Below are 115,343 nucleotides of genomic sequence, written 5' to 3'. Positions count from 1 at the left end.
GAGGTGGCTGCGGTGATCGCCGAAGAAGCATTCTTTGAATTGGATGCGCCGATTAAGCGCCTCTGCGGTCCCGATGTTCCCGCAATGCCCTACAGCCCGCCGTTGGAAAAAGAGTTTATGCTGAATCCTGAAAAAATCGCCAAAGCGATTCGTGAATTAGCAGAGTTCTAAGTATTGAAGGAGGATATCCATGGCAACCGACATTAAAATGCCGCAGTTGGGGGAGAGCGTCACGGAAGGCACCATTGCCAAATGGTTGAAAAAGCCGGGTGACCCCGTTGCCAAATACGAACCCATCTGCGAAGTGGCGACAGATAAGGTAAACGCGGAAGTCCCTTCCACCATTGAAGGAACCATGGTGGAAATCATCGCTGAAGAAGGATCCACGGTAGAAGTAGGCCAGCTCATCTGCCGGATTGAAGAAGCGGGAGCGGCTCCGGAGAAGGCAGCAGATCAGCCGGAGGCAAAAACGGAAGAAGCGGAAACCCCGCCGGCCGCCGCTGAAGAAGCGGGGGAAACCTCGATGAAAGCCCGCTATTCACCCGCCGTGTTGCGCCTGGCCCAGGAAAACAACATCGATCTCAGCAAAGTTCAAGGGACAGGAAAAGGTGGGCGCATCACCCGCAAAGATGTGTTGAAGGCCATTGAAACGGGCGCAGCGACCGCAGCAGCACCGACACCTGAGAGAGCGGAAAGGAAAGCGGAAGCTGCTCCGGAACCCGTTTCTCCGGTAGCGAAACCGACCATCGCCCCGGTGAAACCGGCACCGGCTGCAGCCGGTATCACGCTGGAAAACGGTGATACGGAAGTTCCTGTTTCCAGTGTCCGCCGCACGATTGCCCAGCGGATGGTGATGAGCAAACACGAAGCCCCGCATGCATGGACGATGATGGAAGCGGATGTGACCGGTCTGGTGGCTCTCCGCAACCGGCTCAAAGATGAGTTTAAGAAGCGCGAAGGAGTCAGCTTAACCTTCATGCCGTTCTTTATCAAGGCTGTAGTCGACTCTTTGAAAGAATTCCCGTACTTGAATTCAGTCTGGGCAGAGGACAAAATCATTCTCAAAAAGCGGATCAATATCTCCATCGCGGTTGCGACGGATGAGGCCCTTTATGTGCCCGTCATTCATGATGCGGATGAGAAAAGCATCCTGGGGCTGGCGAAAGCGGTTCATCAGTTGGCCGAAAAAACCCGTGCCGGAAAACTGGAGCTCAAGGACATGCAAGGCGGCACCTTTACCGTCAACAACACCGGCTCGTTCGGTTCCATCGCTTCCACCCCCATTATCAACCATCCGCAGGCAGCGATTCTCTCTTTTGAAGCGATTGTGAAACGGCCGGTAGTCAAGGACAATATGATCGCGGTCCGTGATATGATGAATCTCTGTCTCTCTTTGGATCACCGGATTCTCGACGGCCTCATGGCAGGGCGTTTCCTGAAACGGGTGAAGGAACGCCTGGAGGCCTATGGACCGGACACGCAAATTTAATTCCGTATAGATTGAGGCATCCTTTTGGGGTGCCTTTCGTCATCAGGGGGGAAGAAATATGTTTGCAGTGGAGCGCCTGGGAAAAGTTCCTTATATGGAAACCTGGGATAAACAAAAAGAGCTGGTGAAACAGATTGACCAGGGCCTCATCCCCAATCAATTATTGCTTCTCGAACATCCTCACACCATTACGATGGGGCGGGGGAGCCATGTGGAAAATCTGCTGTTTTCCAAGGAGCAGTACGAACAACAGGGAATCCGGGTCGTGGAGATTGACCGGGGAGGGGATGTCACCTACCACGGACCCGGTCAGCTGGTCGGTTACCCCATTTTCTTTCTGGGAGAGGGAAACTACGACGCCCACTCTTATTTGCGAAGTTTGGAGGAAGTGCTCATCCGGACTTTAAAGCACTGGGGAATTGAAGCGGGCCGAAAAGAACCTTATACCGGTGCCTGGGTAGGGGATGTGAAAATCGCCGCCATCGGAGTGAAGTTTAACCGTGGGCGCACGCGCCGGGGGTATATCACCAGCCATGGATTTGCTTTAAACGTAAATACGGATCTTCGTTATTTCAACATGATTATTCCCTGCGGCATACAGGAGTATGGAGTCACCTCCATGGAAAAGCTGTTGGGACAAAAAGTGGATCTGAATGAAGTGATGGATCAGGTGGTCAAATCCTTTCAAGATGTGTTCGGATGGGATTTGGTAAAAAATTAAACAATCAAGAATTAAAAAGCGGTATCGGGACAAAGCTCCGATACCGTTTTCTTGCTTCGCTTTCCAACGGGTAAGGGACCAAATCCCGCAACGATCCGGGTCCCGGAGATGCCCGAAAAAGTGACAACCTTCTAACGAACGTGTGAAGAGAATGGGCGCTTTTCCTGTAATACTGGCAAAATAATCCGGAAGAGCCATAGCCGTTGGGAAAGTTATGAGATAAAATACCGATAAATTCTGACAGTCGTTACAGCGGTTGAATCATGGATGGTCTCTTTCGGAAATTTGGTTAACATTCTGGATTTCCTGGCTTTTTGTTCACAAGGGAGGAAATCGGATGACAAATGCTCTGGGCTGGACTTTGTTGGCAGCTCTTGGTTATGTGGTCGGAGGGTGTGTGGTCTGGTTCAAAAAGGACTGGTCCGCGCGCAGTTTATCCTTGCTGGTGTCTGTCAGTACAGGACTGTTATTGTCCGTGGCGGTCGGAGGGATGATTCCCCACGCTTTATCTGAGAATCCCGCCCAGGCTCCTTGGATTCTGGTCGGGATGTTAACCGCTTTCGGCTTTCAACGCTGGCATACGCACCGGAAAAAAACAGATGAAAAGAAAGTGGTCATCTGGAGTGCATGTTCCGGGATGGGAATCCATTCTTTTTTTGAGGGCATGGCGATGGGCGCAGGTTTTCACGCCGGTCCCCAATTCGGTTTTTCCGTTTTGTTGGCGATCTTGTTGCACAAAATACCAGAAGGATTGGCCATCTCTACCCTGGCCATGTCGGGATTTCAAGAGCGCAAAAAAGCAACTGCGTCTGTTTTGATCCTGGCGCTCGCCACGATTCTGGGAACGGGAACAGCCGTATGGATCGCCAAACTTTCGTGGATGCATGCGGAATGGTCAGCGATAGCTCTTTTGTTTTCCGCAGGGGTACTTCTCTATATAGCCGGGACGGAACTTTGGCCGGTTGTGAACCGGGCGAAATACCCGGGAAGTGCCTTCTGCTTGTTGTTGACCGTTTTCTTTTATTATCTGCTGGGGTGGACGGGATCGCTGCTCTCCCCTGGCGACCATCACTCCGGTCAAACTGCTCAGAACCACTCATCTCATACAGACGGCCATCATCATGCGTCAGTCCCTGTGGAAATTCCCGAAGGAACCCCGGTTCCGGCGGTACGCCTCCATGTCAGCAAGGATTCGGAATCAGGCTGGAATCTTCATGTTCAAACCGAACATTTCCGGTTCGCTCCTGAAGCGGTCAATCAACCCGGCCGGATGGGCGATGGGCATGCTCACCTGTTTGTAGACGGGAAAAAATGGGCCCGTCTGTATGGGCCATGGTATCATTTGGGAAAGTTGCCGCCCGGAACCCATCAGATCCGCGTCCAGCTGAACTCCAATCAACATGCTCCTTTGGTTTACAAGGGCAAAACGATTGAAGATTCGGTGATGATCGAAGAGGAGAAATGAAATCGCTTAAAAAAAGAGAAAGGCTTCCATTTCACCGGAGTGATGGTGATGGAAGCCTTTTTTTTACTGGATCCCCACAAACATATCGTACAGTGCGAGCAATGTGACTCCGACAACGCCCAGGGTAAAAACCCCTCCGATGATAAAACCGGGTTTGTTTCCGGTCTTTTTGTTGTAAATCGTACCCCAGACCGAAAAAATGCTGATAAGTACTAGAAGTGGTACCATAAAGTATTCCATAGATTCTTACACCTGCTTTCCAAGTTCGTCCCGCGCATCCAGCGCTTCCATTTAATAAGTATAATCAATTCACGGAACAAAAAACAAACTCATTCATGAAGATTATAGGAAGAAAGATGCTCCAGAGGCGATGGTGGTGACGACCAAAGCAAAAAGAATCACATAAATGACGACTTTTATCCAGGCCCGTTTCAAAGGGATCTCACCTCAACACCCTATTTTACAGGACATAGCTTGAACTGTCCACAAATGTTGGATTTCGAAAAAACAGTCCAAACAAGTGTAATATTTGTTATATTAAAAAGTGAAAGCGTTTTATTTATGTCAGTTGAGGATATGGATCGATCCACTTGAATGGGGTTTTTGATCCCTAAAAGCCAGGAAATGTGAATAGATATGGTTAGGCACAAAACCTGTACGAGAGGAGACCATAGCAATGATGAATGAATCTCAGGATGCACGGTATCAAAAGTGGGAAGAGAAAACCCGCAGATTGCTGGAAAAGTCTCCGGAACGAAAAGAACGGTTTGAAACCCTGTCCGGAATTGAAGTGAAACGCTTATACAACAGGGGAAAAAGCGTGGAAGAGATGGACGAACAGGTGGGGTTGCCAGGCGAGTATCCTTATACCCGGGGAATCCATCCGACCATGTATCGAAGCCGGTATTGGACCATGAGGCAATATGCCGGTTTTGGCTCTGCCGCTGAGACGAATAAACGGTTTCGCTATTTGCTGGAGCAGGGGCAAACGGGCCTGAGTGTCGCCTTTGATTTGCCTACGCAGATCGGTTATGACTCCGATGACCCGATGGCTTTGGGAGAAGTCGGCAAAGTGGGCGTAGCGATCGATTCGCTCAAAGATATGGAAAAGCTGTTTGAAGACATTCCCCTGGATCAGGTGAGCACTTCCATGACCATTAACGCACCTGCTGCCGTTTTGCTGGCCATGTATATCGCCGTGGCAGAAAAACAGGGAGTTCAACCGCACCAAATCAGGGGAACGATTCAAAATGATATTTTAAAAGAATATATTGCCAGAGGAACTTATATTTTTCCTCCCCAGCCTTCGATGCGGCTGATTACCGATATCTTCGCCTACTGTGCAGAACATGTGCCCAAATGGAATACGATCAGCATCAGCGGTTACCACATTCGTGAAGCCGGTTCGACTGCCGTTCAGGAAGTGGCATTTACGCTGGCCAATGGGATTGCCTACGTTGAAGCGGCCATTGCCGCAGGGCTCCATGTGGATCAATTTGCTCCGCGCCTTTCGTTTTTCTTTAACGCCCATAACCACTTTTTTGAGGAAATTGCCAAGTTTCGAGCCGCCCGCCGCCTGTGGGCCAAAATCATGAAAGAGCGTTTCCGTGCATCGAACGAGCGCTCGTTACAGCTGCGCTTCCATACCCAGACCGGCGGCTCCACATTGACGGCGCAACAGCCGGACAACAACATTGTGCGGGTGACGCTGCAAGCGCTTGCAGCAGTGCTGGGAGGAACCCAGAGTTTGCACACCAACGCCAGGGATGAAGCTTTGGCCCTGCCGACAGAGGAGTCCGCACGCATTGCCCTCCGCACGCAACAGATTATTGCTTATGAAAGCGGTGTGGCCGATACGGTGGACCCGCTCGGGGGTTCGTACTATATCGAAGAGTTGACGGATGCCATTGAGAGAGAGGCTCTTCGCTATATTGAAAAAATAGACGAGATGGGAGGCGCGGTACAGGCTGTCGAACAAGGGTTTATGCAGCGGGAAATCCATCGGGTGGCCCTGGAGACACAGCGAAAAATCGAAGCGGGAACCGAAATCGTGGTGGGCGTCAACCGGTTCTGCATTGAAAACGAAGTTCAACCGCAAATCATGCGGATGGATCCTGAACTGGCCAAGAGACAGATGGAAGAACTGAGACAGGTTCGGGCCAACCGTGACCAGGAAGAAGTGAAGAGCAAACTGGCCCGGTTAAAACGTGCGGCGGAAGGGACAGATAACCTGATGCCCCATATTCTTGAAGCGGTGAAATCGTATGCCACTGTCGGCGAGATTTGCAATGCCTTAAGAGAAGTTTTTGGAGAGTATCAACCGGTATAGGGGTGGATGTTGATGAATCGACCGATTCGCGTATTGATTGCCAAACCCGGCCTCGACGGGCATGATCGGGGAGCGCTCATTATCGCCCAGGCACTCAGGGATGAGGGGATGGAAGTGATCTACACCGGCCTCCGTCAATCCCCGGCCCAGATTGTGGCCACAGCCATCCAGGAAGATGTCGATGTGATCGGGTTGTCCTGTTTATCGGGCGCTCATAATGAATTGTTCCCGGAAGTGGTCCGCTTGTTGAAAGAGAACCGGGCGGATGACATTATCGTCATCGGCGGCGGCGTCATTCCGCAAGAAGATATCGTCTATTTAAAAGAACAAGGGATTGCCGAGATATTTACGTCCGGCACCACGACCAAAGAGACCGCCGATTATATCCGTCAAGCGGTTGGGGCAAGGGAGGCAAAAGCATGACCCGGGGAAACGCACCCAGGAAAATCAGTCATATCGGCATCGCGGTCCAAAACCTGGAAGCCTCGATCAAATGGTACCAGGATGTGCTGGGGCTCCCTTTTGAAGGGATCGAGACCGTGGAAAGCGAGCATGTGCGGGTTGCCTTTTTCACCATCGGAGAAAGCAGGATTGAACTCCTCGAACCCACTTCAGAAGAGAGTGCGATTGCCAAATTTTTAGCCAGACACGGCGAGGGAATCCATCATATTGCGTTTGAAGTGAATGGCCTGACAGAGCGTCTCCAACAGCTTTCTGAAAAGGGGGTACGCCTGATCCATGACAAACCCAAACGCGGGGCTCACCAGATGAACATTGCTTTTTTGCATCCGAAGTCGACCGGCGGGGTGCTGATGGAGCTGTGTGAACCGGTCAAATCAGAAGAAAAGGAGTAGGAGATTCAAATGGACATGTACCAAAAGATCGAACAATTATCCGAACGTCGGCGCAAAGTGGAACAAGGCGGGGGAGAAATGCGCATTCGCGCGCAACACAAACGCGGAAAATTGACAGCCAGGGAACGGATCGATTTGCTCCTGGATGAAGATACCTTTGTGGAATTAAATCCGTTTGTCGAGCACCGGGCCACCCATTTTGGAATGGATCGAATGGACGCCCCGGGGGAAGGTGTGGTGACGGGTTACGGAAAAATCCACGGCCGGCTGGTATATGTTTTTGCCCAGGATTTTACCGTGTTCGGGGGCGCGCTGGGAGAAATGCACGCCCTGAAAATCGCCCGGGTCATGGATCTGGCAGCCAAAAACGGCGCCCCGATTATCGGGCTGAATGATTCCGGCGGCGCGAGGATTCAGGAGGGTGTTGTGTCGCTGGACGGGTATGGTCACATCTTTTACCGCAACTCCATCTATTCCGGAGTGATCCCGCAGATTTCCGTCATTATGGGGCCCTGTGCGGGGGGAGCCGTCTACTCGCCCGCCATCACCGATTTTGTGTTCATGGTCGAGAACACCAGCCAGATGTTCATCACCGGTCCCAAAGTGATTGAAGCGGTGACGAAAGAAGTGATCTCCACGGAAGAGCTGGGTGGGGCCCGTCTCCATTCCAGTGTGAGCGGAAATGCCCATTTCACGGCTCCGAGCGAACCCGAAGTTCTGGAGCAGGTGCGGCGTCTGTTAGCCTTTTTGCCGCAAAACAATGTGGAAGATCCGCCCCGTGTGTTTGTGAAAGAAGATGACGGATGGATCGACGAGCTGGCGGAAGTGGTGCCGGTGGAAGGAACCAAGGTTTACGATGTGCGGAAAGTAATCCATCTGATTTTGGATAACGGTGATTTCATGGAAGTGCATGAACAGTTTGCACGTAATATCGTGGTCGGCTTTGGCCGCATCGGGGGACAAACGGTGGGGATTGCCGCCAATCAGCCGAAAGTGATGGCCGGATGTCTGGATATCGACTCATCGGATAAACTGAGCCGCTTTATCCGTTTCTGCGATTGTTTTAACATCCCGATCATCACCTTTGTCGATGTGACCGGTTTCCTTCCCGGTGTGAACCAGGAACATCGCGGGATCATCCGCCACGGGGCCAAGATTTTGTACGCTTATTCGGAAGCGACGGTGCCCAAGATCACAGTGATTCTCCGCAAAGCTTTTGGCGGGGCGTATGTGGCTTTAAACAGTAAAGCGATCGGAGCCGACTTGGTTTATGCATGGCCCAGCGCCGAAGTGGCAGTGATGGGAGCGGAAGGGGCTGCCAACATCATTTTCAGCCGCGAGATTGAAGAAAGTGAAGATCCGGAAGCCACCCGGCAGGCAAAAATCCAAGAGTACAGAGAAAAGTTTTCCAACCCTTATGTGGCTGCCGCTCACGGCATGGTGGATGATGTGATCGACCCCAGGGAAACGAGAGCCAAATTGAAGAGTGCCCTGGAAATGCTCCGCAATAAACGCGAAAGCCGTCCGGCGAAAAAGCACGGGAACATACCGCTGTAAGGAAAGAGGTGTGCGGGATGGCTTTGATGGTTGGATGCGACTTGCGCAGTTCATCACAAGAATGCGGGTTCTCTTCACGGCACGTCACTTTTATCCGGGGTCCGAGGGATCTTTCCCCCTGGCGCGAAGCGGGTCGACGTGAACTGTTGACCCGGAAGGAACGCATTGAAAAACGGAATTGGAAGAGAAGTGATCCGGCGACACCGCAAAAAGAATGGAGCAAAAAATAACCCCGATCCTACAAAAATGCTTCAGAATATAAAGGTTTCCTGATCACTTCCTCTTGAAGGAAAAACAGCCGTTTCTGAACGAAGCAGAAACGGCTGTTTTGATGGGTGAATGAAGTAGTAGATTTATGGCGGATGAGCATACTATAGTAAATAATGACAGTTTAACCAGTGTTTTTATTGAATAAAGATCGGGTTGCAGGACGTTTGGAGATTTTTGTTGTAAAATAAATAGGTGTATTTTGAAAGCTGAATGGAGGATCTCAATTGATTAACGAACAACGCCTCATAGACGAATTTATAGAACTAGTAAAAACAGACAGCGAAACCGGCGATGAGAGAGAGATCTGCGATCTTCTGAAGGAAAAACTGGCGGCGCTCGGACTCCAAGTGGTCGAAGACGATTCCGCAGAGAAGACGGGCCATGGCGCCGGAAACCTCGTCGCCACCTTGCAAGGCACGATTGATGATGCCCCGACGGTTTACTTTACCTGCCATATGGATACTGTGGCTCCCGGTAAGGGAGTTAAACCATCGATTCAGGATGGATATATCGTTTCGGACGGAACCACGATTCTGGGCAGTGACGACAAAGCCGGACTGGCCGCTCTGCTGGAAGGCATTCGCATCCTTCAGGAGCAAAAGATTCCTCACGGCACCATCCAGCTGATCATTACCGCTGGTGAAGAGTCCGGTCTGCTGGGTGCCCGTCACTTGGACCGGAGCCTGATCCATGCCGACTTCGGCTTTGCTCTCGATTCCAACGGACCGGTCGGAGAGATCATCACTTCAGCTCCGTCTCAGGTGAAAATTTTGGCTACCATTTACGGCAAAGCAGCCCATGCCGGCGTGAATCCTGAAGATGGGATCAGCGCCATCCAAGTGGCCAGCCGGGCCATTTCCAAAATGCCCCTGGGACGCATCGATGAAGAAACAACGGCCAATATCGGCAGATTCCAGGGAGGCACGGCCAGCAATGTCGTTCCTGAACGGGTGGAAATTCTCGCTGAAGCGCGCAGCCGCGATGAACAAAAGCTGAAGGCCCAGGTGGAGAAAATGGTGCGCGCATTTCATGAAGCGGCCGAAGAGTTTCACGCAAGAGCGGAAGTGGAAACCGTCACCCTTTATCCGGCTTTTAAATTCGATGAATCCGATTTGGTTGTGCAAAAAGCGATTGCCGCAGTGAAGCAAGTAGGGCGGGAACCCAAGATCGGGGCGAGCGGCGGGGGCAGTGACGCCAACGTGATCGCTGGTTACGGCATTCCGACGGTCAACCTGGGGATCGGCTATGAAAACATTCATACGACCAGTGAACGCATGCCGGTTGCCGAACTCATCAAAACGGCGGAATTGGTGTTGGCATTGGTAAAAGAATGCGCCAAAGTGGAAGCGGTTGTTTAGGCGTGAAGGAAAACATAGAATCAAGCCGGTCTCCAATGAGAACCGGCTTGATTTTTACCCGTTTTGGGTATTTTTCTCCATTTCTTCCAGTTTATCCAATATTCTGCGTTTGCGATAAAGCATCATGCCCGCTTCCGCTACTTCTTCGATGGTGGATCGGTTGATCCAGGCACCAAAAAGAATTCCGATCACCGGGACGAGTTGAAAAAGTTTTTTCCATCCGTAATTATCCCGGTAGGTGGCGATCACTTCGCGCCAGCCTTGCAACCGGGAGATGGATTCCCGCTCCCCGTTTTTCGTGTGGAATTGGGATAAATCTTTTAAGATGGCCTGTTTGCCGACGAAATCGGAAGAAGCAAATTGCAGGCATTTCACCACAAAGATGCGTTCATTCTTTTCTTTTGGATCATAACCGTAGGTCAGTGCCATTTCCTGTAAAACTTTTAAAGACAGGCCGAGCAGTGCCGGGATGTCGATCGCCAGGGTGAATATCCCTCCAAACCCTGTTGTGGCCCCTTGCATGGTGGCAAATTGGGTACGCGAGTCTTTCAGTTTGGCCGCCACTCGATCCATGGTTTGAAGAGGAAGAGAAGCCACATCCTCCAGACTGAGTGGATCGGAAGACGCGTTGGCCACCGAGAGTTGCGTTAAAATATTTTCTTCACTTATCAAATATTGCCCCCCTGTTTGTATGTAACCTCCAATTTCATCCAGGATCTTCCCGAGAACCTCATGCACAATATTCGGAGTGATCTTATCCAAAACGGCGAATGGAATTCGGCCGATTTTCTCCCAGAACCAGAGGTCTTTTTGTTCTTCTTCCCACTGGTGAATCTTTTCCAGTTCAGACAGGAGGAACTCTTTGTTCTCAATTTGGAAAGCTGCGTTCAAAGCATGTTCACCTCCAAAAATAAATTTCTATGGTGAGATGCAAAAACCTGCTCATCTTTTTAAATGCGCTGTGAATTCATGATTCCTGTATTGTCCCGATTATTTCCCTTTGTTGAAAACCGTCTGTCCATCTGTTTTCATCCGCGTCCGATTTTGCAGACGAAACCGCGCTTTCCTGAGATGTGAGCATCTGTTTGGCCGTTTGGTACGATTGGATGATCAAATCCAGCTTCCGTCCATCATCAGGTGAAAGCTGTCCTTTCATTTGATATCTGAGTGACTCCAATTCCGCCAAGCGGAAGGCGAGATGGTTAACTTCCATTCGTCGGATCATCTCGATTGGTGTCGGCGCTATATGTATTTCTCTTTTGATTTCATGGAAGTTCATTTTTTGTTCCTGATAATGCTTGATCTTACACAGCGTGCGGAATTGAACCCCGTCTGACCCTTTGTGTGGCCCGATATTGGTCAGCTCGATCAAATCTTTTTCCACCAGGCGCATCAACGCTCTTCGAATGGTAGATCTGGTGATATCCAGCAATCTCTCTAACTGGCGGTAGGAAATAATCCAGCTCCCTTTTGGAATCGGCACTTGGAATTCTTCATGAAGGGTGTCTTCCGAAGCAGCCAGCCGCACCAACTCAAAATATGTATGACGTTCGCGCGGGGTCAGGCTGTCCAGCACCTCCTGATGAAGCATGTATTCGCGTGGTTGCATCGAAGGACTCCTTTCCTCTAACGATGGAATATGATCTTGATAAATAATTTCCTACTCTCAATATATAAAAAAATCCCCGATCGTGTGGAGATGGGCAAAGTAAAGAGCATGTGGTTGAACGGGTTACTCAAGAAGGTCCACAGATGGGGATTGAGCTTCTAAAGAATCAGGAGAGCCCGGGTTCGGCGGAACTGAAAGGAGCGGATCCGTACCGACATGGGCTGCACAATCGATCGAACCATATCCAACGCTATGAATCGTTATTACAGCAAAATCCCCGGGAACAAGTTGGGATCCTTTAATTTTTGCGCTGCCGCTTCCATTTTTGCAGGTATATAAATTGTTGCAGGGTGATCGGCCGCTTGGACCAGGCTTTGAGGAATGCGCGGATCTGCCAAACTTTTCCCGACATGCGCAAACTCGTGTCGCTGATCTCTACATTCATAGAAACGCCCTCTCCTCTCAGGCTCATTTTGGTATCAGTGTTTCCAGCTCCTCTCTTTTGGAATACGCATCGTTTGAATAAAATATGCGAGCATTTGTTTTAGAAAAAACGTACGGAGTCAGGTATAATGAGAAAATGACAGCCGCCGACGAGGAGTGACGCACGTGATCCGCTTAGAAGAGAAAACTATAAAAAGTGAAACGATCTTTGAGGGCAGAGTGGTCCGCTTGCAGATTGACCAGGTGGAGTTGCCGAACGGGGAAACATCCACCCGGGAGATCGTGAAACATCCGGGTGCCGTCAGTGTGATGGCGGTAACAAATGAGAATAAACTGGTCTTGGTTCGTCAGTTTCGCAAACCGCTGGAAAAAACCATTTTGGAGATTCCGGCGGGAAAATTGGAGTCGGGCGAAGATCCCATCGATTGCGCTTTCCGTGAACTGGAAGAGGAGACCGGTTACCGGGCCGCCGAGATGCAGCATGTATATTCCTTTTACACATCCCCCGGTTTTGCCGATGAGTACTTACACCTGTATCTGGCCAAAGGGTTAACCAAAGGGAAGAATCAACCGGATCAGGACGAATTTGTGGAGTTGGTTGAGCTCACTCTGGAAGAGTGCCTGGACAAGATCGCTGAAGGGGATATCTGTGACGCCAAAACGGTGGCCGCTGTCCTGTTGTGGCAGAACCGGACACTGAGAGGACGATCCGGTTGAATTCTGTATTTGCCGACCTGCATATTCACATCGGAAGAACGGAAAGCCATTTGCCCGTTAAAATCACCGCTGCCCGCAATATGACCTTTGAACAGATCGTGCGGGAATCGTATCACCGCAAAGGAATCCAGATGATCGGAATTATCGATGCCCAGTCCCCTCCGGTGCAGGAGGAGATCCGGCGGGGGCTCCGGTCGGGGTTGTACAAAGAGCATCCTGACGGGGGCATCGTTTACAGGGAAACCACCTGCATTTTGGGGGCGGAGATTGAGATTAAGGAGCCGGGTATGGGAGCGGCCCATGTTCTCTGTTATTTCCCCACCCTGGAAAGGATCAGCCGTTTTACGGAGTGGTTGGGCCAACATATGAAAAATGTGCAACTCAGCACCCAGCGTTTGTACCGCCCCGCGTCATCTTTGCAGGAAAAAGTGGCCGAGCTGGACGGAATACTCATTCCCGCCCATGTCTTTACTCCTTTTAAAAGCGTCTACGGCAGCGCGACTGACCGGATGGGGAAACTGCTTGACCTAGACGGAGTAGCCGGGGTAGAACTGGGCCTCAGTTCTGACAGCACGCTTGCCGACCATTTGTCCGAATTGGAGCGTTTTACCTTTGTCACCAACTCCGATGCTCACTCGCTCGCCAAAATCGGGCGGGAGTATAATGAACTCATGGTCAAAGAAGCGAGTTTTACAGAATTAAAATTCGCTTTGTACCGGCAGGAAGGAAGAAAGGTGGCGGCCAATTACGGATTGGACCCGAGGCTGGGCAAATATTATCGCACCCGTTGCCTCCAGTGCCAACAGTTATGGCCGGCCGATCCGGAAATACGGTGTTGTCCGAATTGCGGAAGTGAGAAAAAGGTAAAAGGAGTGCGCGACCGCATCATGGACATCGCTGACCGCGAGCTGTGCCATCCCGCTCACCGCCCGCCGTATATTTACCAGGTGCCCCTGGAATTTATCCCCAAACTGGGCAAGAAGACGCTGGATCATTTACTAGCTGCCTTTGGCACCGAAATGAATGTGTTGCACCATGTCCCGCTGGACGATATTGCCAGAACAGCGAACCGTGAAATCGCCAGGCAGATCGGATTGGCCAGAGAACAACGCCTTGAATTGGAAGAAGGCGGCGGGGGTGTGTACGGGAAGGTAAAATCATCAAAGCCGAACGAAGGCTGAACGGAAACAAACGAAGGAGCAACTGCCGACACTCTCTCCGTCGGGTTGCTCCCTTTATTACAACTTGGCACCTGCTTTTTCCAGCAAAGCATAAGCTTCATCATAACGCTTGGGATCGGTAAAAACGGTGAGACAAACATCCTCGGGAGTGTTAAAGCCACTTCCCCCTGCCATCGCGCTGGCGTCCGGATGGGCGGCGGCCAAAATATTATAGTCGTTGTTACGGTTGGGACTGCCGAGGGTGCTGGTGGTCAGGGAAATGGCTTGGTTGGTAAACGGGTTTTCAAAATCATCATCAAAGTCATGGTGATTTCCGCCTGACATGGGGGAAAACCGGTCGATTTGAAGATCGTTAAATCCGTGGTTTTTCAGCTCTTCCGCCGCTTTTTGCGCTGCTTCGATCGTACGGAAATAGCCGAAGATGTATTTTTCCGCCATCTCAATCATCAGCTCCTTTGTCTTTTTTAATTTGAATCCGAAGCGCAAATTTATTCTTCCGGTTTGCAAAACACTCCTCAATGAAAGAAAAAACCTGGCATTTTCACCCAAATGCCAGGTTTTTCAATCGATATCGACCCAACGTTCTTATCTAGTCCTTCTGTACTTTCGACGCGCTCCATAACAAGAGTGAAATCAGGATAAATGCCGTAAGAGCGAGCACCGGGATGGTGATGAAACCAAACCAGTGAATATAATCCAGATGACAGGGAACGCCAACCGTGCAGGGGGAAATGTTGGCGAGCCCCGGTATGTTTTGCAACAAGACATGATAAAGCGAAATCAAGCCTCCCACAATGGTTAGCGGGTAGATATAGGGGATGATGGAACGGTCATCCCGGTAGCTGGCGATTCCCAGCAGGAACACGAGCGGGTACATGAAAATTCGCTGAAACCAGCAGAGCGTACAGGGAATATACCCGGCGATCTCGCTGAAATACAGGCTTCCCCCCGTAGCGACAAGCGAAACGATCCAGGCAAAATAGAGCGAATAGGCTTGAAAAGCTCGGATAAAAGATGAATTTTTGTTCATGCCAGTCATGACTCCAACCATTTCCATGTGATTTTTTTATTACCAGACTCCAAACCTTGCTTTACCAGTTTACCATGACCCGGGCCGTCGTTACAGATGGAATGTCAGATCTTTTCATTCAACCTTCCGATTCATGACCCCATAATCCACATCTCCCGGATCCATTGAAGAACAAGAGCGGGTTCACCATTTTTGAACCGTGATCATTTCTTGAGGGAAAGGAAATTCGTGAGGATCACAGGACCATTTTGTAATCTGATTTTGCAGATGACAAAAAAGGCACTTGTCCAAGTAATGAGGATGCCAGCCTGACTTTCGGTCACTTTCAAACCAGCCTCAGCACCTGAACAGTGCCTCTTTTTTATGCTCGAATCTTCGTTTTTGAGATGGGACTAGGGATTCGTTTCCTTCACATCGGTATCACGTTGCAGGTATCGATGGAAAAACCATTCGGCCACACTGATGGCGATCGCCCCGATCGTGGATGCTTCAAAGAGGGGCATTGCATCCCGCTTATAATAATAGGTACCGATATCCGTATCAAAAAAATATGTACCGATCAACCAGATGACGGTGAAGCTTAGCAGCAAATCGGTCAGAGTGGAAAATACATTACCGATGCGCGGCAGTAAATATACATCAGCCAGATAGCCCGCGATCGTCAGGACAACCGTTGTCAATAAAACATCTGTATACGATACCCGGTAAAACAACCCCAATATTAAATAAAGAGTAATGCCAGTAAGCAAAAATTTGATCAATAAAGCAGAGGTGTGTCTCATTCATCTTTACTCCTTGCTTATTTGATATTCAGACTTATTCTTGCACTGAATAGGATCAGGTATACATAAACGGAAATAAGCATGGAGTTTCATTTGTTTGGTTGCATCTTAGGTTAATTTTTTCAGGTACAGAGTGATATGGAAGATACCCTTCAGAGAGTCCCAAAAAGTTGGATTCTCTTTCTCCTTTTTCGGTTGGTTGGCAGCCGGTCGCCGATTTTCCGGCTTCGGGTCGTTCGTTTTTGGATCTGTCGGCTGTAAAGCTTCAGGTTGTGTATCTGGCTTGCGTTCCGTCGCCGTCCCAGGCGGTTTGTCCGTGTTTGCAGAAGGAAGATTGGTTCTTTGCGGTTCCAAAGTAGATGCTTCGCTTTGTTTTTGATTTGGCTCTTCCGCTGGAACTGATCGATTTGATTCATTTGCGCGGTCCGGAGATTCAGGTTGTCGCTTGTGATCAGGAGCATCCGGCATGCCAGTCTGGTCAGGATTTACGATTTCTGAAACAGGATATACCTTGTTTTTTGAGTCTTCATCGGTTTCAACCGGGTAGTAGGCATAGATGATCGAGAAGATGGCAACCAGTGCAACAAAGATTCCCGTCACATACCAGAGTATGTATGAGTTCAGCTTTTTTTTGACTTTTCGTTTCGGGAACGAATGATCGAAGGGAGTATGATCAGGATTTCTCATAATCTGACCAAACCTCCTGAAATGTTTGAATGAAAGATCATGTAACATACATGATTGTCATTTCCAATCGTTCATGTCTGAATATTTTTTGGTTTCCTCTTTTTCTCAAACATTGTTTAAAAGAGTATATGTTTACAGTACATTTCTTTTATTAAGTTTTGTTTTCCGGTTTGTTAAGAATATTTAATACAAACAAGCCTTTCCTCGAATCCGGGAAAGGCTTAGGGTGAATGGATGCTTCTAATTTTTATAAATCGTGAAGGTGAGATCTTTTGTATTCTTGGCAATCGCTCCGGCATCGTTTCTGAAGATGGCCGTTTTGTTTTCTTCAGAAGGTTCGATGTGGATATTGAAGGTGTTTGGTCCTGATTTTAAAGGAACGGTGTGGGAGAAGCTCATATCTTCCCGGATGGGAACGGATTCGCCATTGATGGTGAGCACCCCTTCTTTGATCGCAGTTCCTTTGAGGGTGAGGGTGTCTGACGTGACGGTTTGTCCGTCGGTATGAGAAGTGATGACGACGGGTTGATCGATCCAGCGCAAGATATTATCCTGAACAATCATCCGGTTGTCTCCCTGATTGTTGACGACGATCTGCAGGTCGGTTCCCGGTGCTCCGTATCCGTAATAACTGACATCATCATCACTGGGATTGTTTGGCGTATGGTCAGCCAGCCCTTCCTGATCCCAGGAGGCGTTTTTGACGTATTTATACGTTATCACTTCCCCTTCGAGCGCTTCGATGGTGTATTCATAGTCATTCGTTACCGCTCCGGCTCTCGTCATTTCCCATGCCCCGGTGTTCCATCCGTTTTTACTGGACGGAATGGTAATGTTCACATCCTGTGGGGTGTAGTCGGGGACATGTACCTTGAAGGTCACTTTGACTGTTACAAGATCAGGCGTGACACTGACCGTATTGGAAGTGACCGCATTGCCATACTGATCGAAGATCTTCACTTGGTAGCGGTAAAGAGTGCCATTGGTTACATCGGTATCTTTGTAAGTGGTTTGGTTTGTGTCAAAAAGCTGAGCGATCGTTTTTCCATTCCGGATCACGGCGATCATATAGGGATCTTTGCTGTTTTGTACCGTCCAGGTGAGGTTGACTTGTCCGGATTCCCGGGTGGGCTGCTTTAATGTGACGCCGTCTGCGGGCGGTGATGTATCCTCTGCTTTGCCGATTGTGACCGATTTGCTTTCACTTCTCAGCCATGTGCGTCCCAGATCGGCAGAGAAAGCATACCGGTACTCATAAGTTCCGGGTGTAACCGGTAAAAACTGCGCGGAAAAGCGGTTAAATTCATTGTTTTGCCCCGTATACACGGCGGGGTGGGAAATCCATTCCTCCGTCTCAGGTTCTTTGACTTCCAGTTTGGCGATCAAACCCTCAGCCTGGCTTTTTTCCGTGGCTCCGGCGATGAAGATCTCCCCGGAAACCACTTGTTGTTTCGATAAATCCAGTGTGGCCTCCTCCAGCTGGGTGATATTTTGAATGTTAGTATTCTCCGGAGACAGCTTGACATGGGGGATTACCGCCTCCCTGGTTGCGGTTTTGAGCGATTCATTTTGCTCCTTGTCGACAGCGGTGACGGCGAAATAGTATTTGCGCCCGTTATTCAACCCATGGATGGTGATGTTTGTTTGGTTGGTCACGGCTACTTTGCGGTAGAGAGCGCCGCTGACCGTCGTCTGGTAAATATGATAGGATTTGGCGTTGCCGTTCCACTTTAACGTGACGGAATGGTCACCTTCGAAAGCCGTTAAGTTGGATACAGCCTTGGGCAGCCGGATATTTTGCCCTTTGCCGGAGACCATCATGCGCCCGCTCATCGGCAGAAGGGTGAGAGAGAGCTTTCCGTCCGCCGTTGTCGCTTTGTAGCTTTTGTCCAATTGGTCTGTAAGCAGAACGTGGTTTCTCACCAGCTCTTTAACGTCGAGTTGAACCGTTTTTGTCCGGTTGCCGCGGTTGACGGCGACGATGGCAATCTGTTTGCCGTTGTGGCGCGCGTACACCAGTACATCCTCTTTGGCATAGAGGGGGATGAGTTTTCCGTAAGCAAAAAGCTGCTTATATTCGTTTCTAATGTTGCCGATTTTTTGGTAGTGCCTGATGAGATCCCGGTTCTCTTTGCCCCACGGATAGGTTCTCCGGTTATCAGGGTCCTTTGAGCCGGTCAGGCCCGCTTCATCTCCATAATAAATGGTAGGAGCACCCGGATAGCCCATTTGAATGATCGAAGCCAGTTTCAGGCGTTGCAGGCCCAGTTGGTGATTGTATTTTTGATCGTGTTCGGCGCGTTCATAAGAGTCAGTGCCGTTGCCCAGGATAAAAGCAGCCCGGGGGGTATCATGCGAACCGAGCAGGTTCATCAAGGCGTAAAAGGCTTCGGGTGGGTAATCTTCCTGCACCGCGCGAAGTTCTTCAGCCGCGCGCTCGGCATTTCCATTCTTTAAGTAATCGAGAATCGCATTTCTGAACCGGTAGTTCATCACGGAATCAAACAGATCGCCCAGGAAATATTGGGAAGCGTCATCCCAGATTTCCCCGAGAATCAGCGGTTCTTTTTTCGGGTCTTTTTTCAGCTCTTTGCGGAATTCACGCCAAAAATCCGGGTCCACTTCGTTGGCGACATCGAGGCGCCATCCGGAAGCACCCCGGTCCAGCCAGGTTTTGGCCACAGAATCGTCGTCATAGAAGATGTAATTGGCAAACTTCCGGTTATTGAGTTCCGAATCGCGGCCGGTCGATGAACCGGGAACGGACTTGATTTCCGGAAGTGAATCAAATCCCCACCAGGCCTGGTATTTGTATACGCCATTTTCCTTTTTGTTTTCGATGTTGAACCAGTTGTGGAAGCCATAGGGACTGAACTCTTGACCTTCAGCAATGAGCTGCTTTTCGACCTGTTTTTTCGCTTCTGCTTCGTTGATCCCCCTGTTCACCAGGTCATATATCCGCGACCAGTATTCGTAGGCTCCGACCGTTTTGTATTTGCCGTAACGGTCGAAATACACGGAGTCGTCACCCGTGTGGTTAAAGACGCCGTCCAGGATCAGGCGCATGTTTCGTTTCTTCAATTCGCGGACAAATGCCTGAAATTCCTCAGGTGAACCAAACATGGGATCTAAGGTCTTATAGTCGGTCGCATCATATTTATGGTTGGAAGCCGCTGAGGCAATGGGATTCAGGTAGAGGGTATTCACACCCAGAGATTGCAGATAATCCAGTTTTTGCTGAATTCCTGTGATGTCGCCCCCAAAAAAGTCATTGCTCCAAATCCCGTCCCCGTCATATCCCTCGCTTTCTTTTAAACGGGGATTGTCGGGCAGCTGATCCCATTTACGATGTTCAACGGGTTCACTCCCGCGGGCAAATTTTTTGGCTGTATCATTTTGTTTGTTTCCATTGGAAAAACGATCCGGAAAAATTTGATAGACGACTGCTTCTTTCATCCAGTCCGGCGTCTGGTATCCGGGATCATAAACCGTTAATTGGAACAGCGCCGCCTGGTTGTCGACTGCGCTCCCGGTATGGCCCTGTTTGGCGTCTTCCCCGTATTCTTTAACTGCGTTCCCGTCCCTGACGATAAATTTATATCCATACACGCCTTTTTCCGCAGGCTGAACCGTTGCTTCCCAAAATTCGGCCTGTTTGCCGTTCAGTTCGGTCCAGCCTGTATTTTCCATCTCAACGTTCATGCTTTTACCGGTGTTCAGGTTGCGGAGCATCACCTGGGCCCGGGATAGATCCCCTTTTTTACTTTGCAGGCGAAGCTTCACTTTTTGTCCGGCTTTGACGGCGCCAAACGGGGAGCGGTAAAGCTCGTCCCACGTGTCATGATAAAGTTCATTGATTTGAATCTGGCCGTCCGGCACGCCGGGATCGTAATCGGTGTAAACAGCTTTGCTCTCATGGTTATAGAAAAAAGTGATTTCCGTCTCCTTCCAAACGTTCAGCACGAAGTTTTCGGAAGGGTAAGCAGGCGCTTCCCAACTGTTTCCGAGCACGATTTTAAATTCATGTTTCCCTTTGGGAACGGTGGCGGTGTAAGTGTAAATATTGTCGTGGTCGTTGTCTTCCAGGAACGCGGTCGACTCGGCGGGGGACCACTCGCTGCCTGCTCCGATGTCCGGTTGAATGTCACCCACGATCCGGGGCTGCTGCTCTTTGGAGAGAGGAATCGGGACAGTCACGAGATGAGTGGTGTCGTTATAAATGAAGGTAACAGTCATTTCACGCTCCAGCGTCAGCTGGTAGTTAGGTCCGTTTGGTTCGCCCCCGGCTCCGTAGTTTTCGTCCCAGGAGCCATTGATGGCAATTTTGTACTCATAGGTTCCGGCAGGAAGAGCGCCTGTGAGCCGGTAGGTTCCGTCTTCGTGCCTGGTCATCACTGTTTTGGGGTCAGCCGGATTCCATTCTTCAGAGCCGCCCAGCTCATCCTGCAAGTTTCCGACCAGGGTGACGGTTCGTTCCTCTGCATGAACGGGAACCCTGATTAATGCAACCGTTTGCACCAAAAGCAAAAAAATAATGCTTAAGACAACAATCTTTTTTCCTCTCAAATGTTCTACCCCCTTCAAAAAATCCTCGGAATGGTGAAAGCGTTTGCGCAGATTCATATTTATTTATATCATACTCGCTCCCTATTATCAAAATATTTTATCCAGACAGAAAATAGTCGTTTCTAAAAGGAAGGAGAGTTCATTACAATGGAAATAGAGAGAAATAAAAATTTGACTCTCAGCATCTTTTTTCATCTTTTTTTGCAAATCTCAGTATTTTCAATCCGGAAACTTCCGAACGGGAAATTTTACACCCGTGAGGAAAACGTTGACAGGGAGGTACATGTGGATGTTTAGCAAGACGGATGTGATTGAGAAAGACCGGAAATATCTGTGGCATCAAATGTCTTCTTACAATGAAAAAAATCCTCCCATGGTGATCACGGAGGCAAAAGGGTCGTGGATCACCGATCTTGACGGCAACCGCTATCTCGACGCGATGTCCGGCCTATGGTGTGTCAATGTCGGCTATGGCAGAACGGAATTGGCGGAAGCCGCCTACCAACAATTGAAAACGATGCCGTATTATCCGTTGACGCAGAGTCACCTTCCCGCTATTCAATTGGCTGAAAAATTAAATCAATGGCTGGAAGGAGAGTATGCCATTTTCTTCTCCAACAGCGGATCGGAAGCCAATGAAACGGCGTTTAAAATCGCCAGACAATACCACCAGCAAAACGGAGAGCCCACCCGTTTTAAATTTATCTCGCGATATCGCGCTTATCATGGGAATTCGATGGGGGCATTGGCCGCAACCGGGCAGGCGCAAAGAAAGTATAAGTACGAACCCCTGGGAGCGGGCTTCATTCATGTCCGCCCTCCCGACAGTTATCGCCGCCCGGCGGGTCAAACGGTGGAAGAGTTCAATCTTGAGTGCGCGCAAGCGATTGAAGATACGATCATCTGGGAAGGCCGGGAAACGATCGCCGGGGTGATTATGGAGCCCGCCATCACCGGCGGTGGCGTCATCGTGCCGCATCCCGTCTACATGCAAAAAGTGCAGGAAATCTGTAACAAGCACGGAGTTTTACTCATTATGGATGAAGTGATCTGCGGGTTCGGGAGGACGGGAGCGAAATTCGGACATATGAAGTTTCAGGTCAAGCCCGATATTGTGACGATGGCAAAGGGGCTCACCAGCGGCTATCTCCCGCTCTCGGCCACCGCCGTTCGCAAAGAGATTTATGAAAAGTTCAAAGAGACCGGCGAGTATGCCTATTTGCGCCATGTCAATACCTTCGGCGGCAATCCGGCAGCCTGTGCCGTCGCGCTGAAAAATTTGGAAATCATGGAGAGGGAAAACCTGATCGAGCGCGCCCGCGTTCTGGGAGACCGGCTCTCGGCCGGCATGATGGAAATCAAGGATCATCCCCATGTGGGTGACATTCGCAGTCTGGGTTTTCTCATGGGGATTGAGCTGGTTGAAGACAAGGAGTCCAAAAAGCCGTTAGCGCTTGAAAAAGTGTCCGGGGTGATTGCCGAATGTAAGCAAAATGGCTTGATCATCGGCAAAAACGGGGATACCGTCGCCGGGTTCAATAATGTTCTCACCCTGTGCCCTCCGCTTTCATCGACTGATGAAGAGGTGGAATTTATCATCAGAACTTTGAAAAATGCCATTCGAAACCGATTCTGACCCTGACATGGTTAATCTGTATCTGGATGGATCTGGAATAGGAGGGGCGGATGGGTGGAGACAGCCATTTGAGAAAAGACTTGCAGGCGGGTCATGTCCCGATGTTTTCGATTGGCGGCGTCATCGGCCCCGGATTGTTTATGGGAAGCGGAGCGGTGATTCATGCTGCGCAAGAAAAGCAACTAGATTCAAAGTTTGTGAAAAAGAGATAGGGTAGAAAGTGGACGGGCCCACTCCATTAAAGCCGCAGAACATCATAAAGTGTGGGGAAAAGAGCCGGTAACCTTCCAAACAACGATTTACAAACGGAGATGGAAAGGTTGCCGGCTCGATCCCTCTACAGCCGGGGAATGCAGTCTTCTTTGACACCGAATCTATAATTTCTAGCAGGGGAACTCGTATATTCTCCCTCTTCCTGTCATAGAGTTAGAGTGACAGGACAAGGAGGGACCGGATATGAACAAGAAAAGGAAAAGCCAGTGGAGCCAGACACTTCAGGTGCATGTACAAAATCAGAAATCTCTCTACATATTTGTTACCGTGTTGTTCATGATGGGGGTCATCTTCGGAGCCGTGATTGTGAATACGCTCGACCCCGAGCAAAAAGAAGGGCTCATTAACTATTTGAGTTACTTTTTCCGCGGTCTCGAACAAAATTCGATTGCAGAGCCGGAGATGGCTTTTCAACATGCTCTGGGTGATCATTTGAAAACAGTGGGTTTGATGTGGATCTTGGGTCTTTCGGTGATTGGGATTCCGGTGCTCTTGGTATTTATTTTTCTTAAAGGTCTGGTGATCGGATTTACGGTGGGATTTTTAGTCAGCCAGTTATCCTGGAAAGGGTTATGGTTTGCCTTTGTTTCGGTGGTGCCGCAAAACTTGTTGGTGATTCCTGCGATCATCATTGTATCGGTAGCCGGAATTCATTTCTCCATGTTATTGGTGCGTAACCGGTTGATTCACCATCGCGGCACGATTTACCCCCAGTTTGTTTCATTTTCGATCCTGGTGACGGGAATGGCCGCGATCCTGCTGCTTTCGGCCATTTTTGTGGCGTATGTATCCCCTCACTTGATGAGGCATGCCATTCCTACGGTCGGTTTCTTGACTCTGCATGCGGCCTATAATTAAAATAATTATTATATGATAGTATATTTTATTTGGTTTGACTTCCTTGGGTTTCCTCCAATATAATGGTGTCAGGAACGCAGGGGGGGTGTGTATGTGGAAGAACGGGTGAACCAAATTAAACAACAGTTGTCCGCCCATAACTACAAATTGACCCCCCAACGGGAAGCGACTGTCCGAGTGCTTTTGGAAAATGAAGAAGATCACCTAAGCGCAGAGGATGTCTACCTGTTGGTGAAGGAAAAAGCTCCGGAAATCGGGCTTGCCACCGTGTATCGTACATTGGAGCTTTTGAGTGATCTGCAGATCATTCATAAGCTGAACTTTGGCGATGGTGTAACTCGATACGAGTTTCGCGCTGAAGGGGCGGAACATCATCATCACCACCTCATCTGTCTCAATTGTGGTACGGTAGACGAAATCATGGAGGATTTGTTGGGCCCGATTGAAGAACGGGTTGAGAAAGAATATGACTTTCAAATAGTGGATCACCGGCTGACTTTTCACGGAATTTGCCATCGTTGCAAAGGACAAGTCCCGGACCCGAAAAAACTGGTAGGTTCCAAGGTAACGTGAGATCGATGCAAAGATCTCACGTTTTTTGTTAAAAATGATATTGAACTATCCAATCATAGTGATAAGATAATTTTTGCAAAGGAGATCAACATCATGATAATTGGTGTTCCAAGAGAGGTAAAAAAAGATGAAAACCGGGTCGCGATTTCCCCGGCAGGGGTGGATGCGCTGATCCATGCCGGGCATGAGGTGATCATGGAAAAAGGAGCCGGGGAAGGAAGCGGATTTCCGGATGAGGCTTTCATCGAGCATGGTGCCAAAATCATCGATTCGGCCGCAGATGTTTGGAACAGCGCCGACATGGTTCTAAAAGTTAAAGAGCCGCAACCGTCGGAGTACCCGTACTTCCGGGAAGGCCTCATCTTGTTTACCTATCTCCATCTCGCGCCTGAGCCGGAGCTAACCCGTGCCTTGATGGAGAAGAAAGTGATTGCGATCGCTTATGAAACCATCCAGCTCGACAACGGATCTCTGCCGCTTTTAACCCCCATGAGTGAAGTGGCCGGGCGTATGGCCGTACAGGTGGGCGCCCAATTTCTGGAGAAGCCGAAAGGCGGCCGAGGCGTTCTTTTAGGGGGTGTCCCCGGAGTTCTGCCGGGTGAAGTTGTGATTATCGGCGGAGGGACAGTCGGAACCAACGCAGCGAAAATCGCCGTGGGAATGGGTGCGAACGTTACCATTCTCGATGTGAACGCAGATCGCTTAAGGCAGCTGGATGATCTCTTTCAAGGACGGCTCCACACGTTGATGTCCAGCAGCTACCATATTGCGGAAGCTGTGAAAAAAGCGGATCTCTTGATCGGTGCGGTCCTGATTCCCGGGCGCCGTGCCCCTCATCTGGTGACAGAAGAAATGGTGAAAATGATGCAGCCGGGTTCGGTCATCGTGGATGTGGCCATCGACCAGGGGGGATCGATTGAAACGATTGACCGCGTCACCACTCACAGCGACCCTACCTATGTCAAGCATGGTGTGGTACACTATGCGGTGGCCAATATGCCGGGTGCTGTTCCGAGAACGTCTACCTTTGCCCTGACCAATGTGACGATTCCCTATGCCGTGCAAATCGCCTCCAAAGGTTTGGAACAAGCCTTGACTGAAAACCGCGCTCTGGCCCGCGGTGTCAATGTGCTGAATGGGAATGTTACTTATCAGGCTGTTGCCGAAAGCTTAAACCTGCCATACGTTTCCCTCAATGACGTCATGGGGCGCCACGTGCTCTGAACGATTCGACGAAAAGCATAAATGACCGTCCTTTTCCATAAGTTAGTACAAACCTTGGAAAAGGACGATCCTTCTTATGATCATTTCACTCAGAAAGATCAAGGACTGGACAAAATTTATCCTGCTTTTTGTCTTGTTTACACTGCTCCTGTACCAGATCATGGCATTACTCTCCACCTTCTTGCGCCCTGGTTTACTGTACAAGGAGCCGTCTGGCGGTGCGGTAAAAGTTTTTGCACATCAAGAAACGCTTTCAGGAAATAAAACGATGGATGAAATGAAAGAACGCCTGCTTATGTTCTATTGGTTGGGAGAATGATGCTGTCGGACAGCCTTATATTCGTTCGTTCTTTTTTTTTCTGAGTATCATTGAATAAAAGTGTGGTGTAAAAAGATGAAACATTTTCCTCGCGTCACACTCATTGTCCTGGATAGTGTCGGGATCGGTGCTCTGCCGGATGCCGAAGAATACGGGGATGCGGGTGCTCACACGCTAGGGCACATCGCGGACCACCAGAACGGGCTTCATTTGCCCCATCTGGAGAGGCTGGGGCTCGGCAATATCGAGCCGGTCAAAGGTGTACAGCCAGTTCGGTCTCCGGGAGCTTTTTACGGAAAGATGAGCGAAATATCAAAAGGAAAAGATACCACCACCGGGCATTGGGAGTTTATGGGGATCTACACGGACAAGCCGTTTAAAACTTATCCCGAAGGCTTCCCTCAAGAGCTGATCCGGGCTTTTGAGGAGAAAACCGGACGCAAGGTGATCGGCAACAAACCGGCTTCGGGAACGGAAATCATCGCCGAGTTGGGCGAAGAACATATGAAAACGGGAAGTCTCATCGTTTATACTTCGGCTGACAGCGTGTTTCAAATTGCCGCTCATGAGGAGATTGTACCGTTGGACGAGCTCTACCGCATCTGTGAGATTGCCCGTGAACTCACATTGGATGAGAAATACTCCGTGGTCCGCGTGATCGCCAGGCCTTTTGTCGGTGAACCCGGGAACTTTACCCGAACGGCAAACCGACGCGATTATTCCGTCAAACCACCGGCCAGGACGGTGCTGAATCATTTGCAGGATGCCGGTTTGGATGTGATCGGCATCGGCAAAATTTCAGACATTTATGCCGGTGTTGGCATCACCCGCTCGATTCATACCAAATCCAACATGGACGGGGTGGATCAATTGCTGAACGTTCTCGCGGAGCCGTTTCATGGACTGGCTTTTATCAACTTGGTCGATTTTGACGCGAAATACGGACATCGCCGTGACCCGGTCGGCTATGCCCGGGCGCTGGAGGAATTTGATGCACGGGTACCGGAAATCCTGGAAGCCTTGGATGACAAGGATTTGCTCATCATCACCGCAGATCACGGGAACGATCCCACTCATCACGGTACGGATCATACCCGCGAATACACGCCGCTGCTGGTATACGGTAAGGGATTGGCCCGCGAAGGAAAATGGCTGGGCCTGCGGGAAACTTTCGCTGATGTCGGGGCGACGATTGCTGACAATTTTAACGTACAATCTCCGGCAATTGGCACAAGTTTTTTAAGAGAGCTGGAGTAGGCAGCATTTTCACGGAAAGCTTCCATGGCTGACAGTTTCAACCGGGGAAGACAGATGATCTCGTGAGGCGGTTCTACGGTGTGTACAATGAGCAGACTTTATACAGAAGGGATGAGGTGAAACGATGAGTTTTACTCGTGCGCAGATCAACGAAGCAGCCCGGTTCATTGCCTCCAAGACGGAAGTAAGGCCGAAAATCGGGTTGATTCTCGGTTCCGGTTTGGGGGTTCTGGCGGAAGAAATCGCTCAGCCGGTTCATATCGATTATCAGGAAATTCCCCATTTCCCCGTATCAACGGTGGAAGGGCATGCCGGGAAACTGATCATCGGTACATTGGAAAATCAAGCAGTGGTCACCATGTCCGGACGCTTTCATCTGTATGAGGGGCATGACCCGTCCTCCGTCACTTTTCCGATCCGCGTGATGAAAGAATTGGGCGTGGAAACGATGTTAGTCACCAACGCGGCCGGGGGAGTGAATGAATCTTTCGCACCGGGGGATCTCATGCTGATCAGTGACCATATCAACTTGATGTTCCGAAATCCGCTGATCGGTCCCAATGATCCCGAGTTGGGCGTTCGTTTTCCCGATATGTCGGAAGCTTATGATCCCCATCTTCGCCAGCTGGCCAAGCGTGTCGCTGAGGCGGAGGAAATCCATCTCCGGGAAGGGGTTTACGCGGGTGTCCTGGGCCCGTCATATGAAACGCCGGCTGAAATCCGCATGATCCGGAAAATGGGTGGGGATGCAGTGGGCATGTCCACTGTTCCCGAAGTGATCGTCGCCCGCCACGCCGGAATCCGCGTGCTGGGGATTTCTTGTATCACCAACATGGCTGCCGGAATTCTTCCTCAACCGTTAAGTCATGAAGAAGTGATGGAAACAGCCAACCGGGTCAAAACGAAATTTATCGGTTTGGTGAAAGGAATTATTCGCGAATGTTAACATCAGGGGAGGATCACGGATGAAGCGCATGCAAATGATCGAAGAAGCAAAGAACAAGATTGCCGGGGAAACGGATCATCAGCCGGAAATCGGTCTGATTCTGGGATCGGGATTGGGAGATCTGGCCAAAGAGATTGAGGAAGCGGTTGTTGTGCCTTATGGGAAGATTCCGCATTTTCCGGTTTCCACGGTGGAAGGCCACGCCGGACAACTGGTCATCGGAAAATTGGGCGGAAAAACGGTAGTTGCCATGCAGGGACGCTTCCACTTTTATGAAGGATACAGCCAGCAGGAAGTGGTTTTCCCTGTGTACGTGATGAAAGCGCTCGGGATCAGGATGTTGATCGCCACCAACGCAGCCGGGGGAATGAACGCGAATTTCCGGCCTGGTGACCTGATGGTGATTACCGATCATCTCAATATGACCGGTTCCAACCCGCTGATCGGTCCCAATGAGGAAGAGCTCGGACCCCGTTTCCCGGATATGTCCGCCGCTTATACCCCGGAATTGAGAGAGCTGGCTTTCCTGGTTGCCCGGAAACAGGATGTTCAGTTGCAACAAGGGGTTTATGCAGGAGTGAGCGGCCCTACCTATATGACGCCGGCGGAGCTCATCATGCTCAGAAATTTGGGAGCTGATGCAATCGGGATGTCTACCGTTCCGGAAGTAATTGCCGCCCGCCATGCCGGACTTCAGGTGCTGGGCATCTCCTGCATCACGGATATGGCCATCGGGGAAGAGTTGGAACCCCTGACCCATGAGCAGGTGGTGGAAGTGGCAAACCGCACCAAGCCGCGTTTCATGACATTCATTAAAGGAATCTTGGAAGAGGTAAGCATCGGATGAGCACGGTTGAACTGATTCGCAAGAAAAGGGATGGAGGCACCCTCACCACCGAGGAGATTCATTACCTGATTCAGGGATATACGAAGGGCAACATTCCGGATTATCAGATGGCCGCATGGGCAATGGCTGTGTTTTATCGGGGAATGTCGGATAAGGAAACCGCGGATCTGACCATGGCGATGGCACAATCCGGGGAGCAAGTGGATCTGTCGATGATCGAAGGAATCAAGGTGGACAAACACAGCACAGGCGGAGTGGGAGATACCACGACGCTGGTGCTGGGCCCGCTGGTTGCCGCTGCGGGCGTACCAGTAGCCAAGTTGTCCGGCCGTGGATTGGGGCACACCGGTGGCACGATCGATAAGCTGGAGTCGATCCGCGGATTTTCCACCGAAATGGAAATCAGCGAGTTTACCAGATTGGTGAATAAGAGCAAGATCGCCGTCATGGGACAAACCGCCGATCTTACCCCGGCCGATAAAAAACTGTACGCGCTGCGTGATGTAACGGCGACGGTGGATTCCATTCCGCTCATTGCAAGTTCCATCATGAGCAAAAAAATTGCCGCCGGTGCGGATGCGATCGTATTGGATGTCAAAACCGGCGACGGCGCCTTTATGAAGGATGAAGAAGATGCCATCCGCCTGGCCCAAGCGATGGTGGCCATCGGAAAACATGTGGACAGAACCACGGTCGCTGTGGTCAGTGATATGAGCCAGCCGCTCGGATTCGCGGTCGGAAATGCCATTGAGGTAAAAGAAGCGATCGATACGCTCAAAGGAGAGGGACCCGCGGATCTGACTGAACTCAGCCTGGTGCTGGGAACGCAGATGCTGCTTCTGTCCGGAAAATATGGATCGCCCGAAGACGCGCGTCAAACTTTAGAGCAGTGCATTCGAGACGGCAGTGCCCTTGAAAAATTGAAGGAGTTTATCGCCGGCCAGCATGGCGATCCCGCACAAATTGAGCATCCGGAACGCTTACCCCAACCGAAAGAAAAAATCCCCGTTCCGGCTGAAACGGAAGGAATCGTCCAAGCGATTCAAGCCGAAGAAGTGGGTCTGTGTGCGATGAAATTAGGGGCAGGCCGCGCCACCAAAGAAGATCCGATCGATCATGCCGTCGGAATCATCCTGCATAAGAAAATCGGAGATCCAGTGAAAAAAGGAGAAACGCTCGCCACTCTGTATGTCAATCAAACCACAGCGCTGGAGGAAGTGAAAAAGCGTCTGATCCGAGCCATCCACATTCAGAACCGGCCAGCCTCTCCACCCGCTCTGATTCGCTGTCTGGTGACGGCGGACGGGGTTCTGCGAATGTAAACGGTAAAACACCCGTGCCGATCTAATCTGGCACGGGTTCGTTTTTCGCAGCACTTGGTTAAGTCCCGATGCTGGTAGTTCAATCGATTCAATCATTTGCGATGCACACTCGGTGACGCTCTTTTCAGATCGATTCTGGGAATCGAAGCTCTTTAATGGCGTTTAAGTCGATTCCATACCGGGCGTACCCGCACGAGTCGATGATCTTCACGCGAAGAGTGCAACAATTTATCAACATGTATTGGAATGAGTGAATTGCGCCCGACTTCGCCGTGTGAATGGACAACATGAACATCTTTCCGATCTTCTTTTTTCTCTTCCTTCATAGAAATCACCTCCACACATCCATGACCTTTTGCTTTTTCCTGTAACTCACATCACCGGCTTGAAATTTTCGGCAGGAAAGTTACAATCTTTCCGGTTATTTGAAAAATATTGCCTACCCTTATCACCTTCCCGTATTCAAGTGAAAAGATAAGATTCTCCCCTTCCTTTGTCTCAAGCGTTACAACCATCGACTTTCCCATCTTCTCAAGTGAATGGTATTGAAGCTGACAATAGCTTGTTACATTTTGCCCTTCAAGAACTTCTTCCATATAAGGCATAGATTGGGCAATTACTCTGGTCTGGGGATTGTTTTTGACGTCCTGAATAAAAGCATGGACTTCGCTTCTAGGACCTTCAATCCTGAGAGTGAGCATGGTAATCACCTTCTTATAGATTTCATTAAAAAATCATGCATACTACTTTTAAGTGATTGAACCAAGTGGTATACTGGATTTGATTTACTAGTCAGAATTATAAATCAAGATAAAAATTTAAATGCGTCACTAACCCGTCATTTATCCTTGACTTATGACGTAATCTTAAAAATGGTTTTGATAGGCTGAAAGCGGAAACAAGAGGAGGTGCGCTGGTGAAGAATTTCTTGTTGCGCGCAGCAAGACGTAAGAAGGGGTGGAGTCAGCAACAACTGGCGGACTTCGCTCAACTCTCTCTCTCAACCATTGAACGTGCAGAACGCGGGGAACCGATCAGAGTAGACAGCATAGAGCGATTATGCAGATGCTTGCAAAAAACACCTGAGCAGCTAGGTTTACTGCGTAATGACACAGATAGAATTCAAACACTCCAATTCCCAGGCGAAGTTACTACGACCTCTTTTTCTGCTGGTGCTTTGAGTGGAACAGCTGGCAATCCGGCAAGCTTGTGTTATGACGATTTGCTCTCAATCTATGCCCAAGGAATTGCTGCTTGCCAGGATTTGTATTTTAGTGGTTGCCCATATCAAGTTGAGGCTATTCTGCCCCTTTATCGAAATCAAACTGCACTGCTTGCCAGGCAACCAGGCCCGTTGCAAAAATCTGCAGCTAGACTTGCTTCACAAGCTTATCAACTTACCTGTGAGTTAGCTACTGACCGTGAAGACTTTGGAACAGCACAGCAGGCAGGCCAACAAGCATTCTCATACGCTCAACTAGCGGGCGACACCAATTTACAGGTAAATGCACTCATCAGCCTTGCCAATCTCGGTTGGCACCTTAGTTCTGCCCAACCTGGCTTCATCCGCAAACACAGTAAAAGAGCCCTGCAAGCCTATAAACATGCGGTTTCTTTATTGGGTAACAATGTTACCCCACTGCTCAAGGGGCGCACCTATGCAGGGATTGCAGAGGTATACGCAATGCGGGGACAATTTCAGGAATCTATGCGGGCTATGGGACTGGCTTACGAGCACTTTCCCATGAAACCAGAAAATGACCCGGCCTATCCCTACCTGCGAGCAAGCCGTTATGCTCTCTACGTGTTCGGGGATGCACAGTCCCGGCTGCTTCTCGGCCAACCAAAAGAGGCGGATAAAGCCTTGATTGCCATGCAAAAAGAGACAAACGATCCAGAAATCGAGCCGATCACGAGATTGGATATGCTCTATTATCAAGCACATGTGCAAATTCAACAGGGGGAACTAGAGCAAAGCACCGCCATTCTGACCGAGGCGGCAGAATTAGCAAAAGATCTCGGATCTCGCCTATACTTTAATAAACTTATCACAATCTATAATAAACTTTATATAAAATGGCCGCGGGAGAAACCGGTAGTTGCATTGGAAGAAGTGTTTCAACCTTGGTAATTCTTACAGAATAAAGTCAAAGACATGGTTGCGTCGCGGATGTACATGATCCTTTCCTGCTTGCAGATTCACTTGGACCGCGTTCCCCCGGAAGCCATATTTGTTGAAAACCAGTCGTTGCACACTCGTGAAAATGCGGAGTATGTACTCACTTGGCTGAAAAGATATCATTTATCTCATGTCATCCTGGTCACTTCACCATTCCATCAGTTGCGCACCTACCTCACTTTCGCCAAAGTCTTTCAGCTACACGGGATCGAAATCACCAACTATTATGCAGATACGGGCGAGTGGCATCCCGTAAGCTGGTTTCTGTCCAAAGAGCACCGCAAACTGGTGAATAGCGAAGTAGAGCGAATTAAGCTGTACAAAGCAAAGGGAGATCTTCTTTAATTAAAAATCATATATTAAAAGCTGGTCGCAATGACCAGCCCTACTGTAGAAAATTATGAATCATCGCTGGCAAGTCGAACCCTTTGTATACTTGGAAGGACATCTCAGACACGGCTTTGCAAAATCGAAACCTCATCGCCGGAAAAGAAACTGGAGACGGCGAGGGAAGCTGCACCCAGGGCTGAAGAGTAAACGGATAAATTGGAGAACTCGATTCTCAAATCTTTTCTGTGGTAGGGCAACGAGCGGTTCTCAACCACCCGGTGGATCGGATTGCTGATCCATGGTTCGGCCATCGTCAGCCGGTTTCCGATAATGATCATCTCCGGATTGAACGTGTTAATGATATTGGTAATCCCGATTCCCAGATACTCCCCAATCTGATTGAACAAACGGATCACTTCCGGTTTTCCCTGATTGGCCAGTTTGACCAAATAAGAAAGGTCGATCTCTTCTTTTCCCAAACCGGAGTTGCCGCTTAGCAGGGATGTTGCCTCCTCCACCAGAGCTCTTTCGGATGCGTAGAGCTCCCAGCATCCCTTGTTTCCACAACTGCATTTTTTGCCATTCACCTCGATGATCAAGTGACCGATTTCCCCGGAAAAACCGGATCTTCCTCTGTATAATTCGTTGTTTAAGATGATGCCTGTCCCGATCCCGATCCCGGCACTTACATAGACCAGGTTGGAAATGCCTTTTCCCACACCGAACAATTTTTCCCCGTAAGCGCCCGCATTCGCTTCATTGTCAATGATGACAGGCGTGTTGAATTCGGTGGCAATCATCTCCTTCAGATTCACATTTTTCCACCCGAGATTGGGAGCGAACAGGACCAGACCTTTATCATCCACCAATCCGGGCACCCCAATACCGATTCCCACGATTCCGTAGGTGCACTTGGGCGTCTGGTTCGACACGGATTGAATCGATTTCTTTAACAGGGGAATCACTTCGTCCAACGAACGGTTGTGCAATTCGCATGTCTCTTCTCCGACAATGTTCCCCTGCAAGTCGGTCAGAACCGTCAAGATGTAGTTTACCCCCAGATCCACGCCGATCGCATAGCCGGCCAGCTTATTGAATAAAAGCATGACGGGTCTTCTGCCCCCGCTGGACTTCCCCGGTCCGATTTCGTACACCAGATTTTCTTCGATCAATTCCCCTACCAGCGTGGAGACGGTTGCTTTATTCAATCCGGTGAGCTCCGAGATTTGCGCGCGTGACAGGGGACATTTATTTCTAATCGTGTTCAGAACAATGGATTTGTTTATTTTCTTAATCAGATATTGGTCGCCGGTGATTGGCATACCCGTCACCTCACTGTTTCACTGTTATCTGCAAAAACTTTCTGAACAAGAAAACTTAGTTTAAACGAGCAACAAAGCAATCTCCCTCTTTAAACTAAATTATCACAAAGGGACAGCCCTGACATTAGAAAATATGAAAGCTTTTTCTTGCAAATCAAACTCTTCACAGAGGCGAAGGATGAAAAATAAGCCAGCGGGTCTGAATGAATCGTTCTGCACTTCGTTTAAGTGACAAATGATAAAATCTGCAATCGGAACAGGGAAGACACTGATGCGAAAGTTTCAGAGCGGGAAATGGTGACGACAGATCATGGACAGTGGTCAGTGAATAAGAAGGACCAACGGATGGAACCTGTCCGCTCATAAAATGACGGGACTCTTGGAAAAATAGTGGACACCGACGGATGGAAGAAACACAGCGCATATTCACAGAAAAAAGATGAGATGATTTGGAGGGAAAATGGATGGAAAAGGACAACAAGGAAACGAGAGAAGAAGAATTAGCCGAAGAATTATCGGTATGCGATCTGATCCATGAAGAAATGGAGGAACAATACCATGTTTCGGGACTCACTTACATGAAACCGGACCCGGACGATGAACAGGAATCAGCCAAATGATGTAAAAATTTAACAGAAGTTCGGTGTCCCCTGGTGATTCCCCCGTCATTCCGGGGCAATTTTTTTGGTTATGGGAGCACAAAAAAACGTTGTGATATAGTAGATTATTAGATATAGAGTAGCCCTGTTCGGCTGGGGCTCCGTAGAGGATGGCCACAGAAAACATCTTTGAACCAAAGGGGAAACACTGATGATTGAAAAGTTGCACTCGACCTTGATTCATACACTTGCACAAGTATATCGCGAGATGGATCGGCAAGGCGATGAAGTCAATCGGGCCAAGCTGTTGGATTTAATGCAAAAAACGCATAAACATGAATGTATGATCGCCTTTTGCGGCCACTTCTCCGCGGGTAAATCGACGATGTTAAATGAGCTGCTCGGGGAAGATATCTTGCCGACAAGCCCCATTCCGACCAGCGCAAACGTGGTCAAAATTGAGGCCGGCGACGACCGTGTCACCCTTTTGCTGAGTTCCGGCGAAAGCCACACGTATGCCGGAAACTATACGAAGGAAGAGCTGAAAGAGCTATGTAAAAACGGGGAAGAAGTGATTGCCGTTCATGTATATACGAGTAAGTCCCCGTTGCCGGAAGGGGTGGTATTCCTGGACACTCCGGGAATCGATTCCACGGATGACGCCCACCGGATCGCAACCGAATCAGCCTTGCACCTGGCTGATGTCATCTTTTATGTAATGGATTATAACCATGTTCAATCCGAGGTGAATCTGCAGTTCGTCAAAGAATTAAAGAAGCGCCGCAAAAAGGTTTATCTGGTTATTAATCAAATCGATAAACACCGGGACGCAGAGCTTGCTTTCGAGCAATATCAACAGAGTGTCCAACGGTCGTTTGCAAGCTGGGAGATCGAGGTGGACGGCATCTTTTACACCTCGCTGCGCCAGCCGCATCATCCTTTTAATGAATTCCGTAAATTGGAACAATTCCTGGAAAGCCTGATCCGGGAAAGAGAAGAGCTGATTCAAACCAGTGCCTTGGCTGAAGCGGCCTATTTAATCGGTGAACACCTGACTTCTCTCCGGGAAAGAAACCGGGAAACGATCGAGAAATGGCTGAATGAGCTGAACGGGCAACTGCCTCCGCAAGAGGAGATTGAACAAACGCTGGATTCGCTTCGTCAAGCACAACAGGAGATGCACAACCGGCTGAACAAGATCGAAACGGCATATAAGCAAGAAATCGAGTCCATTCTGAAAAATGCATACCTGATGCCGTATGACGTGCGGGAGCTGGCCGGATTGTACCTGGAAACGGTCAAATCTGATTTCAAAGTCGGCTTTTTCTTTTCCAGAGCCAAAACGGAAAAAGAGAAAGAACGCCGCGCATCAGCCTTCTATGAAAAGCTGAAACAAACGGTAGAAACCCAGATCGACGTGCATTTCAAACAGTTCCTGATTCAATTTTTAAAACAACATGACCTCTATACAGAGGCGTTTGCCGAAAACATTTATTCCTGCGGCGCTTTGCTGGAACCGGCGATCATTTCCAAAGTGGTCAAGGCCGGAGCCGGCCTCACGGGAAACTATCTCCTCACTTACGCGGAAGATCTTGCGAATGAAATCAAGCGTTTGTACCGGCAGCAAGCAAACGCATTTTTTGCTTCAATTGGGCAAAAGCTGGAAGAGAGGTTGATGGACGAACGGGAACGGATGGAGGAGAAACTCCGCCGGTATGAACAATACTTGAAAGTCACCCGTGACATTGCCTTGGTAAATGAACAACTGGATGGATATGAAGAGCATTTGAACGATCTCTTACACGGTCGGAAAGAAGTTCATGCTCCTGCCGAGATCGAGGAGTTCTTGGAGAACAGGAAACCGGTTCAGTTATCCAAAGAGAGATTTACAAGTTCGCTGAAATCGAATGTTTCCCGGCAGGAAAGTGAAGTATCTGATGAAGAAAAAGCCGGGTCCGCGAGGGAAGCCGGGGATCTCACGTCCAGAATAAAACGGACACTGAACCATGTGGAAGTTTGCGAGAATCTGATGGGCGATCTTCAGGGCCTGCAGCGAATCCGAACAGAGCTGATGGAAAAACGGCAGCGGGCGGAAACGAAACAATTTACCGTCGCTTTATTCGGGGCATTCAGTGCCGGTAAATCTTCGTTCGCCAATGCGCTTATCGGAGAACAGCTGCTCCCGGTTTCGCCCAACCCGACAACGGCAACCATTAATAAGGTTTGCCCTCCGACGGACGGGCATCCCCACGGTCAGGTTGTCATCCGCTTTAAGACACGGGAAACACTGTTCCGGGATTTAAAGCAAGTGTATAAGTTGTTTGAACAAGAGCCTGCTTCACTGGAGGAAGCGGTACAGGGAATCCATCATCTAAGCTTTGGTTCGGCGCCCGCCGAACGGCAAAAGACAGCCTTGCCTTTTCTGCAGGCGGTGCAAAAAGGGTTCGCGGCATTTGCCGGGTTGCTGGGAGAGCAGTTGATCCTGGGTGTCGATGAGTTTGCCGACTATGTAGCCAATGAGGAAAAATCATGTTTTGTCGAGTCCGTCGAGCTTTATTACGATTGCCCGCTCACGCGACAGGGAGTCACCCTCGTGGACACGCCGGGAGCCAATTCGATTCACGCCCGGCACACGGAAGTGGCATTCCGGTATATCAAAAATGCCGATGCCTGCTTTTTTGTCACCTATTACAACCATCCTTTCTCCCGGGCGGACCGCGAGTTTCTTCTCCAATTGGGAAGGGTAAAAGATACATTTGCACTGGATAAAATGTTTTTTATCATCAATGCGGCTGATTTGGCTTCTTCTCCGGAGGAACTTCAGGCGGTCAAACAATACATCAAGGAACAGCTTCTGGAATACGGCATTCGAAACCCCAGATTGTTTGCGGTTTCAAGCCTGCTGGCCCTGGCGGAAAAGAAAGGAGAAAAACCGGACGGACATTCCGGTCTGCGCGTGTTTGAACAGGCGTTTTCCTCATTTATGATGAAAGATCTGATGCTGGTATCCTTGAACAGTATGAAGAGCGACCTGCATCGGGCTGTACGTGTATTGAGTTCGATCATCGAGGCCGCCCGGCAGGGAAACGAAGAAAAACAGCGGAAAAAAGAGCAATATGAGCGAGAGAAGGCCAGAGTGCTGCAATCGATTCATGAGTATGATCCACGCTCGGAAGAGCTTGCCTTGGAGCAGGAGATCAACGAACTTCTTTATTATGTGAAACAGCGGTTGTTCTTCAGATATCATGACATTTTTACCGAGATCTTTAATCCGTCCGCACTGAGGGAAGACGGCGGGGACGTGAAACAGAAATTAAAAGCCTGCGTGATGGAAATGGCCGACTTTATGCAGCACGATCTGTTGCAAGAGATGAGAGCTACCTCGCTCAGGATCGAAAAATGGCTGAATGACAAAGGCGATACCCACTTACAGACCATGGCGGACCGGTGCAAAAAGATCGACCATGAGCTGCCCTTATCCTTGAAACTGAACGATTCATTCCGGCAATTGGAGTTTAAAGATCCGTTTCAGGACCTCACCGTGCAATCTTTTAAAAGCGCGATCGCTGTGTTTAAAAGTACCAAATCTTTTTTCGAGAAGAATGACAAGACACGCATGCAAGAAGAAATGAAAAAAGTATTGGAACCGGCAGTTGCCTGCTATTTGGAGCAGGAACAGAAGCGGTTTTTCGGTCACTATCAACAGGAATGGCGTCTCATGACCGAACAGATGAAGGAGAAGCTAAAATCCGATTGCGAACACTATTATGAGAGCATCTTCCTGGCTTGTTCGGAAAAAGCGGACCCCGCTGTGTATGAGGAGGCTGCCGCTAAGATCAAACAGAAGATCGGAGAGATGGAAAAGGAAATGGAGCAGTTATAGCCCGCTTCAATTTTTCAGTCCCGTACACCAGGCTTTCACTCTTTCTGCAAAGAGTGAAAGCTTTTTTGTATACTCGCGGGATGCTTCTGGAATAATTAACCTGTATCGTGTTCAGACTAAGGATACATTGAATAGGAGGGACGATGGATGCGAACACGATTCGGCATCATGATGTTGGCGTTTTGCCTTGGATGTACTCTATTTCTTCCCAAGGCATTTGCTGAAACAGAACAAGATTTGGCGCCCCAGGCGATCTCTGCGGTTCTGATGGACGCAGATACGGGCACTGTCCTGTTTGAGAAAAACAGTCATAAACCCCTGCCTCCAGCCAGCATCACGAAAGTGATGACCATGCTGTTAGTGATGGAAGCCCTGGACGACGGGAAAATCTCACTGAAAGATCCGGTTCGGGTGAGTGAGCATGCGGCTTCGATGGGAGGTTCCCAGATCTATCTGGAGCCCGGGGAGCAGATGACCGTGGAAGAACTCTTGAAAGCGGTCGCCGTCGTTTCCGCCAATGATGCTTCGGTCGCTTTAGCCGAATATATCGCCGGAACGGAAGATCAATTTGTCGAGATGATGAATCAACGGGCCAAAGAGCTGGGATTAAAAAATACGCATTTTCAAAATACGAACGGCTTGCCTGCCAAAGATCACTATTCTTCGGCCTATGATATCGCCGTCATGTCGAGGGAACTGTTAAAGCATCCGGAGATTACCAAATACACCGGGATCTATGAGGACTATTTGCGCCAGAACAGCAAAAAGCCATTCTGGCTGGTCAATACGAACAAACTGGTCCGTTTTTATGAGGGATTGGATGGACTGAAAACCGGATATACGTCCGAGGCCCGATTTTGTCTGACAGCAACGGCAAAACGGGGCAATTTCCGGGCGATTGCCGTGGTGATGGGTGCACCGGATACCAAGAAGAGAAATCAGGAAATTTGCCAAATGCTCGATTTTGCGTTTAACCGGTATACGAGCCATGTCGTCTATAAAAAAGGCGACCTGATTGCCCGGAAGCCGATTGAAAAAGGAGATCCGGAAACCATTCAGATTCGTGCCAATCACAATGTCAGTTTGTTGATGCGAAAAGGGGACAACCCAAATGCCTATACCAAAAAGATTGTATGGGAAAAGTTAGAAGCTCCGATTCGAAAGGGAGAAACGCTCGGGAAAATTCAATTTGAGAGAGATGGAAAAATCGTTGCTGAACTGGAATTGACCAGCTCCAGCGAAGTGCAGGAAGCAAGCATCTGGTCAACCATTAAACGTACAGTGAAAAACGTCTTATTCATGCCTGAAGAAGAGCGGGAGGCAGAGTAGACTCGAAGTCGGGGAATACTTGGACAAAAAGGACAAGGTTCCTCGATTTTTTTGTTCTTGTGAATCGGAGCAGGAAAGAACAGGAAGCTCGTAGAAATATAGGATAAAAATAGAGAGAGGAGAGCAGCAGATGAGTTTAACCCTTCAAGTACAGCACTCTCGCAATGTACTCGTTGTGCGGTTATGTGGAGAGCTGGACCATCATACGGCTGAAAAAGTCCGCCGCACCATTGAAACGGAATTGGAAAAGGGGATTTATACCCATCTGGTACTCAATTTGGCCGATTTGGAATTTATGGACAGTTCCGGGTTGGGAGTCATTTTGGGGCGATATAAAAAGGTGACTCAGTTGGGAGGAAAAATGATGCTCTGCTCCATCCGGCCATCCATTTACCGTTTGATGGAGATGTCGGGCTTATTTAAAATTCTTCCGATCTATGAAGATGAGCGCAGTGCAGTTTCCGCATGTGGGGTGGCATCATGAACGAAGGACATAAAAACTTTATGGAGCTGAAATTTCCAAGCCGTTCCGAAAATGAAGCATTTGCCCGTGTGGCTGTGGCCTCCTTTGTTTCCCAGTTGGATCCGACGATGGAGGAGTTGACCGACATCAAAACCGTCGTTTCTGAAGCCGTCACCAATGCAGTCATCCATGGTTATGAAGAGCGGACGGAAGGGATGATCTACATCCGCGTTGAAATCGAGGGTTCACGCGTCAGCATTACCATTTCCGATCAAGGCGTGGGCATCCCGGATATCAATGAAGCGAGACAGCCGCTCTATACGTCCAAACCGGAATTGGAGCGGTCGGGAATGGGCTTCACCATCATGGAAAACTTCATGGATGAGGTGACCATCCACTCCAAACCGGGGCAAGGAACAACTGTCTATATGGTGAAATACTTGAAAAGCCATCAGCAAACGATGGCTAATTGAGGGATCTCTTATGGATGCGGATGTACGCAACAGCAGACATGGTCATCTCTCTGACGAAGAAGTAAGACAGTTGATTCAGGCCAGTCAGCAAGGGGATGTAGAATCCCGCGACAAGCTGATCAATCACAATATTCGCTTGGTGTGGTCTGTCGTCCAACGCTTTTTGAACCGTGGATACGAAGCGGAAGATCTCTTTCAGATCGGCTGTATCGGTCTCTTAAAGGCAGTGGATAAGTTTGACTTAAATTATGACGTCAAATTTTCCACCTATGCGGTTCCGATGATTATCGGCGAAATCCAGCGCTTTCTCCGTGATGACGGCATGGTGAAAGTGAGCCGTTCCCTCAAGGAAATGGCCAACAAAGTGCGCAAGACCAAAGATGAATTGGTCAAAAAATTAAACCGGGTACCAACCGTTCAAGAGATTGCCGCGGAGATGGGTGTCGACCCGGAGGAAATCGTGTTTGCCCAGGAAGCCAACCGCGCCCCGACCTCCATCCATGAAACGGTCTATGAAAATGACGGAGACCCGATTACCTTAATGGACCAGATTGCCGACAAAACCGAGACTTCCTGGTTCGACAAACTGGCTTTAAAAGAGGCCATTCACCGTTTGTCCGACCGGGAAAAATTAATTGTTTACCTGCGTTATTTCAAAGATCAAACCCAGTCGGAAGTAGCGGAAAGACTGGGAATCTCACAAGTGCAAGTATCCCGTCTGGAAAAGAAAATCATTGCGCGGATCCGCGAGGAGCTGGATTTTAAATAGATGTTTCTCCAAGGCACCTGTTTGAAGAGGTGCTTTTTACATGGTTATTTTTGTGCATGCAGAGAGCGGGGTGTAGCATACTAATCATATCAATGCATGAAAGGAAGTTGCCCTTGTGAAACCGATTCTCTATCTGCGGCTGAAGAAAAAAGTGCAAGCGCAGCCTGGGCAACTGTTACGCATCAAAGATATTTGCAGGTTGGCGGGGGGCGCCGTTTGTGAAGAAATAAAAGAAATCCCTGTATACGCTGCTTCTCTCAACCATGGAAATTATACGGTCATCGATTCTCTGGATATACTGGGCCTGATCAGTGAACAGGCTCCTTCGCTGGATGTTCGAAATGTGGGGCCGACCCAGACGATTATCGAAGTTCATCCTCCTGCCAAAGAGCCCAGAATCATCCTGGTGCTCCTGGTATGGATGATTTTATTTGTCGGTTCCGGGCTGGCGATTATGAATTTCCACGTGGATGTCAGCATGCAGGAAGTGCACCAACGAATCTATTATTTGGTGACCGGCCGACACGTCCATCAGCCTCTGATCCTGCAAATCCCGTATTCCATCGGGATCGGTACGGGTATGATCTTATTTTTTAACCATCTGTTTAAAAGACGCTTTAATGAAGAGCCAAGCCCGATGGAATTGGAAATGTTCCTTTACCAGGAAACCATTGATCAGTATGTCATCAATGACGAAAAGCAAAAAGTGGAACGGGATTCCCATGGAACTTCTGTATAGTTTGATATTGATATTTATCGGTTTGGCGGGGGGAATAGCCGTCGGAAGCGGGTTTGTCGCTTTTATTACCGTATTGGATATCGTACCCAGGCTCGTGCAGATGACGAAAGCGCATCGGTTTATCCGGGGTTGCGAATACTCGATTGTTTTGGGGGTGCTCTTCTTTACCTGGATCGATTTCCGGGGATGGGAAATGGGCTTCCCGGATTGGGCGACGATCCCGCTCGGCTTGACAATGGGGATTTTTGTGGGACTTTTGGCCGCCGCCTTGACGGAAGTGATCAATGTTTTGCCGATTTTGGCAAAAAGGCTGCGGATGCAGGAGCATCTTCTCTATCTGTTAATGGCGATGGCACTGGGAAAAGTGGCAGGGTCCATCTACCAGTGGATGGTCTTTCGGGTCTGGTGATTTCCGGGAAGAACGGATGGGAAAGAGACGCATAGGTAGGCATATATGATTGGTTGAATCGTACGGTATGTGAATGGACATGAGCCGGTTTGGTCCTGACCGCGTGTACCCGCAGCTGGTTCGGAAGGGCCTTGGTGGTATGGGGTTTTTGAGACGTTCATTTCGATAAGCTGGAAGGGGGAGTGTGATGCCCAAACGCAAAGTGATTTTGATCACCGATGGAGACCGGATCGCTAAAGGTGCGTTGGAAGAAGTGGCGAGGCAGGTAGGAGGCCGGTGCATTTCTTTATCCGCCGGAAATCCCAGCCCCCTAACCGGTCCCCAGCTGGTGGAACTGATCAAACAGGCGGCTTATGACCCCGTGTTGGTGATGTTTGATGATTGCGGCTCAGCCGGCGTGGGGGCGGGGGAACAAGCACTCCAATATGTGGCGAACCATCCGGAGATCGAAGTGTTGGGCGCTGTTGCAGTGGCTTCCAATTGTTATCGGGGACAGGGAACCCCCGTACAGATGGCTTTGGACTGTCACGGCAATGTGGTGAGTTATGCAGTTGACAAATACGGCCAAGGCAAGCCCGAACAGCCCCTTCGTATTTTCGGCGATACAGTGGAGGTGTTGAATAAGATTCAAGTGCCCATGATTGTGGGCATCGGTGATATAGGCAAGATGAGAAAAAACGATGAGATCCGGTTGGGGGCACCCGTCACGACCAAAGCCGTTCAGCTCATCCTGGAGCAATACAGCCGAAACACGGATCGCCAACGTCGCGAAACAGCCGAATCCCCGAGGTAAAGAGGATTCGGTTCTTTTTTACATAGAGTATATTGCTTTTTAACGTTAATATGTTAAAAATGGTGGTTTATTTATGATGTAAATTATCGTATATTAAAGGGTATTAAAGTTCCATTGTCGAAGCGAACATTAACTTTTCACCCAGAGGCAAGCAAAGGAGAGTGAAGCATGTTTTTGCACGGAACCAGCCGGATTAACAATCAAGGCCACTTGGAAGTGGGCGGTTGCGATACGGTTGAACTGGCTCAAAAATACGGGACGCCGTTATATATTGTGGACGAACAGCTCATCAGACAAAGAATGCGGGAATTTGTCCGTGCGTTTGAGAAGACGGGGCTCTCCTTTCAGGTAGGATATGCGAGCAAAGCTTTCAGCACCATGGCGATGTGCCGGATTGTCGATGAGGAAGGCTTGCTGCTGGACGTTGTCTCGGAAGGTGAGTTGTATACCGCGCTCGCGGCCGATTTTCCCGCGGAACGCATCTATTTCCACGGCAATAATAAGTCTCCCATGGAGATTGAATTGGCGCTTGATGCCGGAATCCGTTTGTTTGTGGCGGATAATTTTGTCGAGTTGGAGATGTTGCAGTCGCTGGCATTGGAAAAAGGAAAAAAAGCCAGTGTGATTCTTCGTGTCAGCCCGGGAGTGGAGGCTCATACCCATGCCTATATTCAAACGGGCCAGGAAGATTCCAAGTTCGGGTTCGATCTTGTCAGCGGCCAGGCCAAACAGGCGGCGCTCCTGGCTCATCAGGCTTCTCATCTTGAGCTCGAAGGATTTCATTGCCATATCGGTTCGCAAATCTTTGAGACAGAAGCGTTTCAATTGGCTGTAGAAAAAATGGCCGGCCTGTCGACGGAATGTTATCGGCAATACGGTATTGAGACCCGTATCTTGAATATGGGCGGCGGATTTGGGATTCGCTATGAAGCTGCCGACACCCCGAAACCGCCCGAGCATTATGTACAGATCATCGCATCTGCCGTCACGCGGGCTTTTGCCCATTTCCCAAGATATCCGGAAATTTGGATTGAACCCGGCCGCAGTATTGTCGGGGAAGCGGGAACCACCCTGTACACCATCGGCACGGTGAAAGAAGTGCCCGGGGTCCGAAAATATGTGGCGGTCGACGGAGGAATGACGGACAACCTTCGCCCTGCCCTGTACAATGCGAAATATGAAGCGATGCTGGCGAACCGGGCGAAGGAAGAAGCAGGTGAAACTGTTTCGATTGCAGGCAAATGCTGTGAAAGCGGGGATATGCTGATCTGGGATATCCGGTTGCCCGAGGTGAGGCAGGGAGATCTGCTGGCGGTCAGCTGTACGGGGGCCTACAACTATTCCATGGCGAATAACTATAACCGGATTCCACGGCCTGCGGTGGTGTTTGTACAAAACGGGAAAGCTGATCTCGTCGTTGAAAGGGAGACGTTACAAGACCTCATTTCCCATGATCGCATCCCTTCACGACTGAAAAAGAAGTCCGAACAGATTCATTCAATAAAATAAATGTATTTGAACCAGTTCCCTGTGGGCTGGTTTTTTTGACCTCTTCAGAGTTGAAAAGGATTTTTTCCAATTCACGTAGACGGCAATCTGGTTTCCGGTCATGCCTGGCCTGACCTGCCCGGATTGATGAAAGAATTTTTGCGACTGCTCAAGTAGGTCCTTCGTCCTGGCAGCCTGTACAGCTGCTTTTTTTACGGTATATCATGCGCGGGAATCGGAAAAATATATATTTTATGGAATAATATTCAAATATTAATCTGATATTTAAAGATTGTTTTACATGTATTAAATAAATTATAATTCTAAATGTGGCTAAAATAAAAATGGGGGGATTTTTTTGGAGCAGTGGGTAAATAAGTTGACTGAGATTTTGTGGAGTTCCCCGCTGATTTATTTATGTATTGGAGTAGGACTATTATTTTCAATCATGACACGTTTTTTGCAAGTCAGACATATAAAGGAAATGATCACCCTCATGATTCAGGGAAAAAGCTCTGAAGCCGGGGTATCGTCTTTCCAGGCTTTATCTCTCGCTCTTTCGGGCCGGGTGGGAACCGGAAATATCGCCGGGACCGCTACCGCCATTGCCTTCGGCGGGCCTGGAGCGGTGTTCTGGATGTGGTTGATTGCTTTCATCGGCGCTGCGACCGCTTTCATCGAATCCACACTCGCTCAGATTTATAAAGTCAAACAGGATGGGCAATATCGCGGCGGACCGGCTTACTACATTGAAAAAGGTACAGGGTGGAAATGGTACGGGATTCTTTTCGCTGTTTCCGCAGTCATCGCCATGAGCGTATTAATGCCGGGTGTACAGTCGAATTCCATTGCCTTAAGTTTGAAAAACGCGTTTGGTCTCAGCCCGACCGTTACAGGCGTCGGGATTGTGGTTCTGTTGGGTCTCATTATTTTTGGCGGAGTCAAAAGAATCGCGGGGGTAGCCCAATATGTAGTACCGTTCATGGCCCTCGGTTATATCCTTGTTTCGCTCTTCATTGTTTTTGCCAATATTGATCAATTACCCAGTGTTTTCGCACTCATCTTTAAAAGTGCGTTTGCCTTGGATTCAGCTTTCGGCGGGATCGTTGGCATGGCGATTTCCTGGGGAGTCAAGCGCGGCATTTATTCAAATGAGGCGGGTCAGGGAACAGGTGCGCATGCGGCCGCGGCGGCCGAAGTGTCCCATCCGGCAAAACAAGGTTTGGTTCAAGCATTTTCGGTGTATGTAGATACACTTCTCGTTTGTTCTGCGACGGCGTTTATGATTTTATTTACCGGGATGTATAACACCCAGGCACCGGATGGAACCTATATCGTTAAAAATTTGGGTGATGTGGAAGCCGGACCGGCATTTACTCAGGCGGCAGTCGAGACGGTTTTCCCCGGTTTCGGAGCCGGATTCGTGGCGATTTCGTTATTTTTCTTCGCCTTTACTACGATTATGGCCTACTATTATATAGCTGAAACGAACATTGCCTATTTAACCCGGGGTAAAGACAGCAAATGGGCGATGTTCGGATTGAAGATTGTTCTTCTCGGGGCATCTTTCTACGGGTGTGTCAAAACGGCAAAATTGGCTTGGGCCTTAGGTGATATCGGTTTAGGCATTATGGTTTGGCTGAACCTGATTGCCATTCTCATCCTGTGCAAACCGGCGTTAAAAGCGTTGAAGGATTTTGAAGAACAGAAAAAGCAAGGAGTCGACCCGGTATTTAATCCTGAAAAGCTGGGCATTAAGAATGCAGATTATTGGACCGATGAGTATTTGCAAGGGGAAAAACAAGTTTCGTGACGTGGGCTTAAGTGTTTGAATAAAAATAGGTTTTCCCTAATAACAGACCGGCTATTTGAGCTGGTCTTTTCTTGTTAACCGATGAGCTATATAAATGCTGATCAAGACTGCCCTTTTTTGCAAGACTGTGTAAACTTTGTGCCTATTGCGTGGCAGATTTACCTTGAAGGGGATGGATGTGGTATGATGAGGTCTGAAAGATCCGCCTTCAAGGGGGAAAGAAAGACAGATGAAAAATTACCGCTTGTTGAGAATACTTGCTCTCATTACTTCGTTCGGCTCCTATGTGATGTTGCTGATGGGAGCGATCGTTTCCAAGACGGGTTCGGGAAAAGGGTGCGGCAACTCCTGGCCATTTTGTCACGGTCAATTGATCCCGGAATCTTTGCCGATTGAAACCGTCATCGAATACAGCCACCGGATCGTTTCCGGCGGAGTCGGTTTTTTGATCCTGATCTTGACCGTTTGGTCCTGGCTGGCTTACCGAACCAACCGCCGGGTGAAAGTATTGGGCTTTATGAGTTTGTTCTTTGTGGTGCTGCAAGGCGCACTCGGGGCTTTGACCGTTGTTTTTGAGGGGGCTTTTGCCAAGAAATTTGCACTGGCGCTTCATTTCGGCTTTTCGTTAATCTCTTTTGCCAGTGTGGTGTTGCTCGCGATCTGCTTATTTCAGTTGCGGGAAGGAACCGCGGCCCGGGTCACGCAGACGGAGCCGAAGGTTTCGATCTCCAAGCGTCTTCATTACGCGATCTGGGGATTGGCGGCCTATACGTATGTGGTCGTCTATACAGGGGCCCTGGTTCGGCATGCGCAGGCCACGATGGGTTGCGGCTATGCATTCCCGCTCTGCGGTGAAACCTATTTCCCCAACCTTTCATCCCTGGCGGGAATTCATATGTTTCACCGATATGCGGCGATTTCGCTTTGGTTGTGTGTGCTCGGCTTCCTCTGGGTGGTGATCCGCCGTTATAAAGAACGTGAGGATCTGTTCAAGGGGAGCTGGATTGCGTTTATCCTGATTACCCTGCAAGCATTGAGCGGAATCATCACTGTGTTCACCGGAGGACAGTTGGTGGCGGCGCTGGTTCATACCACGATCATTTCGATTTTCTTTTCCGCTCTCAGCTATCTCTGCATGCAAGTCGGTCTTCCCTGGAAACGGGAGCAGGAAGAGAGCCGGCCATCTGCTGGTAAAGAGACACCGGTACTGTCTTAGGGAAAAAGAATTGAAGTTGATGGATTGAAAATGTCGGGGACTTTGTTCCTCGACATTTCTTGTTTGTTCAGCTATACTCAAAGTTAGATTCAAATGATTTACCAATCAACATCCTTCGGGGCAGGGTGAAATTCCCGACCGGCGGTGATGGCAGCAGGGCTGCCTCAGTCCGTGACCCGCGAAAGCGGTGGATTCGGTGAAACTCCGGAACCGACAGTGAGAGTCTGGATGGGAGAAGGATGGACAGGATTCGTGTACCCTTTGACCTGTGTTTTTTGCACGGATGTTAAAGGCTTATTTAGCTATGCCTTTTGATAGATCTGTACACGTTCTGCTTCATCCGGAAAAGTATGCCCCGATCGATCACGGTCGGGGTTTTCGTTTTATTTATCAAAGGTAAGGAGACGAGGATGAGAAGGCACGAAGATTGGATGCGTCTCGCATATGAGTTGGCAAAGGCGGCGGAAGGGCAGACCGCTCCCAATCCGATGGTGGGTGCGGTTGCCGTCAAAGAGGGAAGGTTGATCGGCTCCGGATCCCATTTGAAAGCAGGAACTCCGCATGCTGAGGTGCACGCTCTGAATATGGCCGGGACGGAAGCAAGGGGTTGCACCCTTTATGTGACGCTGGAGCCCTGCAATCATTACGGCCGGACCCCCCCTTGTACAGAAAAGATCATCGAGTGCGGGGTCAAAACGGTAGTGGTCGGTTCGATTGATCCGGACAGCAAGGTTTCCGGCAAAGGAATCGCCCGCTTGCGCGAAGCCGGAATCGAAGTGATTCAAGGCGTGCTGGAACCGGAGTGCCTCAAACTGAATGAGGCCTACTTTCATCATCGGCAAACGGGGAAGCCTTTTGTCACATTGAAAACAGCGATGACGCTGGATGGAAAAATTGCCACGGAAAGCGGAGACAGCCGGTGGATTACCGGAGAAGAGTCGAGGCGATATGTCCATGTGTTGCGTCACCGGCATGATGCCATTTTAGCAGGGATCGGCACAGTACTGGCAGACAATCCCCGCCTGACCACCCGTTTGGAAACGGGCGGAAGCCATCCGCTCAGGGTGATCGTCGACAGCCGTCTGCGGATTCCGCTCGATGCGGCTGTGCTTGATACCAGCGAAGCACCGACGTGGGTTTTTACCACGGATCAGCAAGATCCAACGAAAGAAAAGCAACTCCGGGAGAAAGGGGTAGAGGTCATCTCTACCGGACCGGGACCGCGGGTCGATTGGGAAACGGTTCTCCGCCGTCTCGGGGAAAAAGGGGTTCTGTCCCTGTTGGTGGAGGGAGGAGGCGAGGTAAACGCTTCTTTGCTTGCCGAAAAGCGTGTGCAAAAAGTAATCGCCTTTATCGCTCCCAAGTTGATCGGGGGACGAAACAGCCCGACACCGGTGGAAGGGAAAAGCCCGCAAAAGATGGAGGATGCCTTCACTCTGCGTGAGATCAGCATGGAACGCTATGGTGATGATTTCTGTATAACGGGATATCTCACCTGAACTTCAAGTAAAGGCGGGATTCGATGTTTACCGGATTAATTGAAGAAGTTGGCACGATTCGTCAGATTTCCAGGTCCGGCATGGCGATGGAACTGACTGTCCAGTGCAAGAAGGTCCTGGAAGGAACGCAATTGGGAGACAGCATTGCGGTGAATGGCGTTTGTTTAACCGTGACCCGTCTCGGTTCCGATTTTTTTGCCGCCGATGTGATGCCGGAAACCATGAAGCGGACCAATCTGGGCCGTCTGGGGCCTTCATCGCCGGTCAATCTGGAACGGGCACTGGCGGCCGGCCAGCGGATGGGTGGCCATTTCGTACAGGGGCATGTGGATGGGGTGGGAACGATCATCGAACGCCGCCCTTATGAGAATGCGGTTGTTTTTGGTTTTCGCGTATCCCCTGAATTGACTCATTATATGGTGGAAAAAGGCTCGATTGCCGTCAACGGCATCAGCTTGACGCTGGTCGAAGTAGGCAGTGACTTTTTCACCGTTTCCGTCATTCCCCACACGCTCAAGGAGACCCAGCTTCATTCGGCCGCCGTCGGTGATGTGGTGAATATTGAATGTGACATGATCGGAAAATATATTGCCAAATGGGTCGGCCAAACCTCTTCACCAACCCTCAACCTGGAAAAGCTAAAACAAACAGGGTTTGCGTGAATGGAATCGGAGGTGGGAGAACATGCTGTTTCATACTATTGAAGAAGCGTTAGCGGATTTGAAGGAAGGAAAAATGATCATCGTCGTCGATGATGAAGACCGGGAAAATGAAGGAGACTTGGTGGCTCTTGCCGAAAAAGCAACTCCGGAAGTGATCAACTTCATGATTACCCACGGACGTGGCCTGGTCTGCGTGCCGATGACGGAAGAACGGGCCAAAGAATTGGATTTGCCGCTGATGGTACACCATAACACCGATCGGCACGGGACAGCGTTTACGGTATCGGTGGACGCATATACCACCACGACCGGAATTTCCGCCTATGAACGTTCGGAAACGATCCAGCAGTTGATCGACCCCCAAAGGGGACCGGAAGACTTCCGACGTCCGGGTCATATCTTCCCTCTTGTCGCCCGTCCGGGCGGAGTGTTGCGGCGGGCCGGCCACACGGAGGCTGCCGTCGATCTCGCCCGGCTGTGTGATTCCTATCCGGCAGGCGTGATCTGTGAAGTGATCAATGAAGACGGCACGATGGCACGTGTCCCGGATTTAATGAAGCTGGCCGAGAAATTTGACCTCAAAATCATTACCATTCAAGACCTGATTCACTATCGGAGGGCCAAGGAGACCTTAATCGAGCGAGTCGTTTCCGTTCATATGCCGACGGAGTACGGGGAATTCCAAATGGTGGGATATTCCAACCAGGTGGATGAGAAAGAGCATGTCGCCTTCGTCAAAGGAAACATCGATCCGGACCAACCTGTACTGGTTCGGGTTCACTCCGAATGCTTAACCGGAGACGTGTTTGGCTCCCAGCGTTGCGATTGCGGTCCGCAGTTGCATGCCGCCCTGCGCCGGATTGAAGAAGAAGGAACCGGCGTCCTCCTGTATATGCGACAAGAGGGGCGGGGTATCGGTTTGTTGAACAAACTGAAGGCCTATAAACTGCAGGAACAAGGTCTGGATACAGTTGAAGCCAACCTGAGCCTGGGCTTTCGCGACGATTTGCGCGAGTACGGGATCGGCGCGCAGATTTTGCGCGATCTGGGGGTGCGAAAAATGCGCCTCTTGACCAATAATCCGCGCAAAATAACAGGACTTAAGGGTTACGGCTTAGAAATAGTGGAAGTGTTGCCGATCGAATTTACACCCAACAAAAATAACAGGAAATATATGGAGACGAAAAAAACGAAATTGGGCCATCTCTTGCACCTATAATCGAGGAGGAACAGACATGAAAGTATATGAAGGAAACCTGGTTGGAAAAGGATTGAAATTCGGCATTGTTGTCAGCCGGTTTAACGATTTTATCACCAGCAAATTGTTGGAAGGGGCGCTCGATGCCTTAAAACGGCATGGCGCAGACGAGCGGGATGTGGAAGTGGCCTGGGTTCCGGGAGCATTTGAAATTCCGCTCATCGCTGACCAGATGGCGGCTTCGCGCAAATATGACGCGGTCATCACCCTGGGGGCGGTCATTCGTGGCTCCACTTCCCACTATGAATATGTTTGCAGCGAAGTATCCAAAGGCGTTGCCGCAGCAAGCGTGCGCCATCACCTGCCCGTCATTTTCGGGGTGATTACGGTGGAGAACATTGAGCAAGCGATTGAACGCGCTGGCACCAAGGCAGGTAACAAGGGCTGGGAAGCCGCCGTAAGCGCAATTGAGATGGCCAATTTGCAACGTATGTTGCTAAGTTGAGGGAAGGCAAGTGACGGGTAAAGCGGATGTGAAAATCAAGCTGGATATGTTTGAAGGTCCGTTGGACCTTCTTCTCCATTTGATTGAAAAATCGGAAGTGGATATATACGAAGTGCCCATCGCCAAAATTACGGATCAATACATGCAGATTCTGGCTGAAGCGCAGGAGATGGAACTGGACATCGCCAGTGAATTTTTGGTCATGGCCGCCACGTTGGTCGCGATTAAGAGCCGCATGCTTCTGCCCAAGCCGGAGAGTGTTGAAGAAGAGCTGGCTTTCGGGGAAGAAGACGGGTATGATCCGCGCGAGGAGCTGGTGCAGCGACTGCTCGAGTACAAACGGTACAAGCGGCTGGGCGAAGTGCTCAGACAACGTGAAGAGGAGCGCAGCAAAGTATACTCCCGTCCGCCGCTCAACCTGACTCCCTATGCGCCGGAAGTGAATCCATTGGAAGGGCTCAGCCCGGATGATCTCTTGCAAGCGTTTGTCGATGTGCTGAAAAATCGCAAACCTCCCGAACCGATCACCAAGGTCGCCCGGGAAGAGATCTCCGTCAGTGCCCGCATGGAAGAGATTTATCAGGATCTGCTCCGGCACGGGCAACTGTTCTTCTCCAAACTTTTGGTGTGGGATCAGGTGACGAAAGAACGGGTGATCACCACGTTTTTGGCACTCCTGGAACTGATGAAACTGAAGCGAATCGTCTGCCGGCAAAGCCGTCTGTTTGGTGACATCCTGATCGAAAGGCTGGAAGCGGAGGTGGCGCATAATGGATAACCCGGAGATGAAGGCGGTCATTGAGGGCTTGCTCTTTGCTGCCGGTGAAGAGGGATTAAGCGTCAAGGAGATTGCCGAGGTAACAGGTTTGGCCAAACATGAAGTGGAACTATTGATCCATGACTTGCGCGTCGATTGGAAAGAACAAGGGCGCGGATTGCAAATTGTCAAAGTGGCGCAAGTGTACCAGATGACCACCTTGCCTGAACACCGGTCCTATTTCGAAAAACTGGCGCAAGCCCCCACCCGCTCCCAGCTCTCCCGCGCCTCACTGGAGACGTTGGCGATCATCGCCTACCGCCAGCCCATCACCCGGATCGAAGTGGAAGAAATCCGTGGTGTGAAAAGTGACCGCACAATCCAGCAGCTGCAGCGCAAAGGTCTGGTGCGCGAAGTCGGCCGCGCGGAGGGAGCCGGGCGCCCGATTTTATACGGAACCACCAAAGAGTTTCTCGAGTATTTCGGTCTCAACCACATTGATGAATTGCCGCCTCCCGATTCCATCTTCAACTGGCAGGAATGGGAGCAGGATCGCAATGACTTGTACCAACGTCTCGGCATGGAGACAGAGGAAAAACAAGCGGAGGAAACTGACGCAAACGCCAGCGATGTTCCGTTGGACTACTCGGAAAAAACGGAACCGGTAAGTTCGTGAACATAAACCCAAACCCGGCCATGCGTACGTTATCTCGATGGCCGGGTTTATTTCATCATACAAACAGCAACCAGTGTGGAGGATTGCCGTGCTCATCCAAAATTCCGTATTCCATCAGTACATGGAAAAAATAAAGGCTCTGCCTGACAAAATCGAGAAACACCATTTGCTTCAACCGGGTTTTTTATTACACAAAGAAAGCCGGCTCGAAATTTATTACGCTCCTTTTGACTATCTGAATCCGAAAGCCAAAGTGGTGACAGTGGGGATTACCCCCGGTTGGAACCAGATGTTGCTTTCGTATGTACAAGCCCGTGATTCTTTACTGCAGGGGTTATCGCCGGAAGAGACGTGTTATCAAGCGAAGAAACGGGCCAGCTTAGCCGGTTCCACCCGGAACAACCTCATCGGCATGATGGACCGCCTGGCGATTCCGCAAAGGCTGGGGCTTTTCTCCAGCCGTCAGCTGTTTGAATCCCACCGCCATCTCCTGCACACCACATCCCTCATTCGCTATCCGGTATTCGTCAAAGGGAAGAACTACAATGGACACAGCCCCAACCTGTGGCGGACGCCTCTCTTTCGCAAGTATCTGTATGAAGAGGTCGTGGCTGAATTAAATGTGATGCCGGATGCGCTGGTTTTGCCGCTGGGCCGGGCAGTATCCGATGTGCTGATGCATTTGCGGGAGCAAGGCTTGTTAAAAGCAAAACAAATTTTGTTTCAATTCCCGCATCCTTCCGGGGCGAATGGTCATCGGAACGCTCAGTTTGCCCGGAATTTTGAAAGATTGAAACAAGTGGCAGGGGAGTGGGGGGAGAAAATGGGGCAAGGTGAAAGTTGATCGTTTGCTCTCCAACTAGACAGGAATCCCCTTACATTCTCTGTAAAATCATCTTCTCCATCCATTCCCAGGGCAGTATATTTTTCAGATAAATGTTCCTCTTGACTCCTTTGCCCACAGGATATCTCAGTTTGGGATGTTTCGCATTGGCCACTTGTACGATCAAATCGGCCACTTCTTCCGGTTTCCCTGCGTTTTCGGAGATTTTTTGCACTTGATCCGAGATCTTCGCCAATTCCTTCTGATAGGGGGAATGGGCCGTTTTGCCTGCTTGACGGAGACCTTTTCTCCATATCTCTGTTTGATAGGATCCCGGTTCGATCAAAGATACGTATACCCCGTATGGGAGCATTTCCAAACGAAGGGATTCGCTGAAACCTTCGACCGCATGTTTCGAGGAAACATACGGGCTGAGCGCGGGAAAACCGACTTTACCGCTGATGCTGCTGATATTGATGATCTTTCCTTTCCTTCGCTCGCGCATATGGGGGAGAACGGCCTTGGTAACGGTGACTAATCCAAAGAAATTGGTGTCAAACTGCCTCCGGAAATCTTCGATCGAGAGATCCTCGACAAATCCCCCTTCCGCATATCCCGCATTATTGACCAAGACATCGATTCTTCCAAGCCGCCCGATCACGCTGCCCAGCGTAGAGGTGACTTGTTCATGACGGGTGACATCCAGTTCCACGATTTCGATATCTTTGATCTTTTGCTGTTGGATGGCATCTGAAAGTGCTTTCTGCTTGTCCGGGTTACGCATGGATGCAACGACATAGTACCCGCTTTTGGCGAGAGCCAGGCTGGCGAGAAGTCCAAATCCGCTGGAAGTGCCTGTGAGAAAAGCAACGGGTTTTTGCATATCTTTTCACCCTCATGTTTTTCGTTGGGATGATTACAGATTATCGCCGGATCTTCACGCAGTCAACAGACAGCGTTTCAAGTTCCTGTCGCAGATATTCCGCTTCTGTTCCATTCGTTTTTACGGACCAAATGCGGGATGGCCGCCCCAATCATTTCAGACGGCCATCTTTGCATTCGCTTAATTTGCTGATCTTCCATATTCTTTGCGGATTGCCAGGACGAGAAGGCTGGTTGCAATCAGTGACAGGCTTAAAAAGAACAATCCTGCGGTTGCACTTCCGGTAAGGCCCTCCAGCACACCCAACACGTAAGGACCTACAAATCCGCCCAGATTTCCGAACGAATTGATGATGGCGATGCCCACCGCCGCCGCTGCCTCGCTCAGAAACAGTGCCGGCAAAGACCAGAAAGGACCGAAGAAACTGTAGATCCCTGCTGTGGCGATCGCCATCATGATGACCGATACCACCGGGTCGGAGCTGATCGCCGCGCCGATTAACCCCAACGCTCCGATTGCAGGCGGTATGGCAGTATGGATCCGCCTTTCTCCGGTGCGGTCAGAACGGCGGGCCCATACAATCATGGCCATTCCCCCGACAATATAAGGAATCATCGTGATCAAACCTACTTGAGTATTTGATAAAGACTTGGAAAAAGCCTTGATCAACTGCGGCATCCAGAAACCGATTCCATAAAGGCCCAGCACCAGGGTGAAGTAGATGAGAGAAAGATGCCATACCCGCAGATTCTTAAACACTTCTTTCGTCGTATGCTTTTTCATTTTTTGCTTTGCTTCTTGTTCGCGCTGCAACTCCGCTTTCAACCAGTTCTTCTCTTCTTGTGTGAGCCACTTCGCGTCATCCGGGCGGTCCGTCAAATAATAAAAGGTGATGAACCCGAAAATGACCGCAGGCAACCCTTCCAATATAAACATCCAGCGCCATCCGGGCATTCCGAACCAGTCGATATGATCCATGATCCATGTGGATAGGGGTGCTCCGATAATATTGGAAGCCGCCAGGGCCATCATAAAGAGCGCAAAAGCGCGGGCCTGCTCTTTCGCCCGGAACCAATAGGTGATATACAGGATGATTCCCGGGAAAAATCCGGCCTCCGCCACACCGAGTAAAAACCGGAGAATGTACAGGTGGGTGGCATTTTCCGCCCAGGCGGTGATGATGACGACGATCCCCCAGCTGATGAGGATCCGCCCGATCCAAACCCTGGCTCCAACTCTGTGCAGGATCATGTTGCTGGGGACTTCAAAGATAAAATAGCCAAAAAAGAAGATTCCGGAGATAAGTCCAAACACTTCGCTGGTCAACCCTAACGCCTGGTTCATGTCCAAAGCAGCATAGCCTAAATTGACCCGGTCCAGGAAGGCGATGATATAAAGAAGAAATATATACGGAATAATGCGCATTTTAACTTTTTTTATCGTTCGTTCTTCCAGTGATATGGTTGCGTTGGTCATGGAACTCCTCCTCATCCGTGTGACTGATTTGGAATCAAGAACTATTTAAATAATAAAAATAATATGATTATCTATCAATTATGTTATACGATCCGTTCAGAGTCAATATTTATATAGTTACAGGACTTTCGAGAGATGAAACTTCGCTTGGTAAAGCGCTTCAGAATCGATTGTCAGAGGTGTGCTGGTATCAATATTAATTGACGGAAAGTGGTATTGGAATGGTGAATAGGCGGCTTTACTCCAGCAGAATGACTGTTAATTGGTTGAAATATAACCATTGGAAATGATTGATTTCTCGTATAATATATTAATTAATCAAAACTATTGAACATGTAGAAAAGAGGTTATATAATGACAATACGAAAGCGCTTTATATTCTGATATTACAAAATATAAAGCGCTTACGATAAGGGGGAATCGAATTTGCGGATGATGAAAGGTCGTGTGATTTGATGTCCAAAAAAATCCGTTGTGCGGTCCTCGGATTAGGCAGACTGGGGTATTGGCATGCTGAAAATCTCTCCCGGAGGGTGAAGGGAGCAGACTTAACAGCGGTGGCAGATCCGCTGGAAGGACGGGCGGAACAGGTTGCCCGGGAATTGGGAGTGCCGAAATGGTTCCAAAATCCGGATGATGTATTCGAGGATCCGGATATCGATGCTGTGGCGATCGTCACTCCCACCACAACGCATGCAGAAATGATCAAAAAGGCGGCTGCCAGCAGAAAACATATTTTTGTTGAGAAACCGATCACCCATACTGTAGAAGAAGCGGATGAGGTCATCAAAGCAATCCGGGACCATCAAGTCTATTGCCAGGTAGGTTTCATGAGAAGATTTGATCCGTCCTATGTTGAGGCGAAACGGAGGATTGACGCAGGGGATATCGGAAAGCCGATTTATTTTAAAGGTGTTACCAGGGACGGAATTGCACCGCCGCCCAACTTTATTCAACACAGCGGAGGGCTGTTCCTGGATTTTTCCATTCATGATTACGATGCAGCCCGGTTCTTGTTGGGAGCGGAAGTAACATCCGTTACAGCGCTTGGCAGTGTGGTGCACAAGCAATACGTCGCGGAATTTAATGATGTGGACCAGGCATTGACGTACTTGACATTTGATTCCGGTGCGGCAGCCGATATCGAAGCAAGTCGCAATGCGAACTACGGATATGATATCAGAGCTGAAATTATCGGCACGGAAGGAGCCATTCAGATTGGCAATCTGCAACATCATAATCTGAAAGTACTTACAAAAAAGGGCTGTACGCATGATATCGTTCCCGATTTTCCATCTCTGTTTATGGATGCGTACCTTTTGGAAATGATTTCTTTTATTGATTGTTTAAAAAATGACCAAAAACCGCTGGTCGATGAGTACGACGGAAAGATTGCGCTGGAAATTGCCGTTGCCGCCACGAAATCGTACCGGGAAAAAACAACGATCCAGCTGGAGTCGGTTCATTCTGTCAGCAACTAATCTTTTGATATTTTTTATAAGTGGGATTCTATTGATTTTTTAATATTGTATGAGTACAATGACGTTAAGCGCTTTACTTACATGGAACAACAGCAAATGATGCGAAATGAATGAAAGAGTAAAGGTTCTGGGGAAAGAAGGCATGTTGGATCAATGAAACCGACCATCTATGACGTGGCAAGAGAAGCAGGTGTCTCAATAGCAACCGTTTCAAAGGTGATAAATAATCAGCAGGTCGGGAAGAAATCGAAGGAAAAAGTCCTGAAAGCAATGAAGGAGCTCAACTATAAGCCCAGCATTCTTGCATCAGCCCTGACCGGAAAGCCGACATCCACCATCGGTTTCCTGTTGCCCGATCTGGCTAATCCCTTCGTTGCGGAAGTGGCACGCCGGGTAGAAGACCGTGCGCATGAACGGGGCTACAATCTTGTGATCTGCAGCACCGACTTCAACCCGGAAAAAGAGGCTCTCTACATCTCGCTGTTAAGGCAAAAGAGTGTGGATGGGTTTATTTTGGCCGGCAGTTTTAAAAATGTAGAGGTTCTTAGAGAATTGCTTGAGGAACACATTCCGGTCGTGCTGCTTACGGAGTTTTACCCCTCTTTATCGGTGAACAGCGTGAAGGTAGATGATTTCATCGGCGGCTATGAAGTAGCTTCCCACCTGATTTCGCTGGGGCACCAAAAGATAGCGGTCATCGCCGAGGAAGCCAACAGCAGCCGTGAACGCATTCGCGGATATAAACAGGCGCTGCGGGACCATGGGCTTGATATGGATGATGAGATGATTGTCACAAGCGATTCAAGTACAGAAGATGCGGAACGCCTGGCGGGGGAATTGCTGGACCGCTCAGATCCGCCAACCGCGATATTTGCCTGTAATGATCTGTTGGCGATCAGTGTTTTCCTTGCGGCGCGTGAAAGAAAGTTGAGCATTCCGGATGATCTTTCGGTTGCAGGGTATGACAATACCCTGTTATCCAGAAGCACCGACCCTCCGTTAACCACCGTGGCACAGCCGATCCAGGAAATGTGTTCTCAAGCCGTCGATTTTCTCATCGAAGAGATTGAAGGGAAAAGTAAAATCAAACAGCGGATCGTCATGTCGCCGCAGCTGATGATTCGAAAATCGACCGGGGTTTGCCGATTGGAGAAATAAGAGATAAGTAAAAGTGAAGCGCTTCACGTCGTCCGTCTGGGTAAGACGTCGTAGAGAGCCGTTCATCGTGAAGAAAATGTAAAGCGCTTTCTTTCATATACCCGGGCGAATAACCAGCGAAGGAGAGCAGAAAAATGGCTGAAGTCAAAGTTGGAATATTGGGAGCTGGCGGGATTGCCAAGGTACACACCGCGATTCTGAACAAGGATGAGCGAGTGGAGATTGTCGGAGTAGCGGATATTTTTGAACAAAAGGCAGCTGCTTTGGCGAATGAAGCGGGGAATGCCAAAGCCGTTTCAAGTCTGGAAGATTTATTTGAGCTGGGCGTCGATGCGGTATATGTAACCACCCCCAATACGTTGCATGTGGAACCGGTCCTCAAGTGTCTGGAAAATCATATTCATGTCTTTTCCGAAAAACCGATGGCCACCTCTCTGGCAGAAGCGGAGCAAATCAAAGAAGCTGCGGCAAAGTCAAAGGCTGTATACAATCTGGGAATGAATCGCCGCTATGCTTCGGTCTACAAGCGGGTAAAGGAATGGATCGCTTCCGGTGAGGTGACACCTTACTTAGCCAATATCAAGATGAACCGGGGAGAGTTATTAAACCCCGCCTGGACTTCCAATCCCCGGGTGACGGGCGGGTTCCTTTATGAAACACCGTTTCATCTCATGGATTTAAGCCGTTATTTATTTGGCGAAGTGCAAACGGTTCACGTAGAAGCGAGACAAAATATCTCAGACTCGGAACTGGATACTTTTGCGATCATGCTCACCTTTGAATCGGGCACGATCGCGAACTTTGTCACCTATGCTCACGCCGGATGGAGCTTTCCGTTTGAGAGCATCGAGGTTTACGGAAAATATTCTACCATCGCCACCCAGGAGTTGGAGAAGGTAATGTATGCTCCCGGATTAAATCAAGCCGCACAGATCAGCGATTTTTACCAGCTGTCCATCGAGGAAAAATGGGGCTATACAGAAGAAGACCGTCTGTTCATTGATGCCATTGTCAAAGGAACCCAACCTCCGGTCACTGCTGAGGACGGATATCGTTCCATTCAATTGCTTGAAGCCATTTATGAAAGTGCTAAAACAGGAAAAACGATCGATTTTCGGCACAGGGTTTAATGGATGCATTTTCCCGAAGAATGAAGGCGCTTTCCGTTTGGAGAATAATGGGAGAAATGAAACTTGATTGAAAAGGTTGGGAGAATATGAAGCCGAAAAAGCAGATCCGGGTAGGGATGGTTGGCTACAGGCTGATGGGTAGGGCCCACTCTCACGCTTACCGTGATTTTCCGTTCTATTTTGATACAGATACGATTCCGGTCCTGCAAGCGATTGCAGGCCGGAATGAAAAAGCGGTTCAAATCGCGGCAGACAAAATGGGTTGGGCCTCCGTCGAAACGGACTGGCGCCGCTTGATCGAGAGAGATGATATCGATTTGATCGATATCGTCACCCCCAATGATACGCATGCTGAAATCGCGATTGCGGCAGCTGAGGTCGGCAAGCATGTATTTTGTGAAAAACCGCTGGCTATGTCTCTGGAACAAGCCAAACGAATGCTGGAGGCTGTCAATAAGGCCGGAGTGATTCATATGATTTGCCATAATTATCGTTTTGCTCCGGCAGTCCAATTTGCCAAACAGTTAATAGAAGAAGGGCGGTTGGGCAAGATCTATCACATCCGTGCCACTTTCCTGCAGGATTGGTTAATGGACCCTCATTTCCCCCTCATCTGGCGTCTGCGGAAGGAAGTATCGGGAGGCGGGACTCTCGGCGATCTGGGGGCTCATATTATCGACCTGGCGCGATTCTTAGTGGGGGAATTCAGCGAAGTGGCAGGAATGATGGAAACCTTTATCAAAAAACGTCCGATCGGCTCGATGACGGATCATTTAAAGGGGCGGATTGAAAGCGACGAGTGGGGAGAAGTAACCGTTGATGACGCTGCGGTATTTATAGCCCGGTTTAAAAACGGGGCCCTGGGAACCTTTGAATCTTCCCGTTTCAGCAAGGGCAACCGGGCGGGGAATCGCTTCGAGATTAACGGTGAAAAAGGATCGATCCGCTGGGATATGGAGAATTTGAACAATCTGCAAGTGTATCTGGATGATGAACCGGGATTACAAGGTTTCAGGACGATTCATTGCACCGAGGAGGAACACCCTTATGCCGCAGCCTATTGGCCTGCCGGTCATATTATCGGTTATGAGCATACGTTCATCAACATCGTATCCGAGTTAATGAACGGGATATCCAAAGGATATAATCCCAAGCCCGATTTTGAAGACGGGGTTAGAAACCAGGCTGTATTGGAAGCTGTAGAAGAATCCGTCAAAACCCGAAGTTGGGTGAAGGTTTCGGAAGCGATCCACGATTGAGTTGAGAAATAGTCCGTTTCACCCGGAACGGAGTTTGAATTAGACGGACTCATTCCTTGATCCGGATAGAAAGCGCTTCCAACGAATGCATTTTGCTGATTCTTCGCTAAATTAAGGAGGGATTCGTGATGAAAGCAAAAAAAGCGTTGAGCTGGTTTATGGTATTGGCTTTATCGTTTAGTTTCCTAACGGGTTGTAACGCTTTAGCAGGCAAGAACAAGGATAAAATCGTCATCGGTGCGGCGATGCCTGTATTCGATGATAAGTGGCTATCCTACCTGTATGATGCCATGAAAAAGTACGACCAAGAACACATAGAAGTTGAAGTGAAAATGGTGGATGCCAAAAATGACGCCAGCAAACAGTTATCACAAGTGGAAACCTTTCTTGCGGAAGGGGTAGACGCCATTATCATTTGCCCTGTTGATACCAGTGCGGTGAAACCGATGGTCGAAGAAGCCAATTCCGCCAACGTTCCGGTAGTCGTGGTCAATCGAATACCAACCAAAGATGTTTTGGATAAAATCTATGCTTATGTAGGATCCGAATCGATTCAGGCCGGGACCATGCAAATGGAAAAAGTGGCGGAATTGTTGGGCGGAAAGGGCAATGTAGCCATTATGAACGGTGAACTGGGTCACGAAGCTACAGTGAAGAGAACGGAAGGAAATAAACAAGTTGTTAAGAAAAATCCGGGCATGAAAATCGTACGTGAAGGAACGGCCAAATGGCAGAGAGCAGAAGGAATCCAGTTGATGGAAAACTGGATTCAATCCGGGGAGAAAATTGACGCTGTCGTAGCCAATAACGATGAGATGGCGATTGGAGCCATTATGGCCCTGGAAGCCGCAGGCAAACTGAACGATGTTGTTGTAGCCGGTGTTGATGGTACACCTGACGCCCTGGAATATGTAAAAGCAGGAAAGCTGAAAGTTTCCGTGTTCCAAGATCCGATGGGACAAGGCAGAGGTGCGGTGGAAACGGCGGTGAAAGCTGCCAGGGGTGAAAAGTTGAACAACAAATTCGTGTGGATCCCGTACGAATTAATTACGAAAGAAAATGTAGAAAAATATATAAGCAAATGGAAATAAAGAATTGAATGATTGGAGGAGCCGCTCCATCGTTCGTTCAAGCGGCCTCCTCCGGTCATGGCATTGGAGGTGGGAACAGGTGGGCACTGAATATATTCTGGAAATGGAGAATATAAGCAAAGAATTCCCCGGTGTCAAGGCGCTCGACAAGATCCGGCTAAAGGTGAAAAAAGGAACCGTCCATGCATTGATGGGGGAGAATGGTGCAGGTAAATCAACGCTGATGAAAATTATCTTCGGAATGTACACGCCTGACAGCGGAACGATGAAATTTAAGGGAAAAGAATTGAAATTGTCAGGTCCCAAAGATGCACTTGATCAAGGAATATCGATGATCCATCAGGAATTAAGCCCGGTCCCGTACATGACCGTTGCCGAAAATATTTTCCTGGGCAGGGAGCCTGTTTATGGAAAGACCGGATGGGTCAATACAAAGAAAATGATCGAGGATACCAGAAAGTTGTTGCAATCCTTGCAGATTCATGTCGATCCGACGGCAAAGATGAACGATTTGAGCATTGCCAATATGCAAATGGTTGAAATCGCAAAGGCTGTCTCCTATCACGCAGATCTGATCATCATGGATGAGCCCACCTCGGCGATTACAGAGAAGGAAGTGGAGCATCTATTTGAAATCATTCGTTCTTTAAAGAAAAAAAGGGTATCGATCATCTATATTTCCCATAAAATGGATGAAATTTTTAAGATTTGCGACGAAATCACCGTGTTGAGAGACGGCCAATATATCGGGACCCAAGCGGCTGGCGAATTGAACCAGGATTTATTGATTCAGATGATGGTCGGACGGGAGATCAAACAGGTTTTCCATAAGGAGAAGGCTGAAATTAAAGAGGTTGCTTTGTCTGTTAAGAATCTGTCCAGAGCAGGAAAATTCAGCAATGTCAGTTTTGAGGTGAGGAAAGGAGAGATTCTGGGAATCGCGGGATTGATGGGTTCAGGAAGGACAGAACTCATTGAGAGCATTTTTGGCATCCATCCCCCTACGTCCGGTGAAATTTATCTTCATGGCAACAGAGTAAAGATCCATTCACCCGCAGATGCGATCCGGCACAAAATGGCGTTGTTAACCGAAGACCGTAAATTAACGGGTGCTTTTCTCCCGCTCTCCGTCAGGGATAATATGACGATTTCAAGTCTGGATCGTTTTATCAAGTATGGTCTCGTTCACAGCAAGTCGGTCAAGAAGGCATGTGATGAACAGATCGAACGGTTAAATATAAAAACCCCCAATTTAAATCAGCTCATCTTGAATTTAAGCGGAGGAAACCAGCAAAAGGTGCTGTTGGCCAGATGGCTGCTCAATGACCCTGATGTACTCATTTTAGATGAACCGACCCGGGGGGTGGATGTAGGGGCCAAATCAGAAATACACAAGCTCATGTCAAAATTGGCCCGGGAGGGAAAAGCCATCATCATGATTTCCTCTGAGTTACCGGAGATTTTGGGCATGAGCGATCGAATCATCGTCATGCATGAAGGGAATAAAAAGGGAGAATTAACCAGAGAAGAAGCGAGCCAGGAAAAAATACTGGAACTGGCTTACCAGTAGAGAAAGCCTGAGGAGGACTGAAGCATGAAGAGTCAAGAAAATGTCGCAAATCATCCTGCGATGCTCGGCGACCGTGTCAAGCGTGCCGGCTGGAAAGAGAAGTTGTCTCATCTGTTCAGCCGTTACGGAATCTTTCTCATCTTTATCGGCATGGTTGTTCTGATGTCCTTTCTTTCACCTGCATTCCTGAATGTCTATAACTTGATGAACGTCGTGCGCCAAATTTCCTTTATCGGAATCGTCGCGATGGGTGTAACAATGGTCATTATTACGACGGGAATCGATCTGTCCTCGGGTTCGGTGATTGCATTAGTCTCCGTGGTCGCTGCCAGTTTTGCCCATCCCGGAGAGTATCCGTTGATCGTCCCGATTGCGATCGGCCTCGCCATTGGTGTACTTGCCGGCTGTATTAACGGTACCATTTCGGCGAAGGGGAATATCCCTCCATTTATCGCCACGTTGGGGATGATGACGGCTGCCAGAGGGTTGGCCTTGCTATATAGTGATGGAAGACCGATTGGAAATTTGTCGGATTCGTTTTCATTTCTCGGAAGAGGAGAAATATTGGGGATCCCGTTTCCGATTATTGTGTTTCTGATCATGGGAATTATCTCGCATTTGCTCTTGAGCAAGACCAAATTTGGAAAATATACGTATGCGATCGGAGGCAATGAGCAGGCCGCCAGAATTTGCGGGATTAATGTAGATCGTTACAAAATTCTGATTTATACCTATGCCGGTTTATTGTCCGCCATTGCCGGCCTGATGCTAACTGCCAGAGTAAGTGCGGGTCAGCCCAGTATGGGACAAATGTATGAGTTGGATGCGATCGCTGCCGCAGTCATCGGCGGAACCAGCTTATCCGGCGGAATCGGCACCATTCCGGGCACGATGATCGGTGCATTGATCATCGGCGTGCTCAACAATGGACTGGATCTGTTGAATGTATCCTCCTACTGGCAGCAAATCTTAAAAGGAGCGATTATCGTCGCCGCTGTTCTTCTCGATTCCCGGAAACAAAAAAAATCCTAAAGTGAAGAGGTTCTGATTTTTTATGAAAATATCATTTAATCAAGCGACAACGATGAAATCCTCCACTCTTAAGAAGGATCTGGAACTGTGTGAGAAGCACGGATACGACTTCATTGAAATCAGATTGGATAAGCTGAAGGAGTATTTAACAGAAAATACGGCACAAGATCTGAAAGCTTTTTTTGAAAATAACAGAATCAAGCCATACGCTTTCAACGCGTTAGAATTTATCACTTTCAGGGATGAAGCCGGATATCGGCAAATTCAAGAGGAATTAAAATTTCTTTGCCGGATCGGCGAAGTGATTGATTGTAAAAAAGTCATTGTTGTCCCGACCTTTGACATCGGAGACTACACTCAGGCGCAGATCAAAGAGGAAACGGTAAGGGTTTTACATGAGCTGATGGAACTGGCACAACCCTTTGACATGAAATTGTCGTTGGAATTTTGCGGTTATCCCAACTGTTCGGTCAATACATTTGGCCAAGCCTATGAAATTGTAGAAGAAGTGAACAGCGATCATGTAGGGATCGTGCTGGATTGCTTTCACTTCCACGCCATGAACTCAAATATTCAAGACCTCAAGAACGCGGACCCAAACAAAATTTTCGTGTTTCACATCGATGACTGTGAAGATCTGCCTCCCGGAGCATTACGGGATCATCACAGAGTATGGCCCGGACATGGAGCGGTTGATCTGGATGGCATCTTAGGCACATTGAAGGAGATTGGTTATGAGGACATGGCATCGATCGAATTATTCAGACCGGAATATTGGGAATGGGATGTCGATCGGGTGATTCGGGTAGCCAAAGAGACGACCGAGAATGTGGTCGGCAAATATTTTGAACGAGGGTAGAGTCTCTTTTGTTACGTCTCGTGTGAAGCGCTTAACCCCAATAGTAAGGTGGGAAATGAACGAATGAAAACCATCAGGTTAACAACGGCTCAAGCATTGGTTAAATTCTTGAATCAGCAATATGTTGAGTTTGACGGAGTTGAGCAGAAGTTTGTCAAAGGAATTTTCACCATCTTCGGCCATGGGAATGTTCTGGGATTGGGGCAGGCACTGGAAGAAGATCCGGGAGAACTTGAAGTTTATCAGGGCCGGAATGAACAGGGAATGGCGCATGCAGCCGTGGCATTCGCGAAACAAAAGCACCGCAAGCAGATCATGGCCTGCACCTCCTCTGTCGGGCCCGGGGCAGCCAATATGGTAACGGCCGCGGCGACGGCTTCCGCCAATAACATCCCGGTTTTGTTGCTGCCCGGCGATACGTTTGCCACACGACAACCGGACCCGGTTCTTCAGCAGATCGAGCATGTCCATGACTTAACCGTGACAACCAATGATGCGTTCCGAGCGGTCAGCAAGTATTGGGATCGCATCAACCGGCCGGAACAATTGATGACGGCCATGATCAACGCGATGCGTGTTCTCACCCACCCGGCTGATACCGGAGCCGTCACCATCGCCCTTCCGCAAGATGTGCAAGGAGAAGTATATGACTTCCCCGAGTATTTCTTCCAAAAACGAGTCCACCGGATTGAACGCCGCGTTCCCACCCATTCGGATCTGAAAGATGCGGTGGAGTTGATCAAAAGAAAGAAAAAGCCGGTCATCATCTGCGGCGGGGGTGTCCGTTACTCCGAAGCGGCCGACGCATTAAAGCGGTTTGCCGAGAAGTTCAACATTCCCTATGGGGAGACCCAGGCCGGAAAAAGTGCAATCGAAAGCTCCCATGCCTATAATCTGGGAGGAATCGGGGTCACCGGCAATCTGGCTGCCAACCGGATCGCCAAAGAAGCCGACCTTGTCATTGGCGTCGGCACGAGATATTCCGACTTTACAACGGGATCCAAGCAACTCTTCGAAAACCCTGATGTGAATTTCTTAACCATCAACGTCTCCGAATACCACGCCTATAAGCTGGATGCGGCAAAGATTGTGGCAGACGCCAAACTGGCTCTTCTCGCGCTGGAGAAGGAGCTGGAATCGATCGGTTACCGTTCAGGATATACCCATGAAATTAGAGCAGCCAAAGAGGCGTGGCAAGCCGAGTTGAACCGGCTCCACCAAATCCGCTACAAGGATGAAGGATTTAAACCCGAAGTGGCCGGCCAACTGGATGAAGTACTGCCCGAATTTGCTGAAACCTATCAATCATGCCTGACCCAAACCGAAGTGATCGGGGAAGTGAATCGACTGATCGATGAAGATGCCATTATCGTCGGGGCATCGGGAAGCCTTCCCGGAGATCTGCAACGAATGTGGGAGTCCCGCCGCCCGAACACATACCATATGGAATACGGGTACTCCTGCATGGGATACGAAATATCCGGGGCGCTTGGCATTAAAATGGCTGAACCGGACAAAGAAGTTTATGCCATGACGGGGGACGGAAGCTACTTAATGCTGCATTCCGAACTCGTCACCAGTATCCAGGAAGGTAAAAAAATCAATGTGCTGCTCTTTGATAACGCAGGGTTCGGGTGCATCAACAATTTGCAAATGGGAAACGGGATGGGCAGCTTCGGAACAGAGTTCCGCTATCGAAATCCGGAAACGGGCCGGTTGGACGGAAGCTTCATGAAGATCGATTTTGCACAAAGCGCAGCCGGATATGGCGTGAAAACATACAGCGTAAGAACCTTGGAAGAATTGCGGGCAGCCATCCGGGACGCCAAAAAGCAAACGGTCTCTACGTTGATCGATATCAAAGTTCTTCCCAAAACGATGACGGACGGTTATGAATCCTGGTGGCATGTCGGCATTGCGGGTGTTTCGAAGAATCCCAAGGTCAATCAAGCCTATCAGAATAAAGAAAACAGCCTGAAGAGAGCGAGAAAATACTAATCGCAAAGAGGTGCGGAACATGTCAGTGAATCAGACAGAGACCCGTCATTTCCGGATCGGAATCGCCCCGATCAGCTGGGTCAATGATGATATCCCCGGTCTCGGCGACCACTATACTCAGGATCAGGTTTTATCCGAAATGTCCTCGCTCGGATATGTTTCCACCGAAATGGGACGCCTGTTCATGCAAGACCCTCCGAGCCTGAAAGCCAAATTGGACGAGTACGGGATACAGCTGGCGAGCAAATTTGTGGGAACCTTGTTTTCTGATGCAACTCGTTTGGATGAGGAACTTCAATCCTTTCACGAATGGGTTAACTATCTGCGCGAAATGGGATGCAAGCATGTGATTGTATGCGAAATGGGAGGTTCGATGCATTGGGATCCCCGTCGTTCCCAGGAAGAAATGACTGTCCAAAAGCTGACGGACAGCGAATGGAAATCACTGGTGAACGGGCTGCACCGGGCAGCCAAGCTGTGCCGGGAAAACGGAATGGAGCTGGTTTATCACTTCCATGCCGGTACGGTCGTCGAAACGCGGGAAGAGATTGACCGCTTGATGGAGTTGACCGACCCTGATCTGGTTCACCTGCTGTACGATACGGGGCATGCCCTCTACGGGGGGTATGATCCGCTGGAACTGCTCACGAAATATTATGACCGGATCCAATACGTTCATTTAAAAAATGTCCGGCACGATGTTTTGGAGTACGTCAGAAAGGAAAATCTCGATTTCCGAACGGCGGTATTGAAAGGATTGTTTACCGTCCCCGGGGATCCACAGGGATGCATTGATTTTAAACCCATCTTCAAAGAACTGATTGAAAGAGGCTATGACGGCTGGTGGATCGTAGAGGCCGAACAGGACCCTGCCATCGCCGATCCTTACAAATATGCGAAGATGGCCAAAGAATATATTGAGGCTACCGTCATGTCCATCCAGTCTGCGAATCAAACATCAGGGAGGCGGGAGAACCGTGAGTGATTTGATCATCCCGAGCCACACACCGGATGAAGAAGGCAAGGTGTTAAGCATTTCCCCGGAATCGGCCGGTTGGAAGTATGTGGGGTTTGAAGTTTATGCTTTGCAGAAAGGAAAGACCCTGAAAAAGGAAACGGGTGACCGGGAAGTTTGTATCGTCCTGTTGACAGGCAAAGCTCATCTCAGCACCAAAACGGAAAAATGGGAAAACATTGGCGAGCGAATGGATGTTTTTGAAAAAATTCCGCCTTATTCCGTCTATGTGCCGCCTGGAGATTTCTATGAAGTAGAGGCCGTGACGGATCTGGAATTGGCGGTATGCCTGGCTCCGGGAAAGGGAACGCATCCTGCCCGATTGATTGCCCCGGAAGACGTCGGGGTGGAGATGAGAGGAGCCGGAAATATTGAAAGAAAGATTCATAACATCCTTCCTGAACAAAAACCGGCCGACAGCCTGCTGGTGGTAGAAGTGTTTACGCCCGAAGGCAACTGGTCCAGTTATCCTCCTCACAAACACGATCAAGATCGCCTGCCCGAAGAGTCTTATTTAGAGGAAACGTATTATCACAAAGTGCATCCCGGACACGGGTTTGCCGTGCAACGAGTTTACACCGACGACCGTTCCCTGGATGAAACGCTGATCGTCAGAAACGGCGATGCGGTACTGGTGCCCAAAGGTTACCACCCGGTTGCGGCCCCGCCCGGATATGAAATCTACTACTTGAACGTCATGGCCGGACCGGTCCGTACGTGGAAGTTTCGCAATGATCCGGATCATGAATGGGTGATGGAGAGGAAACTGGCAGCAAAGCAGTTGTGAAAGGAAGGATCAACCCGATGAATCTATTAAATTTTGACAGCCGCAAACCGATGGATTTTATCGCCATCGGACGTCTGTGTATCGATTTGAATGCCAATGAAATCAACCGCCCCATGGAAGAATCGGTCACCTTCACCAAATATGTGGGGGGATCGCCCGCCAATATTGCGATCGGGATGTCCAGATTAGGGTTGAAAACAGGGTTTATCGGACGGGTGGCGGATGATCAGATGGGCAGGTTTATCCTGAATTACCTGAAAAAAAATCAGATTGATACATCCAATGTCATTACCGACCAATCGGGAAGTGTAACAGGACTTGCGTTCACGGAAATCAAAAGCCCGACCGATTGCAGCATTCTTTTGTACAGGGATAATGTAGCCGACTTAAAGCTGGAACCCGGGGATATCAGCGAAGAATATATCAAAAACGCCAAAACGCTTTTGATTTCGGGAACCGCCCTGGCGAAAAGCCCTTCCCGGGAAGCTGTCTTTTTAGCTCTCGATTATGCCCGGAAGCATGATGTGGTCGTCTTCTTCGATCTCGACTACAGACCTTACACGTGGACATCACCGGAGGAGACGGCGGTGTATTACAACCTGGCGGCCGAGAAGTGCGATGTCATCATCGGCACGAGGGAAGAATTCGATATGATGGAGCGCTTCGAACAGAATCCCAACCATGATGATTCGTTTACCGCCCAAAAGTGGTTTGCCTATCATGCCAAAATTGTAGTGATCAAACACGGGAAAAACGGTTCCATCGCTTACACCAAACGGGGAGAAAGCTTTGAGGGAACGGTTTTTCCGGCCAAGGTGATCAAAACATTCGGTGCCGGGGATTCCTATGCCGCAGGCTTTATCTACGGACTGATGCAGGGATGGGACATTCCCAGGTCGATGGAATACGGTGCGGCAGCCGCTTCGATTGTGATTTCCAGCCATAGCTGCTCGGAGGCCATGCCGACTGCCGGCCAAATCGACAACTATATCCAAAAGTGCAAAAACGGGGAATTAACCGTTGAATTTGCCGACACAACCCGGGAATGAATGTACTCTTAAGTCAGAAATGTGAAAGGCCATGGAGAACTGAGATGGTGTCCCGCATCATTTACAACAGGTATAAATCCAACCGGAGAGGAGTTATCATCATGTCGACAACGACTGTACAAACCCTTAAAAACTTTATCGGTGGCGAGTGGGTGGCATCCACTTCCGGCAAAACCGAAGTGGTTCCCAATCCGGCAACCGGGGAAACCCTGGCTCATGTGCCGATCTCCAGCCGCGAGGACCTGGATCGTGCGGTGGAGGCAGCGAAGGAAGCGTTTCAAACGTGGCGCAAAACGCCGGTTCCGCGCAGAGCACGCATTCTGTTCAAATATCAGCAATTGCTGGTGGCGCACTGGGAAGAACTTGCCCGTCTCGTCACTCTTGAGAACGGGAAAAGTTACGGAGAGGCTTACGGTGAAGTGCAACGGGGGATCGAGTGTGTCGAGTTTGCTGCGGGGGCTCCTTCCTTAATGATGGGAAAACAGTTGCCCGATATCGCCACAAATATAGAATCCGGAATGTACCGTTATCCGGTGGGCGTGGTGGGAGGAATCACGCCGTTCAACTTCCCGATGATGGTTCCCTGCTGGATGTTCCCTCTCGCTATTGCCTGTGGAAATACGTTCGTACTGAAGCCGTCTGAACGGACTCCGCTGCTCGCCAACCGCCTCGCTGAACTGTTTAAGGAAGCCGGGCTGCCGGACGGGGTATTCAATATTGTTCATGGTGCCCGCGATGTGGTCAACGGATTGTTGGAACATCCGGATGTGAAAGCCATTTCCTTTGTGGGATCGCAGCCGGTCGGCGAATATGTGTATAAAACGGCTGCCGCCCATGGCAAACGGGTTCAAGCGTTAACTGGGGCCAAAAATCATTCCATCGTGATGCCGGATGCTGATTTGGACTTGGCCGCTCAACAAATTATCACGGCTGCTTTCGGTTCCGCCGGGGAGCGGTGCATGGCTGCTTCCGTCGTTGTTGCGGTGGGGGATGTGGCCGAGCCGCTCATCGAAAAGTTGGTCAAAGCTGCCGATGAAATCAAGATCGGGAACGGATTGGACGAAGGGGTATTCCTCGGCCCGGTCATTCGCGATGCCCATAAGGAAAGAACGATTAAATACATCGAAGCGGGTGAAAAAGAAGGAGCCCGGCTGGTCCGAGACGGACGTAAAGATGAAGCGGCCGGGCAGACAGGCTATTTTGTCGGACCTACGATTTTCGATCATGTGACTACCGAGATGACCATCTGGAAAGATGAAATTTTCGCTCCGGTCCTGTCGATTGTCCGTGTCCACACACTGGATGAGGCGATTGAAGTAGCCAATAAGTCCCCGTTTGCAAACGGGGCCTGCATTTATACGCAAGACGGAAGCAATGTTCGCAAATTCCGTGAAGAGATCGATGCCGGTATGTTGGGCGTGAACCTCGGCGTACCTGCACCGATGGCCTTCTTCCCCTTTTCCGGATGGAAAAACTCCTTCTATGGAGATCTCCATGCCAATGGTATGGATGGGGTGGAATTTTATACGAGAAAGAAAATGGTTACCGCTCGCTGGTAAAAAAGCCGGGGTACCAAGCGTCCATTTGGTACCCCGGACGCTTGCACAGGGAGAAATGGAAAAATCTTGGCAAGATGCAGATGACATCGTTGGAGCAGGTGTTGAACAAGACCGCACGGATGCAACGATGCAAACATTGGCAACCCGCCGTGATATTTTAACTCTTTGAACGGGAGGTCCGTTGGATCATGCCATTGGTTTCCCTTAAGGAAATGTTGAACAAAGCGTTGCAGGAAAAATACGCCGTAGGTCATTTCAATATCAATAACCTGGAGTTCACACAAGCCATTTTGCAAGCGGCGCAAGAAGAGCATGCTCCCGTTATTCTCGCTGTAAGCCCGGGCTATATCGGTTATTTGGGAGGGCTAAAACTGGCAGCGTCGATGGTAAAGGCACTTGTGGAGGAATATCAAATCACCGTTCCGGTCGCTCTTCATCTGGATCATGGTTTGTCGCTCGAACAGTGTTTGCAGGCGATTTATGCCGGTTTTACTTCGGTGATGATCGATGCGTCACATGATCCGTTAGAGATCAATATTGCCAAAACGAAGAAAGTGGTGGAAGCGGCCCATGCTTTGGGAGTTTCAGTGGAAGCCGAGTTGGGCCGGATCGGTGGACAGGAAGATGATTTAATTGTCGATGAAACCGATGCGTTCTACGCGATTCCTGAAGAGTGCGGGCGGCTGGTCCGGGAAACGGGTGTCGATTGTTTGGCTCCCGCTTTGGGTTCCGTGCACGGACCGTATAAAGGGGAACCAAAACTCCACTTTTCCCGCATGGAGGAAATTCATAAATTAACCGGCGTACCACTTGTATTGCACGGCGGAACAGGCATTCCGACCCATGACATACAGAGGGCCATCTCTCTGGGCACAGCCAAAATCAATGTAAACACGGAAAATCAACTGGCCTGTACTACAACCATTCGCAGAGTACTGGAGGAGGACGGAAAATTATACGATCCCCGCAAATACCTGGGGGCAGCCAGAGAGGCAGTCAAGGATACAGTGAAAAGAAAGATGCGGGAATTCGGCTGTTCCGGAAAAGCTTAACGCACAAGGACGAAAAATACGGGGAATCAACAGGGAGGTAGTCATTTGAGAGCCCCTGCTTCTCCCGGAAACAGATTTATTTTCATGATTGTTTCGTTTATGTTATGGTTTCCCCATTTTATTTACTTGCCCATATTATCTCCGTATATTGAATGGTTGGGAGGCGAGTATACATTTACCGGCCTTGTTTTGGGCAGTTACGGGCTGATGCAATTCTTGTTTCGTCTCCCCGTCGGAATCTGTTCGGATCTTATAAAATCAAGAAGGCCCTTCATTATATTCGGGATGTTCACCAGTGCGTTCAGTTGTCTGGCATTTGCGCTGACTGACAGTTTGGGATGGGTGCTTCTGGCCCGGTCTCTTGCCGGGATTGCCGTAGCGACATGGGTTGTTTTCACCGTTTTATTTTCAAGTTATTTTGCGGATCAGGAAGTTCATCGCGCGATGAGCGGCATTCAATTTGTTGTTGTCTTGGCACAATTATTAGGCATGTGCTTAAGTGGTTATCTCGTTGAGCAATGGGGCTGGCATGCTCCCTTCTGGGCGGGCGGGATCATCGGTTTGATCGGCGTGGTCCTCTCTTTTTTGATTGATGAGCCCAAAGAGGGCATCGGGCGGCAACCGGTGCCATTCAAAGCGCTGATCTCAGTCATGAAAGAGCCCGTTCTTTTGAAGGTTTCTCTCCTATCTGTGATCGCGCACAGTATGATTTTTACGACTATGTTTGGCTTCCTGCCTTCCTATGCATTAAAGCTCGGGTTGAGAGCAAGCGACCTGAGTCTCATTGTGCTTTTCTTTATGATTCCCCATGCATTCGCCACCCTGTTTATAGGGAAGATCTTTGTTCCGGTCTTTGGTAAATGGAATTCTTTGATGATCGCTTTTTTGCTCAGTGCATTTTTTACGCTGGTAACCCCGTTCATTGATACAAAAGGTTGGCTGTGTCTCATTCTAGGCTTGAACGGATTTTTCCAAGGACTGCTTTTTCCGCCGCTGCTCGGAATGGCTATCGAAACTATTCCACATGAAAAAAGGGCCACAGCCATGGGGATTTATCAGGCGCTGTATGCGATCGGCATGTTCGCCGGCCCCTTCCTTGCAGGAGTGTTGAATTCAGCTATGGGTTTGACGGCAGGGTTTTATTTTGCAGGCACTTTGGGACTGATGGCAACTGTATTGATTATCTTTTGGAATAAAAAGGAGAGCGCTTATCAGGCGTTCAGAGGTTAGGATGACACAAAGGGAGCGGGAAAAAACTCCTTGCCCAGCAGATCGTGGGACGGGCGGAGGAGTTTTTTCCCGCACAAGTGCTAAGCATGATAGCGAATGGTTGAGTATGATCGAATTATTACATTATCGATGATTTAAGTCCCAAAACTTCATATGTCTTTAGATAGAATTTTTAGTATATTAATAGTATATTATATATATAGAAAATACACACAAGAACAGAATTGTTGGTGAGAGAGCGGCCAAAAAAAGGAATCGGACAAGAAAGCCTTCACTGCGCTGTCAAAGAGCTGACAACTGATGAGATGGTGGTGATCATTCATGACTCCCGGATTGTTGCAAGGTAAAACCGCGATTGTCACAGGTGCCGGCTCCGGAATGGGAAAGGCGGCGGCCAGGCTTTTCGCTCAGCAGGGGGCAAATGTGGTGCTGGCTGATCTGAATGAGCAAGCTGCAGAGCAAGCCGCTGTGGAGTTAAACCGGCAGCAGGCTCTTGTGATCCGCACAGATGTAACGGACGATGATAGTGTGAAAGAGATGGTGAGTGAAACACTGGAAACCTTCGGCCACGTGGACGTCCTGGTCAATAGTGCGGGAGTAGCCCAGGTTTTCACTCCTGTGGAGCAGCTGAGCCCGGAGCAGTGGGACAAAATCATGAATGTGAATGCCAAATCGGTTTTTTTGACATCGAGGCATGTGGTTCCGTTCATGAAAAAAAGAATGAGAGGAACGATTATCAACATTGCCTCTATCGCCGGAGTGCGGGCCAGACCGGGATTAAATGCCTATTGCGCTTCCAAAGGGGCGGTCATCTTATTCACCAAAGCGCTGGCTTTGGAATTGGCTCCCTATCAAATCCGGGTGAATGCCATCAATCCGGGTCCGGCCGAAACTCCCATGCTTGGGCAATTTCTCTCAGGGGATGCGGGCCAGGCGGAAGAGCAAAAGAGAAAGATCTTTTTGGAATCCGTTCCCTTAAGACGATTGATTCAACCGGAGGAGATTGCCCAGGCTGCTCTTTATCTGGCTTCCGATCTGGCGAAGAGCGTGACCGGCGAGATCATGAATGTGGACGGGGGAAGGGGAATCTGATGAAGCAGCCTTTGATCCGGGCAGAGAGCGTTTCGTTTGACTATGTTGTGAATAGAAATGATGTGATTCCCGTTCTCCGTGATGTTTCGTTTTCCATTTACCCCGGAGAATATGTGGCGATTATCGGACATAACGGATCGGGGAAGTCAACCCTGGCCAAGCATTTAAACGGTATCCTGAAACCAATTGCAGGAAATGTCTTTGTAAACGGGCTGAACACGAAAGAAGATAAATATCGACGATCGATCCGGCAACAGGTGGGGATGGTGTTTCAACACCCTGACAATCAAATTGTAGCCACGATTGTAGAAGACGATGTCGCTTTCGGTCTCGAGAACATCGGGGTTCCCGGTGAGGAAATGAAGGAAAGAATCGATTTTGCTTTGGATGCGGTAGGGATGAGCACATACCGGAACCGTCCTCCCCATCACTTGTCGGGAGGGCAAAAACAGCGGATTGCCATTGCGGGAATCATAGCCATGAGACCGCAATGCCTGGTGCTCGATGAAGCGACCGGCATGCTGGATGCTTACGGCCGGAGAGATATTCTGCGGGTGGTGCGGAAGCTTCATCGGGAGGGAATGACCATTGTGACTGTTACTCACCATATGTCGGAAGCAGCGGAAGCGGATCGGGTTCTTGTGATTGAGAGCGGGCGGATCGTCATGGAAGGAACCCCCCGCGAGATCTTTCAACAGCAGGAAATGCTTCACCAACTCCAACTGGATGTTCCGGAGGCCAGCCGGATGGCCAGACTGATTCATGATCAAGTCCCTGCATTTCAATCCGGGTTGATCTCGCAGCAAGAAATGATTGATGAGGTGAGGCGGTTGTCGGGAATCAGAGGGGCGGATGCCGGATGAGCGCAGGGCCTGTTTTAGAAGTGATCGACCTCAAACATACTTACATGAAAAAAACGCCGTTGGAGCATCAGGCTCTCTCCGGTGTCAACATGAACGTACATGAAGGGGAATGCGTGGCGATCATCGGGCATACCGGATCGGGAAAATCCACACTGATCCAGCACTTTAACGGATTGTTGCGTCCTCAACAGGGAAAAGTGCTGGTGGACGGGCAGGACTTGTCCGACCCTCGTCTGAATCTCCAAATTTTGCGGAGAAAGGTGGGGCTTGTCTTTCAAAATCCGGAGGATCAGATTTTCGAGAAGCTGATCGGGGATGATGTGGCTTACGGGCCGCTGAAAATGGGGCTCCCGTTAAAAGAGGTCCGTGATCGGGTCAAGTGGGCGATGGAATGGGTCGGTCTGGACTCGTCCCGCTTTTGCCCTGAGCGGGGGTCAAAAGCGGAAAGTCGCTCTGGCGGGAATCCTCGCATTGCAGCCCCAAATACTCGTCCTGGATGAACCGACTGCCGGGTTGGATCCACGCTCCCGGAAAGACTTATTGGACCGCATTCAGTGGCTGAAGCAAACGGAAAAAATGACGGTGATTTTTGTTTCCCACAACATGGAAGAAGTCGCTTATTTGTCCGACAGGATCTACGTGCTGGCCGGTGGCAAAAGTGTGGCGCACGGTACTCCCCGGGAGATCTTCGGTAACCGGGAAATTCTTTTTAAACACCGGATCGGCACACCGGAAACCGTCGAAATTCTGTACCGGCTGCAAGAGCTGGGCTACCCGGTAGACGTGACAGCCTTTGAGACAGAAGCGGCAGCTGCCGAGATTGTATCCATCTTACAACCGTCAGGGAGGTGAACCTCCGAGTGGCTGCACATGAATTTGAATTGACACGAAATATTACCATCGGTCAGTATTTGCCGACGGGATCGTTTATTCATCGCATCGATCCCCGGATCAAGATCGTGGCATTTACCGTTCTGGTGGCAGCCATTGCCGTTTGTGATACCTATGCGGGAAATATCATCGCGCTCAGCTTCGTATGCCTTTTATTCCGGCTGTCACGGATCCCCGTCGGCTACGGATTGTCCGGGGTGAAGCCAGCCATGCCCTTTATTGTCATCCTGGCGGTTCTGCAGCTTTTATTCTACGGGGAAGTCGCATCCGGCGGAACCGTCTATCTCAAATACGGCGTCATCATCATCACGAGTGAGAGCATTCGGCTTGTCATTGTTTCCGCTTTGCGGTTTATCGAGATTATTTTTGTCAGCAGTGTGTTAACCTTAAGCACCTCCACCACCCAGCTGACGCACGGGATGGCGAGCCTCCTCAAACCGCTAAAACATGTGAAATTCCCGGTCCATGAACTCTCTTTGATCATCACGATTGCCATCCGGTTTGTGCCGACCTTTGCGATGGAAATGGAAAAAATGATGAAAGCGCAGGCTTCCAGAGGCGCGCAATTTGGACAGAGTGCCTGGTGGAAAATCGTTGAGCGCACCAAAGACATGTTTCCGCTCATTATCCCGCTGTTTCATGTGGCGATGAACCGGGCGGAAGATTTGGTGCTGGCGATGGAAGCGCGCTGTTATACACCCGGCGGGGAAAGAACGAGCTACAGGAAATTGCGGGCCAGGCCGGGAGATTATCTGGTTCTTCTTTTCTGTCTTCTTTTTTCTCTCTTTTTGATTTGGTTTCCATATTGAGAAATAAAAGCTTTGCGACCTTTATGCCTGGGATGTCAGGAATCGCGAACTAAAGGTGAAATGCGTGACCGGCTTTATTTCGAAGAGGGGGATGATTCATGGAAAAAGGCTTAACTGTGCGTAAGATTGTCATTGCCGGGGTTTTGGGGGCGGTGGCCATTTTGCTCGGCGTGACCCGGTTGGGGTTTATTCCGGTGCCAACTGCTGCGGGAAATGCCACCATTATGCATGTTCCGGCCGTCATCGGGGGAATCGTGCAAGGCCCGGTGGTCGGACTGATCATCGGTTTGATCTTTGGTGTATCGTCATTTCTGAACGCCACCATTCCCCTGTTCAAAGATCCGCTGGTAGCGATTCTGCCGCGATTGTTCATCGGGGTGACGGCGTATTTGACGTATGCCGGCTTCAAGCGGGTGAGCGAATTTGCGGCAATCGGAGTGGCCGGTTTTGTGGGATCCATTACCAATACGATCCTTGTCTTAACCATGGCCGTCATCAGAGGGTATCTGGCACCGGGAGTCGCCGTGACGGTGGCGGTGACCAACGGGCTTCCGGAAGCGGTTGTATCTGTGATTGTCACACTTGCGGTGGTTGTATCATGGAAGAAGTTAGGGAATGCGGGCAAGAAAAAATCGAAAATTTCAGGTGATTTTTAACATGAATCGATTCAACAATATTACGGATGTTCCCGGAATTAAAGTCGGGAATGCGGAAGATCGCCATGCGTTCACCGGCTGTACTGTAGTTCTGGCCGAAGAAGGAGCTGTCTGCGGTGCAGATGTCCGGGGTTCAGCTCCGGGCACCAGGGAGACGGATTTGTTAAATCCGTTGAATCTGGTCGACCGGGTTCATGCGATTTGTCTCTCCGGTGGCAGTGCGTACGGGCTCGATGCGGCGAGCGGAGTGATGCAATATTTGGAGGAACGGGGGCATGGACTGCATGTGGGCGTGGGTGTGGTTCCAATTGTCCCTGCTGCTGTCTTGTTTGATTTATCTGTCGGAAATCCCAAGGTGCGCCCGGACAAGCAAATGGGCTATCAGGCCGCAAGCAGAGCGGAGCGGGGCCGGTTCCCGTTTGGAAACGTGGGGGCCGGTTGCGGTGCAACGATTGGAAAAGCGGCCGGATATCAGCGGGCCATGAAAGGGGGACTGGGTTCTGCATCCCGGCATTATTCCAACGGATTAATCGTCGGGGCCATTGTGGCTGTGAATGCGATGGGAGAAATTCGTGATCCTTCGACGGGGCAAATCCTGGCAGGAGCAAGGGATGATGACGGAAAGATCCGCAGCAGCCTGGACTGGATGGCGGAACAGCCTTTGAACCCTTTATCCGGGGGGACCAATACGACCATCGGAGCCGTTGCCAGCAACGCCAACCTGACCAAGGCACAAGCATGCAAAGTAGCTTCCATGGCTCATGACGGGTTAGCCAGAACGATTTATCCGGTGCACACGATGTATGACGGGGATACCCTGTTTGCTTTAGCGACTGGGGGAGTGAACGCTTCCGTCGATCTGGTGGGTGCCGCAAGTGCTGAGGTGATGGCGGAAGCCGTTCTGGCGGCGGTCCGTTCCGCGGAGGGGATTGACGGTTTTCCCTCGTACCGTGACTTGTTTCATAATTAAACAGATATGACTATAATCGGGCAAATTTCAAGGAGAGCCGTGTGAGCAACCGTTCATATGCGGGAACCCGGAAGCTTCCCGTTCCGGCTTGCCGGCAACAGACGCACAGATAAAAAAAGGAGGCGTGGGGAATGCGCTCGGCTGTGGATTCGGTTCTTCCTTTTATCGATGAAAAAGAAGTGGTGGAACTAACCAGAAAACTGGTTCAGATTCAGAGTGTGTATCGTCCGGGAACTGAGGACGGAAACGAAGAAAATGCGGCCCGATTTGTCGAAAATTACCTTCGGAAAATGGGGCTGGAGGTGCACTATGAGGAAGTCGTCCCCGGCCGTCCCAATGTCATCGCCATCTATGATTCCGGCCGCCCGGGAAAAACGTTATTATTTGAAGCCCATACCGATGTCGTCACCGAAGGAGACCGGAAAGCCTGGACATATGACCCGTTTGGGGCGGAAATCGCTGACGGGAAGATTTACGGACGGGGTTCCTGTGATACAAAAGGAAACCTCGCTGCAGCGATTGCCGCGGTACATGCCATCAAAAAATCGGGGGTTTCTTTCCCGGGAAAAATCATGCTTTGCATCCCTTGTGATGAAGAGGGAATGATGATTGGAATTAAAGATTTTATCCGGCGCGGCTGGGCTGAAGGGGTAGATGGAGCGATCATTTGCGAACCGGAGGAGAACCAGTTATGTATTACACAAAAAGGCGCGATGCGGGTGATAATAAAAACATATGGAAAAATGGCTCATGGCGCCATGCCGCTGACCGGAATCAATCCCAACACACGGATGGCCAGAATCATTGTGGAGCTGGAGAAACAGGAGCAGAGGGAAAAAGAGCGGGTCGGGAAGCACCCGTTTCTCGGCTGGCCCAGCATTACTCCCACGATTGTGCGGGGGCCGGTCAGGGGTGAGCCGCAACTAAATGTGATCCCGGACCAATGCATGGTCGCCCTCGATATCCGAACCGTGCCGGGACAAGACCATGCAGAGCTGCGAAAGCAAATGGAAGAAATCATCGAACGATTGGGCCAAGCAGATCCCCATTTTAAGGCGACGCTGGAAGTGATCGAAGAACGCCCCTGGACCGAGACGGATCCAAATAGCGAGATTGTGGTCGCCGTTGCCGAAGCTTATCGGGAGATTACGGGTAAGGCGCCCGTTTATAACGGAGTTCCCGGAGCCACGGACGGCACGTTCTTGCATCTGGCAGGCGTCCCGATCATTACCACAGGGGCGGGAGATCGCCACATTCCTCATCATGTGGATGAATATGTGGAAATCGATGAATTATTGGAGACGGTGAAAATCTATGCCCTCTCGGCGCTGAAATTCCTGGGTTCAGCCTAGTTTTGGAGCGCGGAGGACGCTCCTTTTCGGTCTGCTGTTTTTTACAAATCGATTGAAGGTGATGTGATCCGTACGAAACTTTTGCTACTATTAGTTAATACATTTTTCGTTTCCCGATTGGGGACATGTCAAATCGGGAAATGGATGAAACCCGTTCGATATGTTCCCGGTGGCATTTTGAAAGTGAGACGTCAGGACTCAAGCGACCATTACCCAGATGAAATAAGAGAAAAAATACCATAAAAGTGGAAGGGGATGCCTGTGAAACCAAACGTGTACATCACCCGAAAAATTCCGGAACCGGCGTTAGCCAGGCTCAGAGAAGCCTGTGACATCTCCATGTGGGAGGAGGAAGATATCCCTGTACCGCGCGAGATATTGGAACGGGAAATTACGAAAGCGGACGGGCTTTTCTGCTTGTTAACCGAAACGATTGACGAAGCTCTGTTGGAAAAAGCGGAGAAACTGCGGGTGATCAGCCAAATGGCGGTCGGTTACAACAATATTGACGTCCATGCCGCCAGTCGCCGGGGAATTGTGGTGACCCATACGCCCGGCGTGCTCACCGAGACAACCGCCGATCTCACATTTGCCCTGTTGCTCGCAACGGCCCGGCGCCTCGTGGAAGCCGAACATTTTTTACGCCGGGGAGAATGGAAAACCTGGTCCCCGATGTTGCTCACCGGGCGGGATGTATTTGGAGCGACGCTCGGGATCATCGGGCTGGGCAGAATCGGCGAGGCTGTCGCCAGAAGGGCAAAAGGGTTTGACATGAAGGTCCTGTATTACAACCGCAACCGCAAACCAGAGGCTGAGAAATCACTGGGTGTGATATACACAGATCTGGACAGCCTGCTCCAAGAGTCCGACTTCGTTTGTGTTTTAACCCCGTATACTCCCCAAACCAGGGATTTAATCGGTGAACGGGAGCTGGCTTTAATGAAGGATACAGCCGTCCTGATCAATACAGCCCGCGGGGGGATCGTCAACGAAGCCGCGCTGTACAGCGCATTGAAAAACGGACGGATTTGGGCTGCCGGATTAGACGTCTTTGAACAGGAGCCGGTCTCTCCTGACCATCCGCTTCTCTCCCTGCCCAATGTGGTCGCCTTGCCTCATATTGGCAGCGCCAGCGTTCAAACCAGGATAAAAATGGCGATGATGGCCGCCAACCACCTGCTTCAGGCCCTGCGCGGACAAGTTCCGGACTACGTGGTTCATCCGGACGCAATCAAGAAGTGATTCATGGACGACAAAATTTTATTCGAAAAATTTTCTACATAGGTTGATAAGGAAACCCATGATATATTAAAATAATGATACCAATACGTACTGGTACTCTAGAGAACAGGATGATGAACAATTGCTTTTTGTGACGAACATGCCGAAAGAAGCCCGGGACAAGATGCTGTATGCCGCACTTCATCTGTTTACGACAAAAGGATTTAAGGAAACCTCGATCTTGGAAATCGTGGAGCAGGCAAGAGTGTCGAAAACCACATTCTATCAATATTTCAAGAGTAAAGAGGAATTGCTGGTCAGTTTGTTCCAGCAGCTGGCTGAAGAAATCATCAAAGCAGTGGAAAGTGCGGTTCAACAAGAGAAAAAGGTCACTTATAAAGCATACGCAGGCATACGTCGTTACATCGAAATCTGTGTGGATCGATCGACTGTTGCCCAATTGCTGTTGGTTGAATCCGTCGGTGTCAGCCAGGCGGTTGAAAAAGTGCGGCGCGAGGCTCACAGAAGGCTTGCGGATTTGATTTATCAAATTGTTAAAAATGTCATACCGGCGTCGGTTTCGACTGAGGAAGTCCGGATTGTTTCCCAGGCGATGGTGGGTGCGATCAACGAGGTGGTCGTCCAAAATCTGTTTGAATCCGGCCAGGATGTTCAGATTGACGGGCTGGCCCGTTTGCTGAACCGGATTGTGGTCGGGTCCTATGTGAATTTGTCGCTCAAAGATTCGAAAGTCCTGCGTTAACCGGGCTTTCTTTGGCTGATAAGTACCAGTACGTATCAGTATCAAGCAAGGAGGGGAAGGTATGTCGGAGCAAGCTTCAGGCCTCAGTTTTCAGCTTTCCAGCGAACAGGAAGAATTGCGCAGATGGGCACACGGATTTGCAGAAAAAGAAATCCGGCCGGTAGCGGCTGAATATGACGAAAAGGAAGAGTTCCCCATGGAGGTGCTTCGCAAGGCGGCAAAGGCAGGATTAACCAGCTATATGGCCCCGGAGGAGTATGGGGGTGGGGGACTGACGAGCGTGATGGCCGCCTGCCTGATCGGGGAAGAGTTGTTTTGGGGATGTGCCGGGATCGCCACCTCTCTGTCGGCAGCAGGTCTGGCCGGGTTGCCCATCTATTACATGGGTACGGAAGAACAAAAGAAAAAATGGATTTCCTATCTGTGTGATCCTGAACATCCCAGACTGGGAGCGATGGCGCTGACGGAGCCGGGAGCCGGGTCCGATGTGAAAGCGATTCAAACCCGAGCCGTTCGGGACGGGGATGAATGGGTCATTAACGGACGCAAATGTTTCATCACCAACGGCGGGATTGCCGACCTGTATGTCGTGTTTGCCAAAACGGATCCCGATGCGGGCTATTACGGTGTTTCGGCATTTATCGTTCCGGGAAATACACCGGGGGTATCCGGAGGAAAGAAAGAACGGAAAATGGGTATTCGCGCTTCCCATACGGGGGATGTCATTTTTGAAGATGTGCGCGTTCCCCATGAAAATTTGCTCGGCGAAGAGAATATGGCTTTTTTTGGGGCAATGAAAATGCTGGAATATTCCCGCCCGGCGGTGGCGGCTGCAGCTGTCGGTGTAGCGCGGGCCGCATATGAGTACGCACTGGAGTATGCAAAACAACGCGTTCAATTTGGTCGCCCGATCTTCAAGAATCAAGCGATTTCCTTTATGCTGGCCGATATGAAAACCAAAATCGATGCGGCCCGGCTGTTGACCTGGAGGGCGGCTGAATTGGCCGACCGGGGTGAATCGTGTGCCGTTGAAGGAAGCATGGCCAAAGCTTTTGCCGCGGAAACGGCCATGGAAGTGACGACCAATGCCGTTCAGATTCTTGGCGGCTACGGCTACATGCGGGATTATCCGGTCGAAAAATGGATGCGGGATGCCAAAATTTTGTCGATTTACGAGGGGACGACACAAATTCAGAAAAAAGTGATTGCAGCCGGTTTGTGAAAGTTATGACATCCACGTGCACATTTTGAAAGCGTTTCCCGTTGCGGGTCTCCTTGATGAACATAAAAGAAATTTTTTCAGATAAGAAAGGGGAATATGAAATGACCAAAGATTACAGTGTAAAGGAAATTTTCGATAAGATTGAGCAGGCGTTGAATGAGAACCCGAAACCGATCGAAGGCATCAACGCCATTTATCAATATGATTTATCCGGCGACGATGGAGGGACATACCAGCTTCATCTGTCCGGGGGCGAGGCAAAGGTTTACGACGATTCGCCGAATCAAGCGGATTGCACATTGCAAATGTCGGTAAATGATTTTAAAGAAATGCTCATGGGAAACTTAAGCGGAACGGCTGCTTTCATGTCAGGGAAGCTAAAGGTGAAAGGGAATATCGGGCTGGCGATGAAGCTGGAGAATTTATTGCGGCAATATGACGTAAACCAATATATCTGAACGCTTGACCCGGTGTGGAGCATCCGGGTCCGCCATCCCTTTCTATGCCGCTCTTTAGTAAGTCACTCTGTTTCACGCTCAGGAGGTCCCCGATGAAAGCGAAAAATTTGTTGGACATGGTGCGGCGTTCGGTGGAGCGTTACCCTGACAAAGCGGCATTGATGTGGAAGAGTCAAGGGAGTTACCGCAGCCTTACGTATCGCCAGTTTTGGGAAGAAATCCGGCTGATCGCCGCCGGTTTGGCCAGGCTGGGCGTCGACCGTGGCGATAAAGTGGCGATCCTGTCTGAAAATAACCCGAAGTGGCCGATTGCCGATTTTGCCATTTGCAGTTTGGGTGCGGTGAGCGTACCCGTTTATCCTGCCCTTCCGGCCGAAAAAGTGGTTCAAATCATGAAAAAAGCCGATTGTCAGGCAGCGGTGGTCGAAAATGAAGAGCAGTTGACGAAAGTTCCCGTCGGAGAGCCAAATATGCGTATTGTTGCGGTCATGGATCCGAAATCCGCTGCTTCGGGAAATGAGAAGGTTGTCCATTTTTCGGAGCTGAAAAAAATCGGTGCTGAGCATCCGCTCCATCATTGGGAGCAGATCTGGACGGAGCTCGACCGGGATCAGCTGGCCACGATTATTCATACTTCCGGAACGACCGGGGAGCCCAAAGGAGCGATGCTGACACACGGGAATTTTTTGGCCAATATGGAGGGAATCCAGTTTTGGTGTCTGGAAGCTCGTCCCGAGGATGTATTGCTTTCCTATCTCCCTCTGTCTCACGTGTTTGAGCGGCTGGCAGGACAGTTTATGCCCCTGTCCGTGGGGGCCACCATCGCCTATGCCGAAAGCATCGACAAGATCCAGGAAAATTTGCTGGAAGTAAGGCCGACGGTTATGACCAGCGTTCCACGGCTGTTTGAAAAGATCTATGCGAGGGTGCAGGAGCAGATCGAAGCCGGCACGCCGCTCAGACGGAAAATCTTTGACTGGGCGGTTCAAGTGGGTCTCAAACGATACGAGCTGTATCTGCAGACGCCGTTGGATCAAATGATTTGGAACGACTGGCCCGCCCGGCTGCGCTTGGAGTGGAAGCTGGCGGACTGGCTGGTTTACCGCAAGGTGAAGTCACGGCTGGGAGGGCGGCTGCGGGGGATGATCTCCGGCGGCGCCGCACTCAACCCGGAAATCGCCAAGTTTTTCTGGGCCATCGATGTTCCTGTTCTCGAAGGCTACGGCCTGACGGAAACTTCCCCGGTGATCGCCGTCAATCCGATGGGACGGGCCAAAATCGGGACGGTAGGCAAGCCGCTTCCCAATCTGGAGGTGCGCATCGCTCCCGATGGGGAAGTATTAGTCAGAGGACCCAGCGTGATGAAGGGATATTACAACGATGAGGAATCGACGGCCGCTCAGATCAGCGACGGCTGGTTGCATACGGGAGATCTGGGTGAGCTGGACGACGAAGGATTCCTCCGAATTGTCGATCGGAAGAAGAGCATTCTGGTTCTTTCAACCGGAAAAAACGTGGCGCCTCAACCGTTGGAAAACGCGATCAACCAAAGCGTCTTTATCGAGCAGTCGGCTGTGATCGGTCACGGGAGGAAGTATGTGATTGTGTTAGTGGTCCCGGACTTTGAAAATCTCACTCCATGGGCCCGCAAAAAAGGAATCCCCACGCAATCACGAGCCGAGTTGATCAGGCACGGGGAGGTGCTCGATTTGCTTCGGTCCGAAGTGGAGCGGCTGACAAAATCGTTTGCACACCATGAACAGCCGAAAAAAGTGGTGGTGATGTCAAAGGAGTGGACGATTGAAACGGGCGAGTTAACTCCGACATTAAAAGTCAGAATGAACGAAATTGAGAAAAAATACAGCGACGTCATTCACCGAACCTATGCTGAAGAAGAGATCACGGAGTGGCGGGCTGCGACCGGTGAAGTCGCGGCAACCGTGCCGATCGCAAAATTGTGGGAGGGAACAGAGTATGAGCCTACCGCTTGAGGGAAAGGTCGCGCTGGTGACCGGTGCGTCCCGGGGATTGGGAAGGGCAGATGCCTTAACGCTTGCTCAAGCCGGTGCGGATGTGGTCGTGACCGATATTCTGATCGAAGAGGATGAAAATCTGGAAGAGACGACGCAACAATTGGGTCCGATGGCGCAAATCATGGCTCAGGCAAAAACGGTATACACCCGCTCGACCGCCGATGAGATCCGGGCGATGGGGCGCCGGTCTGCCGTCTTCCGGATGGATGTGACGGATCGGGAAGAAGTCAGATCGGTGATGGCCAAAGTCAAGGAACAATTCGGCAGAATCGATATCCTTGTCAATAACGCGGCGACTCTCGATCATACGGCCCGGCTGGAACATCAGAACGATGAGTTTTGGGAGCGCGACCTTCGCGTCAATCTGACAGGCGCTTACAACTGCTGTAAAGCGGTTTGGCCGTATATGAAAGAGCAAAAGTGGGGGCGGATTATCAATATGGCCTCCGTGGCCGGAACGTTGGGAGGGTATGGACAAGCCAGCTACTCGACCACGAAAGCCGGCATCCTGGGATTGACCCGGAGTCTGGCGCTGGAGGGGGCCAGGTACAATATCACCGTCAATGCGATCGTACCGGGCATCATCAACACGGAAGCCTTCCAGCTGACAAACCCGGACATGCGCGAACGAATGATTGCCCGAACGGCATTCAAACGTCCGGGGGAACCGGAGGATATCGCGCACGCGATCGCTTTTCTCGCCTCGGAAAAGGCCAAATACATTACGGGTATCGCTCTGCCGGTTGCGGGTGGAATCGATCTGTTTACTTTTTAAGAAGCGAAAGGGTGTGAGGCTGGTGCAGGATCGGGATGCGGTGATTATCGATGCGGTCAGAACCCCGATCGGCCGGAAAAAAGGTTCCCTGTCCCGGACACGGCCGGATGAAATGGCGGCATTTCTGCTGAAGGAGTTAGTGAGTCGAAATCGATTGAACCCTTCCGAAGTGGAAGATATCAAAATGGGTTGTGTGACCCAGATCGGAGAGCAAGGTTACAATATCGGCCGCCTGGCAGCCCTGATTGCCGGATTTCCTGTGGAAGTGTGCGGAGTCAGCGTCAACCGGATGTGCGGTTCCAGCCTGGAGACGCTGGCACAAGCGGCACATGCGATCATGGCCGGAATGGCCGACTGTGTCATCGCAGCCGGCGTGGAAAGCATGAATCGGGTTCCGATGGGCAGCGATGGAGGGAGCTTCAGCGAACGTTTGCTGGAGCGGTACAACATTATTCCTCAGGGATTTTCGGCGGAATTGATCGCTGAAAAGTGGAATCTCTCACGGGAAGAGCTGGATCAATTTTCGTTGGACAGTCATCGAAAAGCGATTCAAGCGCAAAAGGAAGGCCGTTTTGCCAACGAGATCATCCCCATCGAATGCCAAACTTCCGCTGGTGAACCAATGCTGCTTACCGAAGATGAGACGCCGCGTCCGGACACCAGCCTGGAAACATTGGCCGGACTGCGTCCTTCCTTTCAGTCCGACGGAAAGGTGACAGCAGGAAACTCCAGCCAAATCAGTGATGGGGCGGCGGCCGTCTTGCTTACCTCTCGAAAGAAAGCGGAATCACTCGGACTGACACCACGGGCCCGGGTGGTGGCAACGGCTCTGGCGGGAGTCGATCCGGAAATCATGCTGACGGGAATTATTCCCGCTACCAAAAAAGTGCTTGAACGGGCGGGTTTGACGCTCGATGAGATCGATGTGTTTGAGGTGAATGAAGCTTTTGCCTCTGTTGTTTTGGCATGGCAGAGGGAAATAGGTCCCGACCCCGAAAAAGTCAATCCCAACGGCGGGGCCATTGCTCTCGGCCACCCGCTTGGAGCCAGCGGTGCCAGGATGACAGCCACTCTGATCAACGAATTGGAACGCCGGGAAGGGCGTTATGGTTTAGCAACGATGTGCATCGGGTTTGGGATGGCGGTGGCGGTGATACTTGAGCGGGAGGGTCGTCATGGAAGCAAAACATTGTGAGGTTGAAATGCGGGATCGGGTGGCCATCATCACCATTAACCGGCCTCCTCTGAATGCGTTAAGCCGGGAGACCCTGTACGAATTGGGAACGATCCTGGATGCGTTGGAAGCAGATCCGGCCGTTGGTTCCCTGGTTATCACCGGAGCGGGGGATCGGATGTTCTCCGCGGGTGGAGATATTTCGGAATTCGGTGAAATGGCAGACCCGGAAACAGCGGAGAAAACCATTCGCCGGATGCACGACTTATTTAACCGGATTGAAGGATTTCCCAAACCAATCCTTGCCTGTTTAAACGGGAAAGCATTGGGCGGCGGAAATGAGTTGCAGATGGCCTGCCATCTGGCGATCGCCGCGGATACGGCAGAACTCTCATTGCCGGAAGTCCGGTTGGGAATCATACCCGGCTATGGAGGAACGCAGCGGCTTCCGCGCTTGATCGGCCGCAGGCGGGCGTTGCAGTTACTGCTGAGCGGCGAACGGATTTCCGCCCGGACGGCACTGGAGTACGGGCTGGTGAACCGTGTTGTCCCGTTGGCCCAGGTGCGTGAAGAAGCATTTCAGTGGGCGAAACAATTGGCTGCCGGCCCCCCGATTGCCATGAAGGGGATCCTGGATGCCGTGATGAGAGGAACTGAGCAAAGCCTGGATGAGGGGTTAAAGATCGAGCAGGAGAACCTGCTGGCCGTGATCCGTACGGAAGACGCGGTCGAAGGGGTGACGGCTTTCTTTTCCAAACGGCCTCCGTCATTTAAAGGGAGATAGATGGACTTGAACGGACAGGAATCACCTCTCTGCCGGGGGTGGTTCCTGACAACGTTCGGGAGGGGATCAAATGAAGAAAAACACATATTTTTTCACCGGCTTTCCGGGCTTTATCGCCACCCGAATCATAAAGAAGCTGCTGGAGCAAAACCCAAACGCCATGTTTGAGCTGCTGGTGCATCCAAGTCAGTTGGAGAACGCCGGGCAGGAAATCGGCAGGCTGGAACAAAGCGGGTATGGTACAGAGGATCAGTTTTCCATCATCCCGGGGGATATTACCCTTGAAAATTTGGGACTCAATCCGGCCACGCTGAAACGATTGAAAGAAAGCGTCCATGATGTGTTTCACTTGGCGGCCATTTATGATTTGGCTGTCCCGAAAGAGATTGCTTATCAGGTGAATGTGATCGGAACAAACCATGTCAATGATTTTGTCTTGCAGTTAAATCATTTACGCCGGTATGTCTATTTCAGCACCGCTTATGTGTCGGGGAACAGAACCGGTAAAATTTTGGAAACAGAACTGGATTGCGGTCAAACGTTTAAAAACTTCTACGAATCGACCAAATTCGAGGCGGAAGTGTTAACGCAACAGATTCGCGATCAGGTTCCCACCACCATTATTCGCCCGGGCATTGTGATGGGGGATTCAATCACGGGTGAAACCGTTAAATTTGACGGCCCCTACTTTATCATGCGTTTTTTGGACAAGTTTGCCAAATGGCCGATTCCGTATGTGGGGAAGGGGGAAGTTCCCTTCAATGTGGTTCCTGTTGATTATGTCGTAGAGGCGACCTGCTATTTGGCGCAACATCCGGCAGGGGAAAACAAAGTCTATCATTTGACCGATCCCCGTCCTTATCTGGCGAAGGACGCGTATCGCATGATCTGCGAAGCGTTGATCGGCAAAAAACCCTCCTTCACGCTCCCGCTCACCCTGGTGCATGGATTGCTCTCCATTCCCGCGTTTCGCAGGTGGGTGATGGTAGAAAAAGAATCAATCGAATATTTTCGCCTCAAAGCGGATTACGACTGTACGCAAACCTTGAAAGATCTGGAAGGATCGGGGATTGCCTGCCCCGATTTCAAGGATTACTACCGGGTGGCGGTTCACTTTTACAAACAGCATCGATTGGACCCGGAGAAAATGATTCTTGTGGATCAGGCAAGAAATAAGAATTCGGTCGGCGCGCGCTCCGGTTACCGGGGGCATCACTGGGCTACGGGAAGAGAATCCGTGAGGCAAAAATCGCAATCTTTGTAACGATCGCCTAAAAAGGGAGAAATGCAGTGTACGGAACAAAATGGGCTAATGAAAGAGCAAGCTACCCTTATCAGTGAAGTAGAAATTTGTCGTTTTGACGGAAAGCTATGTTTCACAAATATAATCACACTGAACAAGTCTGTGTGAGGCTTGCTGAGATTGATGACAAAATTCACGATTTGTTCTTTGGAAAGGGAAAAGATCGCGATTTTGTATATTACTGCGGTTTTATAAATAAAGGTAGCTTTTAACGCCATGTTAAGTTTTTTCATCTAAAACTCAAAGATGAAAGCTGAGTGAACGGACTCAGCTTATTTTCTTTGAGGCGTTTAAAGCGATTCAAATATACTAAAACAGCAGAATCTTACTGATTGAGCCGGATTCATTGATACTCGCTTCACGTTTTTTTGAATATTTCTGCTAAAATGAGTATAGAAGTTTATTCCCATAAAAATGAATGAATATTCATTCAAGCGTGGTGAAAGGAGGCCAATGTGCCGGATTATGTATGGATGAAATGAGCTTTTTCGCAATGCCGGGGGGAAGGTTCAGCAGTTTCGTGAAGACTGAACAGTTTTGAACCGATGGAGGAGAGGAGCAGTGAACCATCCGTATCTGACCGAAGATCATCAACTCTTCCGACAAACTTTGCGCAAATTTTTGGAAAAAGAGGCGTCCCCGTTTTATGACCAATGGGAGGAGAAAAGAGAAGTTCCCCGTTCATTTTGGAAGAAAATGGGCGATCAGGGATACTTATGTCCCTATCTTGATGAAAAATATGGCGGCTCCGGAGTGGATTGGGGCTATTCTGTCGTGATTAATGAAGAATTGGAGCGCATCGGTTCCGGGTTGGTCGGGATCGGCCTTCATAACGATATCGTCGTTCCCTACATCGTTTCTTACGGTACGGAGGAACAGAAACAACGTTTCCTTCCGGGATGTGCCAGCGGCGATATCATCACGGCGATCGCCATGACAGAACCGGGCACCGGCTCGGACCTGGCCAACATTCAAACGACGGCGATCCGGGATGGGGACGAATATGTGATCAATGGGCAAAAAACATTTATCACCAACGGAATTTCGGCCGATCTGGTCCTGGTCGCGGTGAAAACCGATCCGATGGCACAGCCCAAACACAAGGGCATCAGCCTGATCTTGGTGGAACGGGGGACACCGGGATTTTTCCGGGGGAAAAAGTTGAATAAAATCGGGCTTCACTGCCAAGATACCGCGGAGCTCATTTTTGACGAATGCCGGGTCCCCGCCGCTAACTTGCTGGGAAAAGAGGGACATGGGTTTCAGTACATGATGGAAAAGTTGCAGCAAGAGAGGCTGTTGGTGGCGATTTGTGCCCAGGTGGCGGCGGAAGAGATGCTCAGGATGACGATCGATTATGTGAAGACGCGCCAGGCGTTCGGCCGGCCGATCAGCCAATTTCAAAACACACAGTTTAAGGTTGCCGAAATGGCTACGGAGATCGAGATCGGACGGGCGTTTCTCGATCAATTGATCGCACGCCATATCGCGGGTAAGGAGATGGTGACCCAAGTGTCGATGGCCAAATGGTGGCAGACGGAAATGGCTAAACGGGTGGCCGCCCAGTGTCTGCAGCTCCACGGCGGATACGGGTACATGGAGGAGTATCCGATTGCCCGCAGATACCGCGATATTCCGGTTGCCGCCATCTATGCGGGAACCAATGAAATCATGAAAACCATCATCGCTAAAAACATGGGTTTATAAGAGGCGAAGGAGGGATCGCCGGAGTGCAGTTGCCGCTTTCATCGGTTCGGGTGCTCGACCTGACGCGTCTGTTGCCGGGCCCGTACTGTACCATGCTGCTGGCTGATTTCGGTGCAGAGGTGATTAAGATCGAAGAACCCGGGTTGGGGGATTACGCCAGATGGTATGAGCCGGGGTGGGGGAAGGAAAGTGCTCTTTTTGCCTCGCTGAACCGCAATAAAAAAAGCGTTACCCTCAATCTGAAATCGGAGCAAGGAACGATGATTTTCAAGAAGATGGTTGAGCGCGCGGATGTCGTGGTGGAATCCTTTCGTCCGGGCACGATGGAGCGCCTTGGATTGGGATATGAGACGCTGAAGGACATCAATCCCGGTCTGATCTATTGCGCCGTTACCGGCTACGGTCAGGACGGCCCTTATGCCGATCAAGCCGGACATGATATCAATTACCTCAGCTACGCCGGACTCATGGACTTGCAAGGAGAAAAAGGCGGGAAGCCGACCCTGCCGGCGGTGCAAATTGCCGACATCGGAGGCGGGGCCATGATGGCGGTCACGGGCATCCTGTTGGCCTTGTTGGCCCGTCATCAGACCGGCAAGGGGCAGCAGGTGGACATTTCCATGTTGGATGGGGTTGTATCCTGGATGCAGACGTTTCTCCCGCATTATTTGGCTACCGGCCAGGAGCTGCGCCGGGGTGAGCTGACCTTGTCCGGAGGGCTGGCGTGCTACGGAGTTTATGAAACGGCGGATCAGCGTTACCTGGCGGTGGGGGCACTGGAGCCGAAATTTTGGGCAGCTTTTTGCCGCGGAATCGGCAGGGAAGATTTGATTCCGCGTTTACAGGCACCGCCGGAGGAACAAGAGGAAATGAAAAAAATCATTGCTTCGATCGTCAAGCAGCGGTCGTTAACGGATTGGATGAACGTTTTTGCCGGAACAGACGCCTGCGTGTCACCGGTTTTAACCGTGGCCGAAATGGTGAATGACCCGCAAGTGGTCCATCGGCAGATGATCGTGGACAAGGAGCATCCCGCATTTGGAACTGTCCGGCTTCCGGGAACTCCGATCAAAATGTCGGAAGCGGCGGGTTCGATTCGCTCGTTTGCCCCTTCGTTAGGGGAACACAATCGGGAATATTTGAAGGAACTGGGGTACAGGGATGAAGAAATCATTCGGTTGAAAGAGGAGAATATCATTTAAGAGGAATAGAAAAGGGGAGATGGGTGTGAGGGAAGCGGTAATTGTGGAAGCGGTGAGAACTCCGATCGGGCGGCGAAACGGCGTCTTGAGCGGCATTCGTCCGGATGAACTGGCGGCCATGGTGCTCGCAGCGGTGGTGGATCGAGCCGGGATTTCCCCCGGGTTGGTGGAAGACGTGATCATGGGATGTGTGTCCCAGGTGGGGGAACAGGCGGTCAACATCGGGAGAATCGCGGCACTGATCGCCGGCTATCCGGAAGAGGTGCCCGGCACGACCATCGACCGGCAGTGCGGTTCCAGTCAGCAGGCCGTTCATTTCGCCGCCCAGGCAATCATCAGCGGGGATATGGATGTGGTCGTGGCAGCGGGAGTGGAAAGTATGTCCCGTGTTCCCATGTTTTCCAGCATGCAGGGAGCCAGCTTCAGCGAGAAGCTGACCTCCCGGTATGAAATCATCAACCAGGGACTGTCGGCGGAACGGATTGCGGCGAAATGGGGGTTCAGCCGGTCGCAATTGGATGAATTTTCCCTCAGGAGCCATGAAAAAGCATTGCAGGCGCAGAAAGAGGGGCGTTTTCAAAGAGAGATTTTGCCGGTGGAAGTGATGCTTCCGGACAAAGGGAAAGTGACAGTGGACAAAGATGAGGGGCCGAGAGAGGATACTTCACTTGATAAGCTGGCGGCTCTTTCCCCGTCGTTTATGGAAAACGGCGTCATTCACGCGGGCAACTCGAGTCAGATCAGCGACGGTGCGGCAGCTTTGTTGTTAATGTCCCGCGATAAAGCCGAGCAGCTCGGGCTAAAGCCGCGTTTTCGTGTACTTGCCCGCGCCGTGGTGGGATCGGACCCGACGCTGATGCTCACCGGACCGATCCCTGCCACGAAAAAAGTGCTGAAACAGGCGGGATTGCAATTAAGCGATATCGACGTGTTTGAAGTGAATGAGGCGTTTGCCCCGGTCCCGCTCGCCTGGTTAAGTGAAACCGGGGCCGATCCGGATAAGCTGAATCCCAACGGGGGAGCGATTGCACTGGGCCACCCTCTCGGTGCTTCCGGAGCGCGGCTGATGACGACGATGATGTATGAGTTGGAACGGACAGGCGGACGTTACGGCTTGCAAACCATGTGTGAAGGACACGGGATGGCCAATGCGACGATCATAGAACGTTTGGATTAAGCGGAAAATGGAGCAAAGGAGGAACCGTTTGAAATGAAGATTAAAAATCGTGTGGCTTTGGTGACCGGAGGCGCATCCGGTCTGGGAGAGGCGACGGTGCGGCGGTTGGTGGCAGAGGGAGGGAAGGCGGCCATTGTCGATCTGTCGGAAGAAAAAGGAGCCAAATTGGCGGCAGAATTGGGAGATCATGCGGTCTCCTTTACAGCGGATGTGACGGATGAAGCAGCCGTTCAACAAGTAGTGAACGGGATCGAGGAACGGTTTGGGAGACTGGATATCGTGGTCAACTGCGCGGGGATTGCCGTGGCTGAAAAAGTGTTGGGCAAGAAAGGTCCTCATGCTCTTGCTTCCTTTACGAAAACAATCCAAGTGAATCTGATCGGCACGTTTAACGTGATCCGTCTGGCAGCGGAAAAGATGTCAGCCAATTCGCCGAATGAGGAAGGGGAGCGGGGAGTGATCGTGAATACCGCTTCCGTGGCCGCGTTTGACGGGCAAATCGGGCAGGCGGCCTACAGCGCATCCAAAGGAGGAGTTGTCGGGATGACGCTGCCGATCGCCAGGGAATTGGCGAGATATGGGATTCGTGTGATGACCATCGCTCCCGGACTGTTCGATACTCCCTTATTTGCCTCCCTGCCGCAGGAAGCACGGGAATCATTGGGGAGGATGGTCCCCTTTCCGCCGCGCCTGGGTCTGCCGGATGAATATGCCCGGCTGGTTCAATCCATCGTGGAAAATCCGATGCTAAACGGTGAAACGATCCGTTTGGACGGAGCGATTCGCATGCAGCCGAAATAACGCGTCTCTATGCCACCCAAGGGACTGCTGATTACCCATATGGAGTCAGCAGCCCTTTTTCAATTTCCAATTTATCCGCCCTCCGCCGCCGGTTCGTGCCCAAGCTGTTTCCTCGTCAGGCGCGGCGGTTCACGGACAGGAGACAGTTTGATTGTAACCATCGACAGCAGGAGGGGGCTTTTCGCTCATCAGCTGAGTTGAATTTCCGCCGGATTCCCTTCATAATAGAGAATAAGAATGTATGTTTGGATGTGGGTGAGCCGCTGGTGAAGAAGATATTACATTTGGATCTCGATGCGTTTTTCGCCAGTGTGGAACAGCTGGACCATCCGGAGTTGAGGGGAAAACCGGTCATTGTCGGCGGCAGGGACAAGCGCGGTGTCGTGTCTACTTGCAGCTATGAGGCCCGGGCGTATGGGGTGCGGTCAGCCATGCCCACGGCGATGGCCCGCAAGCTGTGCCCGGATGGCATTTTTTTGCCGGTAAGATATGAGCGGTACGCCGAGAAGTCTGCCGAGGTTCGCCGCATTTTTACGGCCTACAGCGATCGCTTCGAGACGGTCGGGCTGGATGAAGCCTATTTGGACGTCTCCCATTATGAAAATGCGGTTCCCGTCGCCCGTGAAATCAAGCGGCGGATTCAGGCTGAAACCGGGCTGACTTGCAGTATCGGTCTCTCGTACAACAAGTCGATGGCCAAAATTGCCAGTGATTTGAAAAAACCGGACGCGTTTGTGATCATTCGGCCGGAACAAGCCTTGGAGATATTAAAGGATTTGCCGGTGGGTACGCTGCACGGCATAGGGAAAAAATCGCGGGAACGGCTGGAGAACATCGGAGTGTTTACGGTTGGAGATTTTTGGCGCTTATCTTTGGATGAAGTGGTGCAGATGTTCGGCAAGTTTGGTTATGCCCTGTACCACCGGGCGAGAGGAAAGGATGATCGGGAGATCGTCACGGACCGTTCCCCCAAATCACATAGCCGGGAGTCCACCTTGCCTGAAGATTTGTTTGACCGGGAGTCGGTTGCAGCGGTCGCTCGGGAGTTGTTGGCCGAAGTGTGGCATGATCTGGACGGTGAAGAGATCACACCGCAGACGCTGACGCTGAAAATCAAGTACGCAGATTTCACCTTGCGTTCCAAACAACGAACGGCCCGGCCCGACACCGATTGGTCGGAGATATTGGAAGAATTGCTGGATGCGTTTGACTACGCAGCGGGCGTCCGTCTGGTGGGGGTGGGATTTTCCAATTTTGTGCAATCGCAGGCTGAAACGTACGAGCAGCTTTCATTGCCTTTGTGGCCCGTCACTTCGTCCGGTCATTCCTTTCACGCTAATGATTAAAAAAGCTTCACAATCGGGAATCCCGTTGTGAAGCTTTTTTCATGACAGTGTGGATGAGTCATGTGTTTTAGGGCGCCGGCACCGGTTCCGTTTGCCGTTTTCGTCCGAGGGTTCTTAGATACATCAGACCGCAAACCGCGGTGATTCCGGCAAACACCAGCAGCAGATTGCTGAACGGATGCGCTTCAGCCCGCCCGACAAACGGCAGAAAGCGAAAATCGAAAATGCCGATGTCAAGCAAACTGGCCACTGCTGCGGTTCCGACGGCTCCGGCGATGAAAGCGGCCAGACCGTAAAAGCCCATGCCGACCCCGATCCGGCTGGCCGGTAAGGTTTGTGTAATCGTTTCGGCCATGGATGTTTGCACAAAGGAAAACCCGATATACATCAACACGAGGACAGCGCTTGTCAACCAGATCCATTTATCGGTAAGTACGGCCAGAATGAGCAAAGATGCACCGACCAATGCAATGCCGGTGTAAAAGACGGGATGGCTGCCCTTTTTGGCTGTGAGATTCCCGGCAACCGTCCCGAAAATGACGGCACTGAATGCACCGGGGAACATCACCAGCCCGATCTCGTCGGTTGACAATCCGTGCAAGGTGTTGATCATGATCGGAACCACAAAGACGATTCCCATCACCGCACCAAACAACAGAAACCCAATCAAGACCCCGGTGCGGTATAACGGAGCCCGAAACAATTCCGGGTCCACAAACGGTTGCTCGGTGCGCCTGATGTGCAGGATAAACCAGACCGTTGCCACCAAGCTGATGAGCAGGTAAGGCCACTCGGGATTTGTGCAGAAGATGACCAGAAAAGAGATGGCTGCCCCGAGCAAAGCAGCTCCGAGCAGATCGACTTTTGCCGTTCCCTCCTTTGGTTCCTCTTTCGGCAACAGCTTGAGGAACGCGGGCAGGGAGGCGAGTGTAAATACTGGAATCAAAAACAGAAACGACCAGTGCATATAGGCAGACACAAAACCGCCGATCACCGGTCCCACGCCGACGGCAAACGAAGCGGTCGACGTAAACAGGCCGAACAGCTTCCCTCTCTGCTGCGGTGTAAAATACCTGGCGACGATCACCATCGTCAGCGCCGGAAGCGCGGAGGCTCCGGCTCCCTGAATCGCCCGGCTCAGGATGACGAACGGATACCACGCTTGCAGCACCATGCCGAGCAGCGAAGAAGAAACGTAGATCAAAATGCCGATCACGATCAGGCGGCGCAGATCATAGATGTCGGCCAGTTTGCCGAAAATGACTTGCCCCAGTCCAAATGTAATGATGAACGAAGTCACCACCCAGCTCACTTCCGAAGGCTGCAATTGGAACTGTTCGGCAATCTTCGGCGTGGATACATTAAACACGGTCTCGTTTAAAACCCCGAAAAATATCACGTATACGATTAACCACGAAAACTTTCGCAAGTCAAACTCTTGCCTTTCCTGCGGCGCAGACTCTTGGTTCATTTCAACGGCCTCCTTCTGTCCCTTTACCCCACTGACAAGATTGTCAATAGGAATGGGATACGCTCGTATGTTCGATTATACAACAATCTGTCTGCTCTTACCATCCCTGAAAAAATTAAGATATTGTGGACTTGTTCAACATTACCTTTACTTTCTGTCCGCCTATTGACCAAATGGTCAATCCGGTTTAGAATGGGAGTACAAAGCGATTGACCAGGTAGTCAATCGAGGGGGTTTTCGAACTTGAACGATTTGTACCAGCAGATTCCCGCAGAGAAGAGAGAAAAAATCCTTCAGGCAGCGATCCGTGAATTTGCCGAACGGGGGTATGATCAAGCATCCACCAATAAGATCATCCAGGAAGCTGCCATATCCAAAGGACTCTTGTTTCACTACTTTGGCAACAAGAAACAACTGTATTTGGCCACCTTTGATCATTGTGTGGCTCAGTATATGGACGAGATGGAGGAGATGATCCCTTCCCTTGTGGATTTGCCCAGCGATCTTTTCGACCGGATTCTTTATCTGAGTGAGTTTAAGTATCGTTATTTTTTGCGTCACCCTCTGGTTTACTCCTTTTTGCTCAGAGCCTACAGCGAGATTTCGAAAAAATTTCCGCGTGAAGTGGAAGAAAGGTTGCATGAATATCAAAAGATTGCCATGCCTTTCATTTTGGAGGGAATTGACCGCTCCAAATTTCGTGACGATCTGGATCTGGAGAAAGCCATGTCCCTGATCTACCTGTGTTTACATGCAATTGCTCAACGAATGGCGGAAGAAGCTTTGCAACAACCGGAAAAGGGCCTTGAACAATGGGAAGAGATGTTGAGCGATTATAAACCGATGCTTGAGATCTTTAAACATGGTGTCTACCGGACCAACGCGGAATGATCCGTCACATACGCTTTGTCCATGGGCGGAATCTTTGGTTCCGGTTGGTCGGTCAATGATGGTGAAGCTGCGGTGACCAGTGATGCGTCAACTTCTTCCTGGTAAAAAAGGGAGTGGAATGTCATGAAATATGTTTTGCATTTCGATGAGATCGACCGCCACAGCCTGCCGGTCGTTGGCGGAAAAGGAGCCAATCTGGGGGAGATGGCCCGGGCGGGGTTTCCTGTTCCTCCCGGATTTTGCCTCACCACATCGGCCTACCGCCATTTCATTGAAGCCAGTGATGAGATGGATGAATGGTTCGACTTGCTGAATCAATTGAAGCCCGAACAACTCGATGAGATCCGCTCATTGGGACAGAGAATCCGGGCTCACTTGCTCACCGTTCCGCTTGCTGAACCGATCCAATCGGCAATCATCGAGGCATGGACGAAACTGGGCAAGGATCATGCTTACGCTGTCCGTTCCAGTGCAACGGCCGAGGATTTGCCGACCGCTTCATTTGCCGGTCAACAGGAAACATATCTGAATGTGAAGGGGGAGGAACCGCTCATCGAGGCGGTCAAAAAATGCTGGGCATCCCTGTTCACGGACCGGGCGATCATTTACCGTGCCAATCACGGGTTTGACCACCGGTCTGTGTTCTTGTCTGTCGTGGTACAGCGGATGGTATTTCCTGATGTGTCCGGTATTATGTTTACGGCAGATCCGGTTACAGGGCATCGGCACACGGTTTCCATCGATGCCGGATTCGGGCTGGGCGAGGCGCTGGTTTCCGGCATTGTAACCGCCGATTTATACAAGGTGCGAGACGGCCAGATTATCCTGAAACAAATCTCCAAAAAGGAAAAAGGAATCTTCCCTCTTCCCGACGGTGGAACGGAAATCAGGGAGCTTGTGCCTGAACTTCAACAAAAACAAGCACTCCCGGATGAGAAGATCCTGGAGCTGGCCGAACTGGGCCGAAGAATTGAAAAACATTACGGTTCGGAACAGGATATCGAGTGGTGTCTGGATGGGGACCGCATCTATATCCTGCAAAGCCGGCCGATCACGTCTTTGTACCCGGTTCCGGCTGCCGGCGATCCCTATCCGCATATTTATAATTCATTCGGCCATAAACAGATGATGACGGATGTGATGAAGCCGCTCGGCATCTCCCTCTGGAGGACGTTTTTCCCTTTCGGCAAACCTTCCGTGCGCGCTGAGAGCCGGCTTTTTGTGGAAGCGGGGGGCAGGCTCTACGTCGATTACTCCTACCCCTTGTATTTGAAATCGGTTCAGCGAAAACTGCTGGAATCCACCATGCTGGACGATGACGTGCTGGCACTCAAACAAGCGGTTTCAAGGGAGGAGTTTCAGAAGGGCGCTCCCCGCAAAGGAGTGAAACGAACCGTATTCCGTGACTTTGTCCGGCCGATTTTGGGGATCCTCGCCCGGCTGATCCCCCGTTACATCCGAATCATCCGCTTTGAAGATCCGCATCAAGCCTATGAGAAAGTAACTTCCGCACTCGAGCGGAACTTGTGTGCGTTCAAAAAAGAGCTGAACCAGCGATCCGGCGCGGAACGGATCCGGTTGATCCAGAAACACGCCGGCCGTGATTTGTTCAGCTCGCTGGAGGAATCACTCGCGTACTTATGGGCCGGATTCGGGGCACTAACCAAGATCGAGCGCTGCGTGAAAAGGTGGTTGGGCGAAGAATTGAATCCTTCCATCCACAAATCTCCGCCCGGCAATATCACCAGTGAAATGGGGCTCTTCATCGGCGATCTGGCGGATGCGGCGAGACGCTTCCCTGAAGTGGTGCAATATTTGGAGCAAGCCGAAGATCGGTCGTTTGTTGAAGGGTTGAGCAAAGTGGAGGGCGGCGAAGCTTTCAAAGCCGAGTGGGACCGGTTCATGGAAAAATTCGGGATGCGGGCTCCCGGTGAAATCGACATCACCCGCGTGCGCTTCAAGGAATCCCCGACCCTGCTCATCCCATCCATTCTCAGCCATATGAGAAGCAATGAACCCGGTGAGCACCGGGAAAAATTCAAACAGGGAGAGCAGGAAGCGCGCGAGGCCATGGAGGCATTGTTGGAACGGGTCCAAGCATTGCCGGATGGTGCCAGAAAAGCAAAGCAGCTTTCCCGCCTCCTAACCGTTTACCGCCATACGGTCGGAATCCGTGAGTTCCCCAAATACGCCATCATCCGGTATTTCGATCTGTACCGGGACGCCATTTTGGAAGAGGGCGGCATGCTTGCGGATAAAGGGATCATCCAAGAGAAGGAGGACGTCTTCTATTTGTCGCTCGATGAATTGGCGTCCCTGTTGGAAAACCGTTACGAGGGGGATGTCAGGAAGCAGATTGAGAACCGCAAGGAAAGGGAAGCGGCATACCAAAAACTCACCCCTCCGCGCGTGATGACCGGCGACGGGGAAATCATCACGCCGGAAAGAACCAATGAACATGCACCCCCGGGCGCATTAATCGGCATTCCGGTATCCGCCGGGGTTGCCGAAGGCTATGTAAAAGTGATTCGCACCCTGAAAGAAGGGACATTGAACAAAGGGGACATTCTGGTCGCTCCTTATACCGATCCGGGTTGGACGCCATTGTTTCATTCAGCGAAAGCGCTGGTGACGGAGATCGGCGGGATGATGACCCACGGCTCCGTTGTGGCCAGGGAGTACGGAATTCCGGCTGTGGTCGGTGTGGAGAATGCGACAACCATATTGAAAGACGGCCAATATGTCCGTGTTGACGGCACGAAAGGGTATGTGGAGATTTTGGATGAGAAGCGCTGATCGCCTTCGAAGGGGATGGGTGTCTGGTTAGATGAGAAAAGCTGGGGCGAATGTCCGGTCGGACATCTGTTCCAGTTTTTTTGCAGGTGAAGGTCTGTTTCGATACTGGACCACCCAATCCAAATTCCTTCAGCAATTCTTTTCATTCGTATGTAGAGCACGCATATGGTATTGGCTTTTCATCCATGGTATAATGGGCGAGGGTTTTACCTTCATTTTGGATTTTATCAGAGGACATCTTTTCTTATGGGCATTCACGCGGGCATCCATTTCATTCGCATTCGGTAATGATCGGTACAGAACATATAGGCTCAACCATTTTTTCATATTCTTGGTTGGGTTTATTTGTGCTGTGCCTTTTTTCATTCCCGACTACGAATGAATGAGGTGCTTTTTTTATGTCCAAAAGAAAACGGAAATCAAGAAATTTATGTCATCAAGCGCCGGGCAAATCCACGGTTCTGCCTGATGTGTCTGCAAATCCCCAATGGAAGCATCTGGCCGGAAATCCGGGTATGGACCGGAATGGCCCAATCGGTCCCTTTCATGAAGCGCATGGGATCAATGATGATCCCATGTGTCGGCATGCTGAATCGAACCGGTGGCCGGGGGCCCCGAAAGGCAGGGGAGGCCATATGAAAAAAATCGACCTTGCCAGGAGTGTCATCCGGAGTCACAGTCATCTTTTCATGTGTCCCCTGTGCGGTGCAACGATGAATATGAACGGGTCAAACAGTCTGATCTGTTCCAACCGTCACTGCTTTGATTTATCCAGATCCGGATCTATCCACTTGCTTTCAAACCCGGTGAAACGAACCAAATACGATAAACAGATGTTCGAATCCAGACTTGCCGTTAACAAAAGCGGCTTCTTTGCCAACATGGCGGAGACGATCCATCATCTCGTAAGCTGTGCATCTACGAACACAAATGCGAAGTGTATCCGCGTATTGGACGCCGGGTGCGGGGAGGGTTCCCATTTGGCGGATTTGGTAAAGAACTTGGGCTCGACGGGTTCCGGGGTGTTGGGAGTCGGCATGGATCTTTCCAAAGACGGGGTCCGGATCGCTGCCAGAGAATACCCCGGCCTGATTTGGTGCGTGGCGGATTTGGCCCGCAGTCCATTCAAAGACCAACAATTCGATGTCATCCTGAACATCTTTTCACCATCGAATTATTCGGAATTTGCCCGAATCCTTCATGATGACGGGATATTGATGAAGATCGTTCCGGGCAGAGACTATCTGAAGGAATTGAGAAGGGTGTTCCATGGGCAGGCACACAAACAAACCTATTCAAATGAACAGGTGCTCACGCATTTCAGCAAGCACTTCCAACCGGTGAAAAACCGGCAGATCAAATATGTGAACAGGATCGATCCGTCAGAGTTGAAGGATCTGATTCACATGACTCCGCTGTCCTGGGGAACAAAGGAAGAAAATATTCAAAAAGCCCTTCAGTCAGATATTTTTTCTGTAACCGTAGATGTCACGGTCGTGGTTGGTAAAAAGAGTAGAAGCATCTAAAATGAGGCGGCCAAGTCCGCTGGTTGTTCCCGTATTCGCCATTCCGTGCCATTCCGGGATGTTGAACGTTTTTGCGAAAATATTACAAGAAAAACATGCAGCCCGTTCTGGAGCTGCATGTTTTTCTTGGCGGCTTATCTTCCGATAAATTCTTGTACCCAGTAGTTTCCGTCTTTTACATAGCCCACACCGATGTAATTGAAGTTTTTACTCAGGATATTTTGACGGTGTCCTTTGCTGTTCATCCAGTCATTGACCACTTCTTGCGGAGTGCGTTGTCCCATGGCAATATTTTCACCTGCGGCATTGTACCGGATGCCGTACCGATCCATCATTTGGAACGGGGAGCCGTAGGTGGGGCTGTTGTGGCTGAAATAGTTGTTGTCATGCATGTCCTGTGCTTTGTCACGCGCCATTTTGCTCAGTTGCAGGTCTACTTTCAGGGCAGGCAGTCCGTATTTGGCCCGCTCTTGGTTGGTAAGGTCAATCACCTGTTTTTCAAATTCACTCAGCGCGTAGTCGGTTTGAGTCTTGTTGGATGATCCGGGCTGAGGAACAGGTTGTTTCCGGGGTTGATTCGCTGGTTTTTGTTTTTTGGGCTTGGGTTGCTTGCGTTTTTCTTTTGGTTTGGCCGGTTTAGACTGAACCGACGGTTGCCCTGCTTTACTATGTTCCACGACATCCAGCTGAATGCCGCATTGTTCAAGAAGTTGATCAAGTTTTAAATCCTTCAAAACTTCTTGAATAGAGTAAGTATTGAGAGAGGAATCTGGCTGATTGGCCGTGGCCGGTTCTCCCTTGTCCGCAGCAAACGTACTCAGCGGGCTTGTCACCGCCAGCGCTCCCGCAATTGCCAGTGAAGTCAAAAAACGATGTTTTTTCACAGAATCACCCTCCTGTAGAAGTTTTGGCCCAACCAATCCGGTGAACCTGACTCTATTAAGAGGATAACATAAGATGAGAGTGGATTTAGTAGAAAAAGTTGGGAATAAAAGAATAAAATATGGAAATAGGTTGCGAACTTCAGAGTGGATGCATGTTTGGCTGCAATATATTTAAGAGAATTTGCCAAGAACCGCTGTGAATAGAAAAACCCCTGCCCTCATGAGGCAAGGATTTCCGGAGAATGGCTGATTTGTAACGTTAAAGGCGGATTTTGAGTGTAAAGAGGAAAAATGGTTATGATGCAAGTTTCAATTTTTCCCCATAGGTGATGAAGTGTAACAATGGAAACCGGCTTGAATCCCCTGTTCTCACTTCAACTGAATCCGCAGCAGACGGTCGTCTTTGTCGCGCGGACTGCCACGGCCGTCCGTATTGTTGGTAAGGACATATGCGACGCCGTCTTCGATATAAATGTCACGTAAACGCCCTTCACCTTCAAAAATCGTTTCCGCCTTCTTCGTAGACAGCGAAAACTTTAAAATTTGCTGTCCTCTCAGCCCGGCTGCATAGACTGCATCCTTATATACGGATATACCCGAAGGAGCCCAGGTGTCATCACCGGAATGATAAAGCGGGACCAGCATGTTTGCTTTCTGTTCGTCACCGATGATCTCCGGCCACCCGTAATTTTTCCCCTTCTCGATCCGGTTGAGTTCATCATGTCCGCCGGGGATGGAACTGGGCCCGTGCTCGGAACTGTACAGCACGCCATCCGTTGACCAGCTCAGCCCTTGAGGGTTGCGGTGGCCGTAACTGTACACATACGAATGCGGAAACGGATTGTCCGGGGGAACTTTTCCGTCCAGCGTCATGCGCAGAATTTTGCCGTGCCATGTCTGAAGATCTTGTGCTTTCTCCTCTTCCCCGGCATCTCCGGTCGTTACGTATAGATGTTGATCCGGCCCGATCTTGATCCGACCGCCGTTATGAAAACGGGATCCCGGAATCTTTTCCAGCAACGCCCTCTGTTCGACCCAGCCCCGATCCGTTTCCGTGACGAGAACCAGCCTGTTCCATACCTCTCCATCTTCCAGATACGTATGGTAAACATAAGCATTGGCCGTCTGGTGAAAATCGGGAGACAACGCCAAACCCAGCAACCCGCCTTCCCCTTCATGATATACTGCTTTCGTCAGGATCACTTTTTTGCGCTCCTGCCTGCCCTCCTGCACTTTGACGATATTTCCGGGACGTTCGGTAATATAAAACGTACTGCCGGCTTTCGCGATCGACCATGGGATTTGTAAATCACTTGCCAGAATGGTAGATGGGTGCTCCGTTTCCGTGACTGGTTGATCTTTGGAGAATGGGGTACAACCTGCTGCTGACAGGATCAACAGGGAAAAGAGAAAGGAAAGAAGTAGTTTTCGTATCATCTATTTGACTCCTTTTATATGAATTTTGCCAAATGTATATAAATATTGTAGTTCATTTGTATGAGGATGGGGAACTGTATGAGGTTCATTTGAAACCCGTAGGGAACATGATCCCAATAACCTGATCCGCAGTGGTAATTTGTCTGCTGGTTTTTTGTTGGAGGGAACAGATGATGAAGGTGATATGATTGAGATCGGATATCAAGAGATTATCGAATGGCTTCAATGTTTTGAAACGTCCTGATGAATGGGAAATAGTTGAACAGAGTATTGATCATGCTTCGCGGCTTTTTAAATCGATACCAACTTATAAATTATTCAATGGCAGAAATATGGAGAAGACCATTATGAGAATTAAAAGGATACTAGAAGGTAAATTGTAATCAAATTCCGATAAAGGACAGTGGTTCGGTATGGGAGGAAGAATCCCGGAAGAGATCGTTGAACAAATACGGGCACATTTTGATATTTTGGACGTGGTTCAACGTTATGTGCATTTAAAAAAGAGCGGGAGGAATTATCTGGGATTATGTCCTTTTCATTCAGAAAAGACACCCTCTTTTTCCGTTTCCCCTGAAAAGCAACTCTACTATTGTTTTGGTTGTGGTACAGGTGGGGATACCATTAAATTTATCATGGAGATCGAGCAGATGACCTTTGCAGAAGCGGTCAGGCATCTGGCGGATCAAGCCGGCATTCAAGTTCCCGAATCAGAACCATCGTTCAGTGATCAGAAAGAAGATGAACGGCAGCAGATGCGAAATGCCTTGGATCTCGCTGCGAAGTTGTATCACTATGTACTGACGTCAACAGAATTTGGCAAAAGAGCACGACGTTACGTTCAAGAACGCCGGATTTTGCCCGAAACGGTTAAAGAGTTTCAAATTGGATACGCCCCGGATTCGTATGAGTTTCTCCTCTCTTTTATGAAGAAAAGAGGCTTTGATGAGGAATTACTCGAGAAGGCCGGGTTAATTGCTTCACGCGAAACAGGATCGAAAAGATATTTTGACCGCTTTCGTGACCGGGTCATGTTTCCCATTCATGATTCCCAGGGAAGGGTGATCGGTTTCGGCGGCCGTTTGATTGGCGATATGGGCCCTAAATACTTAAACAGTCCGGAAACTTCGTTATTCCATAAAGGCCATCATCTATTTAACCTCCATCGTGCCCGGTCGCCAATTCGCAAAGAGCAGCAAGCGATTCTGTTTGAAGGGACGATTGATGTCATAGCTGCCTGGCAAGCAGGTATTCAAACGGTAATCGCCACACTCGGAACAGCCCTGACGGAAGAACAAGCAAGGCTGATTAAGCGCAATACGGATACAGTCATCATCTGTTATGATGCAGACCAGGCAGGTCAGTCGGCAGCCTTAAAAGCACTGGATCTATTAAAAAATCAAGGTTGCACGGTAAAAGTGGCCCAAATGCCGGCCGGTTTAGACCCGGATGATTATATTCGCCGTTATGGCGGAGAAGCTTTTAAAGAAGAAATCCTGGCAGGGGCACTTCCCTACACTTCATTTAAACTGGAAAGTCTGAAAAAAGTATACAATCTGCAAGACGAAGATCAAAGAATGAAGTATCTGACGGAAGCGATTGATGTCATTACTGATCTGCCGCTGGCGATTGAACAGGACCATTATTTGCGAAGGTTGGCGGAAGAGTTTCGATTATCCCTCGATGCATTGAAAGAAGAACAGAGAAAGTGGAAAATACGGAAAAAGAGAGAGGCAAAAAGGGATCAGGAACAAGTCAAGCGGAATCATGGGAATCTGGAATCTGACAAACAAATGAGTCGCAGATCGGGTCCATATTCAGTTGCAGAGAAATCAGAAATGATGCTGGTTGCTCATATGATGAGAGATCAAGCGATTACAAAGTGGGTGAAAAATGTGCTGGGTGCTGACTTTCATACAGAGGTTTATGCTGCTTTGGCTGCCTACTTATATGCTTACTATGATCAAGGGAATCCAGCCGATGCAGGACGGTTTATCAGTACCCTTCCTGATCCGTCTTTGGTTGCCAAAGCAAGTGAATTAGCCATGATCGAAGTGCCCGATGAGATTTCCGAAAAAGCATTAAAAGAATATGTCCGGCATATACGTAACTTCGCTGTACTGAAGGAGATCGAGGAAAAAGAGAAATTGGTAAGGAAATTGTCTGTGCAAGATCCCGTCAAAGCGGCACAGTTGTCAGCGGAGATTTTGCAACTGAAAAGGAAAGTGCATGTGAGGAAAAGGAACTCTAGGAAAAAAGGGTTCCTTTATTGTTTAATGCGGATGGTGTTGTGATTTGACGGTGGGAACTTGGAAAACACCCTGTCATTTTGAGGTGAATTCACCAATCAACCTATGGCTTACCTATGAACGCTAAAAGCTGTATCACCAAAAAAAGTAATCCCATTTGGAATAGAATCAATCGGAAAGATTACAGGAAGAGTGGTAATCCAACTGAACGATGTCTTCTTATTGACACTTTGGCTCAAAACATAAAAAAGCTGAAGGAGTATAGATACGGTCGGAATGGTATGGATATTAAGAGAGATACGAAGGAAAAGAGGAAGAACCATCGTTTTGGCGAAACGAGGCGACAGTTGACATAAAATCACGGAATAACACGAATAAACAAATATCAAAAGTCTGCACAGTGCAGCTATTATATGTAAGGGTATGACAAAAAGGGAGTACCTTTTTTATATAATTGATGTGTAAGTTAAACAAGGAATGAATTGATTCATGTGAATGGCATACCAGCACTTATTTATCGTTGTAATATATTTTCAAAAAGCATACTATCTGTAATAATTAAATTAGATGATTTGTAATGGTTTTTGTTCATATAATTACATGAAAAATACTTTATGCAGAAAGTTAAGTAATAATTATAGAAGGTGATTGAATGAAAATCTTAGCAAGGATAATTAACAAAATAAATAAATCAATTCATCCGATTTTTGATATTCTATTAGATTCAATAATTAATTCCGATTATAATAGAAAGGTTATTCTTCTTCCTAGAAGGTATGACATAGTTGCATGGACAGCTCTATGGTATGCTGCGTTTCAATTGCTTAATAAAAGTGAGAACACAGATTATAATAATCTGTCATTTGAAAAAGGACAAAAGGTTCTATTTAACGGCGTAGTATGTAAATTTGTTTCCATTGATCTAGAGGCAAAAACAATCAGTTTATCTGTTAAAACTTCTAAAAAATCAGAGGTAACACACACAGTACCTTTAAGCAAAGTTGCTAAGCTGCTTCCGGTAGGTCCTGAAGTTCCTTTAACTATTACTAAATCCTGGCTAGCTAACATTGAACCGATTGATAATCCTTTGGTCGCTGATATCAGTTCTTCTATTGACATAGCTGTTATTACAAACTCAAACCTTTTTAACACTGCTTACGAAAAAATTAAAAAAACATATAATGAAGTCTACAGTTTAATAAACTGTGCAAAGTTAAATAATGACGGTGAGCTTACGTCTTTAGACAATAAATATGGTACGGGTATTCCGGCATGCTTGCTATCCAGTGATGTTTTCCGCTTATATAACTTTATTGATTCATATGATATCTTACCAGAGTATATTCTTATTGATGGAAGTAAACATGTATTAGATGATATGTCTCAGTTTCAAGAAATGATTTTAGAGAAGGAAATTCCAACAACTGTTTTCATAGAGCATAATGAATATAGGAACATCAAAAATTTTAGAGATCTTGGATTTCAAATAATTAAGGAAGAACAGTGGAATTCGAATTTACAATTAAGTAGTAGGACACATTTTAATTATATTAATCATATGTTCCGAACAGCAGATAACCTTAATATCTCGCCTGTGGTATTCCCGAACAATAATCTACTTAAGGCGTTCTCAATGCTAAAAGACTTTTTCTCAATATATCGACACGCTGGAAATAAAATCGGAGAAATCTGGAATGAAATGTTCTATGATCTCTATCTTACTGCTTTATCTGTAATCCAAACCGAACAGAATATAAATGATAGAACACAGGAACTTACTCGTTTGTTTGGAAATCACAGTAGTTATTATACTCTTATCTCAGCACAAAAGTTAATTAATGAAGAGAAACAAAGGCTGAAAAATCAAAATGAAAAAGCCCAATATATAAGAGACTTTATCAAAACTCAAGCTGGCGTTAAAACAGCAGTTGTAGTTAAAAATGACTACGAATTGAAAAAATGTTGGGATTATTGGCGTGATGTTTTAAAAAACAACTTGAAATATGTTGAGATTGTGACACCCAGAGCTTTTCTCAAAGGTTACAAACCATATGAGAAAATAATTATTACGGGGTATTTGGGACGAAAAAGTTTGAATCAGATAATTAGGTCTTATTCTTGTGACGACATTTATGTATTGCTTTGGGAACATGAAATGAAAAACTATTTCACATCATATTTAAAGAGTTTTAACAAAACACTTTCTAATAACCGTATCGTACAACAAAAGACTGACCTGCTATCTGTTTCTCTAACCCCGAGTGAGATACAACTAATTAATAAAATGGAACCAGATAAAATAGAGTTCAGGTTAAATTATAATTTGTATAGAAACTTTGTTGCAACAAAAAATGATTCGAATGTTGATGAAGCTATATTAATCGAGTTTGAAGGTGGCTTTTATGGATTTTTTACACCTTCATACCCTTTTTATAAGATTTCCTCTTCTCAAATAAATAAGGGTGAAATAAACACTAATATGCTCTCAAAGACAGATGCGAAAGGCTTGGAAGATGGAGATCGTGTCATCTATATAAGATCTAGTTCTGAGAAAATTAGAGAAATTGTTGACCAAGAGCTTAAAGAAAATAACTATTTTTATCTAAGGGAGACGGCAGAGCTCTGGCAAAGAGCTCTGAGAACCAAGTATAGAGAGAAACATGGAAACTTTGATGAGCTGTACAGGGTACTTAAAAGACATGGATTGAAACGAAACAAAATCACTGTTAAAAACTGGTTGAACAGGGGGGTGATTGGACCGGCCAATCTTGATGATATTGATATAATTGCGAATGCAACCGATTATCAGCCTCTTAAAAATAGTCTCCTTCAAGTTAAAGATTCCATCTTAAGATTAAGGTCTGCTCATATCCAGGCATTCAGCATTCTTGAAAATGAGATCCTGCAAAATATTAATGATTCATATAACCAAATAGCCAGTGGTATTGAAATTGATTACAGGAGAAAACTATATCAAAGTCTGGTTGTAAAGAGATTTTCTAAAAAATTACTTAAAGTAAAAAAAGCTCATGTAAATAAGATTTACGAAGGCAAGGAGAGTTATTTATGGCAAGGATGATACCGAACTTCTATGAGAAGGATTTAAAAAGTCGTGGAGAAAAAGAGCTATTTGAAGCTTTTAGAGATACTTCAGGAACAGAAGATTGGATTGTGCTTCATTCATTAGGTATTATCCGTCATGTGAAGAGAATGTTTGGAGAAATCGATTTTGTTGTATTAGCTCCAAACCTTGGGGTTTTCTGTCTGGAGGTAAAATCCGGCCATGTAAAAAGAAAAGATGGTGTCTGGCACTTCACAAATAAAAAAGGCAGGACTTTTCAAAAAACGGTAGGGCCTTTCGAGCAAGCTCGGGACGGAATGTTTAGTTTAATTAAAGCAGTAAAGAATCGTTTTGGTCGTGGCTCCAGATTGGGTAATTTGCTTTTTGGATATGGTGTTATGTTCACTGATATTGAATTTAAAGCAAGCGGTCCTGATCAAGAGCAATGGTTAGTTTTTGACCTTAAAAGCAAAGACAGACCCATTACTAATTACATTCAGAGTCTGCATGAAAAAACAAAAGAACAAACCCAACAAAAGGGTGCGCACAGAATTTTACCTAACAAAAAAGACATTGAACAGCTGGTTTCTTTTTTAAGGAAGGACTTTGATTTTATTATTCCTTACTGGTATAAGGAACAACTAGTTGAAAATGAAATCATAAGGCTTACTGAAGAACAGTATTATTGTTTGGATGGAATGCAAAACAATAAAAGAACTCTATTTGAAGGAGGTGCAGGTACTGGAAAAACAATGTTGGCTACTGAATCTGCCAGACGAAGTGCTTTGAACAACAAAAAAACACTGTTTTTATGCTTTAATAACCTTCTTGCGGATGAATTAAAGAAAAAGTTTAAGGGACAAGAACTGGTAAAAGTATCTACCTTTCACGGGTTGTTGCGAAGTCTTTGTAATCAAGATCAGTTGGACGAGAGTCAAAAAGATTTTTATACAGACATACTACCAGAAAAGGCCTTTGAAACTCTTGTTGAAAATGGTTGTGAGCTTTTTGACAAATTAATCATTGATGAAGGCCAAGATTTGATACGAAAAAAATATTTAGACGTATTGGATTTGTTGTTGAAGGGCGGTTTTAGAGAAGGTGAATGGCAAATTTTCTGTGACCTTAAGCACCAAGCTATTTATACCCGCGACTCAAGAGAAAAAATGTTAGACTTGCTGGCTAAAGAGAGTCAATTTTCATCGTTTAAATTAATGAAAAACTGTAGGAATACTAAATACATTGCCGAACATGCCTTGATACTATCAAATGCGGGAAAGGAAGCTTATTCTGTTAGTGATATTGAAGGACCTCCGGTAGATTATATTTTTTATGATAATGAGAAAGATATGCATAAGAAAGTATTGGATGTGTTAAAAAAGTTGAAAGGTGAGGGAGTGAATAGTGATTCCATAACTTTATTGTCACCTTACAAGTTAAAACGATCGGGACTATCCACCTTCTCTCAACGCATATTTAGAATTCATGATCTGACTGGAAGAAAGCCAATACCAGAAGGGAGTCTGGGCTTTAGTACGATTCACTCCTACAAGGGGCTGGAGAATACCTACATTATACTTGTTGATATTGACGATCTTGAGACAGCAAAGATCCAGGAGCTTTTATATGTGGGGATGACAAGAGCAAAACTTGGACTGTATGTGTTTATTAAATCAAATCTAAAGGAACGCTGGCAAAGCTTATTAGTAAGGAGGATTCTTAATGAGAAATCACATCATTGATTTTCTAAAAAAAGAACTGATCGGTCCTGATCCGATACCACCTTATGTACAGCCAAATGGTGAAGAAGTTCTGTTTGATTTACCACGACAAAGATATGGAGCAGGTATTCTATATCCACAGCAATATACGCTTGAGAATACTGAAAAACTATCAGAAGAGGAAAAAAACATTGTCGAATCAAATAAAGGAATCGAAGATGTTGAGGAAGTACTTGACAGAACAAAGATAGATACTCACGGCAATTATGATGAAGATAGAGAGCAAGAAGGATTTGAAGAAGTTGTTAATTTGACAAATGCTTATTTTCCGTCTGCTATTGGGGTGAGTTGTTTCGTTGAAATCCCTGAGAAAGGATTTTCTGTTCAGGTTAAAGCAGGACGTTATAAATTTGACGAATTTATTTATAAAGATGAAAATCAGGACGAAAAGAAACGAAAAGCTTATTTACGAGAATGTATAAATGAAATCATACATATAAAAGCTGAAGAAATTCCTCCATTGCCGAAACAAAATCTAAAAAAACCTATTCAGGTAAAAGAAAAGGATACGGGTTTGGTTCTATATATTACCAATAGGTCTGTTTTTAGAGGAGATTTAGATAAAAAATGTCTGTTGACTTTTTCCCTTGTCAACGAGTTGCTAGGGAATGAGGGGTCGTTTCATGATAGTGAAAAGTGTTTCTTTCAGGTCGAGATGAAGATTAGATCAAGGGATGGGAAAGCATGTTTTTTGCCATATCCAGAAAAAAAATATATACAGAATGAAGACGACAAGATAAATAAACTGTTGTATCGAAACTATATGAGTTATGCGATTGGTCATGGATGTTCTGCTTACTGGGAAGAAAGCACCATTGGTAGAGCCAAAAGTGTGGAAACCCGTATCATCCCCGACTTTGAAATGAAGCCCATTCTACCAGCCAAGTTAGACAATGTGGAATTAAGTATGTTCAATCTCAGTGATTACGGAGATTTTAACGACGGAATAAGAAATTTGGAGCTTCTTTGCTCGCATTATGAAGAATGGATTAGGCAACAGGAAAAGCGTATCCATTCTCTTGATACAAAATTACAAGATACCGCTTCAAAACAAATCAAAAATTGTTTTCGCTGCCTAGAACGCATAAGGGATGGAATCCAACTCCTCCAAATAGATGAAAAGGTTCAACAGGCATTTCAATATATGAACAGAGCTATGTTGTCCCAGCAGTTAAGATATTCACTACCTTTACGAAAATGGTATGAAAACAAATCCACAGTAATTAAACCTTTTCGTAATATTGATTTGTTTAACAAAAATACCTGGCCACGGTCGGATCTGGGACATTGGCGTCCATTTCAGATAGCCTTTATTCTAATGAATTTAAAATCCATGGCTTTGCCGGAATCAAAAGAAAGGGATATAGTGGATATTATCTGGTTTCCAACAGGTGGAGGAAAAACGGAAGCTTATTTGGGTTTAAGCGCATTTTCAATATTTTTGAGAAGATTGAAAGATCCCCTCGATTCAGGTACGTCAGTCTTAATGCGTTACACTCTTCGCCTGTTGACTACACAGCAATTTCAGCGAGCAGCAGCTTTAATTACAGCTTGCGAAGAAATTAGACAGGATTGCCCTGACATTTTGGGATCGGACCGCATTACTATTGGTTTATGGGTTGGAGATAGTCTTTCTCCCAATACACGTCAGGATGCAAAAAATATTCTTTCGAAGATGGGACAAATATAGCGCCCCAATTTAAAATGCGACGGTTAGATGTGTAGAGCTCTCCGGTTTTGATAGAATTCTGCTTAAGGAGGAACCGGAGATGAAACGTCG

General features: G+C 49.1%; 104 protein-coding genes, 2 pseudogenes and 1 riboswitch (1 of these 107 running past the window's edge). Of the genes and pseudogenes, 88 read left to right on the top strand and 18 right to left on the bottom strand.

Going from position 1 to position 115,343, the window contains the following annotated elements:
• The 4 genes from BMW55_RS09425 to BMW55_RS09410 form a co-directional block, all read left to right on the top strand.
• A protein-coding gene (locus BMW55_RS09425) for an alpha-ketoacid dehydrogenase subunit beta (protein ID WP_089967877.1) crosses the window boundary here: on the top strand, positions 1-171 show its 3' end. The gene continues 813 nt to the left of window position 1, outside the view; 171 of the gene's 984 nt are visible here — the last part of the coding sequence; its start codon lies off the left edge, out of view; its stop codon occupies positions 169-171.
• A 19-nt stretch (positions 172-190) separates the two neighbouring features.
• Positions 191-1,489 (top strand): dihydrolipoamide acetyltransferase family protein, encoded by a 1,299-nt coding sequence (locus BMW55_RS09420; RefSeq protein ID WP_089967874.1) that lies wholly within the window; start codon positions 191-193, stop codon positions 1,487-1,489.
• Positions 1,490-1,547: 58 nt separating this feature from the next.
• Positions 1,548-2,210 (top strand): lipoyl(octanoyl) transferase LipB, encoded by a 663-nt coding sequence (gene lipB / locus BMW55_RS09415; RefSeq protein ID WP_089967872.1) that lies wholly within the window; start codon positions 1,548-1,550, stop codon positions 2,208-2,210.
• Between the two features lie 337 nt (positions 2,211-2,547).
• On the top strand, positions 2,548-3,675 hold the full coding sequence (locus tag BMW55_RS09410) for a ZIP family metal transporter (RefSeq protein ID WP_089967868.1): 1,128 nt from the start codon (positions 2,548-2,550) through the stop codon (positions 3,673-3,675).
• 63 nt (positions 3,676-3,738) lie between these two features.
• On the opposite strand, the gene BMW55_RS19365 is transcribed toward BMW55_RS09410, so the two are convergent.
• Positions 3,739-3,915 carry a hypothetical protein gene (locus BMW55_RS19365; RefSeq protein WP_170839847.1) on the bottom strand — a complete coding sequence of 59 codons (177 nt, stop codon included), beginning with the start codon at positions 3,913-3,915 and terminating at the stop codon, positions 3,739-3,741.
• 102 nt (positions 3,916-4,017) lie between these two features.
• The gene (gene prli42, locus BMW55_RS19940) at positions 4,018-4,110 is read right to left on the bottom strand and encodes a stressosome-associated protein Prli42 (protein WP_170839846.1); all 93 of its coding nucleotides are present in this window, start codon (positions 4,108-4,110) and stop codon (positions 4,018-4,020) included.
• Between the two features lie 244 nt (positions 4,111-4,354).
• Between prli42 and BMW55_RS09405 the strand changes: the two genes are divergently transcribed.
• The 6 genes from BMW55_RS09405 to BMW55_RS09380 all read left to right on the top strand — a co-directional run bounded on the left by BMW55_RS09405 (position 4,355) and on the right by BMW55_RS09380 (position 10,043).
• Complete coding sequence (locus BMW55_RS09405) at positions 4,355-6,004, top strand: acyl-CoA mutase large subunit family protein (protein ID WP_089968233.1); 1,650 nt, start codon at positions 4,355-4,357, stop codon at positions 6,002-6,004.
• Between the two features lie 12 nt (positions 6,005-6,016).
• On the top strand, positions 6,017-6,427 hold the full coding sequence (locus tag BMW55_RS09400; RefSeq protein ID WP_089967865.1) for a cobalamin B12-binding domain-containing protein: 411 nt from the start codon (positions 6,017-6,019) through the stop codon (positions 6,425-6,427).
• Complete coding sequence (gene mce / locus BMW55_RS09395) at positions 6,424-6,858, top strand: methylmalonyl-CoA epimerase (RefSeq protein WP_089967863.1); 435 nt, start codon at positions 6,424-6,426, stop codon at positions 6,856-6,858. Before BMW55_RS09400 ends, mce begins: the two co-directional genes overlap by 4 nt.
• A 15-nt stretch (positions 6,859-6,873) precedes the next feature.
• Entirely contained in the window at positions 6,874-8,415 is a 1,542-nt protein-coding gene (locus BMW55_RS09390; RefSeq protein WP_089968230.1) for an acyl-CoA carboxylase subunit beta, read from the top strand.
• 17 nt (positions 8,416-8,432) lie between these two features.
• Positions 8,433-8,645 (top strand): hypothetical protein, encoded by a 213-nt coding sequence (locus BMW55_RS09385; protein WP_089967860.1) that lies wholly within the window; start codon positions 8,433-8,435, stop codon positions 8,643-8,645.
• A gap of 264 nt (positions 8,646-8,909) precedes the next feature.
• Entirely contained in the window at positions 8,910-10,043 is a 1,134-nt protein-coding gene (locus BMW55_RS09380; RefSeq protein ID WP_089967857.1) for a M20/M25/M40 family metallo-hydrolase, read from the top strand.
• A gap of 54 nt (positions 10,044-10,097) precedes the next feature.
• Here BMW55_RS09380 and BMW55_RS09375 read toward each other — a convergent pair whose 3' ends face one another.
• From BMW55_RS09375 to BMW55_RS19000, 3 genes are all read right to left on the bottom strand, one after another.
• Positions 10,098-10,916 (bottom strand): EcsC family protein, encoded by an 819-nt coding sequence (locus BMW55_RS09375; RefSeq protein ID WP_089968227.1) that lies wholly within the window; start codon positions 10,914-10,916, stop codon positions 10,098-10,100.
• A gap of 94 nt (positions 10,917-11,010) precedes the next feature.
• Complete coding sequence (locus tag BMW55_RS09370; protein WP_089967854.1) at positions 11,011-11,652, bottom strand: hypothetical protein; 642 nt, start codon at positions 11,650-11,652, stop codon at positions 11,011-11,013.
• A 298-nt stretch (positions 11,653-11,950) separates the two neighbouring features.
• Positions 11,951-12,097, bottom strand: coding sequence for a Z-ring formation inhibitor MciZ (locus tag BMW55_RS19000; protein ID WP_170839845.1), 147 nt, complete (start codon positions 12,095-12,097; stop codon positions 11,951-11,953).
• A 155-nt stretch (positions 12,098-12,252) separates the two neighbouring features.
• Here BMW55_RS19000 and BMW55_RS09365 point away from each other — a divergent pair, with 155 nt between their 5' ends.
• Together BMW55_RS09365 and BMW55_RS09360 are read left to right on the top strand one after the other, a co-directional pair.
• Entirely contained in the window at positions 12,253-12,813 is a 561-nt protein-coding gene (locus BMW55_RS09365; RefSeq protein WP_425283835.1) for an NUDIX domain-containing protein, read from the top strand.
• Positions 12,804-13,994 carry an endonuclease Q family protein gene (locus tag BMW55_RS09360; protein WP_089968225.1) on the top strand — a complete coding sequence of 397 codons (1,191 nt, stop codon included), beginning with the start codon at positions 12,804-12,806 and terminating at the stop codon, positions 13,992-13,994. The genes BMW55_RS09365 and BMW55_RS09360 overlap by 10 nt, the downstream gene beginning before the upstream one ends.
• Positions 13,995-14,051: 57 nt before the next feature.
• Here the strand turns inward: BMW55_RS09360 and BMW55_RS09355 are convergent, their stop codons facing one another.
• The 5 genes from BMW55_RS09355 to BMW55_RS09335 all read right to left on the bottom strand — a co-directional run bounded on the left by BMW55_RS09355 (position 14,052) and on the right by BMW55_RS09335 (position 21,059).
• Positions 14,052-14,432, bottom strand: coding sequence for a hypothetical protein (locus BMW55_RS09355; protein WP_139179477.1), 381 nt, complete (start codon positions 14,430-14,432; stop codon positions 14,052-14,054).
• Between the two features lie 151 nt (positions 14,433-14,583).
• Positions 14,584-15,033 (bottom strand): disulfide oxidoreductase, encoded by a 450-nt coding sequence (locus tag BMW55_RS09350; protein WP_425283834.1) that lies wholly within the window; start codon positions 15,031-15,033, stop codon positions 14,584-14,586.
• Between the two features lie 383 nt (positions 15,034-15,416).
• Positions 15,417-15,806 carry a DUF2512 family protein gene (locus tag BMW55_RS09345; RefSeq protein WP_089967842.1) on the bottom strand — a complete coding sequence of 130 codons (390 nt, stop codon included), beginning with the start codon at positions 15,804-15,806 and terminating at the stop codon, positions 15,417-15,419.
• Between the two features lie 108 nt (positions 15,807-15,914).
• Positions 15,915-16,541, bottom strand: a complete 627-nt coding sequence (locus tag BMW55_RS09340; RefSeq protein WP_139179476.1) for a hypothetical protein — start codon at positions 16,539-16,541, stop codon at positions 15,915-15,917.
• 192 nt (positions 16,542-16,733) lie between these two features.
• The gene (locus BMW55_RS09335) at positions 16,734-21,059 is read right to left on the bottom strand and encodes an alpha amylase N-terminal ig-like domain-containing protein (protein ID WP_244527511.1); all 4,326 of its coding nucleotides are present in this window, start codon (positions 21,057-21,059) and stop codon (positions 16,734-16,736) included.
• 289 nt (positions 21,060-21,348) lie between these two features.
• Between BMW55_RS09335 and BMW55_RS09330 the strand changes: the two genes are divergently transcribed.
• The 10 genes from BMW55_RS09330 (at position 21,349) to BMW55_RS09290 (ending at position 30,314) form a co-directional block, all read left to right on the top strand.
• Positions 21,349-22,695 (top strand): aspartate aminotransferase family protein, encoded by a 1,347-nt coding sequence (locus BMW55_RS09330; RefSeq protein ID WP_280139764.1) that lies wholly within the window; start codon positions 21,349-21,351, stop codon positions 22,693-22,695.
• Between the two features lie 50 nt (positions 22,696-22,745).
• The gene (locus BMW55_RS19355) at positions 22,746-22,907 is read left to right on the top strand and encodes a hypothetical protein (protein ID WP_170839837.1); all 162 of its coding nucleotides are present in this window, start codon (positions 22,746-22,748) and stop codon (positions 22,905-22,907) included.
• A 244-nt stretch (positions 22,908-23,151) separates the two neighbouring features.
• Positions 23,152-23,826, top strand: a complete 675-nt coding sequence (spoIIM, locus tag BMW55_RS09325; RefSeq protein ID WP_089967830.1) for a stage II sporulation protein M — start codon at positions 23,152-23,154, stop codon at positions 23,824-23,826.
• 93 nt (positions 23,827-23,919) lie between these two features.
• The gene (gene fur / locus BMW55_RS09320) at positions 23,920-24,399 is read left to right on the top strand and encodes a ferric iron uptake transcriptional regulator (RefSeq protein WP_089967826.1); all 480 of its coding nucleotides are present in this window, start codon (positions 23,920-23,922) and stop codon (positions 24,397-24,399) included.
• 93 nt (positions 24,400-24,492) lie between these two features.
• Positions 24,493-25,623 (top strand): alanine dehydrogenase, encoded by a 1,131-nt coding sequence (gene ald, locus BMW55_RS09315; RefSeq protein WP_089967823.1) that lies wholly within the window; start codon positions 24,493-24,495, stop codon positions 25,621-25,623.
• Positions 25,624-25,699: 76 nt separating this feature from the next.
• Entirely contained in the window at positions 25,700-25,942 is a 243-nt protein-coding gene (locus BMW55_RS09310) for a DUF4227 family protein (RefSeq protein WP_089967820.1), read from the top strand.
• A 75-nt stretch (positions 25,943-26,017) separates the two neighbouring features.
• Positions 26,018-27,199: a phosphopentomutase gene (gene deoB, locus BMW55_RS09305; RefSeq protein WP_089967817.1), complete on the top strand. Its 1,182-nt coding sequence runs from the start codon at positions 26,018-26,020 to the stop codon at positions 27,197-27,199.
• A 124-nt stretch (positions 27,200-27,323) separates the two neighbouring features.
• Positions 27,324-28,145, top strand: coding sequence for a purine-nucleoside phosphorylase (locus BMW55_RS09300; protein WP_089967814.1), 822 nt, complete (start codon positions 27,324-27,326; stop codon positions 28,143-28,145).
• Between the two features lie 28 nt (positions 28,146-28,173).
• Positions 28,174-28,992: a purine-nucleoside phosphorylase gene (locus tag BMW55_RS09295; RefSeq protein ID WP_425283839.1), complete on the top strand. Its 819-nt coding sequence runs from the start codon at positions 28,174-28,176 to the stop codon at positions 28,990-28,992.
• Entirely contained in the window at positions 28,989-30,314 is a 1,326-nt protein-coding gene (locus BMW55_RS09290) for a pyrimidine-nucleoside phosphorylase (RefSeq protein ID WP_089967809.1), read from the top strand. Before BMW55_RS09295 ends, BMW55_RS09290 begins: the two co-directional genes overlap by 4 nt.
• A gap of 152 nt (positions 30,315-30,466) precedes the next feature.
• Here the strand turns inward: BMW55_RS09290 and BMW55_RS19350 are convergent, their stop codons facing one another.
• Both BMW55_RS19350 and BMW55_RS09285 read right to left on the bottom strand, forming a co-directional pair.
• A complete protein-coding gene (locus BMW55_RS19350) occupies positions 30,467-30,640 on the bottom strand; it encodes a hypothetical protein (protein WP_170839844.1) in 174 nt (57 codons plus the stop codon).
• 51 nt (positions 30,641-30,691) lie between these two features.
• Positions 30,692-31,015: a hypothetical protein gene (locus BMW55_RS09285; protein WP_089967807.1), complete on the bottom strand. Its 324-nt coding sequence runs from the start codon at positions 31,013-31,015 to the stop codon at positions 30,692-30,694.
• A 215-nt stretch (positions 31,016-31,230) separates the two neighbouring features.
• Here BMW55_RS09285 and BMW55_RS09280 point away from each other — a divergent pair, with 215 nt between their 5' ends.
• Entirely contained in the window at positions 31,231-32,445 is a 1,215-nt protein-coding gene (locus BMW55_RS09280; RefSeq protein WP_170839843.1) for a helix-turn-helix domain-containing protein, read from the top strand.
• Between the two features lie 39 nt (positions 32,446-32,484).
• On the top strand, positions 32,485-32,838 hold the full coding sequence (locus BMW55_RS09275) for a YdcF family protein (RefSeq protein ID WP_170839842.1): 354 nt from the start codon (positions 32,485-32,487) through the stop codon (positions 32,836-32,838).
• A gap of 104 nt (positions 32,839-32,942) precedes the next feature.
• Here the strand turns inward: BMW55_RS09275 and BMW55_RS09270 are convergent, their stop codons facing one another.
• Complete coding sequence (locus BMW55_RS09270; RefSeq protein ID WP_089967798.1) at positions 32,943-34,145, bottom strand: ROK family transcriptional regulator; 1,203 nt, start codon at positions 34,143-34,145, stop codon at positions 32,943-32,945.
• 464 nt (positions 34,146-34,609) lie between these two features.
• On the opposite strand from BMW55_RS09270, the gene BMW55_RS19345 reads away from it, so the two are divergent.
• From BMW55_RS19345 to BMW55_RS09180, 20 genes and pseudogenes are all read left to right on the top strand, one after another.
• Positions 34,610-34,765: a hypothetical protein gene (locus BMW55_RS19345; protein WP_170839841.1), complete on the top strand. Its 156-nt coding sequence runs from the start codon at positions 34,610-34,612 to the stop codon at positions 34,763-34,765.
• A 190-nt stretch (positions 34,766-34,955) separates the two neighbouring features.
• Positions 34,956-38,627 carry a dynamin family protein gene (locus BMW55_RS09265; RefSeq protein ID WP_089967795.1) on the top strand — a complete coding sequence of 1,224 codons (3,672 nt, stop codon included), beginning with the start codon at positions 34,956-34,958 and terminating at the stop codon, positions 38,625-38,627.
• Positions 38,628-38,774: 147 nt separating this feature from the next.
• Positions 38,775-39,956, top strand: coding sequence for a D-alanyl-D-alanine carboxypeptidase family protein (locus BMW55_RS09260; RefSeq protein ID WP_089967791.1), 1,182 nt, complete (start codon positions 38,775-38,777; stop codon positions 39,954-39,956).
• Between the two features lie 130 nt (positions 39,957-40,086).
• Complete coding sequence (gene spoIIAA / locus BMW55_RS09255) at positions 40,087-40,440, top strand: anti-sigma F factor antagonist (RefSeq protein ID WP_089967787.1); 354 nt, start codon at positions 40,087-40,089, stop codon at positions 40,438-40,440.
• Positions 40,437-40,892: an anti-sigma F factor gene (gene spoIIAB, locus BMW55_RS09250; protein WP_089967784.1), complete on the top strand. Its 456-nt coding sequence runs from the start codon at positions 40,437-40,439 to the stop codon at positions 40,890-40,892. The genes spoIIAA and spoIIAB overlap by 4 nt, the downstream gene beginning before the upstream one ends.
• A gap of 10 nt (positions 40,893-40,902) precedes the next feature.
• The gene (gene sigF, locus BMW55_RS09245; protein ID WP_089967781.1) at positions 40,903-41,661 is read left to right on the top strand and encodes an RNA polymerase sporulation sigma factor SigF; all 759 of its coding nucleotides are present in this window, start codon (positions 40,903-40,905) and stop codon (positions 41,659-41,661) included.
• Positions 41,662-41,776: 115 nt separating this feature from the next.
• On the top strand, positions 41,777-42,400 hold the full coding sequence (locus BMW55_RS09240; protein WP_089967778.1) for a stage V sporulation protein AA: 624 nt from the start codon (positions 41,777-41,779) through the stop codon (positions 42,398-42,400).
• A complete protein-coding gene (locus tag BMW55_RS09235) occupies positions 42,384-42,809 on the top strand; it encodes a stage V sporulation protein AB (protein WP_089967775.1) in 426 nt (141 codons plus the stop codon). The genes BMW55_RS09240 and BMW55_RS09235 overlap by 17 nt, the downstream gene beginning before the upstream one ends.
• A 187-nt stretch (positions 42,810-42,996) precedes the next feature.
• Positions 42,997-43,602, top strand: a complete 606-nt coding sequence (gene spoVAEA, locus BMW55_RS09230) for a stage V sporulation protein SpoVABEA (protein ID WP_089967771.1) — start codon at positions 42,997-42,999, stop codon at positions 43,600-43,602.
• Positions 43,603-43,770: 168 nt separating this feature from the next.
• A complete protein-coding gene (gene lysA / locus BMW55_RS09225) occupies positions 43,771-45,111 on the top strand; it encodes a diaminopimelate decarboxylase (protein ID WP_089967768.1) in 1,341 nt (446 codons plus the stop codon).
• A 69-nt stretch (positions 45,112-45,180) separates the two neighbouring features.
• A pseudogene (locus tag BMW55_RS19690) lies at positions 45,181-45,267 on the top strand (peptidase); the annotation flags it as partial.
• 181 nt (positions 45,268-45,448) lie between these two features.
• Positions 45,449-46,903 carry an alanine/glycine:cation symporter family protein gene (locus BMW55_RS09220; protein WP_089967765.1) on the top strand — a complete coding sequence of 485 codons (1,455 nt, stop codon included), beginning with the start codon at positions 45,449-45,451 and terminating at the stop codon, positions 46,901-46,903.
• Positions 46,904-47,132: 229 nt separating this feature from the next.
• Complete coding sequence (locus BMW55_RS09215) at positions 47,133-48,119, top strand: COX15/CtaA family protein (RefSeq protein ID WP_089967762.1); 987 nt, start codon at positions 47,133-47,135, stop codon at positions 48,117-48,119.
• Positions 48,120-48,226: 107 nt separating this feature from the next.
• A riboswitch (FMN riboswitch) is annotated at positions 48,227-48,363 on the top strand.
• Positions 48,364-48,529: 166 nt separating this feature from the next.
• Entirely contained in the window at positions 48,530-49,618 is a 1,089-nt protein-coding gene (gene ribD / locus BMW55_RS09210; RefSeq protein ID WP_089967759.1) for a bifunctional diaminohydroxyphosphoribosylaminopyrimidine deaminase/5-amino-6-(5-phosphoribosylamino)uracil reductase RibD, read from the top strand.
• Positions 49,619-49,641: 23 nt separating this feature from the next.
• Entirely contained in the window at positions 49,642-50,280 is a 639-nt protein-coding gene (ribE, locus tag BMW55_RS09205; RefSeq protein ID WP_089967756.1) for a riboflavin synthase, read from the top strand.
• Between the two features lie 22 nt (positions 50,281-50,302).
• A complete protein-coding gene (locus BMW55_RS09200) occupies positions 50,303-51,499 on the top strand; it encodes a bifunctional 3,4-dihydroxy-2-butanone-4-phosphate synthase/GTP cyclohydrolase II (RefSeq protein WP_089967753.1) in 1,197 nt (398 codons plus the stop codon).
• A 16-nt stretch (positions 51,500-51,515) separates the two neighbouring features.
• Positions 51,516-51,983 (top strand): 6,7-dimethyl-8-ribityllumazine synthase, encoded by a 468-nt coding sequence (gene ribH, locus BMW55_RS09195; protein WP_089967750.1) that lies wholly within the window; start codon positions 51,516-51,518, stop codon positions 51,981-51,983.
• A 46-nt stretch (positions 51,984-52,029) separates the two neighbouring features.
• Positions 52,030-52,761, top strand: a complete 732-nt coding sequence (locus BMW55_RS09190) for a segregation and condensation protein A (protein WP_089968221.1) — start codon at positions 52,030-52,032, stop codon at positions 52,759-52,761.
• On the top strand, positions 52,754-53,416 hold the full coding sequence (scpB, locus tag BMW55_RS09185) for an SMC-Scp complex subunit ScpB (protein ID WP_089967747.1): 663 nt from the start codon (positions 52,754-52,756) through the stop codon (positions 53,414-53,416). The genes BMW55_RS09190 and scpB overlap by 8 nt, the downstream gene beginning before the upstream one ends.
• Positions 53,417-53,504: 88 nt before the next feature.
• On the top strand, positions 53,505-54,260 hold the full coding sequence (locus tag BMW55_RS09180; RefSeq protein ID WP_089967744.1) for a hypothetical protein: 756 nt from the start codon (positions 53,505-53,507) through the stop codon (positions 54,258-54,260).
• A gap of 31 nt (positions 54,261-54,291) precedes the next feature.
• Here BMW55_RS09180 and BMW55_RS09175 read toward each other — a convergent pair whose 3' ends face one another.
• On the bottom strand, positions 54,292-55,122 hold the full coding sequence (locus BMW55_RS09175) for an SDR family oxidoreductase (protein ID WP_089967741.1): 831 nt from the start codon (positions 55,120-55,122) through the stop codon (positions 54,292-54,294).
• A gap of 180 nt (positions 55,123-55,302) precedes the next feature.
• Positions 55,303-56,598: an MFS transporter gene (locus BMW55_RS09170; RefSeq protein ID WP_089967738.1), complete on the bottom strand. Its 1,296-nt coding sequence runs from the start codon at positions 56,596-56,598 to the stop codon at positions 55,303-55,305.
• 455 nt (positions 56,599-57,053) lie between these two features.
• On the opposite strand from BMW55_RS09170, the gene iolG reads away from it, so the two are divergent.
• From iolG to dinB, 37 genes and pseudogenes are all read left to right on the top strand, one after another.
• Entirely contained in the window at positions 57,054-58,079 is a 1,026-nt protein-coding gene (iolG, locus tag BMW55_RS09165) for an inositol 2-dehydrogenase (protein WP_089968220.1), read from the top strand.
• Between the two features lie 153 nt (positions 58,080-58,232).
• A complete protein-coding gene (locus tag BMW55_RS09160; RefSeq protein WP_089967735.1) occupies positions 58,233-59,237 on the top strand; it encodes a LacI family DNA-binding transcriptional regulator in 1,005 nt (334 codons plus the stop codon).
• A 134-nt stretch (positions 59,238-59,371) separates the two neighbouring features.
• Entirely contained in the window at positions 59,372-60,367 is a 996-nt protein-coding gene (locus tag BMW55_RS09155) for a Gfo/Idh/MocA family protein (protein WP_089967732.1), read from the top strand.
• Positions 60,368-60,453: 86 nt separating this feature from the next.
• A complete protein-coding gene (locus tag BMW55_RS09150; RefSeq protein ID WP_089967729.1) occupies positions 60,454-61,626 on the top strand; it encodes a Gfo/Idh/MocA family protein in 1,173 nt (390 codons plus the stop codon).
• A gap of 128 nt (positions 61,627-61,754) precedes the next feature.
• Positions 61,755-62,717: a sugar ABC transporter substrate-binding protein gene (locus BMW55_RS09145; protein ID WP_089967726.1), complete on the top strand. Its 963-nt coding sequence runs from the start codon at positions 61,755-61,757 to the stop codon at positions 62,715-62,717.
• 103 nt (positions 62,718-62,820) lie between these two features.
• Positions 62,821-64,287 (top strand): sugar ABC transporter ATP-binding protein, encoded by a 1,467-nt coding sequence (locus BMW55_RS09140; protein ID WP_425283838.1) that lies wholly within the window; start codon positions 62,821-62,823, stop codon positions 64,285-64,287.
• A gap of 24 nt (positions 64,288-64,311) precedes the next feature.
• The gene (locus tag BMW55_RS09135; RefSeq protein WP_089967719.1) at positions 64,312-65,319 is read left to right on the top strand and encodes an ABC transporter permease; all 1,008 of its coding nucleotides are present in this window, start codon (positions 64,312-64,314) and stop codon (positions 65,317-65,319) included.
• Between the two features lie 22 nt (positions 65,320-65,341).
• On the top strand, positions 65,342-66,178 hold the full coding sequence (locus tag BMW55_RS09130) for a sugar phosphate isomerase/epimerase family protein (protein ID WP_089967715.1): 837 nt from the start codon (positions 65,342-65,344) through the stop codon (positions 66,176-66,178).
• 63 nt (positions 66,179-66,241) lie between these two features.
• On the top strand, positions 66,242-68,176 hold the full coding sequence (iolD, locus tag BMW55_RS09125; protein ID WP_089967712.1) for a 3D-(3,5/4)-trihydroxycyclohexane-1,2-dione acylhydrolase (decyclizing): 1,935 nt from the start codon (positions 66,242-66,244) through the stop codon (positions 68,174-68,176).
• Between the two features lie 19 nt (positions 68,177-68,195).
• A complete protein-coding gene (gene iolE / locus BMW55_RS09120; protein WP_089967709.1) occupies positions 68,196-69,161 on the top strand; it encodes a myo-inosose-2 dehydratase in 966 nt (321 codons plus the stop codon).
• Positions 69,154-69,978: a 5-deoxy-glucuronate isomerase gene (gene iolB / locus BMW55_RS09115; RefSeq protein ID WP_089967706.1), complete on the top strand. Its 825-nt coding sequence runs from the start codon at positions 69,154-69,156 to the stop codon at positions 69,976-69,978. Before iolE ends, iolB begins: the two co-directional genes overlap by 8 nt.
• 17 nt (positions 69,979-69,995) lie before the next feature.
• Entirely contained in the window at positions 69,996-71,027 is a 1,032-nt protein-coding gene (gene iolC / locus BMW55_RS09110) for a 5-dehydro-2-deoxygluconokinase (RefSeq protein WP_089968218.1), read from the top strand.
• Positions 71,028-71,128: 101 nt separating this feature from the next.
• Complete coding sequence (locus tag BMW55_RS09105) at positions 71,129-72,586, top strand: CoA-acylating methylmalonate-semialdehyde dehydrogenase (RefSeq protein ID WP_089968214.1); 1,458 nt, start codon at positions 71,129-71,131, stop codon at positions 72,584-72,586.
• Between the two features lie 188 nt (positions 72,587-72,774).
• A complete protein-coding gene (gene fba, locus BMW55_RS09100; RefSeq protein ID WP_089967703.1) occupies positions 72,775-73,638 on the top strand; it encodes a class II fructose-1,6-bisphosphate aldolase in 864 nt (287 codons plus the stop codon).
• An 84-nt stretch (positions 73,639-73,722) separates the two neighbouring features.
• Entirely contained in the window at positions 73,723-74,868 is a 1,146-nt protein-coding gene (locus BMW55_RS09095; protein WP_342027753.1) for an MFS transporter, read from the top strand.
• A gap of 321 nt (positions 74,869-75,189) precedes the next feature.
• Complete coding sequence (locus tag BMW55_RS09090) at positions 75,190-75,960, top strand: SDR family oxidoreductase (protein WP_089967697.1); 771 nt, start codon at positions 75,190-75,192, stop codon at positions 75,958-75,960.
• The gene (locus BMW55_RS09085; RefSeq protein ID WP_089968211.1) at positions 75,957-76,823 is read left to right on the top strand and encodes an energy-coupling factor transporter ATPase; all 867 of its coding nucleotides are present in this window, start codon (positions 75,957-75,959) and stop codon (positions 76,821-76,823) included. Before BMW55_RS09090 ends, BMW55_RS09085 begins: the two co-directional genes overlap by 4 nt.
• Positions 76,820-77,273: pseudogene (locus BMW55_RS19685) on the top strand (ATP-binding cassette domain-containing protein); the annotation flags it as partial. The gene BMW55_RS09085 and the pseudogene BMW55_RS19685, both read left to right, overlap by 4 nt.
• Positions 77,247-77,675 (top strand): AAA family ATPase, encoded by a 429-nt coding sequence (locus tag BMW55_RS19680; RefSeq protein ID WP_244527526.1) that lies wholly within the window; start codon positions 77,247-77,249, stop codon positions 77,673-77,675. The pseudogene BMW55_RS19685 and the gene BMW55_RS19680, both read left to right, overlap by 27 nt.
• 8 nt (positions 77,676-77,683) lie before the next feature.
• A complete protein-coding gene (locus BMW55_RS09075; RefSeq protein WP_244527510.1) occupies positions 77,684-78,523 on the top strand; it encodes an energy-coupling factor transporter transmembrane component T family protein in 840 nt (279 codons plus the stop codon).
• Positions 78,524-78,621: 98 nt separating this feature from the next.
• The gene (locus BMW55_RS09070; RefSeq protein ID WP_089967694.1) at positions 78,622-79,179 is read left to right on the top strand and encodes an ECF transporter S component; all 558 of its coding nucleotides are present in this window, start codon (positions 78,622-78,624) and stop codon (positions 79,177-79,179) included.
• Position 79,180: 1 nt separating this feature from the next.
• Positions 79,181-80,149: a P1 family peptidase gene (locus BMW55_RS09065; protein WP_089967691.1), complete on the top strand. Its 969-nt coding sequence runs from the start codon at positions 79,181-79,183 to the stop codon at positions 80,147-80,149.
• Positions 80,150-80,280: 131 nt separating this feature from the next.
• Positions 80,281-81,501, top strand: a complete 1,221-nt coding sequence (locus tag BMW55_RS09060; RefSeq protein WP_170839839.1) for a M20 family metallopeptidase — start codon at positions 80,281-80,283, stop codon at positions 81,499-81,501.
• A gap of 261 nt (positions 81,502-81,762) precedes the next feature.
• Positions 81,763-82,743 (top strand): 2-hydroxyacid dehydrogenase, encoded by a 981-nt coding sequence (locus BMW55_RS09055; RefSeq protein WP_089968200.1) that lies wholly within the window; start codon positions 81,763-81,765, stop codon positions 82,741-82,743.
• A 130-nt stretch (positions 82,744-82,873) separates the two neighbouring features.
• Positions 82,874-83,485 carry a TetR/AcrR family transcriptional regulator gene (locus BMW55_RS09050; RefSeq protein WP_244527525.1) on the top strand — a complete coding sequence of 204 codons (612 nt, stop codon included), beginning with the start codon at positions 82,874-82,876 and terminating at the stop codon, positions 83,483-83,485.
• A 61-nt stretch (positions 83,486-83,546) separates the two neighbouring features.
• Positions 83,547-84,707 (top strand): acyl-CoA dehydrogenase family protein, encoded by a 1,161-nt coding sequence (locus tag BMW55_RS09045; protein ID WP_089967685.1) that lies wholly within the window; start codon positions 83,547-83,549, stop codon positions 84,705-84,707.
• Between the two features lie 101 nt (positions 84,708-84,808).
• Complete coding sequence (locus BMW55_RS09040; protein ID WP_089968197.1) at positions 84,809-85,165, top strand: SCP2 sterol-binding domain-containing protein; 357 nt, start codon at positions 84,809-84,811, stop codon at positions 85,163-85,165.
• A 92-nt stretch (positions 85,166-85,257) separates the two neighbouring features.
• The gene (locus BMW55_RS09035; protein ID WP_089967682.1) at positions 85,258-87,156 is read left to right on the top strand and encodes an AMP-dependent synthetase/ligase; all 1,899 of its coding nucleotides are present in this window, start codon (positions 85,258-85,260) and stop codon (positions 87,154-87,156) included.
• Positions 87,140-87,973, top strand: a complete 834-nt coding sequence (locus tag BMW55_RS09030; protein WP_089967679.1) for an SDR family NAD(P)-dependent oxidoreductase — start codon at positions 87,140-87,142, stop codon at positions 87,971-87,973. Before BMW55_RS09035 ends, BMW55_RS09030 begins: the two co-directional genes overlap by 17 nt.
• A gap of 13 nt (positions 87,974-87,986) precedes the next feature.
• On the top strand, positions 87,987-89,168 hold the full coding sequence (locus tag BMW55_RS09025) for a thiolase family protein (RefSeq protein WP_089967676.1): 1,182 nt from the start codon (positions 87,987-87,989) through the stop codon (positions 89,166-89,168).
• Positions 89,149-89,931: an enoyl-CoA hydratase/isomerase family protein gene (locus tag BMW55_RS09020; RefSeq protein WP_089967673.1), complete on the top strand. Its 783-nt coding sequence runs from the start codon at positions 89,149-89,151 to the stop codon at positions 89,929-89,931. The genes BMW55_RS09025 and BMW55_RS09020 overlap by 20 nt, the downstream gene beginning before the upstream one ends.
• A 70-nt stretch (positions 89,932-90,001) precedes the next feature.
• Positions 90,002-91,195, top strand: a complete 1,194-nt coding sequence (locus BMW55_RS09015) for an SDR family oxidoreductase (protein ID WP_089967670.1) — start codon at positions 90,002-90,004, stop codon at positions 91,193-91,195.
• A gap of 600 nt (positions 91,196-91,795) precedes the next feature.
• Positions 91,796-92,941 carry an acyl-CoA dehydrogenase family protein gene (locus tag BMW55_RS09010; protein ID WP_089967667.1) on the top strand — a complete coding sequence of 382 codons (1,146 nt, stop codon included), beginning with the start codon at positions 91,796-91,798 and terminating at the stop codon, positions 92,939-92,941.
• 23 nt (positions 92,942-92,964) lie between these two features.
• A complete protein-coding gene (locus tag BMW55_RS09005) occupies positions 92,965-94,143 on the top strand; it encodes a CaiB/BaiF CoA transferase family protein (protein WP_089967663.1) in 1,179 nt (392 codons plus the stop codon).
• A 25-nt stretch (positions 94,144-94,168) separates the two neighbouring features.
• Entirely contained in the window at positions 94,169-95,320 is a 1,152-nt protein-coding gene (locus tag BMW55_RS09000) for a thiolase family protein (RefSeq protein ID WP_089968194.1), read from the top strand.
• 33 nt (positions 95,321-95,353) lie between these two features.
• Positions 95,354-96,121 carry a 3-hydroxyacyl-CoA dehydrogenase gene (locus tag BMW55_RS08995; RefSeq protein ID WP_089967661.1) on the top strand — a complete coding sequence of 256 codons (768 nt, stop codon included), beginning with the start codon at positions 95,354-95,356 and terminating at the stop codon, positions 96,119-96,121.
• A gap of 266 nt (positions 96,122-96,387) precedes the next feature.
• Entirely contained in the window at positions 96,388-97,467 is a 1,080-nt protein-coding gene (gene dinB / locus BMW55_RS08990) for a DNA polymerase IV (RefSeq protein WP_089968191.1), read from the top strand.
• A 67-nt stretch (positions 97,468-97,534) separates the two neighbouring features.
• Here the strand turns inward: dinB and BMW55_RS08985 are convergent, their stop codons facing one another.
• On the bottom strand, positions 97,535-98,938 hold the full coding sequence (locus BMW55_RS08985) for an MFS transporter (RefSeq protein ID WP_089967658.1): 1,404 nt from the start codon (positions 98,936-98,938) through the stop codon (positions 97,535-97,537).
• A 243-nt stretch (positions 98,939-99,181) separates the two neighbouring features.
• On the opposite strand from BMW55_RS08985, the gene BMW55_RS08980 reads away from it, so the two are divergent.
• The 3 genes from BMW55_RS08980 (at position 99,182) to BMW55_RS08965 (ending at position 104,151) form a co-directional block, all read left to right on the top strand.
• On the top strand, positions 99,182-99,829 hold the full coding sequence (locus BMW55_RS08980) for a TetR/AcrR family transcriptional regulator (protein WP_089967655.1): 648 nt from the start codon (positions 99,182-99,184) through the stop codon (positions 99,827-99,829).
• Between the two features lie 123 nt (positions 99,830-99,952).
• A complete protein-coding gene (locus tag BMW55_RS08975) occupies positions 99,953-102,625 on the top strand; it encodes a phosphoenolpyruvate synthase (RefSeq protein ID WP_089967652.1) in 2,673 nt (890 codons plus the stop codon).
• 635 nt (positions 102,626-103,260) lie between these two features.
• Complete coding sequence (locus BMW55_RS08965; protein WP_170839838.1) at positions 103,261-104,151, top strand: putative RNA methyltransferase; 891 nt, start codon at positions 103,261-103,263, stop codon at positions 104,149-104,151.
• 134 nt (positions 104,152-104,285) lie between these two features.
• Here the strand turns inward: BMW55_RS08965 and BMW55_RS08960 are convergent, their stop codons facing one another.
• Entirely contained in the window at positions 104,286-105,035 is a 750-nt protein-coding gene (locus BMW55_RS08960) for a CAP domain-containing protein (RefSeq protein ID WP_244527509.1), read from the bottom strand.
• 369 nt (positions 105,036-105,404) lie between these two features.
• The gene (locus BMW55_RS08955; protein ID WP_089967643.1) at positions 105,405-106,472 is read right to left on the bottom strand and encodes a PQQ-dependent sugar dehydrogenase; all 1,068 of its coding nucleotides are present in this window, start codon (positions 106,470-106,472) and stop codon (positions 105,405-105,407) included.
• A gap of 413 nt (positions 106,473-106,885) precedes the next feature.
• On the opposite strand from BMW55_RS08955, the gene dnaG reads away from it, so the two are divergent.
• The 4 genes from dnaG (at position 106,886) to BMW55_RS08930 (ending at position 115,253) form a co-directional block, all read left to right on the top strand.
• Positions 106,886-108,766, top strand: coding sequence for a DNA primase (gene dnaG / locus BMW55_RS08950; protein ID WP_089967640.1), 1,881 nt, complete (start codon positions 106,886-106,888; stop codon positions 108,764-108,766).
• 607 nt (positions 108,767-109,373) lie between these two features.
• Complete coding sequence (locus BMW55_RS08940; RefSeq protein ID WP_089967633.1) at positions 109,374-111,800, top strand: DrmE family protein; 2,427 nt, start codon at positions 109,374-109,376, stop codon at positions 111,798-111,800.
• The gene (locus BMW55_RS08935; RefSeq protein WP_089967629.1) at positions 111,788-113,524 is read left to right on the top strand and encodes a nuclease-related domain-containing DEAD/DEAH box helicase; all 1,737 of its coding nucleotides are present in this window, start codon (positions 111,788-111,790) and stop codon (positions 113,522-113,524) included. The genes BMW55_RS08940 and BMW55_RS08935 overlap by 13 nt, the downstream gene beginning before the upstream one ends.
• The gene (locus tag BMW55_RS08930) at positions 113,505-115,253 is read left to right on the top strand and encodes a hypothetical protein (protein WP_089967624.1); all 1,749 of its coding nucleotides are present in this window, start codon (positions 113,505-113,507) and stop codon (positions 115,251-115,253) included. Before BMW55_RS08935 ends, BMW55_RS08930 begins: the two co-directional genes overlap by 20 nt.
• The last annotated feature ends 90 nt before the right edge of the window (positions 115,254-115,343 follow it).

The sequence above is a fragment of the Lihuaxuella thermophila genome (assembly GCF_900110165.1).
GTDB classification, from domain to species: Bacteria; Bacillota; Bacilli; order Thermoactinomycetales; family Thermoactinomycetaceae; genus Lihuaxuella; species Lihuaxuella thermophila.
The sequence above is the reverse complement of the archived record's forward strand: the minus strand, read 5'-3'. Positions and strand labels throughout refer to the sequence as shown.

What these genes read in the sequence shown, in the direction of transcription:
- BMW55_RS09420 (WP_089967874.1), top strand. Translation starts at nt 191, where the DNA reads ATGGCAACCGACATTAAAATGCCGCAGTTGGGGGAGAGCGTCACGGAA.
- lipB (WP_089967872.1), top strand. Translation starts at nt 1,548, where the DNA reads ATGTTTGCAGTGGAGCGCCTGGGAAAAGTTCCTTATATGGAAACCTGG.
- BMW55_RS09410 (WP_089967868.1), top strand. Translation starts at nt 2,548, where the DNA reads ATGACAAATGCTCTGGGCTGGACTTTGTTGGCAGCTCTTGGTTATGTG.
- BMW55_RS19365 (WP_170839847.1), bottom strand. Translation starts at nt 3,915, where the DNA reads ATGGAATACTTTATGGTACCACTTCTAGTACTTATCAGCATTTTTTCG.
- BMW55_RS09405 (WP_089968233.1), top strand. Translation starts at nt 4,355, where the DNA reads ATGAATGAATCTCAGGATGCACGGTATCAAAAGTGGGAAGAGAAAACC.
- BMW55_RS09400 (WP_089967865.1), top strand. Translation starts at nt 6,017, where the DNA reads ATGAATCGACCGATTCGCGTATTGATTGCCAAACCCGGCCTCGACGGG.
- mce (WP_089967863.1), top strand. Translation starts at nt 6,424, where the DNA reads ATGACCCGGGGAAACGCACCCAGGAAAATCAGTCATATCGGCATCGCG.
- BMW55_RS09390 (WP_089968230.1), top strand. Translation starts at nt 6,874, where the DNA reads ATGTACCAAAAGATCGAACAATTATCCGAACGTCGGCGCAAAGTGGAA.
- BMW55_RS09385 (WP_089967860.1), top strand. Translation starts at nt 8,433, where the DNA reads ATGGCTTTGATGGTTGGATGCGACTTGCGCAGTTCATCACAAGAATGC.
- BMW55_RS09370 (WP_089967854.1), bottom strand. Translation starts at nt 11,652, where the DNA reads ATGCAACCACGCGAATACATGCTTCATCAGGAGGTGCTGGACAGCCTG.
- BMW55_RS19000 (WP_170839845.1), bottom strand. Translation starts at nt 12,097, where the DNA reads ATGAATGTAGAGATCAGCGACACGAGTTTGCGCATGTCGGGAAAAGTT.
- BMW55_RS09355 (WP_139179477.1), bottom strand. Translation starts at nt 14,432, where the DNA reads ATGGCGGAAAAATACATCTTCGGCTATTTCCGTACGATCGAAGCAGCG.
- BMW55_RS09350 (WP_425283834.1), bottom strand. Translation starts at nt 15,033, where the DNA reads ATGACTGGCATGAACAAAAATTCATCTTTTATCCGAGCTTTTCAAGCC.
- BMW55_RS09345 (WP_089967842.1), bottom strand. Translation starts at nt 15,806, where the DNA reads ATGAGACACACCTCTGCTTTATTGATCAAATTTTTGCTTACTGGCATT.
- BMW55_RS09340 (WP_139179476.1), bottom strand. Translation starts at nt 16,541, where the DNA reads ATGTTACATGATCTTTCATTCAAACATTTCAGGAGGTTTGGTCAGATT.
- BMW55_RS09330 (WP_280139764.1), top strand. Translation starts at nt 21,349, where the DNA reads ATGTTTAGCAAGACGGATGTGATTGAGAAAGACCGGAAATATCTGTGG.
- BMW55_RS19355 (WP_170839837.1), top strand. Translation starts at nt 22,746, where the DNA reads ATGGGTGGAGACAGCCATTTGAGAAAAGACTTGCAGGCGGGTCATGTC.
- spoIIM (WP_089967830.1), top strand. Translation starts at nt 23,152, where the DNA reads ATGAACAAGAAAAGGAAAAGCCAGTGGAGCCAGACACTTCAGGTGCAT.
- ald (WP_089967823.1), top strand. Translation starts at nt 24,493, where the DNA reads ATGATAATTGGTGTTCCAAGAGAGGTAAAAAAAGATGAAAACCGGGTC.
- BMW55_RS09310 (WP_089967820.1), top strand. Translation starts at nt 25,700, where the DNA reads ATGATCATTTCACTCAGAAAGATCAAGGACTGGACAAAATTTATCCTG.
- deoB (WP_089967817.1), top strand. Translation starts at nt 26,018, where the DNA reads ATGAAACATTTTCCTCGCGTCACACTCATTGTCCTGGATAGTGTCGGG.
- BMW55_RS09300 (WP_089967814.1), top strand. Translation starts at nt 27,324, where the DNA reads ATGAGTTTTACTCGTGCGCAGATCAACGAAGCAGCCCGGTTCATTGCC.
- BMW55_RS09295 (WP_425283839.1), top strand. Translation starts at nt 28,174, where the DNA reads ATGCAAATGATCGAAGAAGCAAAGAACAAGATTGCCGGGGAAACGGAT.
- BMW55_RS09290 (WP_089967809.1), top strand. Translation starts at nt 28,989, where the DNA reads ATGAGCACGGTTGAACTGATTCGCAAGAAAAGGGATGGAGGCACCCTC.
- BMW55_RS19350 (WP_170839844.1), bottom strand. Translation starts at nt 30,640, where the DNA reads ATGAAGGAAGAGAAAAAAGAAGATCGGAAAGATGTTCATGTTGTCCAT.
- BMW55_RS09285 (WP_089967807.1), bottom strand. Translation starts at nt 31,015, where the DNA reads ATGCTCACTCTCAGGATTGAAGGTCCTAGAAGCGAAGTCCATGCTTTT.
- BMW55_RS09275 (WP_170839842.1), top strand. Translation starts at nt 32,485, where the DNA reads ATGTACATGATCCTTTCCTGCTTGCAGATTCACTTGGACCGCGTTCCC.
- BMW55_RS09270 (WP_089967798.1), bottom strand. Translation starts at nt 34,145, where the DNA reads ATGCCAATCACCGGCGACCAATATCTGATTAAGAAAATAAACAAATCC.
- BMW55_RS19345 (WP_170839841.1), top strand. Translation starts at nt 34,610, where the DNA reads ATGGAAAAGGACAACAAGGAAACGAGAGAAGAAGAATTAGCCGAAGAA.
- BMW55_RS09265 (WP_089967795.1), top strand. Translation starts at nt 34,956, where the DNA reads ATGATTGAAAAGTTGCACTCGACCTTGATTCATACACTTGCACAAGTA.
- BMW55_RS09260 (WP_089967791.1), top strand. Translation starts at nt 38,775, where the DNA reads ATGCGAACACGATTCGGCATCATGATGTTGGCGTTTTGCCTTGGATGT.
- spoIIAA (WP_089967787.1), top strand. Translation starts at nt 40,087, where the DNA reads ATGAGTTTAACCCTTCAAGTACAGCACTCTCGCAATGTACTCGTTGTG.
- spoIIAB (WP_089967784.1), top strand. Translation starts at nt 40,437, where the DNA reads ATGAACGAAGGACATAAAAACTTTATGGAGCTGAAATTTCCAAGCCGT.
- sigF (WP_089967781.1), top strand. Translation starts at nt 40,903, where the DNA reads ATGGATGCGGATGTACGCAACAGCAGACATGGTCATCTCTCTGACGAA.
- BMW55_RS09235 (WP_089967775.1), top strand. Translation starts at nt 42,384, where the DNA reads ATGGAACTTCTGTATAGTTTGATATTGATATTTATCGGTTTGGCGGGG.
- spoVAEA (WP_089967771.1), top strand. Translation starts at nt 42,997, where the DNA reads ATGCCCAAACGCAAAGTGATTTTGATCACCGATGGAGACCGGATCGCT.
- lysA (WP_089967768.1), top strand. Translation starts at nt 43,771, where the DNA reads ATGTTTTTGCACGGAACCAGCCGGATTAACAATCAAGGCCACTTGGAA.
- BMW55_RS09215 (WP_089967762.1), top strand. Translation starts at nt 47,133, where the DNA reads ATGAAAAATTACCGCTTGTTGAGAATACTTGCTCTCATTACTTCGTTC.
- ribD (WP_089967759.1), top strand. Translation starts at nt 48,530, where the DNA reads ATGAGAAGGCACGAAGATTGGATGCGTCTCGCATATGAGTTGGCAAAG.
- ribE (WP_089967756.1), top strand. Translation starts at nt 49,642, where the DNA reads ATGTTTACCGGATTAATTGAAGAAGTTGGCACGATTCGTCAGATTTCC.
- BMW55_RS09200 (WP_089967753.1), top strand. Translation starts at nt 50,303, where the DNA reads ATGCTGTTTCATACTATTGAAGAAGCGTTAGCGGATTTGAAGGAAGGA.
- ribH (WP_089967750.1), top strand. Translation starts at nt 51,516, where the DNA reads ATGAAAGTATATGAAGGAAACCTGGTTGGAAAAGGATTGAAATTCGGC.
- BMW55_RS09190 (WP_089968221.1), top strand. Translation starts at nt 52,030, where the DNA reads ATGTTTGAAGGTCCGTTGGACCTTCTTCTCCATTTGATTGAAAAATCG.
- scpB (WP_089967747.1), top strand. Translation starts at nt 52,754, where the DNA reads ATGGATAACCCGGAGATGAAGGCGGTCATTGAGGGCTTGCTCTTTGCT.
- BMW55_RS09175 (WP_089967741.1), bottom strand. Translation starts at nt 55,122, where the DNA reads ATGCAAAAACCCGTTGCTTTTCTCACAGGCACTTCCAGCGGATTTGGA.
- BMW55_RS09170 (WP_089967738.1), bottom strand. Translation starts at nt 56,598, where the DNA reads ATGACCAACGCAACCATATCACTGGAAGAACGAACGATAAAAAAAGTT.
- iolG (WP_089968220.1), top strand. Translation starts at nt 57,054, where the DNA reads ATGTCCAAAAAAATCCGTTGTGCGGTCCTCGGATTAGGCAGACTGGGG.
- BMW55_RS09160 (WP_089967735.1), top strand. Translation starts at nt 58,233, where the DNA reads ATGAAACCGACCATCTATGACGTGGCAAGAGAAGCAGGTGTCTCAATA.
- BMW55_RS09155 (WP_089967732.1), top strand. Translation starts at nt 59,372, where the DNA reads ATGGCTGAAGTCAAAGTTGGAATATTGGGAGCTGGCGGGATTGCCAAG.
- BMW55_RS09150 (WP_089967729.1), top strand. Translation starts at nt 60,454, where the DNA reads ATGAAGCCGAAAAAGCAGATCCGGGTAGGGATGGTTGGCTACAGGCTG.
- BMW55_RS09145 (WP_089967726.1), top strand. Translation starts at nt 61,755, where the DNA reads ATGAAAGCAAAAAAAGCGTTGAGCTGGTTTATGGTATTGGCTTTATCG.
- BMW55_RS09140 (WP_425283838.1), top strand. Translation starts at nt 62,821, where the DNA reads ATGGAGAATATAAGCAAAGAATTCCCCGGTGTCAAGGCGCTCGACAAG.
- BMW55_RS09135 (WP_089967719.1), top strand. Translation starts at nt 64,312, where the DNA reads ATGAAGAGTCAAGAAAATGTCGCAAATCATCCTGCGATGCTCGGCGAC.
- BMW55_RS09130 (WP_089967715.1), top strand. Translation starts at nt 65,342, where the DNA reads ATGAAAATATCATTTAATCAAGCGACAACGATGAAATCCTCCACTCTT.
- iolD (WP_089967712.1), top strand. Translation starts at nt 66,242, where the DNA reads ATGAAAACCATCAGGTTAACAACGGCTCAAGCATTGGTTAAATTCTTG.
- iolE (WP_089967709.1), top strand. Translation starts at nt 68,196, where the DNA reads ATGTCAGTGAATCAGACAGAGACCCGTCATTTCCGGATCGGAATCGCC.
- iolC (WP_089968218.1), top strand. Translation starts at nt 69,996, where the DNA reads ATGAATCTATTAAATTTTGACAGCCGCAAACCGATGGATTTTATCGCC.
- BMW55_RS09105 (WP_089968214.1), top strand. Translation starts at nt 71,129, where the DNA reads ATGTCGACAACGACTGTACAAACCCTTAAAAACTTTATCGGTGGCGAG.
- fba (WP_089967703.1), top strand. Translation starts at nt 72,775, where the DNA reads ATGCCATTGGTTTCCCTTAAGGAAATGTTGAACAAAGCGTTGCAGGAA.
- BMW55_RS09095 (WP_342027753.1), top strand. Translation starts at nt 73,723, where the DNA reads ATGATTGTTTCGTTTATGTTATGGTTTCCCCATTTTATTTACTTGCCC.
- BMW55_RS09090 (WP_089967697.1), top strand. Translation starts at nt 75,190, where the DNA reads ATGACTCCCGGATTGTTGCAAGGTAAAACCGCGATTGTCACAGGTGCC.
- BMW55_RS09070 (WP_089967694.1), top strand. Translation starts at nt 78,622, where the DNA reads ATGGAAAAAGGCTTAACTGTGCGTAAGATTGTCATTGCCGGGGTTTTG.
- BMW55_RS09065 (WP_089967691.1), top strand. Translation starts at nt 79,181, where the DNA reads ATGAATCGATTCAACAATATTACGGATGTTCCCGGAATTAAAGTCGGG.
- BMW55_RS09060 (WP_170839839.1), top strand. Translation starts at nt 80,281, where the DNA reads ATGCGCTCGGCTGTGGATTCGGTTCTTCCTTTTATCGATGAAAAAGAA.
- BMW55_RS09045 (WP_089967685.1), top strand. Translation starts at nt 83,547, where the DNA reads ATGTCGGAGCAAGCTTCAGGCCTCAGTTTTCAGCTTTCCAGCGAACAG.
- BMW55_RS09040 (WP_089968197.1), top strand. Translation starts at nt 84,809, where the DNA reads ATGACCAAAGATTACAGTGTAAAGGAAATTTTCGATAAGATTGAGCAG.
- BMW55_RS09035 (WP_089967682.1), top strand. Translation starts at nt 85,258, where the DNA reads ATGAAAGCGAAAAATTTGTTGGACATGGTGCGGCGTTCGGTGGAGCGT.
- BMW55_RS09030 (WP_089967679.1), top strand. Translation starts at nt 87,140, where the DNA reads ATGAGCCTACCGCTTGAGGGAAAGGTCGCGCTGGTGACCGGTGCGTCC.
- BMW55_RS09020 (WP_089967673.1), top strand. Translation starts at nt 89,149, where the DNA reads ATGGAAGCAAAACATTGTGAGGTTGAAATGCGGGATCGGGTGGCCATC.
- BMW55_RS09015 (WP_089967670.1), top strand. Translation starts at nt 90,002, where the DNA reads ATGAAGAAAAACACATATTTTTTCACCGGCTTTCCGGGCTTTATCGCC.
- BMW55_RS08995 (WP_089967661.1), top strand. Translation starts at nt 95,354, where the DNA reads ATGAAGATTAAAAATCGTGTGGCTTTGGTGACCGGAGGCGCATCCGGT.
- BMW55_RS08985 (WP_089967658.1), bottom strand. Translation starts at nt 98,938, where the DNA reads ATGAACCAAGAGTCTGCGCCGCAGGAAAGGCAAGAGTTTGACTTGCGA.
- BMW55_RS08975 (WP_089967652.1), top strand. Translation starts at nt 99,953, where the DNA reads ATGAAATATGTTTTGCATTTCGATGAGATCGACCGCCACAGCCTGCCG.
- BMW55_RS08965 (WP_170839838.1), top strand. Translation starts at nt 103,261, where the DNA reads ATGAAAAAAATCGACCTTGCCAGGAGTGTCATCCGGAGTCACAGTCAT.
- BMW55_RS08955 (WP_089967643.1), bottom strand. Translation starts at nt 106,472, where the DNA reads ATGATACGAAAACTACTTCTTTCCTTTCTCTTTTCCCTGTTGATCCTG.
- dnaG (WP_089967640.1), top strand. Translation starts at nt 106,886, where the DNA reads ATGGGAGGAAGAATCCCGGAAGAGATCGTTGAACAAATACGGGCACAT.
- BMW55_RS08940 (WP_089967633.1), top strand. Translation starts at nt 109,374, where the DNA reads ATGAAAATCTTAGCAAGGATAATTAACAAAATAAATAAATCAATTCAT.
- BMW55_RS08935 (WP_089967629.1), top strand. Translation starts at nt 111,788, where the DNA reads ATGGCAAGGATGATACCGAACTTCTATGAGAAGGATTTAAAAAGTCGT.
- BMW55_RS08930 (WP_089967624.1), top strand. Translation starts at nt 113,505, where the DNA reads ATGAGAAATCACATCATTGATTTTCTAAAAAAAGAACTGATCGGTCCT.